At 71.3% G+C, this 115343-nt stretch carries 94 protein-coding genes and 1 pseudogene (1 of these 95 cut by a window edge); 40 read left to right on the top strand and 55 right to left on the bottom strand.

Annotated elements, in window-relative coordinates; all coding sequences use genetic code 11:
• Positions 1–408 precede the first annotated feature (408 nt).
• Entirely contained in the window at positions 409–675 is a 267-nt protein-coding gene (rpsT, locus tag ACFV1J_RS09600) for a 30S ribosomal protein S20 (protein ID WP_261951524.1), read from the bottom strand.
• Positions 676–1050: 375 nt separating this feature from the next.
• On the opposite strand from rpsT, the gene lepA reads away from it, so the two are divergent.
• The 5 genes from lepA to ACFV1J_RS09575 all read left to right on the top strand — a co-directional run bounded on the left by lepA (position 1051) and on the right by ACFV1J_RS09575 (position 9691).
• Positions 1051–2925 carry a translation elongation factor 4 gene (lepA, locus tag ACFV1J_RS09595; protein WP_385856715.1) on the top strand — a complete coding sequence of 625 codons (1875 nt, stop codon included), beginning with the start codon at positions 1051–1053 and terminating at the stop codon, positions 2923–2925.
• A 363-nt stretch (positions 2926–3288) separates the two neighbouring features.
• Positions 3289–5178: an AMP-dependent synthetase/ligase gene (locus ACFV1J_RS09590; protein ID WP_385856714.1), complete on the top strand. Its 1890-nt coding sequence runs from the start codon at positions 3289–3291 to the stop codon at positions 5176–5178.
• Positions 5179–5371: 193 nt separating this feature from the next.
• Positions 5372–7708, top strand: a complete 2337-nt coding sequence (locus ACFV1J_RS09585; protein WP_385856713.1) for a SpoIIE family protein phosphatase — start codon at positions 5372–5374, stop codon at positions 7706–7708.
• A gap of 75 nt (positions 7709–7783) precedes the next feature.
• Positions 7784–9016: a radical SAM family heme chaperone HemW gene (hemW, locus tag ACFV1J_RS09580; RefSeq protein ID WP_385856712.1), complete on the top strand. Its 1233-nt coding sequence runs from the start codon at positions 7784–7786 to the stop codon at positions 9014–9016.
• Between the two features lie 81 nt (positions 9017–9097).
• The gene (locus tag ACFV1J_RS09575; RefSeq protein WP_385856711.1) at positions 9098–9691 is read left to right on the top strand and encodes a Uma2 family endonuclease; all 594 of its coding nucleotides are present in this window, start codon (positions 9098–9100) and stop codon (positions 9689–9691) included.
• Here the strand turns inward: ACFV1J_RS09575 and ACFV1J_RS09570 are convergent.
• Positions 9669–10502 carry a DUF3097 domain-containing protein gene (locus tag ACFV1J_RS09570; RefSeq protein ID WP_385856710.1) on the bottom strand — a complete coding sequence of 278 codons (834 nt, stop codon included), beginning with the start codon at positions 10500–10502 and terminating at the stop codon, positions 9669–9671. The two genes, ACFV1J_RS09575 and ACFV1J_RS09570, sit on opposite strands and share 23 nt — an antisense overlap.
• Before the next feature lie 68 nt (positions 10503–10570).
• Positions 10571–11308, bottom strand: a complete 738-nt coding sequence (locus ACFV1J_RS09565) for an MBL fold metallo-hydrolase (protein WP_385856709.1) — start codon at positions 11306–11308, stop codon at positions 10571–10573.
• A 194-nt stretch (positions 11309–11502) separates the two neighbouring features.
• Here ACFV1J_RS09565 and hrcA point away from each other — a divergent pair, with 194 nt between their 5' ends.
• The 4 genes from hrcA to ACFV1J_RS09545 all read left to right on the top strand — a co-directional run bounded on the left by hrcA (position 11503) and on the right by ACFV1J_RS09545 (position 15989).
• Complete coding sequence (gene hrcA, locus ACFV1J_RS09560; protein ID WP_030415169.1) at positions 11503–12519, top strand: heat-inducible transcriptional repressor HrcA; 1017 nt, start codon at positions 11503–11505, stop codon at positions 12517–12519.
• Positions 12520–13653, top strand: coding sequence for a molecular chaperone DnaJ (gene dnaJ, locus ACFV1J_RS09555; RefSeq protein WP_030815828.1), 1134 nt, complete (start codon positions 12520–12522; stop codon positions 13651–13653).
• Positions 13654–14028: 375 nt separating this feature from the next.
• On the top strand, positions 14029–15249 hold the full coding sequence (locus ACFV1J_RS09550) for a nitronate monooxygenase (protein WP_385856708.1): 1221 nt from the start codon (positions 14029–14031) through the stop codon (positions 15247–15249).
• Positions 15246–15989 (top strand): 16S rRNA (uracil(1498)-N(3))-methyltransferase, encoded by a 744-nt coding sequence (locus tag ACFV1J_RS09545; protein WP_385856707.1) that lies wholly within the window; start codon positions 15246–15248, stop codon positions 15987–15989. The genes ACFV1J_RS09550 and ACFV1J_RS09545 overlap by 4 nt, the downstream gene beginning before the upstream one ends.
• A gap of 263 nt (positions 15990–16252) precedes the next feature.
• On the opposite strand, the gene ACFV1J_RS09540 is transcribed toward ACFV1J_RS09545, so the two are convergent.
• Positions 16253–16684: an OsmC family protein gene (locus ACFV1J_RS09540; protein WP_385856706.1), complete on the bottom strand. Its 432-nt coding sequence runs from the start codon at positions 16682–16684 to the stop codon at positions 16253–16255.
• Positions 16685–16835: 151 nt separating this feature from the next.
• On the opposite strand from ACFV1J_RS09540, the gene ACFV1J_RS09535 reads away from it, so the two are divergent.
• Together ACFV1J_RS09535 and ACFV1J_RS09530 are read left to right on the top strand one after the other, a co-directional pair.
• A complete protein-coding gene (locus ACFV1J_RS09535) occupies positions 16836–17195 on the top strand; it encodes a histidine triad nucleotide-binding protein (protein ID WP_385856705.1) in 360 nt (119 codons plus the stop codon).
• A 6-nt stretch (positions 17196–17201) separates the two neighbouring features.
• Positions 17202–18107, top strand: a complete 906-nt coding sequence (locus tag ACFV1J_RS09530) for a ribonuclease Z (protein WP_385856704.1) — start codon at positions 17202–17204, stop codon at positions 18105–18107.
• Positions 18108–18191: 84 nt separating this feature from the next.
• Here ACFV1J_RS09530 and ACFV1J_RS09525 read toward each other — a convergent pair whose 3' ends face one another.
• Positions 18192–19022, bottom strand: coding sequence for an HAD family acid phosphatase (locus tag ACFV1J_RS09525; RefSeq protein ID WP_385856703.1), 831 nt, complete (start codon positions 19020–19022; stop codon positions 18192–18194).
• Between the two features lie 267 nt (positions 19023–19289).
• On the opposite strand from ACFV1J_RS09525, the gene ACFV1J_RS09520 reads away from it, so the two are divergent.
• The 3 genes from ACFV1J_RS09520 (at position 19290) to ACFV1J_RS09510 (ending at position 22513) form a co-directional block, all read left to right on the top strand.
• Complete coding sequence (locus ACFV1J_RS09520) at positions 19290–20597, top strand: enolase C-terminal domain-like protein (RefSeq protein ID WP_385856702.1); 1308 nt, start codon at positions 19290–19292, stop codon at positions 20595–20597.
• Between the two features lie 201 nt (positions 20598–20798).
• Positions 20799–21884, top strand: a complete 1086-nt coding sequence (locus tag ACFV1J_RS09515) for an S-(hydroxymethyl)mycothiol dehydrogenase (RefSeq protein WP_385856701.1) — start codon at positions 20799–20801, stop codon at positions 21882–21884.
• Entirely contained in the window at positions 21884–22513 is a 630-nt protein-coding gene (locus tag ACFV1J_RS09510) for an MBL fold metallo-hydrolase (protein WP_385856700.1), read from the top strand. The genes ACFV1J_RS09515 and ACFV1J_RS09510 overlap by 1 nt, the downstream gene beginning before the upstream one ends.
• A gap of 368 nt (positions 22514–22881) precedes the next feature.
• On the opposite strand, the gene ACFV1J_RS09505 is transcribed toward ACFV1J_RS09510, so the two are convergent.
• Positions 22882–24219: a 6-phospho-beta-glucosidase gene (locus ACFV1J_RS09505; RefSeq protein WP_385856699.1), complete on the bottom strand. Its 1338-nt coding sequence runs from the start codon at positions 24217–24219 to the stop codon at positions 22882–22884.
• A gap of 48 nt (positions 24220–24267) precedes the next feature.
• Between ACFV1J_RS09505 and ACFV1J_RS09500 the strand changes: the two genes are divergently transcribed.
• The 7 genes from ACFV1J_RS09500 to era all read left to right on the top strand — a co-directional run bounded on the left by ACFV1J_RS09500 (position 24268) and on the right by era (position 31389).
• Positions 24268–25431 carry a carbohydrate kinase family protein gene (locus tag ACFV1J_RS09500; RefSeq protein ID WP_385856698.1) on the top strand — a complete coding sequence of 388 codons (1164 nt, stop codon included), beginning with the start codon at positions 24268–24270 and terminating at the stop codon, positions 25429–25431.
• A 217-nt stretch (positions 25432–25648) separates the two neighbouring features.
• Entirely contained in the window at positions 25649–26653 is a 1005-nt protein-coding gene (locus tag ACFV1J_RS09495) for a PhoH family protein (protein WP_385856697.1), read from the top strand.
• A gap of 42 nt (positions 26654–26695) precedes the next feature.
• Complete coding sequence (ybeY, locus tag ACFV1J_RS09490; protein WP_385856696.1) at positions 26696–27193, top strand: rRNA maturation RNase YbeY; 498 nt, start codon at positions 26696–26698, stop codon at positions 27191–27193.
• Positions 27194–27204: 11 nt separating this feature from the next.
• A complete protein-coding gene (locus ACFV1J_RS09485) occupies positions 27205–28521 on the top strand; it encodes a hemolysin family protein (protein ID WP_385856695.1) in 1317 nt (438 codons plus the stop codon).
• A gap of 301 nt (positions 28522–28822) precedes the next feature.
• Entirely contained in the window at positions 28823–29182 is a 360-nt protein-coding gene (locus ACFV1J_RS09480) for a cytidine deaminase (protein ID WP_385856694.1), read from the top strand.
• A gap of 209 nt (positions 29183–29391) precedes the next feature.
• The gene (locus tag ACFV1J_RS09475) at positions 29392–30396 is read left to right on the top strand and encodes an aldo/keto reductase (RefSeq protein WP_385856693.1); all 1005 of its coding nucleotides are present in this window, start codon (positions 29392–29394) and stop codon (positions 30394–30396) included.
• Positions 30397–30450: 54 nt separating this feature from the next.
• Positions 30451–31389: a GTPase Era gene (era, locus tag ACFV1J_RS09470; RefSeq protein WP_385856692.1), complete on the top strand. Its 939-nt coding sequence runs from the start codon at positions 30451–30453 to the stop codon at positions 31387–31389.
• Positions 31390–31556: 167 nt separating this feature from the next.
• On the opposite strand, the gene ACFV1J_RS09465 is transcribed toward era, so the two are convergent.
• The 5 genes from ACFV1J_RS09465 to ACFV1J_RS09445 form a co-directional block, all read right to left on the bottom strand.
• Entirely contained in the window at positions 31557–32036 is a 480-nt protein-coding gene (locus ACFV1J_RS09465) for a nuclear transport factor 2 family protein (RefSeq protein WP_385856691.1), read from the bottom strand.
• A 506-nt stretch (positions 32037–32542) separates the two neighbouring features.
• Complete coding sequence (locus tag ACFV1J_RS09460; protein ID WP_385856690.1) at positions 32543–33811, bottom strand: MFS transporter; 1269 nt, start codon at positions 33809–33811, stop codon at positions 32543–32545.
• A gap of 149 nt (positions 33812–33960) precedes the next feature.
• Positions 33961–35328: a GH1 family beta-glucosidase gene (locus ACFV1J_RS09455; RefSeq protein ID WP_385856689.1), complete on the bottom strand. Its 1368-nt coding sequence runs from the start codon at positions 35326–35328 to the stop codon at positions 33961–33963.
• Between the two features lie 180 nt (positions 35329–35508).
• Positions 35509–35775 carry a protealysin inhibitor emfourin gene (locus ACFV1J_RS09450; protein ID WP_385856688.1) on the bottom strand — a complete coding sequence of 89 codons (267 nt, stop codon included), beginning with the start codon at positions 35773–35775 and terminating at the stop codon, positions 35509–35511.
• A 258-nt stretch (positions 35776–36033) separates the two neighbouring features.
• A complete protein-coding gene (locus tag ACFV1J_RS09445; protein WP_385856687.1) occupies positions 36034–37143 on the bottom strand; it encodes a M4 family metallopeptidase in 1110 nt (369 codons plus the stop codon).
• A gap of 287 nt (positions 37144–37430) precedes the next feature.
• On the opposite strand from ACFV1J_RS09445, the gene leuA reads away from it, so the two are divergent.
• Both leuA and ACFV1J_RS09435 read left to right on the top strand, forming a co-directional pair.
• Positions 37431–39194 carry a 2-isopropylmalate synthase gene (gene leuA / locus ACFV1J_RS09440; RefSeq protein WP_385856686.1) on the top strand — a complete coding sequence of 588 codons (1764 nt, stop codon included), beginning with the start codon at positions 37431–37433 and terminating at the stop codon, positions 39192–39194.
• Positions 39195–39442: 248 nt separating this feature from the next.
• Positions 39443–40153, top strand: a complete 711-nt coding sequence (locus ACFV1J_RS09435) for a TerB family tellurite resistance protein (RefSeq protein ID WP_385856685.1) — start codon at positions 39443–39445, stop codon at positions 40151–40153.
• Positions 40154–40189: 36 nt separating this feature from the next.
• On the opposite strand, the gene ACFV1J_RS09430 is transcribed toward ACFV1J_RS09435, so the two are convergent.
• From ACFV1J_RS09430 to ACFV1J_RS09385, 10 genes and pseudogenes are all read right to left on the bottom strand, one after another.
• Entirely contained in the window at positions 40190–40696 is a 507-nt protein-coding gene (locus tag ACFV1J_RS09430; RefSeq protein WP_385856684.1) for a hypothetical protein, read from the bottom strand.
• Positions 40697–40823: 127 nt separating this feature from the next.
• Entirely contained in the window at positions 40824–42068 is a 1245-nt protein-coding gene (locus tag ACFV1J_RS09425; protein WP_385856683.1) for a cytochrome P450, read from the bottom strand.
• A complete protein-coding gene (locus ACFV1J_RS09420; RefSeq protein ID WP_385856682.1) occupies positions 41984–43402 on the bottom strand; it encodes a cytochrome P450 in 1419 nt (472 codons plus the stop codon). The genes ACFV1J_RS09425 and ACFV1J_RS09420 overlap by 85 nt, the downstream gene beginning before the upstream one ends.
• Complete coding sequence (locus ACFV1J_RS09415; RefSeq protein ID WP_385856748.1) at positions 43399–43977, bottom strand: ATP/GTP-binding protein; 579 nt, start codon at positions 43975–43977, stop codon at positions 43399–43401. Before ACFV1J_RS09415 ends, ACFV1J_RS09420 begins: the two co-directional genes overlap by 4 nt.
• Positions 43978–44011: 34 nt before the next feature.
• Entirely contained in the window at positions 44012–44374 is a 363-nt protein-coding gene (locus ACFV1J_RS09410; protein WP_030413708.1) for a DUF742 domain-containing protein, read from the bottom strand.
• Positions 44371–44799 carry a roadblock/LC7 domain-containing protein gene (locus ACFV1J_RS09405; RefSeq protein ID WP_385856681.1) on the bottom strand — a complete coding sequence of 143 codons (429 nt, stop codon included), beginning with the start codon at positions 44797–44799 and terminating at the stop codon, positions 44371–44373. The genes ACFV1J_RS09410 and ACFV1J_RS09405 overlap by 4 nt, the downstream gene beginning before the upstream one ends.
• Positions 44796–46256 carry an ATP-binding protein gene (locus tag ACFV1J_RS09400; protein ID WP_385856680.1) on the bottom strand — a complete coding sequence of 487 codons (1461 nt, stop codon included), beginning with the start codon at positions 46254–46256 and terminating at the stop codon, positions 44796–44798. Before ACFV1J_RS09400 ends, ACFV1J_RS09405 begins: the two co-directional genes overlap by 4 nt.
• 244 nt (positions 46257–46500) lie before the next feature.
• Positions 46501–46797 carry a DUF397 domain-containing protein gene (locus ACFV1J_RS09395; protein WP_385856747.1) on the bottom strand — a complete coding sequence of 99 codons (297 nt, stop codon included), beginning with the start codon at positions 46795–46797 and terminating at the stop codon, positions 46501–46503.
• Positions 46786–46869, bottom strand: a pseudogene (locus ACFV1J_RS09390) (DUF397 domain-containing protein); the annotation flags it as partial. The pseudogene ACFV1J_RS09390 and the gene ACFV1J_RS09395, both read right to left, overlap by 12 nt.
• Positions 46851–47684 carry a helix-turn-helix domain-containing protein gene (locus ACFV1J_RS09385; protein WP_385856679.1) on the bottom strand — a complete coding sequence of 278 codons (834 nt, stop codon included), beginning with the start codon at positions 47682–47684 and terminating at the stop codon, positions 46851–46853. The gene ACFV1J_RS09385 and the pseudogene ACFV1J_RS09390, both read right to left, overlap by 19 nt.
• Before the next feature lie 130 nt (positions 47685–47814).
• Here ACFV1J_RS09385 and ACFV1J_RS09380 point away from each other — a divergent pair, with 130 nt between their 5' ends.
• From ACFV1J_RS09380 to ACFV1J_RS09370, 3 genes are all read left to right on the top strand, one after another.
• The gene (locus tag ACFV1J_RS09380) at positions 47815–48027 is read left to right on the top strand and encodes a hypothetical protein (RefSeq protein ID WP_385856678.1); all 213 of its coding nucleotides are present in this window, start codon (positions 47815–47817) and stop codon (positions 48025–48027) included.
• An 85-nt stretch (positions 48028–48112) separates the two neighbouring features.
• Entirely contained in the window at positions 48113–48859 is a 747-nt protein-coding gene (gene recO / locus ACFV1J_RS09375; RefSeq protein WP_385856677.1) for a DNA repair protein RecO, read from the top strand.
• Positions 48860–48921: 62 nt separating this feature from the next.
• Positions 48922–49740, top strand: coding sequence for an isoprenyl transferase (locus ACFV1J_RS09370; protein ID WP_385856676.1), 819 nt, complete (start codon positions 48922–48924; stop codon positions 49738–49740).
• 132 nt (positions 49741–49872) lie between these two features.
• On the opposite strand, the gene ACFV1J_RS09365 is transcribed toward ACFV1J_RS09370, so the two are convergent.
• The 6 genes from ACFV1J_RS09365 to ACFV1J_RS09340 form a co-directional block, all read right to left on the bottom strand.
• On the bottom strand, positions 49873–50913 hold the full coding sequence (locus tag ACFV1J_RS09365; RefSeq protein ID WP_385856675.1) for a hypothetical protein: 1041 nt from the start codon (positions 50911–50913) through the stop codon (positions 49873–49875).
• A 29-nt stretch (positions 50914–50942) separates the two neighbouring features.
• Complete coding sequence (locus ACFV1J_RS09360; protein ID WP_385856674.1) at positions 50943–51296, bottom strand: WXG100 family type VII secretion target; 354 nt, start codon at positions 51294–51296, stop codon at positions 50943–50945.
• Between the two features lie 220 nt (positions 51297–51516).
• Positions 51517–51948 (bottom strand): Fur family transcriptional regulator, encoded by a 432-nt coding sequence (locus tag ACFV1J_RS09355; protein WP_385856673.1) that lies wholly within the window; start codon positions 51946–51948, stop codon positions 51517–51519.
• A 101-nt stretch (positions 51949–52049) separates the two neighbouring features.
• Complete coding sequence (locus ACFV1J_RS09350; protein WP_385856672.1) at positions 52050–52949, bottom strand: metal ABC transporter permease; 900 nt, start codon at positions 52947–52949, stop codon at positions 52050–52052.
• Positions 52949–53728 carry a metal ABC transporter ATP-binding protein gene (locus tag ACFV1J_RS09345; protein ID WP_385856746.1) on the bottom strand — a complete coding sequence of 260 codons (780 nt, stop codon included), beginning with the start codon at positions 53726–53728 and terminating at the stop codon, positions 52949–52951. The genes ACFV1J_RS09350 and ACFV1J_RS09345 overlap by 1 nt, the downstream gene beginning before the upstream one ends.
• Positions 53729–53783: 55 nt before the next feature.
• The gene (locus ACFV1J_RS09340) at positions 53784–54746 is read right to left on the bottom strand and encodes a metal ABC transporter substrate-binding protein (protein ID WP_385856671.1); all 963 of its coding nucleotides are present in this window, start codon (positions 54744–54746) and stop codon (positions 53784–53786) included.
• A 210-nt stretch (positions 54747–54956) separates the two neighbouring features.
• Here ACFV1J_RS09340 and ACFV1J_RS09335 point away from each other — a divergent pair, with 210 nt between their 5' ends.
• The gene (locus tag ACFV1J_RS09335) at positions 54957–56339 is read left to right on the top strand and encodes a glycine--tRNA ligase (protein WP_385856670.1); all 1383 of its coding nucleotides are present in this window, start codon (positions 54957–54959) and stop codon (positions 56337–56339) included.
• Positions 56340–56877: 538 nt separating this feature from the next.
• On the opposite strand, the gene ACFV1J_RS09330 is transcribed toward ACFV1J_RS09335, so the two are convergent.
• Positions 56878–57378 carry a hypothetical protein gene (locus ACFV1J_RS09330; protein WP_385856669.1) on the bottom strand — a complete coding sequence of 167 codons (501 nt, stop codon included), beginning with the start codon at positions 57376–57378 and terminating at the stop codon, positions 56878–56880.
• Between the two features lie 131 nt (positions 57379–57509).
• On the opposite strand from ACFV1J_RS09330, the gene ACFV1J_RS09325 reads away from it, so the two are divergent.
• The 3 genes from ACFV1J_RS09325 (at position 57510) to ACFV1J_RS09315 (ending at position 60652) form a co-directional block, all read left to right on the top strand.
• Entirely contained in the window at positions 57510–58727 is a 1218-nt protein-coding gene (locus tag ACFV1J_RS09325; RefSeq protein ID WP_385856668.1) for a sensor histidine kinase, read from the top strand.
• A 101-nt stretch (positions 58728–58828) separates the two neighbouring features.
• Entirely contained in the window at positions 58829–59467 is a 639-nt protein-coding gene (locus ACFV1J_RS09320) for a response regulator (RefSeq protein ID WP_385856745.1), read from the top strand.
• 291 nt (positions 59468–59758) lie between these two features.
• Entirely contained in the window at positions 59759–60652 is an 894-nt protein-coding gene (locus tag ACFV1J_RS09315) for a D-alanyl-D-alanine carboxypeptidase family protein (protein WP_385856667.1), read from the top strand.
• A gap of 299 nt (positions 60653–60951) precedes the next feature.
• On the opposite strand, the gene ACFV1J_RS09310 is transcribed toward ACFV1J_RS09315, so the two are convergent.
• From ACFV1J_RS09310 to ACFV1J_RS09300, 3 genes are all read right to left on the bottom strand, one after another.
• Positions 60952–61560, bottom strand: coding sequence for a TetR family transcriptional regulator (locus ACFV1J_RS09310; RefSeq protein WP_385856666.1), 609 nt, complete (start codon positions 61558–61560; stop codon positions 60952–60954).
• Positions 61561–61776: 216 nt separating this feature from the next.
• Positions 61777–62781: an aldo/keto reductase gene (locus ACFV1J_RS09305; RefSeq protein WP_385856665.1), complete on the bottom strand. Its 1005-nt coding sequence runs from the start codon at positions 62779–62781 to the stop codon at positions 61777–61779.
• 186 nt (positions 62782–62967) lie between these two features.
• Entirely contained in the window at positions 62968–64419 is a 1452-nt protein-coding gene (locus ACFV1J_RS09300) for an MFS transporter (RefSeq protein ID WP_385856664.1), read from the bottom strand.
• 101 nt (positions 64420–64520) lie between these two features.
• Between ACFV1J_RS09300 and ACFV1J_RS09295 the strand changes: the two genes are divergently transcribed.
• On the top strand, positions 64521–65459 hold the full coding sequence (locus tag ACFV1J_RS09295) for a helix-turn-helix transcriptional regulator (RefSeq protein ID WP_385856663.1): 939 nt from the start codon (positions 64521–64523) through the stop codon (positions 65457–65459).
• A gap of 19 nt (positions 65460–65478) precedes the next feature.
• Here the strand turns inward: ACFV1J_RS09295 and ACFV1J_RS09290 are convergent, their stop codons facing one another.
• On the bottom strand, positions 65479–66942 hold the full coding sequence (locus ACFV1J_RS09290) for an MFS transporter (RefSeq protein WP_385856662.1): 1464 nt from the start codon (positions 66940–66942) through the stop codon (positions 65479–65481).
• 192 nt (positions 66943–67134) lie between these two features.
• Here ACFV1J_RS09290 and dusB point away from each other — a divergent pair, with 192 nt between their 5' ends.
• A complete protein-coding gene (gene dusB, locus ACFV1J_RS09285) occupies positions 67135–68265 on the top strand; it encodes a tRNA dihydrouridine synthase DusB (RefSeq protein ID WP_385856661.1) in 1131 nt (376 codons plus the stop codon).
• A gap of 28 nt (positions 68266–68293) precedes the next feature.
• On the opposite strand, the gene ACFV1J_RS09280 is transcribed toward dusB, so the two are convergent.
• Positions 68294–68926, bottom strand: a complete 633-nt coding sequence (locus ACFV1J_RS09280) for a GNAT family N-acetyltransferase (protein ID WP_385856660.1) — start codon at positions 68924–68926, stop codon at positions 68294–68296.
• A gap of 226 nt (positions 68927–69152) precedes the next feature.
• Between ACFV1J_RS09280 and ACFV1J_RS09275 the strand changes: the two genes are divergently transcribed.
• Together ACFV1J_RS09275 and ppdK are read left to right on the top strand one after the other, a co-directional pair.
• Positions 69153–69737 (top strand): MarR family winged helix-turn-helix transcriptional regulator, encoded by a 585-nt coding sequence (locus tag ACFV1J_RS09275; RefSeq protein ID WP_385856744.1) that lies wholly within the window; start codon positions 69153–69155, stop codon positions 69735–69737.
• Positions 69738–70272: 535 nt separating this feature from the next.
• Entirely contained in the window at positions 70273–73053 is a 2781-nt protein-coding gene (ppdK, locus tag ACFV1J_RS09270) for a pyruvate, phosphate dikinase (protein ID WP_385856659.1), read from the top strand.
• Positions 73054–73250: 197 nt separating this feature from the next.
• On the opposite strand, the gene ACFV1J_RS09265 is transcribed toward ppdK, so the two are convergent.
• Positions 73251–73616 (bottom strand): STAS domain-containing protein, encoded by a 366-nt coding sequence (locus ACFV1J_RS09265; RefSeq protein ID WP_385856743.1) that lies wholly within the window; start codon positions 73614–73616, stop codon positions 73251–73253.
• A 114-nt stretch (positions 73617–73730) separates the two neighbouring features.
• Positions 73731–73952, bottom strand: coding sequence for a hypothetical protein (locus ACFV1J_RS09260; protein ID WP_385856658.1), 222 nt, complete (start codon positions 73950–73952; stop codon positions 73731–73733).
• A gap of 128 nt (positions 73953–74080) precedes the next feature.
• On the opposite strand from ACFV1J_RS09260, the gene ACFV1J_RS09255 reads away from it, so the two are divergent.
• Both ACFV1J_RS09255 and ACFV1J_RS09250 read left to right on the top strand, forming a co-directional pair.
• On the top strand, positions 74081–76870 hold the full coding sequence (locus ACFV1J_RS09255; RefSeq protein WP_385856657.1) for a hypothetical protein: 2790 nt from the start codon (positions 74081–74083) through the stop codon (positions 76868–76870).
• A 525-nt stretch (positions 76871–77395) separates the two neighbouring features.
• Positions 77396–78241 carry an ArsR/SmtB family transcription factor gene (locus ACFV1J_RS09250; protein ID WP_385856656.1) on the top strand — a complete coding sequence of 282 codons (846 nt, stop codon included), beginning with the start codon at positions 77396–77398 and terminating at the stop codon, positions 78239–78241.
• A 98-nt stretch (positions 78242–78339) separates the two neighbouring features.
• On the opposite strand, the gene ACFV1J_RS09245 is transcribed toward ACFV1J_RS09250, so the two are convergent.
• From ACFV1J_RS09245 to ACFV1J_RS09180, 14 genes are all read right to left on the bottom strand, one after another.
• Entirely contained in the window at positions 78340–79275 is a 936-nt protein-coding gene (locus ACFV1J_RS09245) for a TauD/TfdA dioxygenase family protein (protein ID WP_385856655.1), read from the bottom strand.
• Positions 79276–79601: 326 nt separating this feature from the next.
• Positions 79602–80465, bottom strand: coding sequence for a carbohydrate ABC transporter permease (locus tag ACFV1J_RS09240; RefSeq protein WP_385856654.1), 864 nt, complete (start codon positions 80463–80465; stop codon positions 79602–79604).
• 5 nt (positions 80466–80470) lie between these two features.
• Positions 80471–81421, bottom strand: coding sequence for a carbohydrate ABC transporter permease (locus tag ACFV1J_RS09235; protein WP_385856653.1), 951 nt, complete (start codon positions 81419–81421; stop codon positions 80471–80473).
• Positions 81422–81432: 11 nt separating this feature from the next.
• Positions 81433–82692 carry an ABC transporter substrate-binding protein gene (locus ACFV1J_RS09230; protein WP_385856652.1) on the bottom strand — a complete coding sequence of 420 codons (1260 nt, stop codon included), beginning with the start codon at positions 82690–82692 and terminating at the stop codon, positions 81433–81435.
• 148 nt (positions 82693–82840) lie between these two features.
• Positions 82841–83485 (bottom strand): hypothetical protein, encoded by a 645-nt coding sequence (locus tag ACFV1J_RS09225; RefSeq protein ID WP_385856651.1) that lies wholly within the window; start codon positions 83483–83485, stop codon positions 82841–82843.
• 648 nt (positions 83486–84133) lie between these two features.
• A complete protein-coding gene (locus ACFV1J_RS09220) occupies positions 84134–86362 on the bottom strand; it encodes an SUKH-4 family immunity protein (RefSeq protein ID WP_385856650.1) in 2229 nt (742 codons plus the stop codon).
• 542 nt (positions 86363–86904) lie between these two features.
• Positions 86905–89118 (bottom strand): SUKH-4 family immunity protein, encoded by a 2214-nt coding sequence (locus ACFV1J_RS09215; protein WP_385856649.1) that lies wholly within the window; start codon positions 89116–89118, stop codon positions 86905–86907.
• A gap of 41 nt (positions 89119–89159) precedes the next feature.
• Positions 89160–89465, bottom strand: coding sequence for a hypothetical protein (locus ACFV1J_RS09210; protein ID WP_385856648.1), 306 nt, complete (start codon positions 89463–89465; stop codon positions 89160–89162).
• 96 nt (positions 89466–89561) lie between these two features.
• Positions 89562–91790 carry an SUKH-4 family immunity protein gene (locus ACFV1J_RS09205; protein ID WP_385856647.1) on the bottom strand — a complete coding sequence of 743 codons (2229 nt, stop codon included), beginning with the start codon at positions 91788–91790 and terminating at the stop codon, positions 89562–89564.
• Positions 91787–100798, bottom strand: a complete 9012-nt coding sequence (locus ACFV1J_RS09200; RefSeq protein WP_385856742.1) for a toxin glutamine deamidase domain-containing protein — start codon at positions 100796–100798, stop codon at positions 91787–91789. Before ACFV1J_RS09200 ends, ACFV1J_RS09205 begins: the two co-directional genes overlap by 4 nt.
• A 178-nt stretch (positions 100799–100976) precedes the next feature.
• Positions 100977–101456, bottom strand: a complete 480-nt coding sequence (locus ACFV1J_RS09195; RefSeq protein ID WP_385856646.1) for a hypothetical protein — start codon at positions 101454–101456, stop codon at positions 100977–100979.
• Between the two features lie 137 nt (positions 101457–101593).
• Positions 101594–102055 (bottom strand): hypothetical protein, encoded by a 462-nt coding sequence (locus tag ACFV1J_RS09190; protein WP_385856645.1) that lies wholly within the window; start codon positions 102053–102055, stop codon positions 101594–101596.
• A 147-nt stretch (positions 102056–102202) separates the two neighbouring features.
• Complete coding sequence (locus tag ACFV1J_RS09185; protein ID WP_385856644.1) at positions 102203–103000, bottom strand: maleylpyruvate isomerase family mycothiol-dependent enzyme; 798 nt, start codon at positions 102998–103000, stop codon at positions 102203–102205.
• Between the two features lie 114 nt (positions 103001–103114).
• Positions 103115–105100: an APC family permease gene (locus ACFV1J_RS09180; protein ID WP_385856643.1), complete on the bottom strand. Its 1986-nt coding sequence runs from the start codon at positions 105098–105100 to the stop codon at positions 103115–103117.
• A gap of 631 nt (positions 105101–105731) precedes the next feature.
• Between ACFV1J_RS09180 and ACFV1J_RS09175 the strand changes: the two genes are divergently transcribed.
• Positions 105732–106223 carry a hypothetical protein gene (locus ACFV1J_RS09175; RefSeq protein WP_385856642.1) on the top strand — a complete coding sequence of 164 codons (492 nt, stop codon included), beginning with the start codon at positions 105732–105734 and terminating at the stop codon, positions 106221–106223.
• Positions 106224–106367: 144 nt separating this feature from the next.
• Here the strand turns inward: ACFV1J_RS09175 and ACFV1J_RS09170 are convergent, their stop codons facing one another.
• From ACFV1J_RS09170 to nirB, 5 genes are all read right to left on the bottom strand, one after another.
• On the bottom strand, positions 106368–107312 hold the full coding sequence (locus tag ACFV1J_RS09170; protein ID WP_385856641.1) for an oxidoreductase: 945 nt from the start codon (positions 107310–107312) through the stop codon (positions 106368–106370).
• 299 nt (positions 107313–107611) lie between these two features.
• The gene (locus ACFV1J_RS09165) at positions 107612–107908 is read right to left on the bottom strand and encodes an ArsR/SmtB family transcription factor (protein ID WP_385856741.1); all 297 of its coding nucleotides are present in this window, start codon (positions 107906–107908) and stop codon (positions 107612–107614) included.
• Between the two features lie 161 nt (positions 107909–108069).
• Positions 108070–108588 (bottom strand): SRPBCC family protein, encoded by a 519-nt coding sequence (locus ACFV1J_RS09160; protein WP_385856640.1) that lies wholly within the window; start codon positions 108586–108588, stop codon positions 108070–108072.
• Between the two features lie 108 nt (positions 108589–108696).
• Positions 108697–109101, bottom strand: coding sequence for a nitrite reductase small subunit NirD (gene nirD, locus ACFV1J_RS09155; RefSeq protein ID WP_385856740.1), 405 nt, complete (start codon positions 109099–109101; stop codon positions 108697–108699).
• A gap of 14 nt (positions 109102–109115) precedes the next feature.
• Positions 109116–111782 carry a nitrite reductase large subunit NirB gene (gene nirB, locus ACFV1J_RS09150; protein ID WP_385856639.1) on the bottom strand — a complete coding sequence of 889 codons (2667 nt, stop codon included), beginning with the start codon at positions 111780–111782 and terminating at the stop codon, positions 109116–109118.
• A gap of 241 nt (positions 111783–112023) precedes the next feature.
• On the opposite strand from nirB, the gene ACFV1J_RS09145 reads away from it, so the two are divergent.
• The 3 genes from ACFV1J_RS09145 to ACFV1J_RS09135 all read left to right on the top strand — a co-directional run bounded on the left by ACFV1J_RS09145 (position 112024) and on the right by ACFV1J_RS09135 (position 114782).
• A complete protein-coding gene (locus tag ACFV1J_RS09145) occupies positions 112024–112464 on the top strand; it encodes a hypothetical protein (RefSeq protein WP_385856638.1) in 441 nt (146 codons plus the stop codon).
• A gap of 104 nt (positions 112465–112568) precedes the next feature.
• Positions 112569–113966, top strand: coding sequence for a sensor domain-containing protein (locus ACFV1J_RS09140; protein WP_385856637.1), 1398 nt, complete (start codon positions 112569–112571; stop codon positions 113964–113966).
• A 150-nt stretch (positions 113967–114116) separates the two neighbouring features.
• Entirely contained in the window at positions 114117–114782 is a 666-nt protein-coding gene (locus ACFV1J_RS09135; protein WP_385856636.1) for a response regulator, read from the top strand.
• Here the strand turns inward: ACFV1J_RS09135 and ACFV1J_RS09130 are convergent.
• Positions 114746–115343 carry the 3' end of a glycoside hydrolase gene (locus ACFV1J_RS09130; protein ID WP_385856635.1) on the bottom strand. 1484 nt of this gene lie beyond the right edge of the window, so 598 of the gene's 2082 nt are visible here — the last part of the coding sequence; its start codon lies off the right edge, out of view — the gene reads right to left on this strand; the stop codon is at positions 114746–114748. The two genes, ACFV1J_RS09135 and ACFV1J_RS09130, sit on opposite strands and share 37 nt — an antisense overlap.

Genomic DNA, 115343 nt, shown 5'->3' with positions numbered 1-115343 from the left:
CCAGCCCTACGCCGGGGCGGCCCTATGACGGGCCAGCCCTACGCCGGGACGGCCCTATGACACGGGCCAGTCCTACGCCGGGACGGCCCCGGCTGGCCCACCCAGGCACTCCACCACCCCGATCCCCACCCCACGACAAAGGCCCCCCGCCCCGGGGAACGGGGCGGAAGGGCCTTCGTTGAGAAAGTCGGGCTCGGTCGGCGGTGGAGACCGCCGGTGAGCCCGGTGCGCCGCACCCGCGTGGCGAACGCAGGCCGCGTGCGGCGCGGTGGTGCACCGCTCAGGGAGCGGTGAGAGGGGCCGCTGGGTCCCTGTCGGCAGGGTCGTGAAGTGGTGCAGTTACAGGTGCAGAGGCAGCGGAGCTGTCTACTGCGGGTGTGCGGGGGAAGATCCCCGCGAAGGTCGGGTTCAGCCCTGGAGGGTCGCGACCTTCTTCGCCAGCGCCGACTTCTTGTTGGCGGCGGCGTTCTTGTGGATGACACCCTTGCTGACGGCCTTGTCGAGCTTCTTGGCCGCCTCGGCCTGGGCAGCGGTGGCCTTCTGCAGGTCGCCGGCCTCGATGGCCTCACGGGTGCGGCGGATCGAGGTCTTCAGAGCCGACTTGACAGCCTTGTTGCGCTGACGAGCCTTCTCGTTGGTCTTGATCCGCTTCATCTGGGACTTGATGTTCGCCACGAAAGAGCCTTTTCAGGTTCGTTGGAGTTTCGAGTTGCGCCGCGCACGAGAGAGGGCACGAAGCGCAGTGGACCAGGCTACCAGCAGGCTCTACGGCCTCCCAAACCGGCCCCGGCCCCCGAAGCACCGGCCCCCGAAGCCCAGACCCGCGAGGCACAGCCCCCGAAGCCCGGCCCTCCTCCCCGAAGCCCCTGCCTCAAGCTCCTTTCCGCATGGGGAAGGCCCACCGCTCACACCCACCTCCCCATGGGGCACACACCCCTCCCCACCGGGCACACCCGCCCGAACCGGACCGAGGGCGTTGCTCATGGGACCATGGGGGGAGACGTCACATACCCGAGTCCTGCCTACCCGCGTTCACTGAATGGACCCTGCGTGCCCGCGACCCCTACGAACGTGCCGGAGCCGAGCCGTACCGATCCGGCCCTCCTCCGTAACTTCTGCATCATCGCGCACATCGACCACGGCAAGTCGACGCTCGCCGACCGGATGCTCCAGCTCACCGGTGTCGTCGACCAGCGGCAGATGCGCGCGCAGTACCTCGACCGCATGGACATCGAGCGCGAGCGCGGCATCACGATCAAGTCCCAGGCGGTCCGGCTGCCCTGGGCCCCTTCCGAGGGCGAAGAGGGAAGTGGCACGACCCACATCCTCAACATGATCGACACCCCGGGCCACGTCGACTTCACGTACGAGGTGTCGCGCTCCCTCGCCGCGTGCGAGGGGTGCATCCTCCTCGTCGACGCCGCCCAGGGCATCGAGGCCCAGACCCTCGCCAACCTCTACCTGGCGATGGAGAACGACCTCACGATCATCCCCGTCCTCAACAAGATCGACCTGCCGGCCGCGCAGCCCGAGAAGTTCGCCGCCGAGCTGGCCAACCTGGTCGGCTGCGAGCCCGAGGACGTGCTGAAGGTCTCCGCCAAGACCGGCGTCGGCGTGCCCGAGCTGCTGGACAAGGTCGTCCGCGAGGTGCCGGCCCCGGTCGGCGTCAAGGACGCCCCCGCCCGCGCGATGATCTTCGACTCCGTCTACGACGCCTACCGCGGCGTGGTGACGTACGTGAAGGTCGTCGACGGCACGCTGGGCAAGCGCGAGCGCATCAAGATGATGTCCACCGGCGCCGCGCACGAACTGCTGGAGATCGGGACGAACTCGCCGGAGATGAAGCCGGCCGAGGGCCTCTCGGTCGGTGAGGTGGGCTACCTCATCACCGGTGTGAAGGACGTCCGGCAGTCCAAGGTGGGTGACACGATCACCCAGCTCTCCAAGGGGGCGACCGAGCCGCTCGGCGGCTACAAGGACCCCAAGCCGATGGTGTTCTCGGGGCTGTACCCGCTCGACGGTTCGGACTACCCCGAGCTGCGCGACGCCCTGGACAAGCTCCAGCTCAACGACGCGGCGCTGGTCTACGAGCCGGAGACCTCCGCGGCGCTCGGCTTCGGTTTCCGCGTCGGCTTCCTCGGCCTGCTGCACCTGGAGGTGATCCGGGAGCGGCTGGAGCGCGAGTTCGGGCTGGACCTGATCGCCACCGCGCCGAACGTCGTCTACCGCGTCGAGATGGAGGACGGCACCGAGCACACCGTCACCAACCCGAGCGAGTTCCCGACCGGCAAGATCGACGTCGTGCACGAGCCGGTCGTGCGGGCCACGATCCTGGCGCCGAGCGAGTTCATCGGCGCGATCATGGAGCTGTGCCAGACCCGCCGCGGTTCGCTGCTCGGCATGGACTACCTCTCCGAGGACCGTGTCGAGATCCGCTACACGCTGCCGCTCGCCGAGGTCGTCTTCGACTTCTTCGACCAGCTCAAGTCCAAGACGCGCGGTTACGCCTCGCTGGACTACGAGCCGACCGGCGAGCAGACGTCCGACCTGGTCAAGGTAGACATCCTGCTGCACGGCGACAAGGTCGACGCGTTCTCCGCGATCACCCACAAGGACAAGGCGTACGCCTACGGTGTGCGGCTGGTCGCCAAGCTGCGGGAGCTCATCCCGCGGCAGAACTTCGAGGTGCCGATCCAGGCGGCCATCGGCAGCCGGGTCATCGCCCGTGAGACGGTCCGCGCCATCCGCAAGGACGTCCTCGCCAAGTGCTACGGCGGTGACATCTCGCGTAAGCGGAAGCTGCTGGAGAAGCAGAAGGAAGGCAAGAAGCGGATGAAGATGGTCGGCAGCGTGGAGGTCCCGCAGGAGGCCTTCATCGCGGTGCTGTCCTCGGACTCCGACGGCGACTCCAAGGCGAAGAAGTGACCGTGGGGCAGCAGCCGTAGCGGAAGAGGGACGAAGAGGGGCGCCGGGTTCCGGGAACGGGATCCGGCGCCCCTCCGTTTGTCCGGCCCGCTTGTCCGGCCCGTGCGGCGCCGTCATCAGGATGAATGCGGAGCGTGGCGTTCCGCGAGGGCGGGATCCGGTGGCGCCGGGTGTGGTCTGGTGGGGGCGATCGGCGCGGCTCCCCATCGGGCGATGCGCGTGCTACGTACACCTATCGCACTGGTCACATCGTGAACCAGTCGGTCGTAGCCCCTTACGCGTCGGCGCAACGCGCTCTACTCTGATCACTGCTCAAAGGTTACTCGCGAGTCACCAGCAATGAAGCGGGCCCCGGAGGACGCCGTGACGGACACCCACACGCTGATCGAAAACCGGCCGCCTTCGGTGGCACACCTCTTCCTGGAGCGGGTCGCGGCCACTCCCGACATCGAGGCCTATCGCCATCCGGTCCCTCCCGCCTCGGGCCAGGGTCCGGACGACTGGAAGGCCATCACCTGGGCGGAGGCCGCCGACCGGGTCTACGCCGTGGCCGCCGGCCTGATCGCGCTCGGCGTACGGCCCGAGGAGCGGGTCGCGCTGGCCGCCAACACCCGCGTGGAGTGGATCCTCGCCGACCTCGGGGTGCTGTGCTCCGGCGCCGCCACCACCACGGTCTACCCCAGCACCAACGCCGAGGAGACCGCCTACATCCTGGCCGACTCCGGGAGCCGGGTGCTGATCGCCGAGGACGCCGGCCAGCTCGCCAAGGCACGGGAACGCCGTGCCGAACTGCCCGACCTGGCGCATGTCGTCGTCATCGACGCGGCCGACGCCGAGGCGGACCCCGACGACCCCGAGGGGTGGGTGCTCTCCCTCGCCGACCTGGAGAAGCGCGGCAACGCCTATCTGGAGAAGCACCCGGAGTGCGTCAAGGAGCGGGTCGCCGGGCTGCGCGCCGACCAGCTGGCGACGCTGATCTACACCTCGGGCACCACCGGCCGGCCCAAGGGCGTACGGCTGCCGCACGACTGCTGGGCGTACATGGCCCGGGCGATCCAGGCCACCGGAATGGTCGCCGAGGAGGACGTGCAGTACCTCTGGCTGCCGCTGGCGCACGTCTTCGGGAAGGTGCTGACCGCCGGGCAGATCGCGGTCGGCCATGTGATCGCGGTGGACGGCCGGGTCGACAAGATCATCGAGAATCTGCCGGTCGTCCGGCCCACGTACATGGCCGCCGTCCCGCGGATCTTCGAGAAGGTCTACAACGGTGTCGCGGCCAAGGCGCGTGCCGGCGGCGGCGCCAAGTACAAGATCTTCCAGTGGGCGGCCGGAGTGGCCCGCGAGTACTCCAAGATTTCGCAGGACAACTTCCGGCGCACCGGCAACGCCTCCGTGCCCTTCACGCTCGGCGCCAAGCACAAGATCGCCGACGCCCTCGTCTACACCAAGCTGCGGGAGGCGTTCGGCGGCCGGCTGCGGGCCGCGGTGTCCGGCTCGGCCGCGCTCTCCCCGGAGATCGGCTACTTCTTCGCCGGCGCCGGCATCCACATCCTGGAGGGCTACGGCCTGACGGAGTCCAGCGCCGCCAGCTTCGTCAACCCCGGCGAGGCGTACCGCACCGGCACGGTCGGCAAGCCGCTGCCGGGCACCGAGGTCCGGATCGCCGAGGACGGCGAGATCCTGCTGCGCGGCCCCGGCATCATGCAGGGCTACCACGGCCTGCCGGAGAAGACCGCCGAGGTCCTGGAGGAGGACGGCTGGTTCCACACCGGCGACATCGGCGAGCTGTCCCCGGACGGCTATCTGCGGATCACCGACCGCAAGAAGGACCTGATCAAGACCTCGGGCGGCAAATACATCGCCCCGGCCGAGGTGGAGGGCCAGTTCAAGGGGCTCTGTCCGTTCGTCTCCAACGTCCTGGTGCACGGCGCCAACCGGAACTTCTGCACCGCGCTGATCGCCCTCGACGAGCCGACGATCATGGGCTGGGCCGCGGAACACGACCTGGCGGGCAAGACGTACGCCGAGGTCGTCGCGACCGACCAGGTCCGTGAGCTGATCGACGGCTATGTCGAGCGGGTCAACGAGGGGCTGCAGCGCTGGCAGCAGATCCGCAAGTTCCGGCTGCTGCCGCGCGACCTGGACATCGAGCACGGCGAGGTGACCCCGAGCCTCAAGATCAAGCGGCCGGTGGTGGAGCGGGCGTTCAAGGACCTGCTGGACGAGATGTACGCCGGGACCCGGGAGTCGTAACCGCCCGCCGGACGCGGCGCACGCGCGGGGTGGGCCACCGGCCCGCCCCGCTCGGCCAACTCCTCCGGCGCGTCAGCCGAATTGACGGCTCCGACCGCCCACTTCCGTGACTCATTGCTTATGGGCGCGCTCTTTCTGTCACTCTGTCGGTGGCGCATCCGGCGCCGCAGCGGAGCTGTTCGGGAGTTGCTCAATGAGGACGACAACTTCGTCTCCACGGGACGACGTCAGGGCGACGCGCACGACGACCGGTCCCGGGCTCCCCGCCGCCCGCACCCGGCGGGCCGGGCTGCCCGGTGATCCGCAGGCCGCGGCCGCCGCCCGGCGGTTCGCCCGTTCGGCCTTCGCCGAGTGGGCGGCCCAGCGGCTGCCCGGCACCGAACGGTTCACCGACCGGCTCGTGGACGAAGCGGTGCTGCTGGTCAGCGAGTTGGTGACGAACGCGGTGGTGCACGCGGGCACCACCATCGAGCTGCGCTGCCGGCTGGACCCCGCGGCCGAGCCGGAGCCGGGTGCCGAGCCGGACCCGGACGACGTCCCCGTGCCGGCCGTCGTCATCGAGGTCTCCGACCGCCACCCCACCCAGCCGATCCGCGCCCGCGACGAGACCGCCCGGAACGACAGCGGCGGCCACGGCCTGCAGCTGATCAGCGCGGTCGCCGAATCCTGGGGCATCACCTACCGCCGCGACCTGAAGACCGTGTGGTTCCGCCTGCCGCTGCCCGCCCCGGAGCCGGCCGCCCGCCCCCTGCCGGAGACCGCGTTCGACGGGCCGCCTTACGAGGAGGCGCCGTACGACGAGTCGCCATACGGGGAGGCGCGGCACGAGGGAACGCCGTACGACAGCCCCCGCCCGTACGCCACCGACGCGCCCGCGGGCCCGTACGACGCCACCACCGGCCCCGCCTCGTACGACGACGCCGCGGCCGCGTACGCCGACGAGGTGCTCCAGCGCGGGCTGCGGGCCGCCGAACTCCTCGCCCCGGCCCCGCGCCGGGCCGACCGCCAGGAACTCGACACCGACCGGGGCGACAACGGTGCGCTGTCCTTCCTCGCCGAGGCCTCCGACCTGCTCTCCGGCCAGCTCGACGCCGACCAGGTCGCCGCGCTCGCCGCCCAGCTGATCGTTCCGCGGCTCGCCGACTGGTGCGCGGTGTGGCTCCACGACGGCGACGGCGGCGCCCCGGGCCGGGGCATCGCGACCGGCGGCCAGGAGCAGCGGCTGGCCCGCGTCTGGCACAGCAGCGAGAGCCGGATCGACATCCTGCGTGCCGTGCTGGAGAAACAGCCGCCGGACTTCCGGGGCGACGTCCCGCCGGGCGCCGCCCCCGTCGCCGTCCCCTGGCCCTGGCCGCACGACCCGGACGGTGAGCGCCGGCACCACGGCCCCCCGGACGCCGACCACCCGCGCGACCACCTGTTGGGCGGGCACGACCTGCCGGAGGTGCCGGCGCAGGGCCTGCCGGACGCGCCGGGTCGCCTCCTGCTGAGCCACGTCCTCCCGGCCGGGGACGGCTCCGACGACGACGAGCCGGGCGGTGCCGCGCTCGCCTGCCCCCTGGTCGCCGGCGGCCGCCGGCTGGGCACGCTGCTGCTCGGCCGCGGCGGACTGCCGCGCTTCCCCGACGAGGTCGTCGGGCTGATCGAGGACCTGGGCCGCCGGGTCGCCCGCGCGGTGGCCACCGCCCGCGCGTACAGCCGCCAGGAGCGCATCAGCCAGGTCCTGCAACGCCGGCTGCTGCCCCAGGGCCGGGCCCAGGTGCCCGGCGTGGCGTCGGCGGTGGTCTACGAGCCGCGCGAGGGCGCCTGGGCGGGCGGCGACTTCTGGGACCTCTTCGACGCCGGCGACGGCCGCTGGTGCTTCGCGCTCGGCGACGTCTGCGGCAGCGGCCCGGAGGCGGCCGCGGTGACCGGGCTGGCCCGGCCGGTGCTGCGGCTGCTGGCCCGGGACGGCTTCGGCGTCGCGGAGGTCCTCGACCGGCTCAACAAGACGATGGCCCGGGAGGCCGCCGACTCGGTCGCCGCGGTCGCCGCGGCGGTGGCCGCGGCCGGGGCCGGGGCCGAGGCACCGGTGGAGATCCGCGAGGAGGGCGAACAGGCCCGCTTCCTCTCCCTCCTCTACGGCGAGATCGCCCCGTACCCGGACGGGGCCGGCGGCGCCCGGTGCACCCTCGCCAGCGCCGGTCACCCGCTGCCGCTGGTGCTGGGCACGGACGGCGCGGTCCGTACCGTCGCGGCACCGCAGATGCTGCTGGGGGTCGTCGAGGACGCCGCGTACGTCAGCGAATCGTTCGACCTGCGCCCGGGGGAGACGCTGCTGTGCGTCACCGACGGGGTCACCGAGCGGCGCTCGGGCGGGCGGCTGTTCGACGACGAGGACGGCCTGGCCACCGCGCTCGCCGCCGGCGCCGGGCTGGGCGCCACCGCCCTCGCCGAGCACCTCCGCACCACCGTGCACGCCTTCGCGCCCGAGCCGCCCGACGACGACCTGGCCCTGCTCGTCCTCCAGGCGGTCGGCGGCCCGACGTAGCCATCACCGGGGCCCTACGGGTCTCCCGCCCCTGCGGGAGCCGCGTTGTCGGTGCGATGACGGACAATGGTTCCCATGCCTTCCGCACTGCCTGATGGTGAGCCGATGCCCGACGACGGGGCGCTGCCCGGTCATGCGCTGGCGGCGGCGGCCGGCCGGCCCCTCGGCTTCTATCTGCACGTGCCGTACTGCGCCACCCGCTGCGGCTACTGCGACTTCAACACCTACACCGCGAACGAGCTGCGCGGCTCCGGCGGGGCGCTGGCCTCCCGCGACAACTACGCCGACACCGTCGTCGACGAGATCCGGCTGGCCCGCAAGGTGCTGGGCGACGACCCCCGCCCGGTCGAGACGGTCTTCGTCGGCGGCGGCACCCCGACCCTCCTCCCGGCCGCCGACCTCGGCCGCATGCTGGCCGCGATCCGGGAGGAATTCGGCCTGGCGCCCGGCGCCGAGATCACCACCGAGGCCAACCCCGACTCCGTCGACCCGCGCTACCTCTCCGAGCTGCGCGCGGCCGGCTACAACCGGATCTCCTTCGGCATGCAGAGCGCCCGGCAGCACGTCCTGAAGATCCTCGACCGCACGCACACCCCCGGCCGCCCCGAGGCCTGTGTCGGCGAGGCCCGCGCCGCCGGTTTCGAGCACATCAACCTCGACCTGATCTACGGCACCCCCGGCGAGTCCGACGACGACTGGCGGGCCTCGCTCGACGCCGCGCTCGGCGCCGGCCCCGACCACATCTCCGCCTACGCCCTGATCGTCGAGGAGGGCACCCAGCTGGCCCGCCGGATCCGCCGCGGCGAGGTCCCGATGACCGACGACGATGTGCACGCCGACCGCTACCTCATCGCCGAGGAGCGGCTCACCGCGGCCGGCCTCTCCTGGTACGAGGTCTCCAACTGGGCCACCACCGAAGCCGCCCGCTGCCGCCACAACGAGCTGTACTGGACCGGCGCTGACTGGTGGGGCGCGGGCCCCGGCGCGCACAGCCACGTCGGCGGAGTCCGCTGGTGGAACGTCAAGCACCCCGGCGCGTACGCCCAGGCCCTGGCCGAGGGCCGCTCCCCGGGCGCCGGCCGCGAGATCCTCACCGACGAGGACCGCCGGGTGGAACGCATCCTGCTGGAACTGCGCCTCGCGGACGGCTGCCCGCTGGACCTCCTCGCCCCGACGGGCGCCCGGGCGGCGAAGGCGGCCCTCGCCGACGGGCTGCTGGAGCCCGTCCCGTACTCGGCCGGGCGGGCCGTTCTGACACTCCGGGGGCGGCTGCTGGCCGACGCGGTGGTGCGGGATCTGGTGGACTGATCACTCGGGGTGAAGCCGTGCGTAGGGGCGGCAGGCGCCCCTACGCTGTCCTTAAGCTGCCTTCACAGTGAACGCGGCGGGATGTGGAGGGCCACGGAGATGACCGCTGTGGATGATCACCGGATGACCCAGTTCTTCCAAAACCTGGAGGTTCCCGAGGGCGTCAAGGTCGAGCTTCTCAGGGGGAACATCGTGATGATGGCGACGCCCGATCTCGTCCACAACGAGATCGTCGAATCGGTCCAGGACCAGATTCCCAGGCAGGCCTGGATGCGTCTCCAGACGCAGGACGTCACGATCCCGGGGGAGGCCAGCGAACCCGTGCCGGATCTGGTGGTGCTGGCACGCGATGACCGTCCGGAATCCGGGCCGCTTCCGTCCGCGGTGCTCGCGGCAGTCATCGAGGTCGTTTCCAAGACCAGCGTCGATCATGACTACGGAATCAAGCGCTCGATCTACGCTGCGGGGAAGGTGCCGGCGTACTTGATCATCGATCCTGTTGTCGCCCACTGCGTCCTGCTCACTCAGCCTGTCGGTGCGGGCGATGAGGCGGACTACCGGACCCAACAGATCACGAAGTTCGGTGAGCCCCTTCCGCTGCCCTTGCTCGGTATGGAGCTGGACACCAGCGAGTTTGGGACCTATAAGGGCGTCAGGCCGCACCGCCGACCGTAACAAAATCGATCAACTCCTCCACCCTCCCCAGGAGTTGCGGCTCCAGGTCCTTGTACGACCGCACGCACGACAGGATCCGCTGCCACGCCGCGCCCGTGTTCTCCGGCCAGCCCAGCGCCCGGCACACGCCCGTCTTCCAGTCCTGCCCGCGCGGCACGGACGGCCACGCCGGAATCCCCACCGAGGACGGCTTCACCGCCTCCCACACGTCGATGTAGGGGTGGCCGACGACGAGCGCGTGCTCGCCCGTCACCTCGGCCGCGATCCGGGACTCCTTCGAGCCCGGTACGAGGTGGTCCACCAGCACCCCCAGCCGGGCGTCCGGGCCGGGGGAGAAGCTGCGGACGATCGCCGGGAGGTCGTCGATGCCCTCCAGGTACTCCACGACGACGCCCTCGATGCGCAGATCGTCGCCCCAGACCCGCTCGACGAGTTCGGCGTCGTGCCGGCCCTCCACGTAAATGCGCCCGGCGCGTGCGACCCGGGCGCGGGCGCCGGGGACGGCGAGTGAACCCGATGCCGTACGGGCCGGGCCGCTCGGCGCCGGCCGGTTCTGCGGGCGGACGAGGGTGACGACCTTGCCCTCCAGGAGGAAGCCGCGCGGCACCATCGGGAAGACCCGGTGCTTGCCGAAGCGGTCCTCCAGGGTGACCGTCGGGCCCTCGGCGGTCTTCTCACAGCGGATCACCGCACCGCAGAAGCCCGTGCCGACCTCCTCGACGACCAGATCGGGGTCGGCCGGGACCTCCGGCGCGGGCCGCTGCTTCTTCCAGGGCGGGGTGAGGTCGGGGCTGTAGCGCTTGCTCTGCATGGGCCTGTTCTATCGGGGAGAGGGGCTGTCGGGGAGACGGTTCCGTACGGAAACGGGCGTGCTGCGGGTCAGACGGACGGCGGGACCCCGAAGCGGGCCGCCAGGGCGTCGCGCTGGGCCCGGACGAACGCGGCGTCGACCACGGCGCCGTGCCCGGGCACGTACCGCGCGTCCTCGCCGCCGAGGGCCAGCAGCCGGTCCAGTGCGGCGGGCCACTGCCGGGGCAGGGCGTCGGGCCCGGCGCTCGGCTCGCCGGACTCCTCGACCAGGTCACCGCAGAAGACGATCTCCGGGTCGCCGTGCCGGCCCGGCACCAGGACGGCCAGGTCATGGGCGGTGTGGCCGGGCCCGACGTTGGCGAGCAGCACCTGCCGGTCGCCGAGTTCGACGGTCAGCTGGCCGTGGACGTGGTGGTGCGGCACGACCAGCAGATCGGCGGCCTCCGCGGCGGCGTCCCGGTCGACGCCGTGCCGGATCGCGTCGTGCCGCAGCGCGTCCTTGTCGCGGCGGAACAGCTCGGCGAGGCCGGTCGCGCCGAACACCGCGACGCCCGCGAAGGCGGCGGTGCCCAGCACATGATCGAAGTGCGGGTGGGTGAGCGCGATATGCGTCACTTCCCGGCCCAGCACACCGCGGATCGACCGGCGCAGATCCGCGCCGTCGCGGAGCGTCGCGCCGGTGTCGACGATCATGACGCCGGCCGACCCGGCGATCACCCCCACGGTCTCGTCCCAGCCCGGCATACGGCGCCTGGCGACACCGTCACCGAGCCGTTCCCACCCGGCCTCTTCCCAAGTCGTGCGCATACCGAGACGCTAGCTCCATCGCGATAGCGTTGCCCGGCAGATCGCCCGAACCCGGTCATCAGGTGAGAGCTCCGCGCGGTCACCCTTGCCGTGGTCGTGCTACCCGGCCGTACACTGGCTCAGGGTCTGGCACTCGGCCCAGGTGAGTGCCAGGAGACAGACGAGACGGCGACGGCCGGCTGGAGGTGCGCGGGATGCTCAGTGAACGCAGGCTCGAAGTGCTGCGCGCCATCGTCCAGGACTACGTCGGGACGGAGGAGCCGGTCGGCTCCAAGGCCCTCACGGAGCGCCACCAGCTCGGGGTCTCCCCGGCGACCGTCCGCAACGACATGGCGGCGCTGGAGGAAGAGGGCTTCATCGCCCAGCCGCACACCAGCGCCGGGCGGATCCCGACCGACAAGGGCTACCGCCTCTTCGTCGACAAGCTGGCCGGTGTGAAGCCGCTGTCCAGCCCCGAGCGGCGGGCGATCCAGAACTTCCTCGACGGCGCGGTCGACCTCGACGACGTGGTGGGGCGCACGGTCCGGCTGCTGGCACAGCTGACCCGGCAGGTCGCGGTCGTGCAGTACCCGTCCCTGACGCGGTCCACGGTCCGGCACGTCGAGCTGCTGGCGCTGGCCCCGGCCCGGCTGATGCTCGTCCTGATCACCGACACCGGGCGGGTCGAGCAGCGGCTCATCGACTGCCAGACGCCGTTCTCGGAGACCTCACTGGCGGACCTGCGGGCGCGGCTGAACAGCCGGGTCGTGGGACGCCGTTTCACGGATGTGCCCCAGTTGGTGCAGGATCTCCCGGAGTCCTTCGAACAGGACGACCGCGGCACGGTCTCGACAGTGCTGTCGGTGTTGCTGGAAACTCTGGTGGAAGAGACCGAAGAGCGGCTGATGATCGGCGGCACCGCCAATCTCACGCGCTTCGGGCACGACTTCCCCCTGACCATCCGTCCGGTGCTCGAGGCGCTGGAGGAGCACGTGGTGCTGCTCAAGCTCCTCGGCGAGGCCAAGGACTCGGGCATGACCGTACGTATCGGGCATGAGAATGCCCATGAAGGCCTGACGTCCACATCGGTCGTCACGGTCGGCTACGGTTCGGGCGACGAGGCAGTCGCCAAACTCGGCGTGGTCGGACCGACCCGCATGGACTACCCCGGAACGATGGGAGCGGTACGCGCAGTGGCACGTTACGTCGGACAAATCCTCGCGGAGTCGTAAGTGGCCACCGATTACTACTCGGTCCTCGGCATCAGCCGTGACGCCTCGCAGGACCAGATCAAGAAGGCCTTCCGTCGGCTGGCGCGCGAGCTGCACCCGGACGTCAATCCGGACCCGAAGACCCAGGAGCGGTTCAAGGAGATCAACGCCGCTTACGAGGTCCTGTCGGATCCGCAGAAGAAGCAGGTCTACGACCTCGGCGGGGACCCGCTCTCGCAGGCCGGTGGCGGTGGCGCGGGCGGCTTCGGCGCCGGCTTCGGCAACTTCTCCGACATCATGGACGCGTTCTTCGGCACCGCCTCGCAGCGCGGTCCGCGGTCGCGTACCCGCCGTGGCCAGGACGCCATGATCCGGCTCGACATCGAGCTGAACGAGGCGGCCTTCGGTACCACCAAGGACATCCAGGTCGACACCGCCGTGGTGTGCACGACCTGCAGCGGCGAGGGCGCCGCCCCCGGCACCTCGGCGCAGACCTGTGACATGTGCCGCGGCCGCGGTGAGGTCTCGCAGGTCACCCGGTCCTTCCTGGGCCAGGTCATGACGTCCCGTCCCTGCCCGCAGTGCCAGGGCTTCGGCACGGTCGTGCCGACGCCGTGCCCGGAGTGCGCGGGCGACGGCCGGATCCGCTCCCGCCGGACGCTGACCGTCAAGATCCCGGCCGGTGTCGACAACGGCACCCGGATCCAGCTCGCCGGCGAGGGCGAGGTCGGCCCCGGCGGCGGCCCGGCCGGCGACCTCTACGTCGAGATCCACGAGCTGCCGCACCCGGTCTTCCAGCGGCGCGGCGACGATCTGCACTGCACGGTCACCATCCCGATGACGGCGGCGGCGCTGGGCACCAAGTGCCCGCTGGAGACGCTGGACGGGGTGGAGGAGATCGACGTCCGGCCCGGCACGCAGTCCGGCCAGTCGATCCCGCTGCACCAGCGCGGCGTGACCCATCTGCGCGGCAACGGCCGGGGCGACCTGATCGTCCACGTCGAGGTCCAGACCCCGTCCAAGCTCGACCCGGAGCAGGAGGAGCTGCTGCGGCGGCTCGCCAAGCTGCGCGGCGAGGAACGCCCCACGGGCCAGTTCCAGCCGGGCCAGCAGGGACTGTTCTCGCGCCTGAAGGATGCGTTCAACGGGCGGTAGAGCGGTAAGGCGGTAGCGCGGTAGCGCGGGCGTGAGCCGGGGCGCGCTTGACCAGGGCGCGCCTGAGCGATGACGCAGTGATGACGCGTGTGAGCGATGACGTGCGTGAGTCATGACGCGGGGTGCCCGGCGGGAATATCCGCCGGGCACCCCGGCGTTGTGGCCCCGCAGGGGGCGCTCGTGACCCCTACGGGATCTGTTCGCCCAACCCCTAAGGCCCGCCGCCCTCCGGACCCCGCCAGCCGCCCCCGCCCATGGTCCCTGCGCACGCCCCACCCCGCGCACCCCCACGCACCCCACCCGCACCCCCGGCCCCATCCCACGCGCCGAGCCCCTGATGACCGGTGTTGGCACCTCCCGTGACACGATGTGGTCATGCCCAGCGCACTGACCGATCTCTGCCGCTATCCGATCGTGCAGGCCCCCATGGCGGGAGGCGGATCGGGACCCGAACTGGCCGCCGCCGTATGTGGCGCCGGCGGTCTCGGCTTCCTCGCTGCCGGCTACAAGACCGCCGACGGCATGTACCAGGAGATCAAGCAACTGCGGTCGCTGACCGACCGGCCCTTCGGCGTCAACCTCTTCATGCCGCAGCCGTCGCTCGCCGACCACTCCGCCGTCGAGGCGTACCGCGAGCAGCTCGCCGGCGAGGCCACGTGGTACGAGACCGAGCTCGGCGACACCGACGAGCCCACCGACGACGGCTACGAGGCCAAGCTCGCGATCCTGCGCGAGGACCCGGTTCCGGTGGTGTCCTTCACCTTCGGCTGCCCCTCGCGCGCGGTCCTCGACGCCTTCGCCAGGGTTGGCACGTACACCGTCGTCACGGCCACCACGGCGGCCGAGGCCCAGGCCGCGCAGTGGTCGGGCGCGGACGCCGTCTGTGTGCAGGGCGTGGAGGCCGGCGGCCACCAGGGCACCCACCGCGACGATCCGCACGCCGACGGGACGGGCGCGGGGCTGGGCCTGCTGGCGCTGCTGGGCCAGGTCCGCGAGGCCGTACAGATCCCGGTGATCGCCGCGGGCGGACTGATGCGCGGGTCGCAGATCGCGGCGGTGCTGGCCGCCGGGGCGACCATGGCGCAGCTGGGCACCGCCTTCCTCGCCACCCCGGAGTCGGGCGCCAATCCGCTGCACAAGCAGGCGCTGACCAACCCCCTCTTCACCCATACGGAGCTGACCCGGGCGTTCTCCGGGCGACCGGCCCGCGGCCTGGTGAACCGCTTCATGCGGGAGCACGGCCCGTACGCGCCGGCCGCCTACCCCGCCGTCCACTACCTCACGTCGACGGTGCGCAAGGCGGCGGCCAAGGCCGGCGACGCGCAGGGCCTGAACCTGTGGGCGGGCCAGGGGCACCGGCTGGCCCGGGAGATGCCGGCCGCCCGGCTGGTGGAGGTCCTGGTGGCCGAACTCGACGCGGCACGGGCGGCGTTGAGCCGCAACGGCACTACGGAAGCCGGGACCGGGACCGGAACTATGGGCTTCGGGGCCGCGATCGGCGCCACGGGAACCGGAAGTGCCGGAACCGGGACCGGAAGCCCCGGAACCGGAAGTGCCGGAACCGGTGACTCGTCGGCCTCCGGGGGCGCCGTATGACCGCGCCCGTATTCCTCGTCGAGTCGCTCGCGCACGTACGGGCGGGCGGCACGGTCACCGTCGACGGGCCCGAGGGCCGGCACGCGGTGTCGGTGCGCCGGCTGCGGGTCGGCGAGGAGGTCGTGCTGACGGACGGTCAGGGGACCGGCGCCTACGGCACGGTGGCCGCCGCCGAGGGCAAGGACCGGCTGACCGTCGCGGTCGCCGAGCTACGCACCGAGGAGGCACCGGACCCGACCATCACGGTCGTCCAGGCGCTCCCCAAGGGCGATCGGGGCGAGCTGGCCGTCGAGACCATGACCGAGACCGGGGTGGACGCCATCGTGCCCTGGCCGGCGGCGCGTTGTGTCACCCAGTGGAAGGGCGAACGGGCCGCCAAGGCACTCGGCAAGTGGCGGGCCACGGCCCGTGAGGCGGGCAAGCAGTCCCGCCGGCTGACCTTCCCGGAGGTCGCGGACCCGCTGTCCACCAAGCAGGTGGCCGCCCTGCTCGCCGACGCCGACTTCGCGGCCGTGCTCCACGAGGAGGGCAGCGCCCCGCTCGCCACCGCGGAACTCCCGGCCACCGGCCGGATCGTGCTGGTCGTCGGGCCCGAGGGCGGGGTCTCCCCGGAGGAGCTGGTCCTGTTCGCCGAGGCCGGCGCCAAGCCGTACCGCCTGGGCCGGACCGTCCTGCGTACCTCCACGGCCGGCACCGCGGCCACCGCCCTCCTTTTGGGCCGCACGGGCCGCTGGAGCTGAGCCCGGCCCGTACGCCCGCGAGCCCGCCGAGGCCCGCAAGCCCGCAAGCCCGCGAGCCATCAATGACGCGGGCCAGCACGTCATCGATATGATCGAGCGGGGGATCTGAGCCCGCCACGCGGCGCCCGCCCACCCCGTAACGGCCACCCAGCCCCGGCTCACCCCGTAACGGCCACCCACCCCCCGCCGTCGCCACACACCACAGTGCGCCGACCGGTCTCAACGACCCGTCGGCGCACCGCCGTTCACGACAAGGGAGCCCGTCAGCTCAGCAGCTCGGCCGCCAGCGTGATGTTCTTGACGCCGGCCAGCGCCTGGCTCACCGGGCAGTTCTTCTTGGCGTCCTGGGCCGCGGCCTGGAAGTCCTCCTCGGACAGGCCGGGGACCCGGGCCTTGACGGTCAGTGCGATGGCGGTGATGCCCTCACCGGGCTGGAAGGTGACGTCGGCCTGGGTGTCCAGGGCCTCGACGGTGAAGCCCTTGCCCGCCAGGCCGTGCGAGAAGGCCATGGAGTAGCAGGACGAGTGCGCCGCCGCGATCAGCTCCTCGGGGCTGGTCACGCCGTTCGGCTGCTCCGCGCGGGCGGGCCAGTTCACGTCGTACGTACCGACCTTGGAGGACTCCAGGGCGACGGTGCCCTTGCCCTCCAGGAGGTTGCCTTCCCAGTGGGTCTTGGCGGTGCGCGTGGTTGCCATGGTGCATAACTCCCGGTTGTGGGCGAAAGCGATCAAGGCCAGCTTAGTGATCCCGGTCCCCCCGTCGCTGCGACGCCCCACACGGCTCGCCCGGTAGCATCCGAGGCCGTGCGCACCGTGCGTATGAGGGATGAGCTGGGAGGAGTCAACGGTGGCGGGAGAACCGCAGGCCGATTGCCTGTTCTGCAAGATCGTGGCCGGGGAGGTGCCGGCGACCATCGTCCGCGAGACCGAGACCACCGTCGCGTTCCGCGACATCAACCCGCAGGCCCCGACGCACGTCCTGATCATCCCCAGGGTGCACCACCCGGACGCCGCGACCCTCGCCGCCGCCGAACCGCAGGTCGTCGCCGACATAATGCGTGAGGCCCGGGAGGTCGCCGCCGGGGACGGGGTCGAGGACACCGGCTACCGGGTGGTCTTCAACACCGGCTCCGGCGCGGGCCAGACCGTCTTCCACGCCCATCTGCACGTCCTCGGCGGCCGCGGCCTCCAGTGGCCCCCCGGATAACCAGCCATGTCCGTACGTGAACTGGTCGTCCTCGGCACCGCCAGCCAGGTCCCCACCCGGCACCGCAACCACAACGGCTATCTGCTGCGGTGGGACGGCCAGGGGCTGCTCTTCGACCCCGGCGAGGGGACGCAGCGCCAGATGCTGCGCGCCGGGGTCGCGGCCCACGACCTCAACCGGATCTGCATCACCCACTTCCACGGCGACCATTCGCTCGGGCTCGCCGGGGTGATCCAGCGGATCAACCTCGACCGGGTGCCCCACCCGGTCACCGCCCACTTCCCGGCCAGCGGGCAGCACTTCTTCGAGCGGCTGCGCTACGCGACGGCCTACCGCGAGACCGTCCGGCTGGTCGAGCGGCCGGTCGCGGCCGACGGGGAGCTGGACCGCTGTGCCTCGTACGCCCTGGAGGCGCGGCGGCTGTCGCACCCGGTCGAGTCGTACGGCTACCGGCTCGTGGAGCCGGACTCCCGCCGGATTCTGCCGGAGCGGCTGGCGGAGCACGGCATCACCGGGCCGGACGTCGGACGCCTCCAGCGGGAGGGCGAACTGAACGGCGTCACCCTCGACGAGGTGAGCGAGCACCGCCCCGGCCAGCGGTTCGCGTTCGTGATGGACACCCGGATGTGCGCGGGCGTGGAGGCGCTCGCGGAGGGCGTGGACATGCTCGTCATCGAGTCCACGTTCCTGGACGACGACGCCCAACTCGCCGCCGATCACGGTCACTTGACGGCCAGGCAGGCCGGTGGGGTGGCGGTGCGGGCCGGGGTGCGGCATCTGGTGCTGACGCACTTCTCGCAGCGGTACGACGATCCCACGGAGTTCGCGCGGCAGGCCCGTGCGGCGGGCTATGACGGTGAGCTGACGATCGCCAAGGACCTCATGCGCGTGCCCGTGCCCAAGCGACGCTGAGCACGGGCACGGGCCCCGGGTCCGTCGTAACGGTGGATCTCCGGCGTTACGGCGGGCCTTCGTCGTTGCGGCGGGTCTCCGTCGTTACGGCAGGTAGTACATCGGGTTCGGCATCTTGAACGTCCGGTTGCCGTAGCCGCCCTGCAGATCGCTGTACTGGTCGCCGAAGTTGGCGACGATGTCGTAGCCCAGGGACTCGATGTGCTTGCGGGTGCCCGACTTGTACTCGACGGTCGTGCAGGTGCTGCCGCAGGGCAGGTAGGCGGGCGGGTGCTCCTTGTCCTTCAGGTAGACGTGCGTCCGGTCCAGCGGGACGCCGTAGCCGACGTTCTTCAGGTTGCGCACGCTCCAGTCGCGCTGCGCCTCCTTGCGGCCGGTGATGAAGAAGACCTCGGCACCCTTGTCGCGGGCCCAGTTGACCAGCCGGTTCATGCCGAAGACCGGGTCCATGTCGGTGTGCTCCAGGTACGCGTCCTGGCTCTGCGGGGTGAAGGCGAAGCCGACCTTGAGCTCGTAGTTGTACGTGAGCAGCGTGGTGTCGTCCATGTCGAGGACGATGGCGGGCTTGGCCTTCTTGCCGGCCCGGGCCTGGCGGTCGAGCGCCTTGTCCAGGTAGGTGCGGGCCTTGGCCTCGATGCCGCGGACCTGGCGGGCGTAGTTGCTGTGCGGGGACGCGTAGTGCTCGCCGTCGGCCGTGACCGTGTCGCCGTAGTACGCCTTGATCTTGTCCTGGACCTGCGTGAGGTTGGGGATCTCCTTGTCGGTCCGCGGGACGGAGTGCTCGGCGGTGGCCTGGCCGATGCCGAAGACGGCGGTGCCGGCGACGAGGGCGGCGACCGTCGCGGCACCGAGGCGGGCGCGGCGCGACAGGGCGGGGCGGAGGCGACCGGAGCGGAAGCGGTCGGGACGGGGCATGCGCGGCTCCTCTTGGAGAAAGGGGGGTGGGTCCCAGGGCTCGAAGGGCTGACGGCCCCTCATTCCTTGGTCTACGCGCGCAGATTCAACCGTTGGCGGGAAGTTCCCGCAAGAGGCGGGGTATTGACGGCCCGAAGGGCCCTTCGTAGCCTCCACCTACATGCGTGGACATCGTTTATATGTATGAATGTGGTGTGCTCATGGCGCCCGCCCCGCCGACCGCGCCGACCCGGCCGCGGGCCGGTCCGTACCCCGTAGGAGCCCCGGATGACCGACGCCCCGCACCCCCTCGCCATCGCCGAGGTCCGGCTCACCCCGATCCTGGTGGCCGACCCGCCGCTGCTCAACACCCAGGGCGTGCACCAGCCGTACACCCCCCGGCTGATCATCGAGCTGATCACCGAGGGCGGGGTCACCGGGCTCGGCGAGACCTACGGCGACACCGTCTATCTCGACCTGGCCCGGCCGCTGGCCGCGGCGCTGATCGGCCGACGGGTCACGGATCTGAACGGACTGCCCGCGCTCGCCGCGGAGGTGTGCGGGGACTCACCGGCCGCCACCGGCGCCGACGCGGTGGCCGCCGGCGGGCTGCGCGGCGCCCGGACCGCCGGCAAGCTCCGGCTGTCGGTCCTCTCCGGCTTCGAGGTCGCCTGCCTGGACGCCTGGGGGAAGGCCGCCGGGCTGCCGGTCCACGCCCTGCTCGGCGGCAAGGTCCGGGACCGCGTGGAGTACGGCGCCTACCTCTTCTACCGGTGGGCCGAGCACCCCGGCGGCCGCGGCGAGCCGGACGACTGGGGCGCGGCGCTCGACCCGGCCGGGGTGGTGGCCCAGGCCCGCCGGTTCGCCGACACCTACGGCTGCACGTCCTTCAAGCTCAAGGGCGGCGTCTTCGAACCCGCGCGGGAGGTCGCCGCGGTCCGCGCGCTGGCCGCCGCGTTCCCCGGGCGGCCGCTGCGGCTCGACCCCAACGGCGCCTGGAGCGTGGCCACTTCGCTGAGGGTCGCGGAGGAACTGGCGGACGTGCTGGAGTACCTGGAGGACCCGGCCGGCGGGACCGCGCGGATGGCGGAGGTCGCGGCCGGCACCCGCGTACCGCTGGCCACCAACATGTGCGTGACCACCTTCGACGAGATCCCCGAGGCATTCCGCCGCCACGCCGTCCAGGTGGTGCTCTGCGACCACCACTACTGGGGCGGGCTGCGCGCCACCCGCGAACTGGCCGCCGTCTGCCGCACCTTCGGCGTCGGGCTGTCCATGCACTCCAACACCCACCTGGGCATCAGCCTGGCCGCGATGACCCAGGTGGCGGCGACCGTGCCGAACCTCCACCACGCCTGCGACACCCACTACCCCTGGCAGACCGAGGACGTCCTCACCGAGCGGCTCGCGATCCGCGACGGCACGGTGGCCGTCGGCGACGCCCCCGGCCTCGGCGTCACCCTCGACCCGGACCGGCTCGCCGCGCTGCACCACCGCTGGCTGGCCGACGACGGCGGCCTGCGGGACCGCGACGACGCCGCCGCGATGCGCCACGCGGAACCGGACTGGGTCGTTCCGGCCGTACCGCGCTGGTGACCGTGCGGGCCGGTGGGGCGGAGGCGGACGCGGGCCGTACGTGGGCGGTGCGTACGGGTGCCGGACGCGGTCCCGTCCGCCGTGGATCATGAACCCGGCCGTGGTCCTGTGCGCGGTCGCCCGGCACGCGTAGCGTGAGGCACGGCTCAGTGGCAGCGCGCCACAGTGGTCCCGTAGTGATCTTTGAAAGGGGCTGTTCCGATGGCACAGGAAGTGCGCGGCGTGATCGCGCCGGGGAAGAACGAACCGGTCCGGCTGGAGACGATCCTGGTGCCGGACCCGGGTCCCGGCGAGGCCGTGGTGAAGGTCCAGGCGTGCGGGGTGTGCCACACCGATCTGCACTACAAGCAGGGCGGCATCACCGACGAGTTCCCGTTCCTGCTCGGCCACGAGGCGTCCGGGGTCGTGGAGTCGGTCGGCGCCGGGGTCACCGACGTCGCGCCGGGGGACTTCGTCATCCTCAACTGGCGTGCGGTGTGCGGCCAGTGCCGGGCCTGTCTGCGCGGCCGCCCCCAGTACTGTTTCGACACCCACAACGCCAGCCAGAAGATGACGCTGAAGGACGGTACGGAGCTGACCCCGGCGCTCGGCATCGGCGCCTTCGCCGACAAGACGCTGGTCGCGGCCGGGCAGTGCACCAAGGTCGACCCCGAGGTGTCGCCGGCGGTGGCCGGGCTGCTGGGCTGCGGGGTGATGGCCGGCATCGGCGCCGCCATCAACACCGGCGGGGTCACCCGCGGTGACTCGGTCGCGGTCATCGGCTGCGGCGGGGTCGGCGACGCGGCCGTGGTCGGCGCCCGGCTGGCCGGCGCGGCCCGGATCATCGCCGTCGACGTCGACGACCGCAAGCTGGACCTCGCGCGCACCATGGGCGCCACCCACACCGTCAACTCCCGTACCACCGACCCCGTCGAGGCGATCCGCGAACTGACCGGCGGCTTCGGCGCGGACGTCGTCATCGAGGCGGTCGGCCGCCCCGAGACGTACCAACAGGCCTTCTACGCCCGCGATCTGGCCGGCACGGTCGTCCTGGTGGGCGTGCCCACCCCGGACATGACCCTGGAACTGCCCCTGCTGGACGTCTTCGGCCGCGGCGGCGCGCTCAAGTCCTCCTGGTACGGCGACTGTCTGCCGTCCCGCGACTTCCCGATGCTGATCGACCTGCACCAGCAGGGCCGGATCGACCTCTCCGCGTTCGTCACCGAGACCATCGGCATCGACGACGTCGAGCGGGCCTTCGACCGGATGCACGCGGGCGACGTGCTGCGTTCGGTGGTGACGCTCTGATGGCGGCGCGGATCGACCACCTCGTGACCTCGGGGACGTTCTCGCTCGACGGCGGCACCTGGGACGTCGACAACAACGTGTGGATCGTCGGGAACGACGACGAGGCGATCGTCATCGACGCCGCGCACGACGCCGACGCCATCTTCGAGGCGCTGGCCGGCCGGACGCTGCGCGCGATCATCTGCACCCACGCGCACAACGACCACATCGACGCCGCCCCCGCGCTGGCCGCCCGTACCGGCGCCCGGATCCATCTGCACCCGGCCGACCTGCCGCTGTGGAAGATGACCCACCCCGGGACGGTCCCGGACGCGGACCTGGCCGACGGGCAGGTCCTGACCATCGCCGGTACGGACCTGACCGTGCTGCACACCCCCGGTCACGCGCCCGGCGCGGTCTGCCTGTACGCCCCCGACCTGCGCACCGTCTTCAGCGGCGACACCCTCTTCCAGGGCGGCCCCGGCGCCACCGGCCGGTCCTTCTCGGACTTCCCGACGATCGTCGCCTCGATCCGGGACCGGCTGCTGACCCTGCCACCGGAGACGGTCGTACGCACCGGCCACGGCGACCCCACGACGATCGGCGAGGAGGCGCCCCACCTGGACGAGTGGCTCAAGCGGGGCCACTGAGGGCGAACGGTGCTGAGGCGGCGGCCGGCCGGCCGCTGAGCCGGCCGGCCACGGGGGCGGCGGGCTGCCGGCCACGGGGGCTGCCGGCCACGGAGGGCGGTCGGCCGCGGCGGCCAGCGGGGCGCGGGCGGGGTGGCTTGGGGCGGCCCGGGGCGGAGTGGGGCGGCGTACGGATCCCGTAGGGCGGGGGCGAACAGATCCCGTAGGGGTCACCAGCGCCCCCTGCGGGGCCACAACGCGGCGGGGGCGAGGGGTATTCCGAGACGCGGCGGGGTGACGGGTACTCCGGGACCCGGCCGGGCGAGGGGTACTCCGGGACCCGGCCGGGCGAGGCGGTGTTCCAGGTACTCAGCCCTCGTCCCGGGTGCTCAGTCCTCCTTGGCCGCCCGTTCCAGGATGCGGGCGGCCACCGCGGGGGAGTCCACCAGGGGGTGCAGTGCCAGGGCCCGTAGGGCCGCGCCGCGGTCCTTGCGGGTGGCGGCCACCACCGCCGCCCGCTCGACCGCCTTGACCTGGAGCATCAGCCCCAACTGGTCCTCGCGCAGCGGTGCGCAGGGCAGCGGCCGGGCGCCGTGCGCGGTCACCTCGCACACCGTCTCCACGATCGCGTCCGGCGCCAGCTGCGGCACCGTCGTGCCGTTGCGGACGTTCAGGATCAGCCGGGTGCCGCTGTCGCGCACGATGGCGTGCATCAGCGCCAGCGCCACCCGGTCGTAGCCGCCGCCCTCCAGGTCGTGGCTGTCGCGCTGCCAGCCGCCGGTGGCCTCCCGGCTGTGCGCCATGTACGTCTCCTCGCGCTCCAGCCGGGTCCGCTCCCACAGCGCGTACACCGCGTCCGGGCCGCCGGCCGCCGCGGCCCGCTCGAAGAAGCCGCCCTGCTGCTGGTCGAGGAACTCGCCGCGGGTCTCCCGGGTGTCCCGGAGGGAATCGAGGGTCTCGCGGCGGAAGTAGTAGTAGTGCAGGTACTCGTTCGGGAGCGCCCCCAGGGTCTGCAGCCATTCCGCGCCGAACAGCCGGCCCTCCTCGAAGGAGGACAGCGCGGCCTCGTCGCCCAGCAGGCGCGGCAGCAGTTCGCTGCCCTCGAACGTCAACGACCGCAGCCAGCCAAGGTGGTTGAGGCCGACGTAGTCGTAGCCGACCCGGCCGCTCTCGAAGGCCGCCGGCGCCAGCCCCGCCGCCCGCGCGGCCCGGCGCACCAGCCCGACGGGGGAGTCGCAGATCCCGATGACGCGGTCGCCGAGCACCTGGGACATCGCCTCGGTCACCATGCCCGCGGGATTGGTGAAGTTGATGACCCAGGCCGTCGGCGCGAGCTGGGCGACCCGCTCGGCGATGTGCAGCGCCACCGGGATCGTCCGCAGCCCGTAGAGGACCCCGCCCGCGCCCACCGTCTCCTGGCCCAGCACGCCCTCGGCCAGCGGGATGCGTTCGTCGCGTATCCGGCCGGCCGTGCCGCCCACCCGGATCGCCGAGAACACGAAGTCCGCGCCGGCCAGCGCCTCGTCCAGGCTCTGGGCGACCCGGACCGGCACCGGCGCCGGGTGCCCCTCGGCCAGCCGCGTCAATACGTCGGCGATGACCGACACCCGCCGGGTGTCGGTGTCGTGCAGGACCACCTCGGAGACCGAGTCCGCCGGGTCGGCCAGGAGCGCGCGGTAGACCAGCGGCACCCGGAAGCCGCCACCGCCGAGAATCGTGAGCCTCATGGGGCGGAACGTACCGCAGCATCAGGCACACTGGCGGCACGTGCTGATATGAGAGGGGCGTGCACGGTGAGCAGCCGACGTGATGTCCATCCGCCCGCCGGCCCGGCCGAGGTGCCACCGGGCCTCGACCCGCTGGCCCAGGTACGGGCGGACGGCGATCCGCGCACCGACGTCTACCTCACCGGCACGGTCTTCCTCGACATCATCTTCACCGGCCTGGACTCCGCACCGGTCCGCGGCACCGAATCCTGGGCCCGCGGTATGGGCTCCAGCCCCGGCGGCGTCGCCAACATGGCCACCGCCCTGGCCCGGCTCGGGCTGCGCACCTCCCTGGCCGCGGCCTTCGGCGACGACAAGTACGGCGAGTACTGCTGGGAGGCGCTCGAACAGGGCGAGGGCATCGACCTGTCGCTGTCACGCACGGTCCCGGGCTGGCACTCCCCGGTCACCGTCTCCATGGCGTACGAGGGCGAGCGCACGATGGTGTCGCACGGCCATCAGGCGCCGCCCCCGGACTTCACCTTCGACGGCCGGCACGCACCGGGCTGCCCGCCGCCGTCCCGGGCCTGTGTCGCCTCGCTCGTGCCCGGTCGGCGGGAGTCCTGGCTGGAGTGCGCGGCCGGCCGCGGCAGCCGGATCTTCGCGGACGTCGGCTGGGACGACAGCGGCCGCTGGGACCCCGCCGACCTCGCCGACCTCGAACACTGCGAGGCGTTCCTGCCCAACGCCGAGGAGGCGATGCGCTACACCCGTACGACCTGCCCGCGCGCGGCCGCCCGGAAGCTGGCCGACCGGGTGCCGCTGGCCGTCGTCACGCTGGGCTCCCAGGGCGCGTACGCGGTGGACGGGCGGACCGGCGAGACCGCCGAGGTGCCCGCGATCGCGGTGGAGGCGCTCGATCCGACCGGCGCCGGCGACGTCTTCGTCGCGGGCTTCGTCACCGGCACCCTGGCCGACTGGCCGCTGGCCGACCGGCTGGCGTTCGCCGGGCTGAGCGCCGCCCTGTCCGTGCAGGAATTCGGCGGGTCGCTGTCCGCGCCGGGCTGGGCGGAGATCGCCGCCTGGTGGCAGCAGGTGCGGCTGTGCGAGGCGGGCGCCCCGGGCGCGCTGCGGCGGCAGTACGCCTTCCTCGACGAGGTGCTGCCCGCGGCCTACCGCCCGGCGCCGCTGGCCCGCGCGGTCCCCACGATCGGCTTCCGCCGCCCGGCCTGAGCCGCCGCGCCGGGCCCCGAAGCGGTACGGAAGCGGATCCGCCCCGACCGCCGGTCCTCATCGAAAGCCCAGGTCACACCGGCTGCCGGGAAAAACTCTCGGGCCTGTCGGTGCCCCGTCGTACTCTTGTATCGCAAGGAGGCCGTGCCGGCAGGCACCTCCTCGGCACGTCTTCATGAGCAAAGGATGGGGGTTGAGCAGGCCACCGAGCCGCCCTATGACGCAGACACCCATGGAACCGCAGGCGAGCGCCCAGTTCACCGTCCCGGCCAAGCACCCGATGGTGACGGTCCTGGGGTCCGGAGACTCGCTTCTGCGAGTGATCGAAAAAGCCTTCCCGGCGACCGACATCCACGTCCGGGGCAACGAAGTCAGCGCGGTCGGCGACGCCCGGGAAGTGGCCCTCGTCCAGCGCCTGTTCGACGAGATGATGCTGGTGCTCCGCACCGGACAACCGATGACGGAGGACGCGGTGGAACGCTCGATCGCCATGCTGCGCGCGGCGGAGGACGGCGGCGGCGCGGTGAGCGAGACGCCCGCCGAGGTGCTCACCCAGAACATCCTCTCCAACCGCGGGCGGACGATCCGGCCCAAGACCCTCAACCAGAAGCGCTACGTCGACGCCATCGACAAGCACACCGTCGTCTTCGGCATCGGCCCGGCCGGTACCGGCAAGACGTACCTGGCCATGGCGAAGGCCGTGCAGGCGCTCCAGGCCAAGCAGGTCAACCGCATCATCCTGACCCGCCCCGCGGTCGAGGCCGGCGAGCGGCTGGGCTTCCTGCCCGGCACCCTCTACGAGAAGATCGACCCGTATCTGCGCCCGCTCTACGACGCGCTGCACGACATGCTCGACCCCGACTCCATCCCGCGCCTGATGGCCGCGGGCACGATCGAGGTCGCGCCGCTCGCGTACATGCGCGGCCGGACGCTGAACGACGCGTTCATCATCCTCGACGAGGCGCAGAACACGAACCCCGAGCAGATGAAGATGTTCCTCACCCGCCTCGGGTTCGACTCGAAGATCGTCGTCACCGGAGACGTCACCCAGATCGACCTCCCCGGCGGCACCAAGAGCGGTCTGCGCCAGGTCAGGGAGATCCTGGACGGCGTCGCCGACGTGCACTTCTCCCTGCTCACCAGCCAGGACGTGGTCCGGCACAAGCTCGTCGGACGTATCGTCGACGCCTACGAGAAGTACGACAGCCGCAACGGCCAGTGAGCCGGACGCACCGCGCGAACGAGAAGCGAGACGCAACGCCCCATGTCCATCGACGTCAACAACGAATCCGGCACGGAGGTCGACGAGCAGGCGATCCTCGACGTCGCCCGCTACGCCCTCGGCCGGATGCGCATCCACCCGCTCTCCGAGCTGTCCGTGATCGTCGTGGACGCCGAGGCCATGGAGCAGCTCCATCTGCAGTGGATGGACCTGCCCGGACCGACCGATGTCATGTCCTTCCCGATGGACGAGCTGCGCCCGCCGGCCAAGGACGACGAGGAGCCCCCGCAGGGCCTGCTCGGTGACATCGTGCTCTGCCCGGAGGTCGCCAAGAAGCAGGGCGAGGAGGCGCCGACCGCGCACAGCATGGACGAGGAGCTCCAGCTGCTGACCGTGCACGGCGTCCTCCACCTCCTCGGTTACGACCACGAGGAGCCCGACGAGAAGGCCGAGATGTTCGGCCTCCAGGCGGCGATCGTCGACGGCTGGCGCGCCGAGCGAGGGCTGACCGGCCCCTCGCCGGCGCCCACCGTGACCTGACGGGCACCGCGATGACCACCCAACTGATCGCGGTCGCGGTCCTGCTCGTCGTGATCGCCTGGCTCGCCGCCTGCGCGGAGGCCGGTCTGGCCCGTACGACGAGCTTCCGCGCCGAGGAGGCGGTCCGTTCCGGCCGCCGCGGCAGCGCCAAGCTCGCCCAGGTCGCCGCCGACCCCACCCGCTACCTCAACGTCGCCCTGCTGGTGCGGGTCGGCTGCGAGATGGCCGCCGGTGCCCTGGTGACCTACGCCTGCCTGGGCTCGTTCGACGAGACCTGGCAGGCGCTGACCGTCGCCATCGCCGTGATGGTGCTGGTCAGTTATGTCGCGGTCGGCGTCTCGCCGCGGACCATCGGCCGCCAGCACCCGCTGAACACCGCCACCGCGGCCGCCTACGTCCTGCTGCCGCTGGCCCGCGTCATGGGCCCGATCCCGCAGTTGCTGATCCTCATCGGCAACGCCCTCACCCCCGGCAAGGGCTTCCGCAAGGGCCCGTTCGCGTCCGAGGCCGAACTGCGTTCCCTGGTCGACCTCGCCGAGAAGGAGTCGCTGATCGAGGACGAGGAGCGCCGGATGGTGCACTCCGTCTTCCAGCTCGGCGACACCCTGGTCCGGGAGGTGATGGTGCCGCGCACGGACCTGGTGTCCGTCGAGCGGTTCAAGACCATCCGGCAGGCGCTGACCCTCGCCCTGCGCTCCGGTTTCTCCCGCATCCCGGTGACCGGCGAGAACGAGGACGACATCGTGGGCGTGGTCTATCTGAAGGACCTCGCCCGCAAGGTCCACATCAGCCGCGACGCGGAGACCGAGCTGGTCTCCACGGCCATGCGGCCCGCCGTCTTCGTGCCGGACACCAAGAACGCCGGTGATCTGCTGCGGGAAATGCAGCAGGACCGCAATCACGTCGCGGTGGTCATCGACGAATACGGCGGCACCGCCGGAATCGTCACCATCGAGGACATCCTCGAAGAGATCGTCGGCGAGATCACCGACGAATACGACCAGGAATTGCCGCCGGTCGAGGACCTCGGCGACGGCCGCTACCGCGTCACCGCCCGCCTCGACATCGGCGACCTCGGCGAGCTCTACGGCCTGGCGGAGCTGGACGACGAGGACGTCGAAACGGTCGGCGGGCTGCTCGCCAAGCTGCTCGGCCGGGTCCCGATCGCCGGCGCCACGGCCGAGGTCGATCTCTCCGGCACGGCCGCCGAACCCGAGCTGAAGGCGCTGCGGCTGACCGCGGAATCCCCTGCCGGCCGCCGCAACAAGATCGTCACGGTGCTCTGCGAACCGGTGCGGTCCACGGAAGCCGGAGAGCTCTCCGCATAATCCCGGCGCAATCAGGGAAATGCCGAAACAAGCGAATGCCCCGACCTTTCGCTTTCGGTTCCGCCGGTCTCCGCTGCTACTTATCTCCAGTGCACCGGAAATGTTCTCAAAGCCATCTCCGGCGGGACTGGATTCCGCCCGGCACGCCATGGAAAGATCTTCGGGCGGTCGCCGAAAGGCGGCCGCCCTGCGGGAAAGAAATCGCCTGAGAAATCTTGCCGCGCAGGTTGCCCCGGCCACGGGGGACCGGGGCAGCCACCTTCTTCCGCACGTCGCGGGGCCGGCGCATATGCTCGCCGGTATGACCGAAGCCGCACCGCTGGACCCCGAAGACCGCAAGATCATCACGCTCGCGCGCTCGGCGCGGGCCCGTAACGGCGTGCCCGAGGGCGCCGCCGTACGCGACGAGACCGGCCGCACCTATGTCGCCGGCACCGTCGCCCTGGACTCGCTGCAGCTCAGCGCCCTCCAGACGGCCGTCGCGATGGCCGTCGCCAGCGGCGCCACGTCCCTGGAGGCGGCAGCCGTGGTGACCGACGCCGAGCGCGCCACGGACGCGGACCGCGCGGCCGTCCGGGACCTCGGCGGCCCCGCGACGCCGGTCCTGCTCGCGGGCCTCGACGGCACCCTCCGCAGCACCGTCCAGGCGGGCGAGGCGTAAAGCGGGGGAGGGGGCAGGGGGCCGTGGGCGGGCTTTCGGCCACGGCCGCCCGTAGCCCGGGTGGGCTCCCCGCCGAGGACACCCGCCGCCCGGCATAACCACCGGTTATCACCACAAGCCTTGGACGCGTCCGAACCGGGCGACGAAGATCATGGGTGTCAGCAGCCGTCGCCGGCCACGCCGCCGGCCCGCGCCCCCAGGAGCCCGCCGTGTCCGCCGCAACCGCCCTCCCCGCCCGCACCCTGGGCGGCCTCACCAGCTCCGCCATCGGCTTCGGCGCGATGGTCCTCTCGCCCGGCGTCTACGGTGAGACCGACGAGCAGCGCGGCACCACCGCCCTGCTCTCCGCCCTCGACGAGGGCGCCACCCTCCTCGACACCGCGGACGGCTACGGCCCCGACGGCCACAACGAGCAGCTGATCGGCCGGGCGCTGCGCGGCCGCCGCGACGAGGTCGTGCTCGCGACGAAGTTCGGCTTCCGCCTCCCCGAGGGCGTCGAACCGCACCCCTTCCCGGTCAACTACGGCTTCGGCGAACTGGCCGTGAACGCCGACCCCCGCCACGTACGCGGCTACGCCGAGGCGTCACTGCGCAATCTGCGGACCGACGTCATCGACCTGTATTACCCGCACTACCCGGACCCGCAGGTTCCGTTCGAGGACACCGTCGGGGCCGTCGCCGACCTGATCGACGCCGGTCTGGTCCGTCACCTGGGCCTGTCCAACGTGACCGCCGACCAGCTGCGCCGTGCGCACGCGGTGCGCCCGGTGGCCGCCGTCCAGGTCCAGTGGTCGATGTGGCAGCCCATCGACGCCGAGCTGCTGGCCACCGCCCGTGAGCTGGGCGTGGGCATCGTCGCCTGGAGTCCGCTGGGCAGCGGATTCCTCACCGGCACCGTCCAGCAGGTCACCGAGGACGACTTCCGCCGCCATCTGCCGCGCTTCGAGGCCGCCAACCTCAAGGCCAACCAGGACCGCTTCGCGCCGGTCCGGCACCTCGCCGAGGACCTCGGCATCTCCTCCGGCCAGCTGGCGCTCGCCTGGCTGCTGCACCAGGACGAGCACGTCGTGCCGATCCCCGGCAGCCGCACCCCGGCCCATATCGCGGAGAACCTCGCCGCCGCCCGGATCACCCTGCCCGCGGACGTCCTCGCCCGGATCGCCGCCGCGCTGAAGGGCACCCGCTTCGAGGGCACGGCGGCGGTCGTCGACTGAAGCGTGCGGCCCGGATGGTCGGAGCCGCGTCCGGGATCGGGGAGAATGGGCGCCATGAGCGTTCGTACAGACTCCTCCGCCGCCCACCGGGCCGGCTTCGCCTGCTTCGTCGGCCGCCCCAACGCGGGCAAGTCGACCCTGACGAACGCTCTCGTGGGTACGAAGGTGGCCATCACCTCCAACCGCCCGCAGACCACCCGCCACACGGTCCGCGGCATCGTGCACCGCCCCGAGGCCCAGCTGGTCCTCGTCGACACCCCCGGCCTGCACAAGCCGCGCACGCTGCTCGGCGAGCGGCTCAACGACATCGTCCGCACCACCTGGTCCGAGGTCGACGTGATCGGCTTCTGTCTGCCCGCGGACCAGAAGATCGGCCCCGGCGACCGCTACATCGCCGGTGAGCTGGCCGAGATCAAGAAGACGCCCAAGGTCGCCATCGTCACCAAGACCGACCTGGTCGACTCCAAGTCGCTGGCCGCGCAGCTGATCGCCATCGACCAGCTCGGCAAGGAACTGGGCATCGAGTGGGCCGAGATCATCCCGGTCTCCGCCGTGGGCGACACCCAGGTCTCCCTGCTCGCCGATCTGCTCGTCCCGCTGCTCCCCGAGGGCCCGGCACTCTACCCGGAGGGCGACCTCACCGACGAGCCCGAGCAGGTCATGGTCGCCGAGCTGATCCGTGAGGCCGCGCTGGAGGGCGTCCGCGACGAGCTGCCGCACTCCATCGCCGTCGTCGTCGAGGAGATGCTGCCGCGCGCGGACCGCCCCGCCGACAAGCCGCTCCTGGACGTGCACGCCAACGTCTACATCGAGCGCCCCAGCCAGAAGGGCATCATCATCGGCCCCAAGGGCAAGCGCCTGAAGGAGGTCGGCACCAAGTCCCGCAAGCACATCGAGGCACTGCTCGGCACGCCGGTCTTCCTCGACCTGCACGTCAAGGTCGCCAAGGACTGGCAACGCGACCCCAAGCAACTCCGCAAGCTGGGCTTCTAGTTCGCCCCTCACGCGGGGCCGGCTCCGCGGGGAATCCCCGCGGGTGAGGCTGGCTGTCTTCCTTGGGAATACCTCCCGATTCCTTCACGTTGTGGGCCCCCGAGGGGGCGCTCGCGACCCTTACGGGATGCGTTCGGTCGCTCCTTAGGGGAGCTGTCGAGGCGGGATCAAGGCGTCGGCGCTCCGGTTCGGCCGGCTCCGAGGGTGGTGACCACGGCGGTCAGTCGGTTCATCGTGTGGGCGACCCGGAGGCCGTCCATGTAGTCGCGGACGTGCACGATCCGGCCGTTGCGGACCCTGAGCACCAAGAGTCCGGGAAAGCTGAATGTCTCGCCGGTCGTGGTCAGAACTCCGGCGACGGTCTGCTCGACGGTGATCACTTCCGGGTCGCTGCTCTGGTGGACGACGACATCGCGGATCTCTTGCGGTTGGGCCGGGCTCGCGCCCCAGGCCGCGCTATACCCCGCGAGGACTTCTTCGCGGCCCTCGTAGCGCTCGGGCATGCCGGGGAAGAGGAACGGGAACTCGTGCACGGCGTCGGCCGCGCACTGAGCGGCGAGATCGTCCGCGGACTTGTCGAGGATGGCGCGGTGGTAGCGGGCCAGGACGTCGCGAGGGCCGAGGCCGTCCGAGGGGGTGTCTGGCATGGCGGTGGGCTCCGTTCAGTGAGGGGGAGGTGGGACGAGCTCTTGGGAGTGAGGGACCGGGGTTCGGGCCTGGGGCCGGAGATCGGGCGGGGGATCGGGTCATGCCTGGGGACCGGAGTTCGTGCGTGGGGATTGGGGATGGGGGATCGGAGTTCGGGCTGGGGCGAGGCGAGAGTCACCAAGTTCAGGTGGTGACGCCCGACTTGGAGACCAACGCCACCGCACGGTACGTGAAGACCGACGACGAGCTGGATGGATTTGTGAGGTTCGAGGTCGACGCGGGCGCCATGGCCGAGCACCACGGCATCCCGCTGAGCGTCAGCCGCCCGTCCGCCCGTCCGCCCGTCCGCCCGTCCGCCCGTCCTGCCGGATTCTCAGCCCCGCCCCCGCACGCTCCCGCTGAGCCCGCTGAGCCCGCTGAGCCCGCTGAGCCTCACCCGTCCACCCACCTACCCGCCCACCCGGTTCTCCTGAGCCTCACCCGCCGACTCACGCCACCCCCCGCCTCACCCCACCCCCCGAATGCGCCGCACCAGCAGTGCCCCCAGTAGGCCGATGGCCGCTGCCACCGCGTACAGCGTGCGGTAGCCGCCGAGGTGGACGAGGGGGGCGGCCAGGGCAGGGGCGGCTACCTGGGGGAGGGAGTTGGCGATGTTGATGAGGCCGAGGTCCTTTCCGCGGTGGGACGCGGCCGGCAGGACGTCCATCATCAGCGCGAGGTCGACGGAGGTGAAGACGCCGAATCCGATGCCGAGCAGCGCCGCGGCGCACAGCGCGCCCGGCCAGGTCTGCCAGACGGCGAGCAGCGCGGTGGCCACCGTCATGATCACCCCGGCGCCCAGGACGAACGGCTGCCGCCGCCCGGCCCGGTCCGACCAGATCCCGCCGACGACGACCGTGGTCAGCAGCGTCACCCCGTTCACGGCGGTGAGCACCAGCACCCCGCCGTCCGGGTCCGGCCGCCGCAGCACATCGCGCAGGTAGTACAGCAGGTACAGCAGCGCCAGCGCGTTGCCGAGGTTGATCAGGAACCGGGTGAGCCAGGCCCAGCCCAGGTCCGGATGGCGCCGCGGGCTGATCCAGAAGCCGGTGAGCAGGGCCCGCCAGGAGAGTTCCGGCCGCCGCTCGGCCGGCAGCACCGCGTCCCGGTGCCCCAGCACGTACGGCAGGGTGCCCAGCACCACGAACCCGGCGCAGGCCAGATAGCCCGCCGCCGGCCCGCCCGCCACGGTCGCCAGTCCCGTACCGGCCACCACGCCCAGGATCTGCGCGGCGCCCAGCCAGCCGCCCACCGCTCCCCGCTGCCGGTGCGGCACCCGGTCCGGTACGGCCGCGGTGATCGCCGCGAACGCCGCGTTGAGGGTGAGCTGTACGGCACCCCACGCCAGCGCCATCGCCACGACCGTACGGGCTGCCGCCAGCGCCGCCAGCGCGGCGGCGCCGCCCGCAACTCCCGCCGCGATCCAGGGGGTTCGCCGCCCGTAACGGGAGGTCGTACGGTCCGACAGTGCGCCGAAGAGGGGATTGGCCACCAGGGAGACGGCGGCGCCCAGGCCGGTCACCCAGGCCAGTACGGACTCCTTGGGCATCCCGGCCGCCGGCGCCGCCACCTCCGCCGCCTGCCAGGCGAGCAGTATCTGGAGCGGCCCGTACCAGCCCGCCCAGATCGCCCCGTTGGCCACCGCCAGGGCCGTCGTCCACCCGGGCCCGACCGGCGCGGACGGCTCGGCCAGCGGGCCCGGCGCCGCGGGGTGCCGCCCGGAGCGCTGCGGCACGGCCGGCCTCCTCCACCGGCCGGCTCCTCCGGCCCCGCTTACCTGACCGTGCCCCTCTGCCGCCCCCGTCCGGTCCGCCCGGCCCACCTGACCGTGCCCCCCTGCCGCCCCCGTCCGGTCCGCCCGGCCGTCCGCCCCCGTGGCCCGGCTCACCCGGCCGCCTGCTCCCGGAGCACCTCGCGGAACCAGCGGTACGAGGACTTCGGCGTCCGCGTCAGCGTCGCGTAATCGACGTGTACGAGCCCGAACCGCCGGGCGTATCCCTCCGCCCATTCGAAGTTGTCCAGCAGCGACCAGACGAAATACCCCCGGACGTCCACCCCCGCCGTCATGGCGGCGTGCAGGGCCCGCAGATGTCCGTCCAGATAGGTGATCCGCGCGCCGTCCTCGATGCCTTCGTACGAGCAGCCGTTCTCAGTGATGACGATCGGCGGCAGCCGCTTTCCGTACCGTTCCTGGAAGCCGACCAGCAATTCGGTCAGCCCTTCCGGAACGACCGCCCACCCGAAATCGGTCCGGGGATATCCCTCGATGTCATGGGGCGTGAAAGGCAGGCCCGTGGGGATTCCTATGCCGCCGACTTCGGTTTCCTCGCCGGCCGGTCGTCCCACCAGCGACGGCTGGTAGTAATTGATCCCGTACCAGTCCAGTGGCTGCGAGATCACCTTCAGGTCTTCGTCGATGGGGCCCGGCAGCAGCCGCGCCAGGTCCTCGTCCGGATACCGGCCCAGCAGGATCGGCTCGGCGAACAGCCGGTTCAGCAGCAGGTCGTAGCGATCGGCCGCGGTCCGGTCCTCCTCCGCGTCGGACGCGGCCCAGGTCGGCCCGTGGGAATTGGCGATCCCGATGGACCGGGCGCCCCGGGCCCGCAATGCCTGCACCGCCAGACCGTGCCCCAGCAGTTGGTGATGGGCCGCGGGCAAAGCCCCGAAAAGCAATTCCCGCCCCGGCGCGTGCTGCCCCAGCCCATAGCCCAGCAGCGTCAGTTCCGCCGGTTCATTGATCGTGATCCACCGCTCCACCCGGTCCCCGAGCCGAGCCGCCACGGTATCCGCATACGCGGCGAACCACTCCGCCGTTTCCCGTACGAGCCAGCCCCCGCGCTCCTCCAGAATCTGCGGGGTGTCCCAATGGAAAAGCGTCGGCACCGGCGCGATGCCGGCCGCGAGCAAGGCGTCGACCAGCCGGTCGTAGAAATCCAGTCCGGCCGTATTCACCGCCCCGTGCCCGTCCGGCACCACCCGCGGCCATGCCACCGAAAAACGGTAGGCGCCGACGCCGAGTTCCTTGAGGAGTTCCACGTCCTCCGGGTAGCGGTGGTAGTGGTCGGTGGCCACCCGGGCGTCCGATCCGTCCTTGATCCGCCCGCGCTCCCCGGCGAACACGTCCCATGTCGACGGGCCCCGCCCGCCTTCCGCCACCGCGCCTTCGATCTGCGCGGCGGATGTCGACACCCCCCAGAGGAAGTCCTGGGGGAAGCGTGGCAGGGGCGTGGGGAACTCCGGCACGGCAGTCATGCCGGGATCTTCGTAACCGGCGGTAACAGTGTCAAGGGGCGGGACACGTACGGGAGTTGGCAGCCGGACACATACGGGAGTTGGCAGCAGGACACGTACGGGAGTCGGCAGGCAGGCAGGTACGTAGGCAGGTAGGCCGGGGGCGCCTCGCTGTCCCGCCCCCCAGCGTCCCGTGACGGCTTACGAGCCTTCCTTCATCACCTTCGTGATCAGGGTCCGCTGCTCGTCGGTGAGGCGCGGATCGGAGCAGTACACCGTGCGGCCGTCGACGGTGATCTGGTAGCTGTAGCCGTCGGGGACGCCGATGGGGGGTTCGGTGCGGGCGGTGGCGAGGGCGCGTTCGGCGAGCGACTGCCACTCGGCGGAGTCGTCGCGCCCCGCGGTGTCGATCTCGGCCCGGCGGTCGATGGCCGCGAAGCCGCCGGTGCGGTGAACGTAAATGCGCATAACGGGCTCCTCCGACGTCCTGCGACGGACTTCTTCCCCGTTTGGGGGGCCATATGGCCACGGTAGCCGGGGGCGGGGGGTGGGCGCCTGCTGGTCGCGGGCGCCCGTGTACCGCTCCCGCCCTTACGGGTAACCGGCACACCCCCGAGGTACGCCGGTCCCTTCCCGTTTGGCCGAGATGCCACGTTCTGCTGTGCTGCTTCGCCGGGACGCCACGTCCTGCTGTGCTGCTTCGCCGGGACGCGGCTCCCCGCGTCGCTACTTCGCCGAGATGCCGACCTGCGACCAGGCCTTGACCACGGCCTCGTGTTCGTCGCCGGTGCCGAAGCGGGCCTGGGCGGCCTTGATCGTGAGCTTGGCGAAGTCGGCGAACGTGGCGTCCTTCGGCAGTTCGCCGCCGGTCAGGACGTCGTACCAGACCTGGCCGGCCCGCTCCCACGCCTTGCCGCCGAGCTTGCTGGCGAAGAGGTAGAAGGCGTGGTTGGGGATGCCGGAGTTGATGTGGACGCCGCCGTTGTCGTCGGTGGTCCTGACATAGCGCTCCATCGTGGCCGGCTGCGGGTCCTTGCCCAGGACGTCGTCGTCATAGGCGGTTCCGGGCGCCTTCATGGAGCGCAGGGCCTTGCCGGTGACGTGGGGGCCGAGCAGGTCGGCGCCGATCAGCCAGTCGGCCTGGTCGGCGGTCTGGCCGAGGGCGTACTGCTTGATCAGGGAGCCGAAGACGTCCGAGACGGACTCGTTGAGGGCGCCGGACTGGCCGTGGTAGTCGAGGTTGGCGGTGTACTGGGTGACGCCGTGGGTCAGCTCGTGGCCGATGACGTCGACGGGGATGGTGAAGTCCCGGAAGAGGTCGTTGTCGCCGTCGCCGAAGACCATCCGCTCGCCGTCCCAGAAGGCGTTGTCGTACTTCTGGCCGTAGTGGACGGTGGCGTCGAGTGCCAGGCCGGCGCCGTCGATGGACTTGCGGTGGTACGACTTCAGATAGAAGTCGAAGGTCGCGCCCAGTCCGGCGTGGGCGCGGTTGACCGAGGCGTCCTGGGAGGGGCCGTCGGACTCGGAGTGGACCTTGCTGCCGGGGAGGTTCTCCTGGTGGCCGGCGTCGTAGATGGTGCGGTTCGGCTTGTCGGCGTCCGCGCCGGGCTCCCCGGGGGTCGTCGCGCGGGCGGCCACCTCGCGGCGCCGGGTGCGGCGGAGGTGGTCGTGCTCCAGGGTGCGGCGGGCCGGTTCGTGCCGGGCCGGGTCGTCGGACTGGGCGAGGTTGTCGAGGATGTGCGGCGGGATGATCGTGCAGAAGACGGGGTGGTCGGGGGCCGTCGGGCCGGTGGCCTTGCGGGCCCTGTCGTTGTCGAGGTCCGTGTTGAGGTCCATGCACAAACGGTGGCACTCTGTAGTGCGGGTGTCACTGCCTGCGGTGGAGATTCCTGAATATGTGTGGTCCGTCGCATTTGGGGCGTAACGTCCGGCCCGGTCCCGCATACTGATACGCGACCGCCACTCAGGGCGTACCTCGGCTAGGGTGCTGTGCATCATGCGTTACGGGCTGCTTCTCCTTAGCTGCCGCGGCGAGGGCCTGTAGTCGAGGCCGACCCCCTCCCCGCGGAGTCCGGTGTTGCCCACCGTCGGCCGTCGAAAGCCTTCGACAGGAGCCCCGCGCAATGACCTCCGAAAATCCCGTCGGTCGCCCCACGCCCATTACCGCCGCGACCGTCACCCAGCGGCCCTCCGGGATGCCGATCCACAAGTACGGCCCGTACGAGGCCGTGGACCTGCCGGACCGCACCTGGCCGGACAACCGGATCACCAAGGCGCCGCGCTGGCTCTCCACCGACCTGCGGGACGGCAACCAGGCGCTGATCGACCCCATGTCGCCGGCCCGCAAGCGCGAGATGTTCGACCTGCTGGTGCGCATGGGCTACAAGGAGATCGAGGTCGGGTTCCCGTCGTCCGGTGAGACCGACTTCAACTTCGTACGGTCGATCATCGAAGAGGGCGCGATCCCCGACGACGTCACGATCTCCGTGCTGACCCAGGCCCGCGAGGACCTGATCGAGCGGACCGTCGAGTCGCTGCGCGGCGCCAAGCGCGCCACCGTCCACCTCTACAACGCGACCGCCCCGACCTTCCGCCGGGTGGTCTTCCGCGGCTCCAAGGACGACATCAAGCAGATCGCCGTGGACGGCACCCGGCTGGTGATGGAGTACGCGGAGAAGATCCTCGGCGACGAGACGGTCTTCGGCTACCAGTACAGCCCCGAGATCTTCACCGACACCGAGCTGGACTTCGCCCTGGAGGTCTGCGAGGCGGTCTGCGACGTCTGGCAGCCCGAGGAGGGCCGCGAGATCATCCTCAACCTGCCCGCCACGGTGGAGCGTTCGACGCCGTCCACGCACGCGGACCGGTTCGAGTGGATGGCGCGCCACCTGACCCGGCGCGAGTACGTGTGCCTGAGCGTCCATCCCCACAACGACCGCGGCACGGCGGTGGCCGCCGCCGAGCTGGCGATCATGGCCGGCGCCGACCGCATCGAGGGCTGCCTGTTCGGGCAGGGCGAGCGCACCGGCAACGTCGACCTGGTGACCCTGGGCATGAACCTCTTCAGCCAGGGCGTCGACCCGCAGATCGACTTCTCGCAGATCGACGAGATCCGCCGGACCAGCGAGTACTGCAACCAGATGGAGGTCCACCCGCGCCACCCCTACGCGGGCGACCTGGTCTACACCGCCTTCTCCGGCTCCCACCAGGACGCCATCAAGAAGGGCTTCGACGCGATGGAGGCCGAGGCGGCCGCCAAGGGCGTCACCGTCGACGACATCGAGTGGGCCGTGCCGTACCTGCCCATCGACCCCAAGGACGTCGGCCGCTCCTACGAGGCCGTCATCCGCGTCAACTCGCAGTCCGGCAAGGGCGGTATCGCCTACGTCCTGAAGAACGACCACAAGCTGGACCTGCCGCGCCGGATGCAGATCGAGTTCTCCCGGATCATCCAGGAGAAGACCGACGCCGAGGGCGGCGAGGTCACGCCGGCCGCCATCTGGTCCGTCTTCCAGGACGAGTACCTGCCCAACCCCGAGAACCCGTGGGGTCGTATCCAGGTCAAGAACGGCCAGACCACGACGGACCGCGACGGTATCGACGCGCTCACCGTCGAGGCGGTCGTCGACGGCCAGGACACCGTGCTGACGGGTTCCGGCAACGGCCCGATCTCCGCGTTCTTCGATGCCCTGCAGGGCATCGGCGTGGACGTCCGGCTGCTGGACTACCAGGAGCACACGATGAGCGAGGGCGCCTCCGCGCAGGCCGCCTCGTACATCGAGTGCGCGATCGGTGACAAGGTCCTGTGGGGCATCGGCATCGACGCGAACACCACCCGCGCCTCGCTGAAGGCCGTGGTCTCCGCCGTCAACCGCGCGGGCCGCTGATCCGGGCCTGTTCGCCATCGGCCCTGACCTCCGCCGATCCGCTTCCGGATCACGGCCGCGCCCCCGCAGCTCACCGCGAGCCGCGGGGGCGCGGCCGTGCGCGGAGCGGCGCCATCCGGCCGGTTGTCCGATACGAGGTGCTGACGGCGCATCAATCATGTGGCTAACATCACGTCCAACACGGCGATGGAGGCGTGGGGGTTACTCCTGTGCCTGGAAGGCAACGGGGAGTTACGGAGGCTGACGGAATGCACAAGGTGTGTGTGATGGGAGTGCGCACGTCCTGGCGTACCGTCGCCGACGGTGAGTTCTTCTGTCCGGACTGCGGCGGCGACCGCAACTACCTCCGGCGCACCGGCCACCGCCGCCTCACCCTCCTCGGCGTCCCGCTCCTCTCCCGCGGCCACACCGGCCCGGTGCTGGAGTGCTCCGCCTGCCACGGCCGCTTCGGCCTGGACGCCCTCGACCACCCCACCACCGTCCGCCTCTCCGCGATGCTGCGGGACGCCGTCCACACCGTCACGCTCGCCCTGCTGGCCGCCGGCGGGACGTCCTCCCGCGCGGTCCGCGAGGCCGCCGTGGACGCCGTTCGTGCGGCCGGCTTCCCCGACTGCTCCGAGGACCAGCTGCTGACCCTGCTCGCCGCCCTCGCCGCCGACACCGGACGGCTCACCGGCACCTACGACGCGGTGACCGGCGGCCACTGCGGGCACGCCGGTCTCGACCCGTGCGGCACCGCGCTGGCCATAGAGCTCCACGAGGCCCTGGAGCCGCTCGCCCCGCATCTCGCCCCGGCCGGCCGGGAGTCGCTGCTCCTCCAGGGCGCCCGGATCGCCCTCGCGGACGGCGCCTACACGCCCGCGGAGCGCGAGGTGCTCAGCACGGTCGGCGGTGCGCTGACCCTCCGCCCGGCGGACACCGAGCGGCTGCTGGCCGCGGCGGCGCGCACCCCCTCGTAGGGCAGGCGACTTCCTGCCACTCCTGGCGGGTGGTCTTCACTCCTGGCGGGCGGTCTTCGCGGTGATCCTGATCGCGTAGGACTTCGGTGCCGAGACGCCGCAGGTGCCGTGCGCGTCGCAGTAGGTGGCCAGCGCGGAGAGCGTGGCGCGGCTGCCCGGACGGGCGCCCGCCGTGAGCTTCAGGCGCATCGGCTTGCTCAGGTACTCGCCCGGCATCAGGTCCGCGTAGCGGAGGAACCGTCCCTTGCGCAGGTCGACGGTGTGCCACTTACCGCCCGCCGCGTTGTCGAAGAACTGCACGGTGACCGGCGCGGTGCCGGTGAGCGAGAGGGTGACGGCCGGCAGCGTGCCGTCCGTGGTGTTACGGGCGAATTGGGCGAAGCCGTGCCAGCCGGAGCCGACTGCCACCGTGCGGGGGAGGTCCAGGAGTTCGGTGCTGACCCCCGGTGTTCCGGCCACCGCGGCGGCCGGGGTGGTCAGCAGGGCGGCGGGGGCCGTCAGGGCCGTGGCGAGCACGGCCGTCAGGGCGCGGCGGAGCTTCATCGTGGATTCCCTCTCGGTCCGGAAGGCTGGTTGCCGTTACCGACCGGTGAGGGGGCGGGAAGGTTGCGGCCCCCGTCGCCGCCGGGGCGGTGACGGGGGCCGTGAACTCCCTGGGCGCCGGGGGCGGTTACGCGTCCGCAGCCGGCGTCAGACGTACCGGAAGGCCCTGCAGACCGCCCGAGATGAAGCCGCCCGCGGGCTGCAACTCCTCGGCGGGTACGGCCAGTTGGAGGTCGGGGAAGCGGTCGAAGAGGGCCGGCAGGGCGATCCGGGCCTCCATGCGGGCCAGCGGGGCGCCCAGGCAGTGGTGCACGCCGTGGCCGAAGGCCAGATGCTCCTGGACGCCGCGCCGGATGTCGAACGTGTCCGCGCCGGGGCCGTGGAACTCCGGGTCGCGGCCGGCGCCGGCGTACCCGGGCAGGATCGCCTCGCCCTTGCGGATGGTGATCCCGTCCGGCAGCTCGATGTCCTCCACGGCGAACCGTAGCGGCAGGCTCGCGATGCTGGGGGCCCAGCGCAGCGTCTCCTCGATCACGTCGTTCCACGGCACCTGGCCCGACCGCACCAGCTTCAGCTGGTCGGGGTGGGTGAGCAGGGCCGTCACCGCGTTGCCGAGGAGGTCGACGGTGGTCTCGTGGCCGGCGCCGATGACCAGCAGCAGGGTGTCCAGCAGTTCCTGCTCGGTCATCCGCTCGCCGTCGTCGTCCCGCGCGGAGACCAGCAGGCTGGTGAGGTCGTCCGCCGGTGCCTCGCGCTTGGCGGTGACCAGGCCGGTCAGCAGGGTGTGCACGGCCGCGGCGGTGGCACCGGCCTGTTCCGGCGTGGCCGTGGTGTCCATGATCGCCGCGACCAGCCGGGCCAGTTCGGCGCGCGGCTCACCCTCCGGGAAACCGAAGAGCTCGCAGATGACCTGCATGGGGAGCGGGTGGGCGAACGCCTCGCGCAGGTCCACGACCGAGCCGGCCGGGCGGCCGGCGAGATCGTCCAGCAATGCCTGGGTGATCCGCTCGACCCGCGGCAGGATGGCGTCCGTACGGCGGGCCGTGAACGCCGGCGCGATCAGCTTGCGCAGCCGGCGGTGGTCCGGGCCGTACGCGGTGAACATGTTGGTGACGCCGATCCACGACTGCAGCCAGCTGTTGCGGATCTCCTCGCGCTGCCAGGCCGGCCAGTGCTCCCGGGGGTTCTTGGAGACCCGGTCGTCGGTCAGCAGCGACTTGAGCAGGGCGTGGCCGGTGACCGCCCACGCCTCGATGCCGCCGGGCAGCTCGATCCGCGCCGCCGGGCCTATCGCGCGGAGGCGGGCTGCCTCTCCGTGGATGTCGCTTCCGACCGGGTCGATGACGTAGGGCTGCTGTCCCTGTTGTGCCATGGAGTGGCTCCTGCCTGGTCGGGGGTGATCGGGGAGAAGCGGGCCGGCAGCGCGACCAGGGCCCGGTGGAAGGCGCCGTGCCGCCACTCCAACTCGCTGGCGGGAACGGCGAGTTCGATGTCGGAGAGCCAGGCGGTGAGCCGCTCGATCGCGGTGGTGGCGATCAGCAGCGCGTGCCGCTTCACGGGGCAGGCGTGCGGGCCGGCCGCCCAGGACAGGTGCGAACCGCCGCCCGAGCCCGGCACGTCCAGCGAGGTGGTGTCGAACTGGCTGTTGGCGGCCGCGTACGACACCATCACCAGCTGCCCACGGCGCACCCAGGTGCCGTGGAAGAAGACGTCCCGGACCGGGAAGTGGGCGGAGTAGTTGGTCAGCGGCGGGTCGTTCCACAGCACCTCGTTGATGGCGTCCTGCGGGGTCAGGGCGCCACCGGTGAGGGTGTTGTAGTAGCGGTCGTCGGAGAGCATCCGGGACAGCGCGTTGCCGATGAGGTTGGCGAGCGGCTCGTTGCCCGCGCCCATCACCAGGATGATGTTGTGGATCAGTTCCTCGTCGGTCAGCCCGTTGGGGTGGTCCATGAACCACGAGGTCAGGTCCGCGCCGCGCTGCGCCTTCTTCGAGCCGACCAGCTCCATGATGTACGCGGTGAACGCCTCGTTGGCGGCCGCCGCCTCCTCGGGCGAGGTGCCCTCGATCATCCCGGCGAGGGCCTCGATGAGCCGCTCGCTGTAGGAGTCGGGCATCCCGAAGAGGTTGTTGAACATCAGCAGCGGGATCAGCCGCGCATAGTCGGCGATCAGATCGACCTCACCGCGGGCGCCGAACCGCTGGATCAGGGTGTCCGCGGCGTGGTGCACCCGGGCCCGCAGCTCATGCGGCTCCACCAGCTTGAAGCTGTCGACGATGACGTCCCGGTAGCGGACGTGCGCCGGCCCGTCGGCGTAGAAGACGTTCGGCCGCCAGCCCAGCATCGGCAGGATCGGCGAGTCCGCCGGAATGGTCTGCATCCACTCCCGGGAGTCCTTCGACCAGGTCGAGTCGTCGTGCAGCAGGTCGAGCGCCGCGCGGTAGTCGGTGACCAGCATCGCGGTCACGTCGGGCGCGATCTCGACCGGCGCCAGCGCGCCGTACTGCCGCAGCTGCACGTAGCAGCGGTCCGGGTCGGCGGCGAACTCCGGTCCGTAGAGCTTCACCGGGCGCTGCGCGTCGGGCCCGGCCTGCGGGTAGCCCATGGCCTGCTGCGGCGGGGCCGCGGAGTGCGCCGGGCAGCCCGGTGGCGGCGCGGCGCCCTGGTGCTGCGGCAGCCCACCTTCCGGCTGGTGCGGGGAAGTCACGGGTTCGGGTTCTCCTCGGGAGTGTGGGCCAGGACGTGGCCGACGAGCGCGATCAGCGCATCGACGGACTGGTCGCGGTCGCGGGCGTCGCACAGCACCAGTGGCGTGTCGGGGTGCAGGTCGAGCGCCTCGCGGAGCTTCTCGACGGAGTATTCGGGCGCGTCGGGGAAGGTGTTGACCGCGACCGCGTAGCGCAGCCCGGCCTCCTCGACGATGTCCATCACCTCGAAGGAGTCCGCCAGCCGGCGGGTGTCCGCGAGGACCAGTGCGCCCAGCGCGCCGCGGGCGATGTCCTGCCACAGGGGCCTGAAGCGCTTCTGCCCGGGCGTGCCGAACAGGTAGAGCACCAGGTCACCGGGCAGCGTCAGCCGTCCGAAGTCGATCGCGACGGTGGTGGTGGTCTTCTCCCGTACGCCGGCGAGATCGTCGACGATCGCGCCGGTCTGGGTCATGACCTCTTCGGTGTGCAGCGGCGGGGTCTCCGACAGCGCCCGGATGAGCGTCGTCTTGCCGACCCCGAACGGACCCGCGACCAGCAGTTTGACCAGGGTCTGGTGCTCGCCGGAGAGGTACATGGTGCCGGTGCCGGTACCCGTACCGGTCGCGCTGCTAGGACTTGAGAGAGCGGAGTCCATCGAGAACCCTCTCCAGAATCTGCCGGTCGAATTGCTCGGCTTCGGGGATGGGGACACGGGCGTGCAGTCGCCCGGCGTCGACAAGGTCGGCCACCAGCACCTTCACCACACTGACGGGCAGGTGAAGGTGGGCGGCGACCTCGGCCAGAGACAGCGCCCCGGGCTGCAGCAGCTCCAGGATGCGGTGCTCTTCCGGGCGTACCTCACTGGTGATCGGCATCCCGACGCTGTGCAGCAGGGTGAGCCGGTCCAACGTGTTGCGGCTGGGGCGGGCGCGTCCGCCGGTGGCCAGGTAGGCCGGGACGAGGCGCCTGCCGCTGCTCTGGCGGGGCGTCATGCCGGGGTACCGAGGTCCCGGGCCGGGCTGTTCATCACCTTGGTGCCCAGCGTCGTCACCTGGATCTGCATGTGGTGTGCGACGACTCCCATGTTCACCTCCGGGTCGGCGAAGACGGCCAGACAGGTGTTCTCGCCGGCCGGTATCGCGAAGACGAAGCCCTCTTCGGACTCGATGACGGTCTGCCGCAGCCGGGTGTCGTCCTTCTCGGCGAACGCCGCGGTGACGGCACGCGCGGCGCCCTGGAGCGCGGACATCATCGCGGCGACACCCTCGCCGGCCTCCCGGGTCAGGCCCGGCGAGGCACCCTCGATGAAGCCGTCACCGGAGATCACGGCTGCGTGGATAACATGCGGCAACTCCAGGAGCGGCGCCAGCACCCAGGACTTGTCCTCGGAGACACGGCGGCGGGCGGGGCTGTTCATGACTGGGCGTTCCCTTCGGGACTGCGAGGGGGTTCTGACTGGGCGGCTGCCCGGCCGGATTCGGTGCCGCGCTGGAGGGCGGCCCACCGGGTTCCGGTCTCTTCCGGGGAGCGCGGGGGAATCGGTTCGGTGCGTGGGGTCTCTTCGGCCTCCGACACCGGCTTGCGGCGGCGCCGGCGCGGCAGTTCGCCCTCGGCGGCCGGTGCGTCGTACGAGGCGTGCACGGCGGGGGCGGCCGGTGCGGCGGGGGCCGCGGGCGCGGCCGGGGCGGGGGCCGGCTGTCCGGAGGAGGACGGGGCCGGGGAGGGCGCCGCCCCGGTCGGCAGGGCGGAGGCGGATCGTTCCGTCATCCCGGAACGGTGCGGCAGCGGAGCCATCACGGACATGGGCTGGGCGCTCTCGTCGAGGACGGTGAGGAGGGGGTCACCCGGGATGTAGACCACGGCCCGCACACCGCCGTACGGCGACGGCTCGACGTGCACCCCGAAGCCGTACTGGCGCACCAGCTGGCCGGCCGCCGCGAAACCGGACCGCGGCGGGTCGCCGAGCTGCGTCAGCAGCAGATCGCCGTCGCCGGCCAGCAGCTCCATCGCCGCCTTGATCTCGTCGTCGTGCATACCGACGCCGTAGTCGTCGATGATCACCGAGGCGCCGCGGTTGCCCTGCTGGAGGGTGATCGTCACCGGCAGCTCCCGGTGCGAGTGGTGCAGCGCGTTGGCCAGCAGCTCGGTGACCGTGATCGCGATCGGCTCGACGGCCCGCGCGACGACCGCGATCGGGTCCCGCAGCTGGTTGCTGATCTGCACCCGCTCGTAGCCGCGCAGCCGGGACATGGCGCCCACGACCAGCTCGGCCAGGTACGAGTCCTCGCGGGTCAGGCCCGGCCAGGCGCCGCAGACGACACTGGTGGCCTGCACGCGCCGCAGCGCCTGCTCGTTGAGGAAGTCCGCGTTCAGCAGGTCCTGTGCGACGTCCGGGTCGTCGTAGCGGTGCTGCATCTCGTGCAGGGCCGTCTGGATCCGGTAGAGCAGCGCCTGGATGGTCGTGGTCGCCCCGCGCAGCGCCGCCTGCGCGGCCGCGTCGACCCGCGTGCGCTCCTTGGTGATGGCCTCGCTGACCTGCTCCAGGACGGCGTTCAGCGCCTCGTCGGTCTCCGACCCGGCGAACCGGGCGTCGAGCAGACCGCGCACCGGTACGTGCGGATGGGCCAGCGCCATCGTCAGGTCGGGGAGCCGGGTACCGGCCAGGTGACGGATCTCGGCCTCGGTGGCGCGCAGCCGGGCCGACAGCTCCGTATTGCTGTGGAGCGTGGCGCTGTTCTGTTCCTCAGCGGCGGCCAGGCGCGCTCTGAGGGCCTTGCGCTGTCCGCTGGCCCGGACCGAGAACGCCGCCAGGACCACGGCGGCGGCCGTACCTGCGCTGAGGCACCACAACAGCGCCTCCGGTATGGATGTCATCGAGATCCTCATGTGGGGTACTGACTTCGTCGGCCGGCCATCACGGCTACGAACGTGTTGCCGAGCATCACGGGATGCTACCGGGGAGTTGACGTGCGGTGAGGGCCGATCCCGAGGGGCGACTGAGAAGTGCGGAAGGTCGTATTCCCCCCGTGATGACCGGACCATAACGTGATGTGGCCCCGTCATCCAGGCGAGATGACGGGGCCGTGTGTGCCTGTTGTAGGCACTTGGTGAAGCTCGGTCAGGAGGCGACGAACCGTGCGTTCTTGACGGCGTCGACGAAAGCGGACCAGGCGGGCGCCTGAATCACCAGGGCGGGGCCGAGGACGTTCTTGCTGTCACGGACGGGGACGACGCCGGGGTGACCGTCGGCGACTTCGAGGCAGTCGCCGTTGTTGTGGTCGCTGTAACTGCTCTTGCGCCAGCGGGCAGCACCCGGAAAGTCGGACGCCACTTCAACGCAGCTGCCGCCCTCGCCGTTGCTGTAGCTGCTCTTGCGCCAGCGGGCAGCGCCGGGGAAGTCTTGGGCGACCTCGATGCATTCGCCGCCCTTGTCGTCGCTGTAGCTGCTCTTGCGCCACCGAGCGGTGCTCAGGTCGTACTCGTGCATCGTTTGTAGTCCTCCACCGCTGATTCGATCAGAGCCAGGGACGCCTCGGGCGACAGCGCGGCGGCCCTGACCAGATCGTAGTCCGCCTGTACGTGCTTCACCACGGCCGGATCGTCCAGCAAATTCCCTGAATGCACGCCCTCTGTATAGGCGGTTGGTGGGGCATCGTCGAACTCCAGGAGCCGCAGCATCTTGCCCATAGAAGGGTACGGACCCGCCGCGAACGGAAAGACCTGCACGAGGATCTTGTGCTCGCGTACGAGCTGCGCGATGTGCTCCAGCTGCTCGGCCATGACGCTCGGGCCTCCTACGGGGACCCGGAGGGTGGCCTCATGCAGCACCGCCCAATACACCGGCCGTGTAGCGTCCTTGAGGATGACAGCCCGGTCCAGTCGGTTGCGCACCGCCTCGTCGATCTGTTCGTCCGCTGCGAACGGATCGCCCGCGCGCATGACTGCCCGTGTGTACGGCGCAGTCTGTAGCAGCCCAGGCACAATCATCGGCGCGAACTCACAGATTTTGGTCGCTAGCCTTTCCAGTTCAGCCACTGCCGCGAAGTAATCCGGATACCGCTTGTCGTCGATCAGCTTGCGCCAGGTCCGTTCGAAAAAGCCGTCGGTTTGCAGTACCTCGTCGATCCGGAGTGCCACATCCAGCTGTGGTTTACGGATCGCCTGCTCGAACTGGCCGATGTAGCCGCCGGAGACGAACACCAGTCGGCCCAGTGCCTCCTGGGTCAGACCGGCGACTTCCCTTCGGCGCTTGAGCTCCGCACCCCAGTACTCCCAGGCTGCCTGCCGCGAGGCGTTGGCCATGACCTAACTCCCTTGTGCTGCCCGGCAGTTGTAGTGCCGAGGTAGTGCCGATCTCCTTGCTCAGCGTAGTTCCGCAGCGTCACGCTCTGCATGCAATCAGTGAAACCCCTCACGGAAGGTGCGGACGACGATGCAGCAGTTCCAGGAAGTGGAGACCGTGACGACGCAATTGCGGGAGGCGCTCGCCCGGGCCGGGGTCGTCCTGCCCTCCCTCCGGCCCGACCCCGTATCGATCGCGCACCGGTACATGCCGCCGCTCGTGGAGCTGGGGCGGTGCTCGATGGAGGTCGCCCGGCAGCTGACCGACGCGCTGGCCGAGCCCTCCCGGGGGGAGCGGCCCTGAAATCGGCCGGGGACCCGCGCCCGGGCCGGGCGCGGGTCCGGGCCGGGGGAACGGCGCCCCGCCGCGATGCGCGAGAATGGGCGCCATGAGTCTGTTCCGCGACGACGGCATCGTGCTGCGCACCCAGAAGCTGGGTGAGGCGGACCGGATCATCACGCTGCTCACCCGGGGGCACGGCCGGGTCCGTGCCGTGGCCCGGGGCGTGCGGCGGACCAAGTCGAAGTTCGGGGCCCGGCTGGAGCCGTTCTCGCACGTGGACGTGCAGTTCTACGCGCGGGGCAGCGAGCTCGTCGGGCGCGGGCTGCCCCTGTGCACGCAGAGTGAGACGATCGCCGCGTACGGCGGCGACATCGTCACCGACTACGCCCGCTACACGGCCGGCACGGCCATGCTGGAGACCGCCGAGCGGTTCACCGACCACGAGGGCGAGCCGGCCGTCCAGCAGTACCTGCTGCTGGTCGGCGGACTGCGGACGCTCGCCCGCGGCGAGCACGCGCCCCATCTCGTCCTGGACGCGTTCCTGCTGCGCTCGCTGGCCGTGAACGGCTACGCGCCGAGTTTCGACAGCTGCGCGCGGTGCGGGCTGCCGGGGCCCAACCGGTTCTTCTCGGTGGCGTCCGGTGGCGTGATATGCGGTGACTGCCGGGTGGCCGGGAGCGTCGTACCCTCCTCGGAGGCCATCGGGCTCCTGAGCGCGCTGCTGACCGGCGACTGGGAGACCGCGGACGCCTGCGAGGCCCGTCACGCCCGGGAGGGCAGCGGACTGGTCACGGCGTATCTGCACTGGCATCTGGAGCGGGGCCTGCGCTCCCTCCGGTACGTAGAGCAGTAGAAGCACGAGAAACGAAGCACAAGCACACCCCCCGACGCTGAGACATAGGAGACGTGGGCCGCATGGCACGACGCGGGATTCTGGGCCGTAACCGACGCGAGTACGTCACGCCCGAGCCGCATCCTTCCGGTGCGCGGCCGCCGAAGATCCCCGGGGAGCTCGTCCCGAACCATGTGGCCGTGGTCATGGACGGCAACGGCCGGTGGGCGAAGGAGCGGGGTCTGCCGCGCACCGAGGGTCACAAGGTCGGTGAGGGCGTCGTGCTGGACGTCCTCAAGGGCTGCCTGGAAATGGGCGTGAAGAACCTTTCGCTCTACGCCTTTTCCACCGAGAACTGGAAGCGGTCGCCGGACGAGGTGAAGTTCCTGATGAACTTCAACCGCGATGTCATCCGGCGGCGGCGTGACGAAATGGACGCGCTCGGTATTCGTATCCGGTGGGTCGGGCGGATGCCGAAGCTGTGGAAGTCCGTGGTGCAGGAGCTCCAGATCGCCCAGGAGCAGACCAAGAACAATGACGCGATGACGCTGTATTTCTGCGTGAATTACGGCGGTCGGGCGGAGATCGCGGACGCCGCGGCGGCGATCGCCCGGGACGTACGGGCCGGGAAGCTGGACCCGTCGAAGGTCAACGAGAAGACCGTCGCGAAGTACATGTACTACCCGGACATGCCGGACGTGGATCTCTTCGTGCGGCCGTCCGGTGAGCAGCGGACCTCGAACTACCTGATCTGGCAGAGCGCGTACGCCGAGATGGTCTTCCAGGACATCCTGTGGCCGGACTTCGACCGGCGGAACCTGTGGGAGGCGTGCCTGGAGTACGCCAAGCGGGACCGGCGCTTCGGTGCCGCGCCGGTGGCGGAGGGCGAGTCCGCGACGTGACGGCCTGAGACGGGTGCCGACGTGATGGCCTGAGACGGGTGCCGACGTGACGGCCTGAGACGGGTGCGGCCCGGCTTTCCTGTGTTCAGGAAGCCGGGCCGCACGCGTTCGGAGACGCGTGCCCGGAGGCGCCTAGAGGCCGTTGCGGCGGTAGGGCACGTACGGCTGGCCGATCGACCTCTCGTGCGCCGCGTCGCCCGAGTAGTACGGGTACGGGATGACGTGCGAGACGGTGCCCTGGGAGCCGTTGTCCTCCAGGGCGATGTACGTGGTGTGGGCCTCGTCGGCCCAGCCGCCGAAGAGGACGGTGTGGTCGCCGGCGATCAGGGCGTCGCCCGGCTGCAGGTCGTCCTTGGTGATGGCGTGGGCGGTGTTGCCGCCCATCAGGCCGTAGGTGTTCAGGCCCGGGGGCTCAAGGCCCCAGGCGGCGGAGACGAAGCCGGAGCAGTCGTCGCGGTAGCCGTTGGTGGTGGCCGACTGGCTGTAGCCGATGCGGTGGTTCACCCGCTCCAGGGCCCGGTCGATGATGTCCTTGCGCTCCTTGGGGAGCCCGGAGGTGTCGGGGGCGTCCTGCACGCCGGCGCCGGTGGTGGTGTGGTGCTTGCCCGGCGACCAGGCGTCCCAGTCGCCCCTCGTCTCCCACTTGCCGTCGCCGTGGCCCTGGGCGGGAGCCGGACCGCCGGCGCCGCCACCGCCGCCGCCGCCGTGGCCGCCGCCGCTGGCGCCGCCGCCACCTCCGCCGCCTCCGGAGCCGGATCCGGCGCCGTGCGAGCCGGTCTGCGGTGACTTGGGCGCGTCGTGGTGCTTGCCGTCCTTGATCTTCTTCAGATCGTCTTCGATCTTCTTCTCGTTGGCCTCGTACTCGGCCTTGACCTGCTTGATCTTGTCGGCGTCCGCCGCGAGCCCGTCGAGCAGCTGCGATTTCTCCGCCGCGAGGCGCCGGCTCAGCTCGGCGATCTCCTGGACGTCGGCCTGCACCTGGTAGGCGATGCCGAAGCCGGGAAGGGACGCGAGCGGCGCGGTCGCGAGGTCGATGCTCGCCGCCGTGGCCATGGTGTCCTTGACGTCACACAGCCGCCGGTGCAGCTCCAGCATCTTCTCGGCGGCCGAGCGCCAGTCCTTCTCGATGGTGCTGAGCTCGGCCATCTCGACACCGAACGTGTCGCCTGCCATCCGTACAACCCCCGTGTTGTCGTGGCTCGTCAGTAGACCTGGGACAGCCGGGTGACGGCCTGGCCCAGCGTGGTGAGATCGTCGGAGATCTTGTTCATCTCCTTGACGCGGCCGTGTGCGACGGCGACGAAGGCGTCGGACGCCGGGCCGTGCCAGGTCAGCTTGGCGAGCGCGGTATTGACCTCCTTGGTCAATCCGTCCAGCTCCTTGCTGAGCTTGGCGAGTTCGGCCGCGATCTTCTGCAGGTCCGCGTCACCGCCGCCGAACATCTGGGTCAGCACCCAGTGCGCGATCTCGGCGGGCGCCATCATGACGTCCTTGCCGACCTCGACCACGTCGCCGACGAGCTGCTTGCCGTCTTCCCAGAGATCCCCGAGTCCCATGACTACCCCCCGTGTAGGCGCGCGGGCACTGCGCCGATAGCCAACCGAGGCTACCACTAGCGTGTACCTGTCATATATGTGCCGCGCTGCCGGGCACGAGGGGCCCGTACGAAGGCGCTCATGCGAAGGCGCTCATGCGAGGGCGCTCATACGTGGGGGCCGCCTCCGATCAACTCGGCGGCGGCCCCTGCGTACTGGCGCGTACTGGCTGCTCCCGCTGCTACTTCTCCTCGGCGGTGGCCCGCTCCGCGCACTCGCCGCACGTACCGAAGATCTCGATCGTGTGCGCCACGTCCCGGAAGCCGTGCTCGGCGGCGATCTGGTCGGCCCACTTCTCCACCGCCGGGCCCTCGACCTCGACGGCCTTGCCGCAGCTCCGGCAGACGAGGTGGTGGTGATGGTCGTCGGTGCTGCACCGGCGGTAGACCGCCTCGCCCTCACTGGTGCGCAGCACATCGACCTCGCCGGCGTCGGCGAGCGACTGCAGCGTCCGGTAGACGGTGGTCAGTCCGACCGAGTCACCCCGGTGCTTGAGCATGTCGTGCAGCTCCTGGGCGCTGCGGAACTCGTCCACCTCGTCGAGTGCGGCGGACACCGCGGTCCGCTGCCGCGTCGACCGGCCGCGTACCGGAGATCCCGCGCTCGTCGCCACCGTTGCCTCCCTTAGGACGTCAGGTCTTCCCCCTGCGCATGCGTTCCGCCATTGTGCCAGGTGACGACCGGCGCCCTGGTGGGACGCTTACTCGCGTGCGACTATCCGGCCACGCTCACATCGTCCGGGGCGGAGCGGCCGGCGGGTACCTCCAGGGTGCACCCCGCAGCGGGCTGTGCGGCAGCTCTGGCGCGCTTTTTCGCGAGCGGCGTGGCGAGCAGGGTCAGCACGACGAACAGGCCGATGGCGAGCAGCACGATCGTGGCACCGGACGGGAGGTCCACGTAGTACGAGGTGGTGGTGCCCGTAAGGGTGACCGCGACACCGATGGCGACGGCCACCGAGAAGGTGACCGCGAAGCTGCGGCTGATCTGCTGGGCGGCCGCGACCGGGATCACCATCAGGGCGCTGACCAGCAGCAGGCCGACCACCCGCATGGCGACGGTGACGGTGACCGCGGCGGTGACCGCGATCAGGAGGTTCAGCAGCCGGACCGGCAGACCGGTCACCCGCGCGAACTCCTCGTCCTGGCAGACCGCGAACAGCTGGCGGCGCAGCCCGACGGTGATCGCCAGGACCAGCGCGGCGAGCACGTAGATCGTCGGCATGTCCTCCGGCGAGACGGTCGCGATCGAGCCGAAGAGGTACGTGCCGAGGTTGGCGTTGGAGCCGGCGTCGGAGAGGTTCATCAGCATCACGCCGCCCGCCATACCGCCGTAGAACAGCATGGCCAGCGCGAGGTCGCCGCGGGTCTTGCCGTACCAGCGGACCAGCTCCATGACGATGGAGCCGGCGACGGCGACGGCGGTGGCGACCCAGACCGGGCTCTGGTTGAGCAGGAAGCCCAGCCCGACGCCGGTGAGCGCGATGTGGCCGATACCGTCGCCCATCAGGGCCTGGCGGCGCTGGACGAGGTAGATGCCGATGGCGGGCGCGGTGACGCCGACGATCAGGGCGGCGATCAGGGCCCGCTGCATGAAGGCGTAGTTCAGGATGTCCATCAGGTGAGCAACCCCGTCCGGATCGGTTCCGCGGCCGCGTCGGCGTGCGGGTGGACATGGTCGTGGCCGGGGAGGGCGTGCTGGCCCACGGCCTCGGGCGGCGGGCCGTCGTGGACGACGCAGCCGTCGCGCAGCACCACCGCGCGGTCGATCAGCGGCTCCAGCGGGCCGAGTTCGTGCAGCACGAGCAGGACGGTGGTGCCGCGGGCGACCTGCTCGCGCAGGGCGGCGGCGAGCACTTCCTGGCTGGCGAGGTCGACGCCGGCCATCGGCTCGTCCATGATCAGCAGTTCCGGTTCGCCGGCCAGCGCCCGGGCTATCAGCACCCGCTGGTGCTGTCCGCCGGAGAGTGCGTTGACCGAGTCCTTGGCACGGTCGGCCATGCCGACCAGCTCCAGCGCGTGGTGCACCGCGGCCCGGTCGGCCTTGCGCAGCACGCCCAGCTTCGTACGGGCCAGCCGGCCGGCCGTGACGACCTCGCGGACGGTGGCGGGCACCCCGCCGGCCGCGGTGGTGCGCTGCGGGACGTAGCCGATGCGGGCCCAGTCCTTGAAGCGGCGGAACTCCGTGCCGAACAGCGACAACGCGCCTCCGGTGAGCGGTACTTGGCCGATCACCGACCGTACGGCGGTGGACTTGCCGGAGCCGTTCGCGCCGAGCAGCGCGACGACCTCGCCGGAGCGCACCGTCAGGTCGACGCCGCGCAGTACGGGGCGGGCGCCCAGGGACGCGGTGGCGCCGCGCAGGTCGATGACCGGCTCGGGGAGCGGTTCCTTCACGGTGACCTCCGTGGGGTGCGGGGCGGGCTGGCCGGTGCGGTTCACTTGTTGCCGATCACTTGCTGCCGAGTGCCTTCTGCAGCGCCGCGAGGTTGGCGCGCTGCACGCCGAAGTAGTCCTTGCCGCGGGACTTGGCGGTGATCCCTTCGAGCGGGTCCAGGACGTCGGTCTTCAGGTGGAGGTCGCCGGCCAGGGCCTTGGCGGTGGCCGGGTTGGCGATCGTCTCGAAGAAGACCGTGGAGACGTGGTGCTCGGCGGCGAGGGTGTGCAGGGCCTTGATGCGGTGCGCGCTGGGCTCGGACTCGGGGTCGAGGCCGCTGACGGCCTCCTCGGTCAGGCCGTAGCGCTCGGCGAGGTAGCCGAAGGCCGCATGGGTGGTGAGGAAGGTGTCCGAGGCCCGGTTCTTCAGGCCGTCCTTGAACTCCGTGTCCAGCGCGGTCAGCTTCTTCACCAGGGCGTCGGTGTTCTTCTGGTAGTCGGCCCGGTGCTTCGGGTCGGCCTTGGCGAGGGTCTTGTTGACGCCCTTGGCGACCTCGGCGTACTTGACCGGGTCGAGCCAGATGTGCGGGTCGTTGCCGCCCTCGGTGTCGGAGTGCGAGTGGTTGTCGCCGGTGGTGTGGTGGTGGCCGTCGACCTCGGTGCCGTGCTTTTCGAGGGAGGTCAGGGCGGCGGCGTCGGCGACGTTCTTGACGCCGGACTGGGCGATCGCCTCGTCCACGGCGGGCTGCAGGCCCTTGAGGTAGACGACCGCGCCGGACTCGCTGAGCTGGGCGGTCTGCTTGGTGAGAAGCTCCAGGTCGTGCGGCTCGACACCCGGCTTGGTGAGGTCGGTCACCTCGACGTGCTTCCCGCCGATCTGCTCGGCGAGGAATTCCATGGGATAGAAGGACGCTGTCACCTTCAGCTTGCCGTCGGCCGTCCTGCCGCCGGCGGTGGGGGAGCAGGCGGTAAGGGCCAGCAGGCCGAGCCCCGCGGCTCCGGCGACCGCGGCGGTGGCGAGGTGACGACGTATGTTCATGACACTCATTTTCAACAAACCTGGAAACGATTGTCAATAAACCTCGGCCCGGTGTGAGCGGGCCGACAGTGACCGGGAACCGATTTGGTCCCGGGGCGGCGCCCGCCGGTACCCTGAACTATTCGCCCAGCCGTCTTGCGACCTGCACCCCCGACGAGACGCGAGGGCGCCGCCCAATTCATCGTTCGTCGTCGTAATGAAGAGAGCACCGTGGCCGCCGACAAGATCGATACCATCGTCAGCCTGAGCAAGCGCCGTGGCTTCGTTTACCCCTGTAGTGAGATCTACGGCGGCTCCCGGGCTGCCTGGGACTACGGTCCGCTGGGCGTCGAGCTCAAGGAGAACATCAAGCGGCAGTGGTGGCGCGCCATGGTCACCTCGCGCGAGGACGTCGTCGGCATCGACTCGTCGGTGATCCTGGCGCCCGAGGTGTGGCAGGCGTCCGGCCACGTCGCCACCTTCACCGACCCGCTCACCGAGTGCACCTCCTGCCACAAGCGCTTCCGCGCCGACCACCTGGAGGAGGCGTACGAGGCCAAGCACGGCAAGCTGCCCGAGAACGGCCTCGCGGACATCAACTGCCCGCACTGCGGCAACAAGGGCGGCTTCACCGAGCCCAAGCAGTTCTCCGGCCTGCTCTCCACCCACCTCGGCCCGTCCCAGGACACCGCCTCGGTCGCCTACCTGCGCCCCGAGACCGCCCAGGGCATCTTCACCAACTTCGCCCAGGTCCAGCAGACCTCGCGCAAGAAGCCCCCGTTCGGCATCGCGCAGATGGGCAAGTCCTTCCGGAACGAGATCACTCCGGGCAACTTCATCTTCCGCACCCGCGAGTTCGAGCAGATGGAGATGGAGTTCTTCGTCAAGCCGGGCGAGGACGAGCAGTGGCACGAGTACTGGATGGAGCAGCGCTGGAACTGGTACCGCGACCTGGGCCTGCGCGAGGAGAACATCCGGTGGTACGAGCACCCGAAGGAGAAGCTCTCCCACTACTCCAAGCGCACCGCTGACATCGAGTACCGCTTCAACTTCGGCGGCACCGAGTTCTCCGAGCTGGAGGGCGTGGCCAACCGCACCGACTACGACCTGGGCGCGCACTCCAAGGCGTCCGGCCAGGACCTGTCGTACTTCGACCAGGAGGCCGGCGAGCGCTGGACCCCCTACGTCATCGAGCCGGCGGCCGGTGTCAACCGCGCGATGCTCGCCTTCATGCTCGACGCCTACGTCGAGGACGAGGCGCCCAACGCCAAGGGCAAGATGGAGAAGCGCACGGTCATGCGGCTCGACCCGCGCCTGGCGCCGGTCAAGGTCGCGGTGCTGCCGCTGTCCCGCAACCCGCAGCTCTCCCCGAAGGCCAAGGGCCTCGCCGCGGACCTGCGGAAGAACTGGAACATCGAGTTCGACGACGCGGGCGCCATCGGCCGCCGCTACCGCCGCCAGGACGAGATCGGCACCCCGTTCTGCGTCACCGTCGACTTCGACACCCTCGACGACAACGCGGTCACCGTCCGCGAGCGCGACACCATGAAGCAGGAGCGCATCAGCCTGGACCAGATCCAGCCGTACCTGGCGGCGCGGCTGCTGGGCTGCTGAGTCGAGCCGACTTGGTCGGTTCAGGCGGTTTCGGGTAGTTGGCCGGGGCCGGTTCCCTTTGGGAGCCGGCCCTGGTTTTTTCGTGGGTGGTTGGGGCTGGTCTTTTGCGGGTGGTGGGCTGGTTTTCGTGGGTGGTCGGGCTGGTGGGCTGGGTATCCCACCCGGGAATACCCGCCCTCGCCCGTTTCGTTGTGGCCCCGAAGGGGGGCTCGCGTCCCCTACGGGATCTGTTCGGCGGACCCTTAGGTGGCCCGCCCGGTGGGTGGGTCGGTGGGCTGTAGCACCCCAGCTGGGAATACCCGCCCCCGTCCGTTCGTTGTGGCCCCGAAGGGGGGCCTCGCGTCCCCTACGGGATCTGTTCGGCGGACCCTTAGGTGGCCTGCCGGGTGCTCAGGCGCCCCCGCCGGGTGCCCAGCCTCTGTACTGCCCAGCCCCTCAACTGCCCAGCCCTCAACTGCCCAGCCTCTGAACTGCCCCGCCTCTCTCAACTGCCCCTCCCCAAGCGACCCCGCCGTCCGGCCCCCGCCCTCAGGCCCCCTCAAGCCCCCCGCCTCACGGCGCCCCGCAGCGGCCGGGTGGTGAGCCAGGCGCAGAGGGCGGCGAGGGGGAGTTCGGCGGCTACGGCCATGGCTATGGCGCTGGCCAGCTCGGCGCCGGGGGCGGAGGTGGCGAGGTCGATGCAGGCGTCGGCGAGCAGCAGGACGGCCGCGGCGCCGGCGGGGGCGCGGTGACGGGGGTCGGCGCGCAGGAGGCGGAGGCCGGCGGTGAGCAAGGCTGCGGCCTCCAGGGCGTCGAGGGCGACCCAGGCGGCGGCCTCGGTGGGCGGCAGGGTGCCGGCGAGGTAGCCGAGCCAGGGCAGCAGCGCCAGCCCGGCCCCCGCCAGGACGCGGCCCTGCCAGCGGCGGGCGCGGCTCAGCCGCAGACCCCCGCGTACGGCGCCGTTCGCCGCGCGACGTCCGTTGTCGACAGGGGGGTTGAAGGCGATCAGGGCCATGGCGGAGGTCTCTTTCAAGGTCACGAACCCGGCCTTCGGGCTCATGATCAAGACTCCGGTTTTTGCCGGTCACGGTCAGTAATGCGGCTGTCCGACTTGGGGTGGCACCAGGTACACCCCCCGTCCGGCAACGGGCTTCATGGCGGGCCGCGGCGCCCGGCACATAGCGTTGGATCATGAAGATTCCGCCCCGGACCCGGCGCGCGCTCACCCGGCTGACTCGCGATACCTACTTCCTCGCCCTGGGAGTGCCGCTGCACCTTCTCATCGGGTTCCTGTTGTTCATGGCCTTCGGTCTCGTCTGGGAGATCGTCGAGGGGAACGACAGCAGCGTGCCGGTGGTTCTGGGGCTCGCGCTGGTGCTCACGGCGTCGTCCACGCCGGCGCTGAACGCCGCGCAGCGCTGGCGCTTCCGGCAGCTGCTCGGGATCGACATCCCGGCACCGGTCTTGTGGCGGCGCTGGCAGCGGCGGTTCGGCTACCACTGTCTGGTCGGGGCACTGCTCGGCGGGCTCGAAATGCTGGTGCTCGGCCTGCTGTTGGCGGGTCTGGCCGCCGGCACGGTGTGCCTGTGGATATGGGCGGTCCCCCTGGAGTGGCGGGTCGGTCATCCCGGCTACTACACCCAGGCCGCCTATGTCACCGTCGCCGGCCTCGCCGCGCTCGCCGCCGTCCCCTCGCTCGCCGCGGTCCTGGTACGTCTGGAGACCCACCTCGGGCCCGCCCTGCTGGGGCCCGACCCGAGCGAGGACCTGGCGCGGCGGGTGATCGACCTCACCGAGAGCCGGGCCGGTGCGGTCGACGCCGCGGATGCCGAACGGCGCCGCATCGAACGGGATCTGCACGACGGCGCCCAGCAACGCCTGGTGTCGCTGGCGCTGAACCTGGGCCTGGCCAAGGCAACGCTGACGGATCTGCCGCCGGAGGCGCGTGAGGTGATCGACACGGCGCACCGGGAGGCGAAGGAGGCGATCGAGGAGCTCAGCAGTCTGGTGCGCGGCCTGCACCCGGCCGTCCTGGACGAGCTGGGGCTGGACGCCGCGCTGTCGGGGCTCGCCGCCCGGGCGCCGCTGCCCGTACGGCTGCGGGTCGATGTGCCGCGGCGTACCGTGCCGGCCATCGAGGCGGTGGCGTACTTCGTGGTCTCCGAGGCGCTGACGAACGTCGCCAAGCACGCCCGGGAGGCGACCCGGGTGGATGTGACGGTCACCAGGCTGGGCGAGATACTGCGGGTGGTGATCGCCGACGACGGTGCGGGCGGGGCCGATCCGTCCAAGGGGAGTGGTCTCACCGGGCTCGCCCAGCGTGTGCGGTCCGTGGACGGAACATTCCGGATGAGCAGCCCCGTGGGGGGCCCGACCATGATGAGCGTGGAGCTGCCGTGCCCGAGGTGAGGCGTGACGTGGGGGATGACGTGGTGCGTGGGGCGGAGGCGCAGACCGAGGCCGGGGTGGCCGGTGCGCAGGGTGCGAAGCCAGGTGCCGTACGGCGTGCCGTGATCGCGGAGGACTCCGTTCTGCTGCGGATCGGGCTGGTCAAGGTCGTGGAGATGGCCGGGTTCGAGGTGGCCGCCGAGGCGGGGGACGCCGAGGAGCTGCTGGCCGCGGTCGCCGAGCACCGGCCGGACCTCGCGGTGGTGGACGTGCGGATGCCGCCCGGTTTCACGGACGAGGGGGTGCGTGCCGCCCTGTCGATCCGCCAACGGTGGCCTGCTACCGCGGTGTTGATGCTGTCGCAGTACGTCGAGGAGCGGTACGCGGCCGATCTGCTGGCCTCGAACACCAGCGGCGTCGGCTATCTGCTCAAACAACGGGTGGCGGACGTCGAGGAGTTCCTCGAGGCGCTGCGGCGGGTGGCGGACGGCGGCACCGCGCTGGACCCGCAGGTCGTCGCGCAGTTGCTGGTACGGCGGTCGAGCGATCCGCTGGAGCGGCTGACGGCCCGTGAGCGGGAGGTCCTCGCGCTGATGGCCGAGGGCCGCTCCAACGCGGGGATCGCCGCGGGGCTCGTGGTGAGCGAGAGCGCGGTCGCCAAGCACATCAACAACATCCTCGCCAAGCTGGACCTCCCGAAGGCCGACGCCGACCACCGTCGCGTCCTGGCGGTGCTGCGGTTCCTGGGGGTCGGCGGCTAGGGAGCGTCGTGCCCGTCGCGCCGGCTCAGTGGTCGTATCGGCTCAGTGGTCGCGCCGGCTGAGCGGTCGTGCTGGCTTATTGGTCGTATCGGCTCAGTGGTCGTGTCGGCTCGAACCGTGGTCCGCAGGTCGCCGGGGTATTCGAGCCGGGCAGGCCTTCGCGGCGTGAATTCCGGCCCGGAGCGCACTTCCTGTCCCCTCATGTGCATCCATTGCCTCTTCTCCCGCGTCTCACAGGCGAAGCGGCCTTCTCCTATGGGCCGCACCGCAGGGGTATTTGGAGTATTCAATTTGAAAACCGGCATTAAGGGCATTCGTCGCGTCTCCGCGGCCGTCGTCACCGCGGGTGCCGTTCTGTCGGCCGGGGCGTTCGCCGCTCCGGCGCAGGCCGCCACACTCCCGACGCCCACGATCACCGCCGCCGGCGGTTTCGTGATGAACAACAGCACGGGTCAGTCCCTGTTCACCAAGGCTGCGGACACCCGTCGTTCCACCGGCTCGACGACCAAGATCATGACCGCCCGGGTGGTGCTCGGGCAGCCGAACCTCAACCTGGATTCCAAGGTCACGGTCCAGAAGGCGTACAGCGACTACATCGTCGACAACAACTGGGCCTCCTCGGCCCACCTGATCGTCGGCGACAAGGTCACGGTCCGGCAGCTGCTCTACGGGCTGATGCTGCCGTCCGGCTGCGACGCCGCCTACGCGCTCGCCGACAAGTTCGGCAGCGGCTCCACCCGGGCCGAGCGGGTCAAGTCGTTCATCGGCAAGATGAACGCCACCGCCAAGAGCCTCGGTCTGACGAACACGCACTTCGACTCGTTCGACGGCATCGGCCACGGCGCGAACTACTCGACGCCGCGCGATCTGACCAAGCTCGCCAGCAACGCGATGAAGTACTCCACGTTCCGTACGGTCGTGAAGACGAAGTCGACGAAGCAGAAGGTCACGACCAAGAGCGGTGGCTACCGCTACATGGAGTGGACCAACACCAACCCGCTGCTGGGCACTTACGCCGGCACCATCGGCGTCAAGACCGGCTCGGGTCCGGAGGCCAAGTTCTGCCTGGCCTTCGCCGCCACCCGTAACGGCAAGACCGTCATCGGTACCGTCCTCGCCTCCTCCTCGGTCGCCAACCGCACGGCGGACGCGAAGAAGCTGCTGGACTACGCCTTCAAGAAGTAGTCCGTACGGCCCGGGTCGGTTCGGGCCGGGTCGGTCCGGGTCGGTTCGGTCCCGGTAAGGGGGCCTGTCGGCGGCCGTTCGGCCGCGGGCGGGCCCTTCGCCGTTTCCCCCTCCCCTCCCCCCTCCCCTCCCCCTTCCCACCCTTTCCGCCGTTCTGTCGTGCCGGCCGTTCCGTCGTGCCGGCCGTTCTGTCGTGCCGGCCGTTCCGTCGTGCCCGTCGCTTCCGGGCCCGCCGTTCCCGTCGCTTCCGTCGGGCCCCCCGTTCCCGCCGTTCCCCCCGTTCCGCCGTTCCCGTCGTTCTACGGTCCGTCCGTCTGCCCCGTCGAGGCGGGGCGCAGGCCGCGGAGGACCAGGTCGCGGACCGCCTCGAAGTCGGCGGTGATCTCCGGGCGGGACCACTCGGCCGCGTAACACGGGTCGTGGAAGCGGCCGGTGGCGTCGAAGACGGCGCGGGCGGTGACGGCGGGGGAGGGGGTCTGGAAGGTGCCCTCGCCGACGCCGTCCTCGATGATCCGGGTCAGCTGGGACTCCAGGTCCGTGACGTGCCGGTCGACCACACCACCGCTCTCGCCGATCAGCGCCATGTACGTCGCGAACAGCTCGGGATCGTCGCCCGCCTTGTGCCGCTTGGCCTCGAAGAGCGCGGTCAGCCAGCGGTCCAGCCGCTCGGCCGCCGGGCCCTCCTCCGTCACGATGCCGGACAGCTGCTGGCTCGTACGGTCCAGCCAGCGCGCCGTGACCGCTTCCCGCAGCGCCGTCTTCGTACGGAAGTGGCGGTAGACGCTGCCGTGGCTCACGCCCAGGGCACGCGCCACGTCCACGACCGTGGCCTTCGCCGGGCCGTAGCGGCGCAGCACCTCCTCGGTGGCTTCGAGGATGCGCTCGGGGGTCAACGACTCGGGGGGCATGGTGCGGACGGCCTTTCGGGAGGGGCGGACGGCGGGCACGGACGACGGCGGACGGGCGGGTACGGATGGCGGTGGGCGGGTGCCGGGCGGCACCCGTACGTCCGTACTTCGGAACCGCGGGTGGGGCCGGTAGGCGCACCAGGTGCACCGTGGGTCCCCGAGCGGTACCTACGGACGGTACCTGGCCGCCCCCGCCGGCCACCGCCCCGCCGGCGGTCAGCGCTCGCTGTCGAGGTGGGCCATCTGCTCGGCGGGGTACCGGTCGCCGGCGGCGGCACCGGCCGGCACCGCCCGCTCGATCGCGGCGAGGTCCTCCGCGTCCAGCGTCACGTCCAGGGCCCCGAGCGCCTCGGAGAGCCGGTCCCGGCGGCGCGCACCGACCAGCGGGACGATGTCCTCGCCGCGGGAGAGCACCCAGGCGATGGCTATCTGGGCCACCGAGACGCCCTTCTGTTCGGCGATCTTGCGGAGCGCGTCGACCAGATCGAGGTTGCGGTCGAGGTTCTCGCCCTGGAAGCGCGGGCTCATCCCGCGGAAGTCGTTGGCGGCGAGCTTGCGGTCCCGGTCGAAGTGGCCGCTGATCAGGCCGCGGGAGAGCACGCCGTAGGCGGTGATGCCGATGCCCAGTTCGCGGGCGGTGGGCAGGATCGCGTCCTCGATGCCGCGGGAGATGAGGGAGTACTCGATCTGAAGGTCGGAGATCGGGGCCACGGCGGCCGCGCGGCGCAGCGATTCCGCGCCGACCTCGGAGAGGCCGATGTGGCGGACGTGTCCCGCCTCCACCAGTTCGGCGATGGCGCCGACGGTCTCCTCGACCGGGACGTCCGGGTCGAGCCGGGCGATCCGGTAGATGTCGATGTGGTCGGTGCCCAGGCGCTGGAGGGAGTAGGCGGCGAAGTTCTTCACCGCGTTGGGCCGGCCGTCGTAGCCGGTGAAGCCGCCCTCGATGGTGCGCAGGGCGCCGAACTTCACGCTGATCTGTGCCCGTTCGCGGGCCGCGGCGGGGGCGGTGCGCAGCGCTTCGTTGATCAGCAGTTCGTTGTGGCCCATGCCGTAGAAGTCGCCGGTGTCGAGCAGGGTGATGCCGGCGTCGAGGGCGGCGTGGACGGTGGCGAGGGATTCGGTGCGGTCGCTGTCGCCGTAGAGGGCGGACATGCCCATGCAGCCGAGGCCGAGGGCGGAGGTCTGTGGGCCGGTGGTGCCCAGGGTGCGGGTCTGCACTGGGTGCTCCTGAAGGGGATGGCGAGGGGAAGGGTGGGTGGAGCGAGGGAGGTGGGCGCCGGCCCCGCGGGGCGGGGGCGTGTCCGGATCCCTCACGCAAACAACTATGGCATGTCGACTGACAGATTTCAATATCTGTCAGTCGACATGCCGTGACGTACGCCCGTATCCTCGCGTTTCCGCAGGTCAGCGCAGTGCGCGCGGCAGACGAAGGGCCAGGGCCGTGGTACCTACGACGATCGCCAGCTGCGTCAGCAGCGCCGCCAGCAGCGCATCGCGGATGCCGACGGACGGCAGCAGCGCGAGGAAGAGCGTGCCGAGGGTCGCCACGCCCAGCGCCAGGCCGGACTGCTGCGTGGTGACCATGACGCCGCCGCCCACCCCCGCCTGCGCCACCGGCAGCTCGCTCAGCACGATGCGCATCAGGACCGGCAGCACCAACCCCTGGCCGAGGCCGAGCAGCGCCATGCTCGGCGCGAGACCGGCCACCGTGACGCCCGGCCAGCCCGCGTGCACGGTCAGCGCCAGCACGATCAGCCCGGCACCCTGGATCAGCGAGCCGGTGAGGACCACCCGCCGCCCGAAGCGCCCCACCAGCCGCGGCCCCGCCAGCGAGGCGAGGAAGAAGGTGACGCAGAGCGGCAGCAGGGACAGACCGGCCGCCAACGGGCCGTAGTGCAGGCCGGCTTGGAGTGCGACGGCCACCACGAACATGAAGCCGCCGAAGCCCACCGAGAACGGCACGATCATGGTGAGGCCGCTGTTCACCGACGGGATGCCAAGCAGCGACGGCGGGATGAGCGGGGTCCGGCCGCTGCGTTCGGTGCGCCGCTCCACCAGGAAGAACGCGGCGCCGGCGCACGGGAAGACGGCCAGCAGGAGCCACGACCACAGGGGCCAGCCGGCCGCCCGCCCCTCGGTCAGCGGCAGCAGCAGGGTGACCAGCGAGACGGCCAGCAGGACGGTGCCGGGGCCGTCGACCCGGGTCGGGTGCGGGGAGCGGGTCTCGGGGACCGTACGGGCGGCCAGCAGCCAGGCCGCCGCGGCGATCGGCACGTTCACCAGGAAGACCGCGCGCCAGCCGGAGCCCGCCAGATCCACCGAGACCAGCAGCCCGCCGACCACCTGGCCGACGGCGCTGGAGACCCCGGCCGTGCCGCCGTAGAGGCTGACGGCCTTGGCGCGCCGCTTCCCGGTGGTCGTGGCCTGGATGGTGGCGAGCACCTGGGGAAGCAGCAGTGCCGCCGACGCCCCCTGGGTGACCCGGGCGGCCACCAGCGTCGCAGCGTCCGGGGCGAGGCCGCACGCCAGCGAGGTCAGGCCGAAGGTGGCCAGGCCCCACAGGAACAGCCGGCGCCGGCCGATCATGTCCCCGAGCCGCCCGCCCAGGACCAGCAGCGTGGCGTACGCGACGCCGTAGCCGGCCACCACCATCTCCAGCATCGCGGGTCCCGCGTGCAGGTCGTGGTCGATGGTCGGCAGGGCGACATTGACGATGAAGAAGTCGATCATCGGGAGGGCCGCGCCCAGCAGCACGGTCAGCAGACCGAGCGGGGTCAGGGCGGCGGTGGCCGACGCCTGCCGCGGGGCGCCGGCCGGGGTTTCGACAGGGATGGTCTGTGCTCGGGTTTCGCTCACGGATACGACGATCGTCGAGCGCTCAGACGGGTACCAGAGTGTCCTTATCCTGGTATCACTGCTACCTGGCAACCGCCTGGGCGCTGCGGCACGCTGGAGGCATGACCGTCGACGCGACCCTGACGCAGGCTGCCACACGGCCCGTTGCCGCCACGACCCCGCCGCCCGGCGCGGCCCGCCCCACGGGCGCCGCACCCCCGCACGACGACGCCGCCCGCCGGGCCGAGCTGGCCGCCTTCCTGCGCAGTCGGCGCGAGCGGATCACCCCCGAGCAGGTCGGCCTGCCGCGCGGCGCCCGCCGCCGCACGCCGGGACTGCGCCGCGAGGAGGTCGCGCACCTCGGCGCGGTCGGCGTCACCTGGTACACCTGGCTCGAACAGGGCCGGGACATCCACGTATCGCCGCAGGTCCTGGACGCGGTGGCCCGTGCGCTGCTGCTCGACCGCGCCGAGCGCAGCCACCTCTTCGCGCTCGCCGGCGCCGTCGACCCCGTGCCGGGCACCGAGTGCACCGGCGTTCCGCGCGCCCTGCGCCAAGTCCTCGACCAGCTCTCGCCGTTCCCCGCGGTCATGCAGAACGCCCGGTTCGACATCCTCGCCTACAACAGCACCTACGGGCAGCTGATGTGCGACCTCGACGCGCTGCCCGAGGAGGACCGCAACTGCATGTGGCTGGCGTTCACCCACCCCGAGTGGCGGGCGCGAGTGGTCGACCTGGACGCCACGATGCGGGTGATGGCCGCCAAGTTCCGCGCCTCGATGGCCGAGCACCTCGCCGAGCCGGCCTGGAAGGCGCTGGTCGCACGGCTGACGGAGGCCTCGCCGGAGTTCCGCGAGATCTGGGCCCGGCACGAGGTCGTCCGCCCGGTCAGTGCCGTCAAGCTCTTCCGCCACCCCCGGGTGGGCCTGCTCGAACTGACCGCCACCAGCCTGTGGACGGGCCCCAACCCCGGCCCCAAGCTGATCTCCTACACGCCCGCCGACGAGACCTCACGGGAGCGGCTGGAACAGTTGGAGAGGCTGATGCTCGTCCCGGCGTGATCGGGGAGCCCTTCCCCGGTCAGGCGCGGCGGCCCGGTGCCCGGGTCGCCGCCCCGCTCCGCTCCTCGTCCTCGAACAGCTCCGCCGTGTGCCGTGCGGTGGCCTTCGCCCAGCGGCCCGTGGTCAGCGCGCCGAGCAGCAGGACGGCCGCGCCGCAGCCGGCGATGATCCACCAGGCCGGGCGGCCGGCCGCGATGAACTCGTCCGCGGTGGCCGCCGCATGCGCCCCGCTCGCCAATACGGCGCCGATCACCGCGACGCCGAGCGACTGCCCCACCTGACGGCTGGTGGAGGCCACGGCGGCCGCCACCCCGGCCTGGGCGCGCGGCATCCCGGACACCGCCGTATTGGTGATCGGCGCGTTGACCAGGCCGAAGCCGATGCCGAAGAGGACATAGCCGGGGAACAGCAGCCAGTTCGTCGACTGGGCGTCGCACGCCGCGAAGAGCAGCCCGCTCGCGGCCATCGTCGTACCGGCCAGCAGCAGCGGCAGCCGGGGGCCGCGGCCCCCGACCAGCCGCCCCGACAGCGGCGCGCAGAACAGCGTCATCCCGGCCATCGGCAGCATGTAGAGCCCGGCCTCCAGGGCCGAGAGGCCGCGGACGTTCTGCAGGTAGAGCGTGTTGATGAAGAGGAAGCCGCCGAGCGCGGCGAACGCGCTGACCGCCACGACGGTGGCGCCGCTGAACGGCACGCTGTGGAAGAACCGCAGATCGATCAGCGGCTCCCGCCGGCGCCGCTCGTAGCCGATCAGTGCCGCCAGCGAGACCAGCGCCACCAGCACGAACCCCAGGATCTCCGGCGACGCCCAGCCGGCGTCCGGCGCCTCGATGATCGCGTACGTCAGCGAGCCGAGCAGCGCGATCACCAGCAGCTGGCCGACCGGGTCGACCCGGCGCGGCTTCGGGGCGCGGGACTCCGGGACGTACCGCAGGGTGAGGAAGAGGGCCAGCGCGCCGATCGGGACGTTGATCCAGAAGATCGAGCGCCAGCCGACGCTCTGCACCAGCAGCCCGCCGACCACCGGCCCGGCCGCCATGCTTATCCCGACGACTCCGCCCCACACCCCGATGGCGCGGGCCCGCTCGCGGGGGTCGGTGAAGGTGTTGGTGATGATCGACATCGCGACGGGGTTGAGCATCGAGCCGCCGACCGCCTGCACCATCCGGAAGACCACCAGCCATTCCAGGTCGGGCGCCAGGCTGCACAGCAGCGATCCGAGGGCGAAGACCACCAGCCCGACCATGAAGATCCGCCGCCGGCCGAGCCGGTCGGCGGTCGAGCCGGCCAGCATCAGCAGCGACGCCAGCACCAGCGTGTAGGCGTCGATCGTCCACTGCATCCCCGAGACCGAGGCGTGCAGCTCGCGTTGCACGGACGGCAGGGCGACGTTGAGGACGGTGTTGTCCAGGCTGACGATCAGCAGGCTCAGACAGCAGATCGCCAGCACGAGGAGACGCCGTCGGCGGCTGAGATCGGGCATCCTTGAACGCTACAACGATCCCCGGCCGTCCGTCCCTGGCGGGGCCGCCGGCACGGTGCGGGACAATGGGAGGCCGCAGCCGGTCGTCCGCGGCGCGCGGATCGGCAGGGCCCCGGCCCGCCCGTCCCGTACCGCCGCCCCGGAACCCGGAAACCGAAGAGAACCGCCGGAGAAAGTCGAAGGTATCGCTCCATGTCGCTGCTGCAGATCGGTCCGCACACGGTGCAGCCGCCCGTGGTCCTCGCGCCCATGGCCGGGATCACCAATGCCCCGTTCCGGACGCTCTGCCGGGAGTTCTCCGCGGGCAAGGGCCTGTTCGTCAGCGAGATGATCACGACCCGGGCGCTGGTCGAGCGCAACGAGAAGACCATGCAGCTGATCCACTTCGACGCGACGGAGAAGCCGCGCTCGATCCAGCTGTACGGCGTCGACCCGGACACCGTCGGCAAGGCCGCCCGCATGATCGCGGAGGAGGACCTCGCCGACCACATCGACCTGAACTTCGGCTGCCCGGTCCCCAAGGTGACCCGCAAGGGCGGCGGCTCGGCCCTGCCGTTCAAGCGCCCGCTGCTCCGCTCCATCCTGCGGGAGGCGGTGGCGAACGCGGGCGGGCTGCCGGTGACCATGAAGATGCGCAAGGGCATCGACGACGACCACATCACCTACCTGGACGCGGGCCGGATCGCCGTCGAGGAGGGGGTGACCGCGATCGCCCTGCACGGCCGGACGGCCGCCCAGCACTACGGCGGCACCGCCGACTGGGACGCCATCGCCCGCCTGAAGGACCACGTCGGCGAGATCCCCGTCCTGGGGAACGGCGACATCTGGTCCGCGGACGACGCGGTCCGGATGATGCGCGAGACCGGCTGCGACGGTGTCGTCGTCGGACGGGGCTGCCTGGGCCGGCCGTGGCTCTTCGGCGATCTCGTCGCCGCCTTCGAGGGCCGCCCCGAGGACTACGCCCGGCCGACGATGAAGCAGGTCGCCGACGTCATGCTGCGGCACGCCACACTGCTCGGCGAGTGGCTGAACGACGAGGCGCGCGGTGTCATCGACTTCCGCAAGCACGTCGCCTGGTACACCAAGGGCTTCGCGATCGGCTCGGAGATGCGCAAGAAGCTCGCGATCTCCTCCTCCCTCAACGAACTCTCCGACCTGCTGGGCGAGTTGGAACTCGACCAGCCCTGGCCCACCGGTGCCGACGGCCCCCGCGGCCGCACCTCCGGCCGGAACCGCGTGGTCCTCCCCGACGGCTGGCTGGACGACCCGTACGACTGCGCGGGCGTCAGCGCGGACGCCGAGCTGGACACCTCGGGCGGCTGACCCCCGCCCGCCGGCGGCCCCGCCGTTCTTACGGCCGGTACACACAGGCCGCCAGCGGGGCGTGCCGTTTCCAGTCCAGGGACTCGTAGAGGGCCCGGCCCTCGTCGGTGGCGCCCAGCACGCCGATGCGGGCGCCCGCGGCCACGGCCTGGTCGGCGAGGGTGCGCATGACCACGCTGCCGAGGCCGCGGCGGCGGTGGGCGGGATGGGTCTCGACCCGGTCGACGACGGTGGTGTTCCCGAGGACGGCCATCTGGCCCTTCGCGGCGAGCGTGCCGGCCGCGTCGTGCACCCGCAGGAAGGTGACGCCGGCGCGGTGCTCCACGGAGGTGGTGTAGCCGTCGGGCGTCACCGGATGCGTGATCCGCAGATCGGTGGCCATCAGGTGGCCGGCGTCCTCCCGGTCGGCCTGCCAGCCCGCCGGGAGCCAGCGCTCGACCTCCGCGTCCTCCAGGCACACCTTGAGCCAGGTGTCGGGCACGGTCACCGACGCGGTGGCCGCGCGCACCGCGGCCTCGGTGGCCTCGGGCAGCACGTGCCGCCCGACCTGGCCGGGCGCGCCGACCTCGATGTACAGGCCCCACGGTGTGACGGCCGGCGCGGGCGTACCGCGCGATACCGCCCAGCCTGCTCCCCAGTTGCCGACGAGTTCCGAAAGCATCAAGTCCTCCCCGAGTGACGGTCGTTGGTGCGGGTGAGTAAGAGGTGCTGCACGGGTGCGCACATTACGCGATGGGAGGCTTGGCGGCACCTCTTTATGTGCCCGGCACGGGAGTTGGGCGCGGCGCGCGGGGACGGGGGCGGCGGCCGCGTACCGTTTGAGGCCGAATGCCGGAATTCGGTCGGTCTGAATACGAAGGAGCCGCCGTGACGAGGACGCAGCCGTGCTGAGCGGGGACCGTTCGCTCGGGGAGGTGGAGCGGGCGGTGCGGGCCCGGGTCGGGGATCTGCCCGTGCGCGCCGAGCAGATGGCCGCGGTGGCGGGCATCTACCGGGCCGCGGCCGCGGTGCGCCAGCACTTCGAGAACTCCGTACTGCGCGGCGCCGATCTGACCTGGACCGGCTTTGTCGTGCTCTGGGTGGTGTGGATCGGCGGCGAACGCGAGACCCGCAAGGTCGCCGAGGAGGCCGGCATCTCCAAGGGCACGCTCACCGGCGTCGCCCGCACCCTGCAGAACCGCGGCCTGCTGGAGCGCCGGGCGCACCCCACCGACGGGCGGCTCGCGCTGCTCTCGCTGACGTCCGAGGGGGAGCGGCTGATGGCCCGGCTCTTCCCGGAGTTCCACGACGAAGAGGTCTTCGTGACCGGTGGTTTGAGCGACGACGAGGCGCTGGACCTGGCGGAACTGCTGCGCCGGATCGTGGCTCAGGTGGAGCGCCGTGGCGCGGAACGGCGGCTGGAACTGCTCGACGGCCGTGATCCGCCGCCCCGTCGCAGCGGCCGCCGTCCGAAGGGGGCGGGTGCGTTCTGAGCCCCACCCACCGGGTCGTATACGACTCCGGGCGCCCGGGCGGTGTTCCGGTCCGGCCGGGAACTATGGCCGGTTAGCGATGCTCGGCGCCGGCGCACCCTCGCTGTGCTCGGCTTTCGCGCGCCAGGTGGCCGAATTGTGTAGCGAATGGCCTGCCGCGTGCGCGCGGATGACTGTTCCGCGGGACGATTCTCTTGATCGACCGACCGCCGAGAGGGTCCAAATGATGGGACCACGGCACACATGAGCGCGTGATTCTCGCCACCCCTGATAGGGGTAGCGCTCAGATGAGCGTAAATCGCCGACTCCACCTCTCGGAGAGGTGGCACCGGGTGCCACCCTTCTTCCGTTCGAGCGATGTACACATGTGTTGCACTGCGTATCACGAATCGCGCTCTACGATCACGCTTCGCAGTGATGCATTCGGGTAATGAAGTGACCGCCGAGCGGTTGATCACTTTCGATCTGCTGGCTGACAGCCGGTTACGCACGTATGTCGACCAAGTGGACGTACCCATACGCCTTCGATCTGGGTATGTTCCTCGCCGTCAGGGCAGCCCGTCGGCGAGGAGTCAGTGCCGTGCCGGAAACACAAGATCCCCACGTAACCCAGCCTTCGTCCGCGAAGTTCGTCTACGACTTCACCGAGGGCAACAAAGACCTCAAGGACCTCCTCGGTGGCAAGGGTGCGAACCTCGCCGAGATGACCAACCTGGGACTTCCCGTCCCTCCGGGGTTCACGATCACCACCGAGGCCTGCAAGGTCTACCTGGACAGCGGCACCGAGCCGGCGGCACTCCGTGCCGAGGTCTCCGCGCACCTGGACGCCCTTGAGCAGAAGATGGGCAAGAAGCTCGGCCAGGCCGACGACCCGCTGCTCGTATCGGTGCGTTCCGGGGCAAAGTTCTCCATGCCCGGCATGATGGACACCGTCCTCAACATCGGCCTCTCCGATGCGTCGGTTTCCGGCCTCGCCGCGCAGGCCGGTGACGAGCGGTTCGCATGGGACTCGTACCGCCGCCTGATCCAGATGTTCGGCAAGACCGTGCTGGGCGTGGACGGCGAGCTCTTCGAGGAGGCGCTGGAGGAGGCCAAGCGGGCCAAGGGCGTCCGCGTCGACGTCGACCTCGACGCCGCCGACCTCAAGAGCCTGGTCGCGGGCTTCAAGGACATCGTCGCCAAGGAGACCGGCCGGGACTTCCCGCAGGACCCGCGCGAGCAGATGGACCTCGCCATAAGGGCCGTCTTCGACTCGTGGAACACCGACCGCGCCAAGCTCTACCGCCGCCAGGAGCGCATCCCCGGCGACCTCGGCACGGCCGTCAACGTCTGCTCCATGGTCTTCGGCAACCTCGGCCCGGACTCCGGCACCGGCGTCGCCTTCACCCGCGACCCCGCCTCCGGCCAGCAGGGCGTCTACGGCGACTACCTGCAGAACGCGCAGGGCGAGGACGTCGTCGCCGGTATCCGCAACACCGTGCCGCTCGCCGAGCTGGAGTCGATCGACAAGACGTCGTACGACCAGCTGATGCAGATCATGGAGACGCTCGAAACGCACTACAAGGACCTGTGCGACATCGAGTTCACCATCGAGCGCGGCAAGCTGTGGATGCTGCAGACCCGGGTCGGCAAGCGCACCGCCGGTGCCGCCTTCCGGATCGCCACCCAGCTCGTCGACCAGGGCCTGATCGACGAGGCCGAGGCGCTGCAGCGGGTCAACGGCGCGCAGCTGGCGCAGCTGATGTTCCCCCGCTTCGACCTCGGCGCGAAGTCCGAGATGATCGGCCGCGGTATCGCCGCCTCCCCGGGCGCGGCGGTCGGCAAGGCCGTCTTCGACTCGTACACCGCCGTCAAGTGGTCGCGCTCCGGCGAGAAGGTCATCCTGATCCGCCGCGAGACCAACCCCGACGACCTCAACGGCATGATCGCCGCCGAGGGCATCCTCACCTCCCGCGGCGGCAAGACCTCGCACGCCGCCGTCGTCGCCCGCGGCATGGGCAAGACCTGTGTCTGCGGCGCCGAGGAGCTGGAGGTCGACACCAAGGCCCGCAGGATGACGACCCAGGACGGGACCGTCATCGAGGAGGGCGACGTCGTCTCCATCGACGGCTCCACCGGCAAGGTCTACGCCGGCGAGGTGCCGGTCGTGCCGTCCCCGGTCGTGGAGTACTTCGAGGGCCGGATGCACGCCGGCGCCGATGACGCCGACGAGCTGGTCAAGGCCGTCCACCGGATCATGGCCTACGCGGACCGGGTCCGCCGGCTGCGGGTCCGCGCCAACGCCGACAACGCCGAGGACGCCGCCCGCGCCCGCCGGTTCGGCGCCCAGGGCATCGGCCTGTGCCGCACCGAGCACATGTTCCTCGGTGAGCGCCGCGAGATGGTCGAGCGCCTCATCCTGGCCGACACCGACGCCGACAAGGAAGCCGCGCTCGCCGAGCTGCTGCCGCTCCAGAAGGCCGACTTCATCGAGCTGTTCGAGTCGATGGACGGGCTGCCGGTGACGGTACGGCTGCTGGACCCGCCGCTGCACGAGTTCCTGCCCGACATCACCGACCTGTCGGTGCGGGTCGCGCTCGCCGAGGCCCGCCACGAGAAGCACGAGAACGAGCTGCGGCTCCTCCAGGCCGTGCACAAGCTGCACGAGCAGAACCCGATGCTGGGCCTGCGCGGTGTGCGCCTCGGCCTGGTCATCCCCGGTCTGTTCGCGATGCAGGTACGGGCGATCGCCGAGGCGGCCGCCGAACGCAAGAACGCCAACGGCGACCCGCGCGCGGAGATCATGATCCCGCTCGTCGGCACCGTCCAGGAGCTGGAGATCGTCCGCGAGGAGGCCGAGCAGGTCATCGCCGAGGTCGAGAAGACCCAGGGCGTCGAACTCAAGCTCACCCTCGGCACCATGATCGAGCTGCCCCGCGCCGCCCTCACGGCCGGTCAGATCGCGGAGTCCGCGGACTTCTTCTCCTTCGGCACCAACGACCTCACGCAGACCGTCTGGGGCTTCTCCCGGGACGACGTCGAGGCCAGCTTCTTCACCGCGTACCTGGAGAAGGGCATCTTCGGCGTCAGCCCGTTCGAGACCATCGACAAGGACGGTGTGGGCTCGCTGGTCCGCAACGCCGCGGCGGCCGGCCGGGCCACCCGCCCGGACCTCAAGCTCGGTGTCTGCGGTGAGCACGGCGGCGACCCGGAGTCCGTCCACTTCTTCCACGAGGCGGGCCTGGACTACGTCTCCTGCTCCCCGTTCCGCATCCCGGTCGCGCGACTGGAGGCGGGCCGGGCGGCGGCCGAGTCCAAGGGCAGCGACAGCCGCTGACCCTGACGGCACCGCGGGCGCCGAGCGCGTCCGCGGTGCCGCGCGAGAACCACCGGAACCGGCGGCGGGGCCACCTCAAAAACCCTCACCCGCCCGGCCGTCGGTTCCGGAACCCCCACGAGGGCGGCACCTGTGCGGAGGTGCCGCCCTCGGTCGTGTGCGGGGCCGCGAGTGGTGTGGCGCCCAGAACCCCTGTCTCAGGCGATCTGCCGGGCACGGATGGCCTCGCTGCGCCGCTGGTTGAGGCGGGCGGCGAGGAGCGGCAGGACTTCCTCCCCTTCGGCGACGGAGCGGAAGAACGGGAAGAGCCTGCTCAGACCGGTCACCCGGAGGGTCTTCCGGAAGACGGCGTCAGGGGCGACGATTCCCACCATGCCGCCGTGGGCCCGGGTCCGCTTCAGGGCGCCGACCAGCACACCGGATCCCGTGCTGTCGAGGAATTCCACCTCGCTCACCTCGATGAGCAGCTGGAAGTGCCCGTCGCTGACGAGCTCCACGAGGGCCTCCCGCAAGAGCGGGGCCGTATAGATGTCGAACTCGCCGGTGACCTTGAGCACCGTCATCACCTCGGAGAGGTGCTCGTGGGTGAAATCCACCCGGCTGTACCGGTCCACGATCGGCTCCATATGTCCCCGCGTCCTGCTGCTCGGCGCGTTCCCGTGCTCAGCGTACGCCGCCTATGCCCTGCCCCGTGCCGCCAACGACCGTGTCCAGGCGATCAGTTGGCGGATGATGCGGTCGGCGCGGCGGCTGCCGTCCGGCAGGAACGGCAGCACCACCAGGGCCGGCACGCTGGCCAGCGTGACCAGCAGGAGGGGAAGGACGAGGAGGGCCGCCGTCAGGGCCCGGTACAGGGCGTTGGCCGTGCCTCGTGTGAGGAGGGTGGCGAAGGGGTTCAACTGGTGCCTCCGTGATGAGGGGTTGCGTCGTCCGCTGGACGCGTTGTCGTCGTCGGGATCAGGATGGCGGCGGGCGGGAGGCCGCCGACGGGTGGCGACGGGATGCGGTGGAGAGCGGGGGAACAGCGATGGGAAGCGACGAGATGCGCGCTGCGGGGCGCCGGCCGCGGCCACTGTCCCCGCCGCGGCTGCCGCCGGGCGCGCTACGGGAGTTCAAGCGCTTCCTGTACCGCCTCTACCTCGCCGCCGGCACCCCCTCCCTGGAGGCGATCGTGGACGCGATCGGCCAGGACGGGGGCCTGCCCGGCCTGCCCGCGAAGGACACCGTCAACCGGATCCTGGGCGGCGCGAAACTGCCCGGTCTGCACGACGCGGAGTCGGTCGCCGCGGTGCTGGCGCGAGCGGGCGGGGCCGAGGACCCGGAGCACGTGGTCGTACGGACCAAGCAGCTGTGGATCGCGGCCCAGGAGAACCCGGGCCCGCCGCCGCGCACCGCCGAGGACTGGGGCGCCTTCTCCCTCGGGGTGCACCGTGCGGTCGCCGTCGACGGCAGCGGCACCGACGACCTCACTCCGTACATCGCGCGCAAACACGACGAGCTGCTCCGCGACCGGCTGCGGCTCGCGGCCGAGGGCCGGCAGTCCGTCTTCGCGCTCCTGGTCGGGCAGTCGTCGACCGGCAAGTCCCGCGCCGCCTTCGAGGCCGTCCGCGGCGAACTCCCCACCTGGCCGGTGCTGGTGCCGCGCGGCGCCCACGAACTCGTCGACTGGGTGGCGACGGACGCCGTCGACGCACGCACCGTCGTCTGGCTGGACGAGGCACAGCGCCATCTGACCGAGCCCGCCGGGGAGGAGGCGGCCCGGGCCCTCGCCGAACTCCTCGCCCGGGTCACGCCGGTGGCCGTGATCGGCACCATATGGCCGGAGTACGCCCGGAAGGTGGTCTCGCGCGCGCTGGAGACGGCCGACCGGTACGCCCATGCGCGCGCCCTCCTGGAGACGTACCGGGCCGAGATCCACGTCCCGGACGGTCTGGGGGACGCGCTGGGGCAGGCCCGGAAGATCGCCGTCCGGGACCCGCGGATGCGGGCGGCGGTCGCGGCGGCGCAGTGGTCCGGCGACGGCGCCCGGACCCGGGTCATCCAGCAGCTGACGGGCGGCCCCGAGCTGGTCCGGCGGTACGGGACCGGGCCCGGCAACGCCTTCTCGGAGATCGAGCACGCGGTCGTCACGGCCGCCGTCGACGCCCGTCGCCTCGGGCACGGCAGCGCTCTGCCGGGCGAACTGCTCGCCGAGGCGGTGGCCGGCTACCTGCCGACGACCGCCCGGGTCACGCACGACAGCGGCTGGTTCGCCACCGCCCTGCGCAGTCTGTGCGCCCAGGAGACCGGCTCGCTGTCCGCCCTGGTGCCGGACCGGGTCGCACCGGGCCTCGGCGCGGCGGACGGCTACCACCCCGCCGACTACCTGGACCAGAGCGTACGGCTGCGGCGCGCCCACCTGGCCCCGCCCGAGCAGCTGTGGGAGGCCGCGGCGGCCCATGCCCGGACCGTCGACGACCTGTACGCGATGGGGCAGTCGGCCCAGGACCGCCACCGCCACGACCACGCCGTACGGCTGTACCGGTGCGCCGTTGCGCGGGGCGGTGACGTGGCACGTCCGGCGCTCGCCCAGCTCCTGGAGGAGACCGGCGACCGGGAGGGCGCGGAGACGGCCGCGGCGGACAACGCCCGTGCCTGGGCCGTGCTGGGGGCCTTACGCGAGAACGGTGGGGACGGGGACGCTGCCTGCCACGCCTATGCGCGGGCGGCCGGCGCGGGGGAGCGGCAGGCGTGGTCGGCCCTGGCCCGTCTCCGGGAGGCGGCCGGGGACCGGAAGGGGGCCGAGGAGACCGCTGCCCGGGCGGCGGAGGCGGGCTGGAGCCGGGCGTGGCTGACGCTCGCCCGGCTGCGGGACGGCGCGGGCGACCCCGAGGGCGCCGGGGCGGCGTACGCCCGGGCGGCCCGCGCGGGAGACCCCTGGGGGCTGTTGGGGCAGGCCCGGCTGGCCGAGCGGGCCGGCGACCGGGCCGCGGCGGAGACCGCCTACACCGCGGCCGGCGCCGCCGGGGTCAGCACGGCCCATGTCCATCTGGTGCAGCTGCGGTGGGCCGGCGGCGACGGGGCGGGGGCGGAGCGGGCGGCCGCACAGGCCGGTGAGCGGCGGGACGCCGAGGGCTGGAGCGTACTGGCCCGGCTCCGCCGGGAGCGGGGCGACGCCGAGGGCGCGGCGCAGGCCTGGGCGAGGGCCGTCGCCGCCGGGTCGGTCACCGCCCAGGCCCAACTGGCCCGGCTCTGCGAGGAGAACGGCGACCGCGCGGGCGCCGAGCGCGCCGCCCGCAAGGCCGCCTGGCAGGGCGACGCGGAGGCCTGGGTGGCCCTCGCCCGGCTGCGGGAGGCGGCGGGCGATCCGGCGGCGGCGGACGTGGCGGCCGAGGCGGCCGCCGCGGCGGGGGACACCGACGCCTGCACGTTGCTCGCGCGGCTCAGGGAGGCGGCGGGCGACCGGGTGGGCGCCGAACGCGCCGCGAACGCCGCCGCCGAGAACGGGGAGGGGGAGGCCTGGGCCGCGCTCTCCCGCATCCGCGAGCGGGCCGGCGACCGGGCGGGCTCGGAGTCGGCGGTGGCCCGGGCGCGGGAGGCCGGCGCCACCGGGGCGTGGACCGCCCTCGGCCGGGTACGCGAGCAGGGCGGCGATCTCGAAGGCGCCGAACGGGCCTATCTCACGGCGACCGCCCTGGGAGACGTGGCTGCCTGGGGTGCGCTCGCCCAACTCACGGAGGAGAAGGGTGACCTGCGACGCGCGGCGGAGCTCTACGGAACGGCGGTGGACGCGGGGGACACCGAGGCGTGGGAGGGGCTGCTGCGGACCCGGGGATGAGCCGGTGATCCGCACGACTGCCCCTGGTGCGGCCCCGAGGAACAACCGGACGAGGGCGGCACCTGTGCGGAGGTGCCGCCCTCGCTTTCTCCGGACTCCCCCCTCGGGAGCTGCCGCCACCCCGGTCGGCGCGGGAAGGCGGCCTTCGACGGGGCTGCCGAGCGGGCGGTTGTTTGCCCATCACCCCCCACGGGATCGAGCAATCCGGGCCGTTCGTGCCGCCGTCGAATTGAGTACAAGCATTCCTGCCGCCCCCCGGGCGGCGCGAGGACTTTCAAGTCTGGCCAAAAGGGCATGGTGACCGCGCGTGTTGGCGTGCATACTCAGGCGTGCCGGGGGCCGATGGAAACAACCAAGGGTGGGGGTTCGGTGTTACGCGTCCATTTCAGTGGACTCGATCTGGCCCGTGTGCGCATTGCGGCACGCCCGGACGCACTGTGGGAGACCGTCTTGAGCTTTCACCGGCTGCGTGACCGGCGGGACGATTCGGCGTTCGGCAAATGGCGATCGGAAACACGGGGAAAGTTGAATGGCGAAGCGCGTCTGCTGGCGCCGCTGGTGCCCACGCGCGGCTATTTCCCCGATTTCCTGACGCCCGCCGAAGGGCTCCTCGGGCTGGCCGACGCGCTCGCCGCGCTGCGCGAGACACCGGCCGAACGACTGCACACCGAGCTGTCCCGGCTGTCCACCGCCGCCCGCCCGCTCCCGTCGTGGGTCCGGGCGATGGCCGACGGCGACACCCGCGCGCTCGGCCGGCTCGCCACCATCCTGCAGGGCTACTTCGAGGCGGCCGTCGCCCCGTACTGGCCGCGCATCCAGGGCCGTATCGAGGCGGACCGGGCCACCCGCGGCCGGGCGCTGCTCGATGGCGGCGCGGACCGGCTGCTCGCCTCGCTGCCGCCGATGATGCGCTGGCGCCCGCCGGTCCTGGAGGCCGACTATCCGGTGGACCGCGATCTCCACCTGGGCGGCCGGGGGCTGCTCCTGCTGCCCTCGTACTTCTGCCGCCGCACGCCGGTGACCTTCCACAACCCGGACCTGACGCCCGTCCTCGTCTACCCGGTGGAGCACCCGACGCCGAAACTCACCCCGCACCTGCCGCCCGAGCGATGTCTGGGCCGGCTCGTCGGCAAGACCCGCTCGGCGATACTGCAGGGCGTCGGCGTCGGCTGCACCACCAGCGAACTCGCCCGCCGGGCCGATGTCTCGCTGGCCTCCGCCAGCCAGCACGCCACGGTCCTGCGCGACGCCGGTTTGCTGACCACACTGCGGCAGGGCAACGCGGTGCTGCACACCCTCACCCCCCTGGGCGCGGCCCTGCTGCGCGGCGCCCGCCCGGCGGAGGACGCGGCGTACGAGCGGCTGGCGTGACGGCCGGTGCTCCGGACGGGCGGTGGGCGTGCGGAGCGGATCGGGTACGCCGGACGGGGGCCGGCCCGTCCGACGGTGTGCGGGCACGGGCTACGCCATCAGTACGGGCGGTCCCCCGCGATGGCGACCCGTTCGGCGACCCGGAGTTGGGTCCCGTAGTCGTTCACGGCGTAGTGCTGGGTGGCGCGGTTGTCCCAGAAGGCGACATCGCCCGCCTGCCAGCGCCACCGCACCTGGAACTCCGGCACCTGCGCCTGCTGGAACAGCAGCCGCAGCATCCGATCGCTCTCCTCCTCCGCCCAGCCCGTGATCCGGGTGGTGAAGGAGGCGTTGACGAACAGCGTGCGCCGCCCGGTCTCCGGGTGGCGGCGCACCACCGGATGCTCGACGGGCGGGAACTCCTCCTGGAATGGCGCCAGTTGGGCCGCGGAGTAGAAGCGCGCGAAGCCCGGGAGATAGTCGTGCACCGCCCGCGCCCCGTCGATGCGGGCCCTGATTTCCAAGGGCAAATTGTCGTATGCCGCGGCCATATCGGCCCACAGGGTGTCTCCGCCGGCGTCCGGTACCTCCCGCAGCTGCAACACCGCACCCAGTGCCGGGCGTTCCCGGAACGTGACGTCCGCGTGCCATACGTTCTCGAACGTAGGAACCGCGCCGGCCGCCTTCTCGAACCGCACCACGTCCTTCGTATCCCCCTGAGCCAGCAGCGGATTGGTCTCCAACTCCCCCCAATTCGCGGCGAATTCGCGTAGTGACTCGGAAGTCAGGTGCTGCCCGCGGAAGAACAACACCTTCCACTCCAGCAGCGCCCGGTTCAGCTCCGCCCGCAGCCCCGCGGTCAGCGGCCGGGACAGGTCCAGCCCACGGATCTCCGCCCCCAGGGTCGCGCCCTGCGGGACGACCTCGAAGCGCTCGTAAGGCCGGTCCGTCCATCCGTCGGGCGTACGACGCAGTATCCGCGGGCCTTCGTAGAGGCCGTCGGCGGGGATGCGGTGCGGACGAAGGGCAGGGAGGGAGGGGGCGAGGGGCGTCATGGGGCCTCCTGGGGGAAGGGGGACGGGCGCAGCCGGGTGAGGCGGGAGGGGCGCACGAGATACGCAGGGAAGCGGGCGAGAGCCCGGCAAGGGAAGCGACTCAGGCCGGCCGCACGAGGGCGACTCAGGCCGTACGAGGGCGACTCAGGCCGTACGGAAACAACAGGCCGGGGGCGACCCGACCCGACCGCGGCGGCGCAGGAAGCTCAGGCCGCGGGGCGCACACTCACCGTGGGGGCCGCGGTCGCGCGGCGCCGCCTCACGTGGCTTCGGGTGCGTGCTCATGCCACGCACCGTACCCCGTACGCCGGCGACCCATGCCGTCCTCAGTCATCGATCCCGCTGCGCTCCACCCCGGCGACGAGGTACCGCTGGAGCACCAGGAAGACGACCACCAGCGGCACGATCGACACCGCCGCCGCCACGAACAGCTCATGCAGATTGAGGTTCTGCGCGGTGGTGAACGTGGACAGGGCGACCTGCACCGTCCACGCCTCCTGGTCCTGCCCGATCACCAGCGGCCACAGGAACGCGTTCCAGGCGCCGATGAAGACGATCGTGCCCACCGCGGCGAACACCGGCCGGGCGTTGGGGACGACGATGCGCCAGTACGTCCGCCAGTAGCCGAGCCCGTCGACCCGCGCCGCGTCCTCCAGCTCCCGGGGGAAGCCCAGGAAGTACTGGCGGAAGACGAAACAGGCGAAGGCGCTGAACAGCGTCGGGATGATCAGTCCGCGCAGGGTCGAGATCCATCCCAGCGTCGACACCAGCACGAAGCTCGGCACGAACGTCACGGCCGCCGGCACCATCAGCGTCCCGAGGATCGCGTAGAAGACGGCATTGGCGTGCCGGTACGGAATCCGCGCCAGCCCGTAGCCCGCGAGCGAGGCCAGGACGACCGTACCGACCGTCGTCGACACCGCGATCAGTGTGGAGTTGAGCAGGGCCCGCCCCAGCGGGAGGTTCGGATCGCGGAAGACCTCGGTCAGGTTCGACCACTGGAGGTCGCGCGGGAAGAACGTCCACCCGGGCGAGGTGATGTCCTGCTCGGTCGCCAGCCCGTTGCGCACCAGCAGGTAGAACGGGACCAGGAACAGCAGCGCCAGCGCGACCAGCAGCACCACCCGCAGTGCCCGCCCGGCCTTCGTCAGCGCGTCCCGCGTCAGTGGATCCCTCGTGGGGTTCCGCATCCCGCTCAGTCCTCCCCCTTGCGGCCCAGGCCGAACCAGCGGGCCTGCAGCACGGTCGCCACCGCGATGATCAGCGCCAGGATCACCGCGCCGGCACTGCCCAGCCCGAGATTCTGGTCCCGGCCCAGTGCCGTGTAATAGAGATAGACCAGCGGCGGCCGGGCGTACGGCGGATAACCACGGGCATCACTCAGCAGGTTGTAGAACTCGTCGAACGCCTGGAACGCATTGATCACCAACAGCAGCACCACGGCCACGGACGTCGCCCGCAATTGCGGAAAGGTGATGTGCCGGAACGTCTGCCAGCCGGGCCGCGCCCCGTCCACCGCCGCCGCCTCGTACAACCGCGGGGAAATCCGCTGCAGTCCGGCCAGAAACAGAATCATGTAGAACCCGGCCTGCAGCCACAGCCGTACGGTCACGATGACCAGCCAATACCAGGGCGGATCCGTCGTCGACAACCAGGCGATGTCCTCGCCGCCGAACCATCCCAGCACGGTATTGGCCAGCCCGAACCGCACCCCGTTGAAAATCGACAACTTCCAGATCACCGCCGCGACGACGTACGAGCACGCCGTCGGCAGGAAGAACACCGAACGGAAAAAGGCCTGGGCGATCCGCAGCCGGTTGACCATCAGCGCCAGTCCCAGCGACAGAGCGTACGTCGCCGGCACGATGAACGCGGTGAACACCAGAAACGTCCCCAGGCTGCCCAGGAACGCATCGTCCCCCAGCATCGCGCCGTAATTGCCCAGCCCGACGAAATCCGCACCGCTCGGACTCACCGTGTTGTGCGCATCGAAGAAGCTGAGATAAACGCTCCACGCCAACGGCACATACGTGAACAACCCGAGCCCGATGGCGAACGGCCCGACGAACACCCAGAACCAGAGATTCCGCCGCTGTGGGCCGAGGAGGCGGCCCGCGCTCGGGGCGGCGACCGTTGCACCGCCCACCGTCCCGCCCCTCACTTCCGCTTGACCCGCTGCAGCTCGGCGTTGACCTTCCGCACCACGCCCTTCAGCTCACTCTCCGGGTTGGCGCCGTCCTTGATGATCCGGCTCAACGCGTCCTGATAGGCCGTACGGTCCGCCGTCGTCCACAACAGCGGCTCCGCATAGCCGTACTCCGTCGCGAACCGCACCGCGTCCGCGGCCGCCCCCTCCCGCAACCGCTCGGCCTTCTTCGCCAGCGAGATCCGCGCCGGAATATGGAACCCGTACGACAACGCGAAATCCTGCTGGAAATCCGTCCGCTCCACCCACAGCCACTTGGCGAACGCCTTCGCCTCCGCCTTCCTCTTGCTGCGCGCACTGACCGCGGCCCCATAAGCACCCACAGGAACGGACGGCTTGCCGCCGGAGCCGTCCCGGGGAAAGGGCAACACCCCGAAATCGTCCCCCAACGCCTTCTTGATCTGCGGCAGTGCCCACAGCCCCGACCACTGCATGGCGGTCAGCCCCTGAAGGAACGCGGCCGGATCCGACCAGTCCGTAGGGGCGCCCAGCAGCAGCGACTTATCGGCGTACAACTGCCGGATCTTTCCCAGCACCCGCGCCGCAGCCGGATCATCGAATCCGACCTTCCCGTCCTCACTGATCAGACTCAGCCCGGCGGCAAAGAGCGGTGTGCCACTCAGCACACCCACCCCACCGTCATTCCCCAGAAAAAGCCCCTTGGTCTTCTTCGTCGTGAGCTTCCGGGCCGCATCCACCAACTCATCGACGGATGTCGGCGGTTCCACGCCCGCATCCTTCAACGCGCTCTTCCGGTAATAGAGCAGCTGCATGTCGATGACCTGCGGAATGCCCCAGACCTTCCCCTGCCAGATCTTCGGCGCGAGCACCGCCTGGTTGAAGTCGTCCTTCACCGGCTCGACCTCGGCCGTCAGATCGACGACCTGCCCGCCCTGGATCTGGTCCAGCAGCGGCCCGTTGACCTCGAACACGTCCGGCCCCGAGTCGGTGAGCAGCGCGGCGGCCGTCTGCCGGTCGTAGTCCCCGGGCCGCCACTGCACACTGACATGCGCCTTCTTGTACGCCGCCGCATACCGCTTCACGGCCTGCTCGGTCCCCGGCTCCCCGTACTGGTGGTACCACTGACTGATCCCTGCCCCGGAACCGCCGCCTCCGCGACCGGTGTTGGACCCACACGCCGTCGCCAGCGCCGCCGTCAGCGCGACCCCGCCCCCGGCCGCCAGTAACCTCCGCCGCCCGATCCCCGTCATGGCCCACTACCCCCTGCCGTCGTCACCGCCGTCTGCGTCGTGCCGGTGATCGTCGATCACCACACCGTGCGACCGTCCACTCTGCCGCACACCCGTGTCGGGCGCATGGCTTCTCATGGCTTCTCATGGCTTGTCCATGAAGCTTTTTCTACGAGCTTGTCGGCGTCAGCGCCTTCACGGCCGCCTCCACCGCCGCCTCCCAGACGTACGGGTAGCCCTCCACATACATCTCCTGAGAAAGCCCCGGCCCCACCGCACCATCCGGTATCGACACCCTGACCTCCCTCGCGTCCAGCGTGAGCCGATGGGTCACCCAGGAATCGCCGCTCGCATCCGGATCGCTGTGGACGTCCTCGTCCCGCAGCGCCAGCCCCCGCCGCGCGAGCTCGGCCACCAGCCGGTCCCGGTTCTCCCAGATCGTGCGCCGCGCCGCATCGAACGCGGAAAGCTCCTCCACGAGCGCATCCCAGGCATACGGCACCCCGTTGTGCACAACCGCCCAACTCCCGTCCTCCGCGGCCGCCTTCACCACCTCAAGAGGCACGCCCGGCATGACCACGTCCCCCTCGTACCCCGGCGGACACTCGAAGGAGAACTGGAGGCAGTCGGGCCACTCGTCATCCGCCTCCCCGTCCTCCAGCCCCGCCCACGGCTCCTCACACCCACGCTCGACCAGCTCGGCCACCAGCGCCGCCATATTCGCCCGCGCACAGGCCGCCACCTGGTCCTCGTCGGCGAGGATGCTCCCCACGTCGTAGCCCTCGCGACGGGCATCGTCACTGTCAGTCGTCATGTAGCCATTCTGGCCTGGGGCACTGACAATCACCGGGCCGCCGACGTCACATGGCCCCGTTACGACTTCGCCCTCGTGGTCCTGCGGCATACCGGGCGGAGGAGCGTCGACGGGCGACCTGCGTTCTGCCGCCTGAGCGCCGTACGCCACCGGGACCGCTTCCCCGGTGGAAGGTCGACGCCGAGCAGGCGCAGCACCTCGGAGAAGACCTCCTCGGTGGTACGGCCCGCGGCATCCACAAGGATGCTGCCTTCGGTCTGCCGGTGGACGTCCTCCAGGACGGCAACCCCGGCAGCCCCGGAGGCGGCGACGAGATGGGCCCATTTGTCCCCGGGGCCCCAGTCGCGGCACCAAGCAGAGAGACTAGCGGCCGTCGCTTGTGTCGAGGTGGTGTCCAGCCTCTGGTCGCGCTCCGTCAGACCGTTCCTTCTGCTGCTGAGTTCGCGCAAATCCGTTCTGACCCTTTGGGTGATGACTGCACCCGGTGGGGAGTTGAGGAGGCACAAGTCGTGGCAGAGCGGCCGGAAGGCGGTGCGGGAATTGCGATGCCTGCGGTGGTGTGGGGCCGACCTGGTCCCACCCGTAGCCGGGGGTGCCGGCTACGGGACGAAGCGGGCGAGGGACTTCCCCGCCCGCACCGCCGGCCGTTCAGTCGTTCTCGAAGATGTACCTCCAGGCCTCGGACTGTGAGCCGGAGTCGTCGAGCATCCACAGCTCACCACTGACGTGCTGGCGCAGCGCGTACCGTTCGTCCTCGTTGTCGACGGTCGCGGAGATGCGCAGACCGATGAGCCATTGGCCCACCATGGCGAGGAAGGCCTCCAGGGAGGACGCCACCAGCACCCCGTCGACCGGATCCCCCTCGTCCCCGGGGACCCGGAATACCTCTCCGCTGGTCCCGTCCAGGACCACGTACCCGCCCATCCACCGCCCGAGGCTGAGGAACGGGCCCTCGCTCTCGGGGCCTTCGGCCGCATCGTCCGGCCAGGCGAACTCGGTCAGGAATTCCTCGTCGTCCGGGGTGAGCCGCAGTCCTTGCTCGTCGAGCACGGGCACGCCGACGTCGGTCAGCACCTGGCGCGCCCCGTCCTCGGTGAGAGCATCCGGCAGCTGCTCCTCCTTGAGGAGGCGGAAGGCACCCTCGCCCACGACAGCCCGCAGGTCCGCGATCCCGGGCGGTGCGGCGTGCCGCGGGGTGGTCGGTCCCGCCGCCGCGTACGGGCCGGAGAGCGGTGCGCGGTACGGCTTGCCGGCCTCCTCCTGCCATCCCTCGGCAGGCGCCAGGGCGAAGAGCCCGCCGGGGCCGCCCAGGATCGCCAGGTCGCCGATGCTCAGCACCGGGGCGAAGAGCAGGCTCGGGTGCGCCGCGTCGGTGGCCGGGACGGCGGATTCCAGTGCGTCGAGCGTGGTGATCGAACCAGCGGTGCCGGAGTCCTCCGGCCAGCTGAGGGCGGCGTGGAACTCCTCCGGGACGACGGTGTCCTCCGGCCAGGGGCCGGCGAGTGGTTCTCCGGTCCGCGCGTCCCAGATGGTCACTGCCACGTCCGGCGTGCCGAGCGCGGCCACGGCGGGCCGGCCCTGCCAGCGCACCTCGACCGTCTCGCCGACCATGCCCGGTACCAGGAACGACGCGTGGAATCCGCCCGGCGGACGCCAACGGGTCCATACCGCCTTCCAGGGGAGGCGGATCCCCGAGGCGAGGAGTCCGGTCACGAAGTCCTCGTCGCCCCGTGCGGTCGCCATGAGGTGCAGCCACGCTGCCCAGGCGGCCTGGCTGGGCGGCACCACCCCGTAGTCCCAGAGGTACGCGGCGTCGGCCGCGGCAGTGTTGCTGCCGATGCCGCCGTAGTGTGCGCAGCGCGCGGCGTCGAGGAGAGCAGTCTGCGGGACATGGGCGACCAGCTCGCCGCGGGCGACCAGATCATCGAGGGTCTGCGCGGTCCACTTCTGTTCGTGGTCGGCCCGTGCCGCGTGCATGGCCAGACCTCCGGCCGCGTACCTCCCCAGGGGGCCGCTCGCCGCCCACCCGTCGGGGTGGTCGAGTTCCCCTTCCCCGGCGAGCGTCCGCAGCCAGGCCGTCATGTGGCGGTTGACACGGGTCACGGTCTCCGCGGCGGTCTCCTGACGCAGCGCCTCGGCCAGCCCCTCGTCGACGAAGCCGACACCGCCGTCGCGCTCCTCCAGCCACCGGGAGTGCTCCGCCAGGACCGCCCGGAGCGCGTCCTCGCTGACCGGGCTGCCGCCCTCAGCACTTTCTGTGTGCCAGCCCGCCACGAGAGCCGCCCAGGCGCGCAGCGGCACCGTGCGCGGCTCGGCGAGCGCCAGGGCCCGCACCTCGTCCGGCCAGGCGGAGGGTGCGGCACCCGTGTCCGTTCCGTCCGGGGCCTCCAGTCGGAGGCCGGCGTCACCGGAGCGCAGTAGAGCGGGCGCGTCGAGGTGGGCGACCACATGCAGCCCGGTGCGTGCGCACAGCGCCCGCAAGGTGCCGGTCAGCAGCCGCTCCGCCTCGTACGAGCGGCGGGTGCGACCCATCCGGTGCACGTGCGTGAGCAGCACCAACCGCCGTTCCGGGAGGGCACGTACCTCGGAGATCCACCGGAGACCGCCGTGCCGCCAGGCCTCCAGCCCAAGGGCCGACAGCACCTCCCGCAGCAGCTCCTCCGCGGTGCGTTCCGTGGCGTCGATCACGACGCTCGTCGCCACCCGCGCGCCCACGTCCCGCAGCACCTGACCACCGTCGGCCGCTCCTCCACCGCCGACCAGGTTCAACCAGCCCCCCGGCGCCAGCGGATCCGACACGTCCTGCCACCAGCGCAGCAGCCGGTCCGCCGCCTCCTGCGCGGAAACGGATTCCAGCGCCGGGGTGTTACTGGTCATCGCTGCTCTCTCCCTTGACTACGCACCACATCGCGGGCCGGCTGGCCCTGCGGATCCGTCCGGTAGGTCGTGCTGTAGTAGACGGGGAAGGGTGCGCCCTTGTGAAGTCGGCCTGCTGGAACCCGCCTGGCGCAGGAGCTGGTTGACGTGTGCGGTGCTCAGCGGGCGGTCTGCCAGGTTCGGGCGTTGGTGTTTTCGGAGCTCGGTCAGCGCCTGATGCTCCGGCGTGCCCTCTTGGCGGTACGTCTCTGGCCAGGACCCCGCAGGCTTCGCTTGCTCGCGGGAACGGGCACCCGCGGAGACCTCGTTCTGCTCGATGGGGTCGGGCTTCCCGTCCTTCTTGCGGGGCGGGGCGCCGTGGTACGGGTTCTCGCCGTCGGTGGCCCGCTGAGGGCTCTGGCCGACCCCTTGATCCTCGTGGAACGCCTGGCTCATGCGGACTCCCAGGACCGGTTCACTGTCCGGATACTGGGCGTGGGGGCTGATGAGGAACCATGGCTGGGATGCGGGCGCTGCGGTCACTCGGTCCGCCACTCGCCCGTTCACTCATTGTGGAAGACGTAGGACCAGGCGGGTGCGTCGCCTCCGATGCTGTCGATGGCCGATTGCGCGATCGTCACATACTGAGGCAGCAAAAAGGCCTCGAGATCGTTGTGAATGGTCTGCTTGGCGCGGAGGCCGGTGACCCACAGGCCGACCATGGTGAGGAAGGCCTCGACGCTGCGCGCGGCAGGCAGGGCCGCGAGATGCTCCTCATCGGGTTCGGTCGGGATGCGGAGGACGTGACCGGTGGGGCCGTCGACGACGAGTTCGCCGCCCATCCAGAAGCCGATCTGGAAGAACGGCCCGGTCTCCTCCACGGGAGCGACGTCGTCGGGCCAGAAGACCTCGTCCATCACCTCGAAGCGGTAGTCCCCATAGGGGTAAAGCCCCATGCCGCCCTCCCGCATATCGGGGAGACCACATTGGAGCAGTATGCGGCGGGTCGCTTCATCCGTGAGCCCCTCGGGCAGTTCCTCTTCCTCCAGCTCGAATATTTCCTCTTCGCCGTACAGCTCGATGAGGTCCTTCGGGCTGGGCGGCGGGGCATTCACGGGGGTGGTGGGGCCGGCTGCCGCATAAGGCCCGGACAGCGGCTCGGCATTGCCGGACCCGAAACCGCAGAATTCCTCTCCCGGCCGTGGCTCGATCGCGAAGAGTCCGCCCGATCCCGCAAGCACCACCAGGTCGCCGATGGGGAGAGGGGGGCTTTCCAGCAAGGTGGGGTGGGGTCCGCGACCCACGGGGACGCCCGCGTACAGGTCGGCAAACGTGAGTGGACCTGGGCGTCGGCCCGCCTCATCCGGGGAACCGGCGTCGTCCAGGGGCGGCCAGGAGAGAGCGCCCAGATGCCCTTCGGGGATGTCGTCTCCCTGCCAGGGGCCGGCGAGCAATGCACCGGTCTCGGCATCCCAGATCGCGACGTCCGGCCGCTTGCGCTCACAGAGACCGGCAACAGCCGGCCGGCCGTTCCACCGAACTCCGGCCAGTGCCGTCAACGGCATCGTCTGCGCGTAGCTCACGTGGTATCCCCCGGGCGGCCGCCAATGCGTCCACGTGGTTTTCCACGGAAGCTGGACCCCCGACTCGGCGACTGCGGAGGAAAACGGAGTGTCCTTCCGGGCGGTGGCCATGAGGTGCATCAGTGCTGCCCATTCCGACTGATCGGACGGGACCACTCCGTACGACCAGAGATGAATGCCGTCAGCGGCGGCGGAATTGCCCGGTACGCTGCCGCCGAACGCACAGCACGCCGCATCCATCAAGACGGTTTGGGGAATGTTGGCGAGCAATCCCCCTTGGGGGAGCAGCTCTTCCAGCGCTTCGGCCTGTACCGCGTGAGCAGCCAGCCCCGTTGCTGCGTACAGGCCTTCCGGTCCGGCCTGGGCCCATCCCTCCGGGTGCCGGAATTCGTGTGAGGTGTGTTGCAGCCAATCGAAGAGATGCCGGCTGACCCGTCTGATCTCTTCCGGAGGCGTCTCCTCCCGCACCCTCTTTGCTACAGCTTCATCCATCAAGAACACGCCGTGCCGGCCTGCCTGGATCACCTCCGGGCGGTCGTCCACCAGCTGTGACAGCACAGTCTCGGACACCGGTTCAGCGGTCAGCGCCGTCACCAACTCGGCCCAGATCCGCATCGGCACTTCTCGCGGCTCGGCCAAGGCCAGTGCCCGCAGCAGAGGGGAGTCCAGCCCCTCCGTTGTCGCGTTCTCCAGGAGTTGAACGACAACGGTGGCCTGATGGGGAAGAACAGGCGCAGTGGTATGAGCCAGCACGGCCACCTTGCCACTGGCCATCGCCAACCCTGCCAGCGTTCCGGAAATCAAGCGCTCGGGTTCATACGAGCGCCGGGTTCGACCCGCCCTGTGCGCATTGGCGATGAGTACCAGACGCGCTTCGGTGATCTGCCGCAAGGAACTCCGCCAGCGGCTCCTGCTGCCCGGTGAGAGGTTCACTCCAAGAGCGAGCAAGACCCTTTCCTGCACCTCCTCGGCAGTGAGCCCCTGGGCGTCGACGAGCACACTGCCCCCGACGCTCCGATGAACCTCCCGAAGAACGGCCATACCGCCCGCATCGGACGGGTCGAGCAGAAATGCCGGCCGACTGCCGGGGCGACGCTCCCGCCACCAGTCACCGATGAGAGCGACGGCCTCGCGGGATGGCTCCGCTCCGGCGCGCGGCAGCCGGTTCGTGGAGGCAAGGCGCTCTTCATTCACCAGGCAACTCGAGGGTCGGAGGATGAAAGGTGTTAGAGGGCTTAAGGGTTGGGGTGGTGGCGCTTGCGGTAGAGGGCGATGGCTGACTTCGGGGGGAAGTTGGGGACGAAGGTCAGTGCACCGTCGGCCTTGGAGATCACGAGGTGGCTGCCGCCGAAGGAGCGGGGCTCGGTGGGCGGGAACGTGGCGTAGATGAGGTAGCCGATGTCGAATTCCTCGACATGCAGGTCCGCCAGGGTGCCGTCGTGGCAACGGGGCTTGAAACTTGAGCTGGCGATTTCCAGCGCTTCCTCGGGAGTCGCAGGAATCCGGGGTGCTGATTCCGGCGGCGGACCGGTCTCCGGCATGGGGTGTTCCTCCTCGTGGGTCGGGTTCGGTGGGTGTGAATGCGTGCGGGGGCGGGTGCGTGTGGAGGTGGGTGCGGGCTGACGCGCCGGTGTGTGTCAGGGGTTGTGGAAGGCGTACGCCCAGGCGGGGGCTTCGGCTCCGGTCGGGTCGATGTGCCGGTGGGCGGTGAGGACTTGGTGGGGTACGAGGTAGGCCTCGTCGTCGCCGTCGATCAGTTCCTTGGTGAGGTGGCCGGTGATCCACAGCGCGACCATGGTCAGGAAATTCTCCAGGGTCTGTGCTGCCGGCAGGGCCGCGAGGTGTTCCTCATCCGGTTCGGAGGGGATGCGCAGTACGTGGCCGGTGGGTCCGTCGATGACGAGTTTGCCGCCCATCCAGAAACCGATCTGGAAGAACGGGCCGGATTCCGCTGCGGGGGTGATGTCCGACGGCCAGGGGATTTCGTCGAAGACGGCCATGCGGTGATCGCCGAACGGGTAGATGCCCAGGCCGTTTTCATCACTGATCGCGGGCAGACCGCATTCGATGAGTGTGCGGCGCGTCGGTTCGTCCGTCAGCCCCTCGGGCAGCGTGTGTGCCGAGAAGGTGTGGAGGATGTCCGCGCCGTAGATTTCGGCCAGGTCCGCGGGACCGGGCGGAGGAGCGTCGACGGGAGTGATCGCGGAAGCGAGGTCATAGCTTCCCGTGAAGGGCTCCTGTTCCGCGTAATGCGGAAGGGAGAAGGAGCCTGCCTCTGCGGGCTCGGGCTGTGTGGGTTCGATGGCGAAGAGACCGCCGGAACCACCGAGGATCACCTGATTCCCGATGAACAGGGCAGGGCTGCCCAGAAAGAGGTCGTGAACGCTGTCCTCTTCGGACATCGCCTCCTCAAGGTCTTCCACCGATTCCGGGCCGGGAAGGTCATTTTCTGACGCGGACGGCCAGGACAGATCGCCGCGATGCTCCTCGGGGATCTCGTCGTTCCAGGGGCCGGCGAGGTGTTCACCGGTCGCCGCGTCCCAGATGTCCGCGCGTGCCGACTCGGTGTAGAGGCCGGCGACGGCGGGGCGGCCCTGCCATCGGACTTCGGTGAGACCGTCGATACGGCCTGGTGCGAGATAGCGCCAGTGGCAGCCGCCCGGTGGACGCCAATGCGTCCACTTCGCCGCCCAGGGCAGGCGCACGCCGGATGCGGCAATCGCGGCGGCGAAGGCGTGATCGCCCCGGGCGGTGGCCATCAGATGCAGCCAGGACGCCCATTCCTGCTGGTGCGCGGGGATGACGCCGTAGGACCAGAGATAAAGCGCGGCACCGGCGGCGGAATTCCCGGGAATGTCGCCGAGGAATGCGCAGCGCGCGGCATCCATCAGCGTCGTCTGCGGAATATTGGCCAGCGCGCCGCCGTCCCGCAGGAGTTCCGCGAAAAGACTCTGCCGTTCCTCATCGGAAGACCCACCGGCGGCGACGCCGCCCTGTGCGGCGTGCATGGCGAGCCCCGTCGCGGCATAGCGGCCCTCCGGACCGGACTGCGCCCACCCTTCGGCGTGACGGAAATCGGGGGACTTCCGCAGCAGCCATGTGGTCATGTGCCGGTCGACCCGGCTGACTTCTTCTTCCGACGTATCCCGGCGCAATGCCTCCGCCAGGTCCTCGTCGGCGAATGCCACCCCGTGCTCTCCGGACACCAGGTGGTCGGAGAATTCCTCCAACACGCCCCGGAGAACCGACTCGGTGGTCGGCTCCGGGCCCAGCGCCGCGGTGAGTTCGGCCCAGACACGCATCGGCACCACCCGCGGCCGGGCCAGCGCCAGCGCCCGGAGCGGCGCCGGCCGGTCCACCGGGGCGGCATCGTGTCCGTGCTCGGGCCCCTGCAGGTGGAAGACCGTCTTGGGCCTGCGCGGCAGCCGGTCCGGGGTGTGGTGGAGGACCACCACCAACTGGAATCTGCTCAGACTCCTGGCGGCCTGGGACAGCAGCTGATCCGGTTCGGACGAGCCCCGGGTACTGCCCGCCTGGTGGGCGTTGGCGATGAGGACGAGCCGACCTGCGTTCTGCCGCCTGAGAGCCGTACGCCACCGGGACCGCTTCCCCGGTGGAAGGTCGACGCCGAGCAGGCGCAGCACCTCGGAGAAGACCTCCTCGGTGGTACGGCCCGCGGCATCCACAAGGATGCTGCCTTCGGTCTGCCGGTGGACGTCCTCCAGGACGGCAACTCCGGCAGCCCCGGAGGCGGCGACGAGATGAGCCCATTTGTCCCCGGGGCGCCAGTTCTGCCGCCAGGTGGAGATCAGTGCCGCGATTTCCTGACCTGAGACTCCCGGCGGCATCTGATTGCGCTCTGTCACACCGAATCCTCTGACTGCTGGGCCTGCTTGCGCTCTCGCTCCAGCTTAACCATCTGCGCCTGAGTCTTGGACCACAGTTCACCCACGACCTCCAGGTGACCGTGGATTTCGGCGTCGTTGACTTTCTTGTTCTCCAGCCGGACTTTCTCGACCTGCTTTTCTATCTGCTTGTCGGTCAGCCCTTCCTTCTGCAGTTCTTGCTGCTGCTGCGCGGGAGTCAGATCGCTCATTTCGGCGAGCAGCTCGTCCCGTTCCGCCAGGAGTCGCTGGCGTTCCCGAGGGGAATCGTCTCGATATGTGGTGCTGTAGTAGACGGGAACCGCGTCCATGGCCTTGGAGTCCCGGATCGTCTGCGAGCAGTCGGCGTGCCCGGTGTTCCCCGCGCGCAGACCACAGGGCTCCCGCTCCGTGTAGAGGCCGGCGATGGTGTAGGGGCCCTTGGTGCCGTCGGCCCCGTTGATCGCTCCCATCCAGTCCAGCAGGTGTCGTTCGGAATGCCGTGGTGTCACACCGTCGGTCATCGCCGGTGCGGACGAATCGATGACGTAGGTGCTGTTCCCGTCCGCGTCGACCACTTCGATGACCGCGAAGTTCTTGTCCGTGAAGTCCGGGGTGTTGGGGAACGACGCGGCAAGGACCGCATCGATCTTGCTTGGCATCCCGCTCGCTCGGTACTCCACCTGAAGGTTCTTGAAAGCCTTCCCCGAATCGCTCCCCGGGCGCCGGTACGCGGCCGGGAACTTGGGCTTTGCCTCGGTGCGTCGCCTGGCGCCCACTGAATCGTGATGGGTTTCCGCCGGATCGGGGTCGCCGCTGGCCTTCGTGGATCCCTTGTACGGACTTTCATTGCCGGGCATGCGCTCGGGGGCACTGCCGACGGCGTTGTTCGCATGGAAAGAGAGGCTCATTCGCGCGATGGTGGCGACGACCACATGGCGCTGGCCGTCGTTCATTTCGGCGAAGTCCTTGCCGAGGAAGTCCCGGAGCTCCTTTTCCGTGAGGGCGGCCGGGGGGACGTTCTTCTGCTTGAGCTCCTCGAAGGCCTTGTCGTGGGCCTCGGTAGCCTTGCTGACCGCATCCTCGGCGGCCTTGACGGCATCGTGGTGAGCCTGGGTGACCTTGTCCTTGGCCTCATCGCGGCTCTTTTCGGCCGCATTCAGCCTCTGTCGTGCGTCGTCGAGGACCTTCCTCGTGGCATTGACCGGCTGTGTGACCTGCTCGGCGGCGAGACGGCGCTCCGCGGCCAGCCTCAGCAGCTGGGCGAGGGGTGGCTCGACCCTGTGGCCGTCCTTGTCCCTGAGGTCGTTGCCCTCCGAATCCTGGGGAACCTCACACCAGTTCCTGAGGTGGGCATAAACGGGCTCCAGGTCATCGATCCGATAGACCTTGTGGCCGTCCGCATTTTCGTGATCCCGGAGAGCCCCCTGCGAGGCGTCCGCCGGAATGTCGTTGTGAATCTGGTCCTTCGACTCCGGGGCCGGAAGATTCTTGTTCCGCTCCTCGCGGGTGGCATCGGCCCGGTCGTCATCGGGCGTGTGCTGCGTGCCGGCGGGTTCCGCCGGGGCACGGCGAGGTGCTCCCGCCGGGCCTTCGTGGTGGGGGGTGCCGGACAGGCCGGACCGGTCGGCCGGCGAGGGGGTGCTGCGGTCGGTGGGAGAGGCGGTGTCCTGCTTGGTCGGGGAGCCGGTGTCCCGGTGGGGCCGTGCGTTCGGGGACGCGGCGCCGTCGTGGGTGGGACGGCCGGCGGGTATGGGACGGCGGTTGGGGTCGAGCGGGATGGCGAAGACGCCGTGGTCCCCGCTGTGCAGGGGCTGGTCACTGCGCCGACCGGTCTGCGGGTCGACGTAGGTGATCTTGCCGTTGTGGTTGACGACGTTCCACGCGTGGGCGCGGCCGTTGGCGTCCTGGGTGATGACGACGGCCTGGGATCCGTGACCGTTGTCGAGGAGGGTCGTCTCGAGGCGGCGGAACGCGTCGGGGCCGTCACCGTGATCGGTGAAGCGGGCGCCGAGCGTGTTCTCGATGCGGTCGCGGCCGTCGCTCTCACCACGGTCGGACGGGGTGCCGTCGGGGTTGTGGTCCGGAGTACGGGCCGCCGCGACGGTGGGGTGTCCGGAGTAGGTGTCGGCGAAGGAGAGAGCCGCGTCGGGGCAGTTGTTGGTGCGACCCGGCTGGCCGTGGTCCTGGCCGTTGACGTCGTTGACCCAGGTGCCCTCGTTGGGGTCCGGATGGCGCTGCGGAGAGCCGTCCTCGTGGCGCGGGACGCTGTTCTCCAGTGCCTGCTGGTCATGCGGGTCCGGAGGCACCAGGCCACCCGGGTCCCGGTCGTACGGGCGGGTGTCCGAGGCGGGGAAGGTGGGCTCCTGGTGCTCCGCGTCCCGCGGGGGCCCCGAGAACTCTCCGGAGTCGTGGTCGGCGGGGGAGTCCGCGTCCCCGTCCCCGTTCGTTTCGGTGTCCTGGTGCGCTTCGGTGTCCTTGTGCGCGTCGGAGTCCTGAGACGGGTCCTCCGCAGGGCTGTCCGATTCCTGCTCGGAATCCGGGTGCGCGTCCGCGTCCACGTCCGCGTCCACGTCCGCGTCCACGTCCGTGTCGGCGTCCGTGTCCGCGTTGGCGGTCGGGTGGGGCTCCGTGGCCGGGTCGGGTGTGGGGTCCGCGGCTGGGTCGGAGGTGTGCTGCGTGGCCGGGTCGGCGTTGGCGTCGGCGTCCGCAGGGTCCGTGGTGGTGTCGGACGTGGGGTCCGTGGCCGGGTCGGCGTCGGCAGGGTCCGTTGTGTCGGCGGGGGATTGGGCCTTGGGCTCCGACGCCGGCTGTTGTTGCGGGTCGTGCTCGCCGTCGGGCGCCTCCGACGGGTTCGGCGGATCGGCCGCTTCCCCGGAGGTCGGTGCGTCGTCCGAATCCGGGTTGTCGTTGGCGTCGCTGTTGTCGTTGGCGTCGCTGTTGTCGTGGTCGTCGGCGGACTGTTCGGGTGCGTCGGAGTCGGCGTCGGAGTTGGACTCGGCGTCGGAGTTGGCGTCGGGGTCGGCGTCGGAGTCCGCATCCGAATCCCACGAGTAGATCGGGTTGCGGTCGGCGTCCAGGGGGATGGCTACGACGTAACCGGCGTCCAGGTGGATGGGGGTGTCGCTGACCTCGCCGGACTGGGTGTCCACCCAAATGATCTTGCCGTCGTGATTGACGACGTTGAAGGCGTGGCCACCGCCTTCCGGCCAGTAGACGCCGACCACCGCAGCAGAACCGTGTCCGGCGTGCTCCAGATCCGCGGCGATGTTGTCGTACGCCTGGGAGGCGTCGTCACCGAAATCAACGAACGGCGTCCCTGCCCACCGCTCCAGGTTCGCTACGGAGTCGTCCTCCGGCGTCCAGCGGTCGAGCGTTCCGTCGGGATCTGTGTCCAGGGTGCGGGGTGCGGACACCTGCGGGTTGCCGTACCAGCTTTCCAGGAACGAACGGGAGCAGTCGGCACAGTTGTTGGAACGGCCCGGCTGTTCGTGGCCACCGTCGTTCTGGAGCTGGCTCCAGGACCCGAACGGGTCGGCGAAGCGCTCCGGATTGCCGTCGGCATCGCGCGGGTGGGCGTCCTCGAGCGCCTGCTGGTCGCTCGGGTCGGGCCGCTGCAGACCGCCGGGCTCGTAGTCCAGGTTGTCACGGATCGATTCGAGACTCTCGGGCCCGAACGGTTCGGCCTGGTCCTGCTGGTCCGGTGCCTGCTGGTCCGGTGTCTGCTGCTCGGGAGTTCCGTTGTCCGGGGACGGTTGGTCCTGGTGGGACGGGGAATCGTGAGCATCCGCATGCTGCTCGTGATGCTCCGGAGCCGGGCTGTTGTCAGCATCCGATGTGTGGTCCGCCTGCGGCATGCCGAAGTCGCCCTCAGGCCGCGTGCTGGAGGCCGGTTCTTGGTGGCGTGGCTGATTGCCGGGCCGGCCGTCCCGCGTTGCGGGCTGGGCAGGACGACTCTGCTCCGGACGCGAGTCCTGCGATGCCTGCCGATCCGACCGCGGCTGCTGGGTCGGCTGCTGGGTCGAACTCCGGTCCGCCGGCTGGGCCTTTTCCCCCTGATTCGGGCGCGGGTTCTCCGAGCCCGGGGTGCGGGGCGCGCGCTCCGGGGACGGCGAACTGCCGGCGGTGTGGGGTACGCCTGCCGGGTGCTGGGGGTTCTGGAAGTTCTGCGGGTTCTGTGGCTGCTGGGTCTGCTGTGGGTAGTGCGGTGCCTGCTGCTGATACGGGTTGGGCTGCTGCTGCTGCTGCTGCTGTTGTTGCTGCTGGTGCGGTTGCGCGTACGGGTTGGGCTGCTGCTGGTACGGCTGTTGTTGCGCGTACGGGTGCTGCTGCTGGTACGGCCCGGGCTGCTGCTGGTACGGCTGTTGCTGGGCGTAGGGATGCTGCTGCGGTTGCTGCTGGGCGTACGGCTGCTGCTGTGGTTGCTGGGTGTACGGGGTCGGCTGCTGGTGCGGCTGCTGCTGGTTTGGCTGCGGCTGCTGTGCGTACGGGTGCGGCTGCTGCGGCTGCGGCTGCGCGTAAGGGCTTGGCTGCTGGTGCGGCTGCTGGGCGTACGGGTTGGGCTGCTGTTGCTGTTGCTGCTGCGGGTGGGGCTGTTGGGCGTAGGGATTCGGCTGTTGCTGCTGGTACGGGCCGGGCTGCTGCTGTGCGTACGGGTTCGGCTGCTGCTGGTACGGGCTGGGCTGCTGGTGCGGCTGCGCGTACGGGTTTGGCTGCTGGGCGTGGGGGGCCGGCTGTTGCTGGTGAGGCTGGTTGTACGGGCCGGGCTGCTGATGCTGGGGCTGTTGCTGGGCGTACGGGTTCGGCTGCTGCTGCTGCTGGTGGGGCTGCGGCTGCGGCTGGGGCTGCGGCTGCTGATGCTGGGGCTGTTGTGCCTGCTGCTGAGGGTTCGGCTGCGGCTGCTGCTGCGGCTGCTGGGTGTACGGGTGGGGCTGTTGGGGCTGGGGGTGTTGCGGCTGCTGTTGCTGCAGGTTCGGCTGCGGCTGGTGGGGCTGCGGCTGGGGCTGTTGTGCCTGCTGCTGAGGGTTCGGCTGCGGCTGCGGCTGGGGCTGCTGCTGGGGCTGGGGTTGCTGGGCCTGCTGCTGAGGGTTTGGCTGCTGCTGGGGTTGCGGCTGCTGCGGCTGGGGCTGCTGCTGGGTCTGTTGCTGGGGCTGGTGCTGGTTTTGCTGGGGGGTCTGGTTCTGCTGGGTGGTGGGGTCGAAGGGCTGGCGGTTGGCGTCCAGGACGAGGTGCCAGACGCCCTCGGCGCTGGTGTTGATGGGCTGGTGGCTGACCTTGCCGGTCTGGCTGTCGACCCAGACGACCTTGCCGTTGTGGTTGACCGCGTTGAAGACGTGGGCACCGCCGCCGGAACCGTCCGGGTTCTTGGGCCAGGTCACGAGGACGGCCGCGGCTGCGCCGGGGCCGGCCTGGCGGAGTTCGTCGGCTATGCGGTCGTAGCCGTCCTTGGAGTTCGGGCCCGAATTGCGGAACTTCGCGCCCGTGTACTCCTCGATGTTGCGGGTGCCGTCGCGCTCACCTGAAGCGCGGTCGATGCCGCCCTTGCCGTCCGGGTCGTACGTGCGGACCCCGGACACCTGCGGGTTGCCGTACCAGGACTCCATGAAGGAGCGGGTGCAGTCGGCACAGTTGTTGGAGCGGCCGAGGACGCTGGGGCCGCCGTCGTTCTGGAGCTGGGCCCAGGGCTGGAAGGGGTCGTTGAACGCGCGCGGGGTCCCGTCCGGGTTCCGCGGGAAGCTCGCCTCCAGGGCCTGCTGGTCGTGCGGGAACGGCGAGTACAGGCCGCTGGGCTGGTGGTTGAGGCCGATCCGGACGTCGGTGTGGCTGCGGAGGTTCGTGGGCTGGGGAATCGGCGGCTGGTGTTGTTGCTGTGCTGGCTGCTGCGGCTGGTGGGGGGTGGGCTGGGCCTGGTTCTGGGCGTGGGGGGACTGTTGCTGGTGGGGGATCGGCTGCTGGTGCAGGAACGGCTGCTGCTGCTGCTGTTGTTGCTGCTGGGGGTGGGGTTGCTGCGGCTGCGGCTGTGGCTGGTTCTGCGGCTGCTGTTGCGGCTGCGGCTGGTTCTGCGGGGCTTGTTGCTGCGGCTGGTTCTGTGGCTGCTGTTGTTGCGGGTTCGGCTGCTGGGCCTGGGGCTGCTGCTGGTTCGGCTGCTGCTGGGCCTGCTGCTGAGGGTTCGGCTGTTGGTTGGGGGTGGGGGCAGCGGGGGACTGGGCGCCGGGGGTGGTGGGGGCCTGCGCGGGGGTGTCCGTCCGAGGGCGGTCGGAGCGGTTGGTGTTCGGGGCGGGCTGCTGCTGCCCGTCCTGTGGGCGTGACGCGTCAGGGCGCGGCGCCTCTGGGCGTGCCGAGTCCGGGCGGGTGGCGTCGGGACGGGTGGCGTCCGGGCGGGTGCCTTCCGGCCGTGTGGCGTCCGGGCGGGGGTTGTCGTTGCGGGTGGGGGTGGGGGCGCCGGGGGTTTCCGGGCGGGGGGCGTCGTCGCGGCGCGGGCCGTCCAGGCGGGGGTTGTGCGGGGGGCGTTCCGGGGTGGGCTGTTGGGTGTGGTCCTGGACGATCTGGGAGCCGTCGGGGCGGCGGTTGGTGCCGGGCGGCGTGGTGGGGGCGTCCCGGCGGGGGCCGTCCAGACGGCTGTCGTGCGGGGGCGGGGTCTGGTCGCGGCGGGGGCCGTCGAGGCGCGGGTTGTAGGCGGGGCGCTCCGGGGCGGGACGCTGGGTGTGGTCCTGGATCGCCTGGGAACCGTCGGGGCGACGGTTGGTGGGGCGTGCGGACGCGTTTCCGTTGCCGGGGGAGTTCGACTGGGCCTGGTTGGTGGAGGGGGTGGTGGTGCGGGGCGGGGTGTTGGGGGTGGGGGCGTTGGTGGCGCGGGGCGGGGTGCCGGCCGTCGGGGCGCCGGACTGATGGGGGACCGCGCCCATCATCATCGGGCCGTTGGCCTGGGGGGAGTTGGGCTGCGCCTGGGGGGTGCTGGGGGTGGTGTTGGCGGGGGCCGAGTTGGTGGGGTCGGCGGTGTGCTGGGTGGGCGGGGGCAGGGTGGCGGTGCCTGCGGACTGGGTGGTGACGGTGGTGTCGTCGCCGTCCACGGTGGGCATGGGGTCGCCGGGCGCCGGGTCGCGCTGCTGGATGGGCTGGCCGGACGGTGCGTGCTGGACCGGGGCGCCCTGCGGGGTGCTGAGGTGGGGCACGGAGGGGCGGCCGCCGGCGCCGCTGCTGGAGCCGTCGCCGTTGGCGGTGCCGGAACCGTCGTGGGAGCCGGGGGAGTTGTTGCCGTACGAGGGCGGGTTGCCGGCTACCGCGTCGGTGGCCGGGGAGGGGGCCGCCGGGGTCGGCTGGGTGCCGATGTTGTCGGTGTCCGGGCGCGCTGCCTCCGGGGTGGTGTCCCGGGTGGGCTGGGTGCTGATGCCGTCGGTGTCGGGGCGGGCCGCGTCGGGGGTGTTGTCGTGCGCGGGCTGGGTGGTGATGCCCTCGGTGTCCGGGCGCGCGAAGTCGGGGGTGGTGTCCCGGGTGGGGTGAGTGCCGACGCCGTCGGTGTCGGGGCGGGCTGCCTCCGGGGTGGTGTCCCGGGTGGGCTGGGTGCTGATGCCGTCCCGGTCCGGGTGCGCCGCGTCCGGGGTGTTGTCGTGGGTGGGCTGGGTGCTGGCGCCGTCGGTGTCGGGGCGGGAGGTGTCCGGGCCTGCGTCGGGGGTGTGGGAGGGGGACGAGTCGTGGGAGCTGCTGTCGTTGCCGCCCGTGTAGCCCTCGTCGAAGGGGGAGCGCTGGTCCGGGGGCGGCAGCGGCTGGGCCGGGGGGACGTCGGGCCGGGACTGCGAGCCGTTCGGGGAGGAGTCGGAACCACCGTCGGAGGTGGGGGAGTTGCCGGAGTTGTCGGGGTTGTGGGGGGCGTTGTCCGAGGCGGGGGTGGTGTCCGACGGGCGGGGGGTGTGGCTGCCGCCGCCATCGGTGGGGCGGTTGCCGTCCGAGCCGCCGCTGTCCGAGCCGTTGCCGCCGGTGCTGTGGGAGCCGCCGGACGAGTTGTTCGAGGAGCTGCTGCTACCTCCGCCGCCGGAGCTGCTGCCGGTGCCTCCGTCGCTGGAGCCGCCGTCGTGCGAACCGCCGGACCCGGACCCGGACCCGGAACCCGATCCGGAGCCGGAACTTGACCCGGAACCGGATCCCGACCCGGAGCCCGACGACGAGCCGCTGCCCGACCCGGACCCGGACCCAGAGCCACTGCTCTCGCCGCTACCGCTACCGCTGCCACTTTCGCTGCCGCCGTGGTCGCCGTCGCCGCCGTGGCTGTTGCCGTGGCCGGCGGCGGAGTCGAGGCCGCCGCGGGCGCGGTGGCCCGCGCGGTGGCCGGCGCCGTCGCGGAGGCTCTCGCCGAGGGTCTCGCCGGTGTTCTTGATCGCGTCGGTGGCGGCGCTCTGGCCCTCCTTGAGGGTGCGGCCGAGGTTGTAGCCGTTCTGCGCGCCGAAGTTCTGGTTGACGGTCTGGGCGATGATGTCCGAGACCATGGCCTCCAGGGCGGAGATCACCGGCTCCTTGGCGGCCTCCAGGATCGCGTCGAGCAGCTGCTTGGCGACCTCCTTGAGGATCTTGCGGACCATCTCGCGGGTGGCCAGGGTCGCCGCCGCGCCGCCGATTTCCGATAGGCCCAGTGTGAAGGGTGCCGCTGCTTGTGCGGCGATGATTTCGGCCGCCAATATCGCCAATTGGACGATGACGGCGATCTTCATGCCGATGACGAGAGCGGCGGCGGCCTCGAAGGTGAAGGCGATGACCTCCGCCGCCTCACGGGCGTCGTTGAAGTAGCCCGAGCCGCCGCCGAACTTGTCCCATGCCTTGCTGAAGCCCTCGATGGAGTCGCCGGCGTTCTGGCTGAGCACGTTCGACGCGGCGGTCGTGCCGGTGGCCTGGTGGCCCTCGACGTCCGCGGCGAACTGACGCCAGACGTTGGCGCACTCGATCAGCTTGTCCTCGTCGGCGGTGGGCCAGTTGAAGCCGAGCATCTCGAGGACCCACTCAAGAGCGTTCGGCAGCATCATGGACAAGGTGGAGCTCCCCCGTGAAATGTGCGCATATCGGTGTGGTGCGGATGAGGGCCTCGCGTGGAGGCTCGCTCGTCAGAGACCCGACCCGGGGCACACAAGGGTGTGACCCGGCAGGGTGTGTGGTCCGGCTGGGTGTCCGGGATCCGGTTGGTGGACTCGGTGGCTCAGCGGCTCAGTTCTTGGCCGGATACCAGGCGGTCGTGACCACCTCGTCGGGTTGCTGCTGCTTCGTCGGGTCCTGCCAGGCCTGCTTGTTGTCGACGTGCTGCTTCATCAGCGCATCGTTGAAGTCCTCGTTCTCCGCGTGGTTCTTGGACATATCGGTCAGCGCCTTGCCGATTTCCTGGAGCTTCGCGGAGAGGTGGCCCATCGACTCGTACATGCCGTCGCGCACGCCCTCGTAGGCCACGCCGAACTTCTCGCCGATGTCGTCGTCACCCCACGGCGGAGCGCCGTCCTTGCTGTCGAACGTCGTCAGCCCACTCACGAACTGCTGGCCGAACGACTTCTCCTCCGGCTTGGGCGCCTTCGAGGGGTCGGCCGGCGGGCCGGCACCCAGCGCACTCAGGCCGTTCATCAACCGCGCCACGGACTGGTAGAAGTCCTCGCCGAGCTTGGTGAAGTTCGTGCCCTCGGCTTTGAGGGACTCCACATCGGTCTGGAAACCGCCTGCTCCGGCCACAACGCCCCCCGCGTTCGTAATGGTTGCTCAATGAGATGTTCAAGGTAAAGCTTAGCTGTCGCCGCTGACATACCGACAGGTGCTGCCGGCCCGGCTCCGCCCTGGCCTCAGGCCTCGGAAGACGGGCGGTAGATGCGGTGGTAGAGCTCCGCGGCCTCGGCCGGGGGGAAGTTGGGCAGGAAGGTCACGTCGCCGTTCTCCTTGTTGATGACGACGTTGCTTCCGCCGGGCGAGGAGGGCGGGGCGGTGGGGTCGTCGGGGAGCGGCCAGCCGGCGTAGATGAGGTAGCCGACGTCGAATTCGTGGACGTGCAGGCTGGCGGGCCCGTCGGGCGAGCCGACCTCGGGGAAGTGGGCGCGGCCGATTTCGAGCGCTTCGTCCGCGTTCGCCGGGACGGGTCGGGGGCCCTCGTCCGCCATCTGCGGGGGCAGCGGCGGAGGCGTGGGCGGCAGAGACCCGTTGCCCCCGGCTACCGGCGGATTGCCTGCGGGCGGAGTGCTTCCGGCCGGGTTGCCCCCCGGCAGGCCGCTCGCCGTCGGGTCGCTTCCCGTTTGGTCGGAATCGGTCATGTCGCTGTCTCCTGGGCGCTGATCCTGTCGATGACGGTCAACTTAACTCACGCACTGGTGGCCTGATTGGTTCGCCCGAGAGCATGATCGCCCGCTGACCGCCGGCTGATCGCCCGCTGATCGCCCGGAGCGTCCGCTGCCGGCCGCTCACTCGAAGTTGACCAGCGACAGCCAGAACTCCAGCAGCTCCGCATCGCCGTTGACCGTGAAGACCTCCTGGTCGGAGGAGCGGCGGCCGTACATGAGGAGCAGCAGGTCGGTCAGCGGGGCGCTGACGGAGACGGCGGCCGGCTCCTTGGCGCGCCGCCAGGCCAGGGCGTCGCCGGTGAGGTCGACGAGCCAGTCGGCGGCGGCCTCCGGCGGGGTGTCCGTGGCGTGGAAGTGGAGGGTACGGCCGGGGGCCAGGAGGGCGCGGCGGTCCGGGTGGTAGTCGAACATCTCGGGCAGCGAGCCGAGTTCCATCCACTCGTCCAGGGCGTCGAGGGCGACCGGCTGGGTGACGGAGAAGTCGGTGTTCAGGGCGAGGGCGGCGTCGGCCCGGTGGATGACCGTCTCGTGGCACATACGGCGCGCGAAGAAACGGGGGCTCCCGGAGGGCAGCGGGGTCCAGATACGGGCGTCCGGGCCGGCGGTGCGGAGCGTCGCGGCCAGCAGCTCCGCGCCGTCGATGAGCCAGCCGGCGAGGGCGACCGGGGGCTCGGTGGTGTCCCGGGAGAGGACGCGGAGGGCGGTGTCGGGCGGGGGTGCGGTGGCCCGGGTCCGTACGATCTCTGCCACCCAGCGGTGGGCCTCGCCCAGGTGCCGCAGCAATTGGGCGAGGTTCCAGTCCGGACAGGACGGGACGACGGGGCCGAGGTCCGTGCCCTCCTTGAGGTCGGAGCCCAGCAGGAGGGCCTGGGTGACGATTTCGGTGCAGTGACTGTCGTAATCCATCACGGGGGGCATGACGTCACCGTAGGGGGCGTCACTGACAGGGACCGGCTACGACGTGACCGATGGTCATTCCCGACACCGACCGGCTACGACGTGACCGATGGACTCATTACCGACACCGACCGGCTACGACGGTGCCGTCAGTCGGAACCGCAGCCGGCAGATCACCGCGTCCGTGTCGCGGCGGATCGCGTGGGCGACGACCGCGCCGCGCTGGTTCTGCAGCAGCCGCTGCCACAGGCGGGCCGGCTCGGCCTCCGGGATGAGGACGGTGATGCGGGTGCCGGGCCGGCGGGCGGTCAGGTCGGTGACGTAGTCGGCGATGGGGCGGCCGAGGGAGCGGGTCGTCGAGGGCAGTTCGAGGAGCTCCACGCCGGGGTTCCACAGCTCCCAGTCGCGGCGCAGCGCCTCGGTGGCCGGCCGGTCCTCGGGGGTGCCGTAGGTGACGGTGACCGCCACCACCTCGTTCCCGAGGGACACCGCGGCGTTCAGGGCCTCGCAGGTCAGCCGGGACAGGTGCGAGACCGGGACGATGACGAGGGAGTGGGCGCGGCGCGGGGGCTCGGGGATCCGGCCGAGGCCCAGGCGGTCGCCGATCCGTCCGTAGGCGCGGTGCACCGCCTCGAAGGCGAGGACCAGTACGGGCAGGGCGATGACGATGAGCCAGGCCCCCTCGGTGAACTTGGTGGCGGTCACGACCAGCGCCGAGACGCCGGTGAGCAGCGCCCCGAACCCGTTCAGCAGGGCCTTGCCGCGCCAGCCGGCGGAGCGTTCCCGGCGCCAGTGCCGGACCATGCCGACCTGGCAGAGGGTGAAGCCCACGAAGACGCCGATGGCGAAGAGCGGGACGAGCGTGTTGACGTCGCCGCCGGAGAGGGCGAGGAGGACCGCGGCGGCCAAGGCCAGGGCGAGCACACCGTGCCGGTGGACCTGGCGGTCCGCCTTCAGGCCGAAGACGTGCGGCAGGTAGTTGTCCCGGGCGAGCAGGCCCATCAGGACGGGCAGGCCGCCGAAGGAGGTGTTCGCGGCGAGCGCGAGGAGCACCATGGTGGCGAACTGGACGACGTAGAACGCCCAGTTGTGGCCGAGCGAGGCGTCCGCGAGCTGGGCGAGGACGGTGACGCCCTCGACCGGCTGGAGGTGGAACCGGCCGATCAATACGGACAGACCGATCAGCATGACGCCGAGCAGGGCCCCGAGCGCGACCTCGGTGCGCTGCGCCCGCTTGGCGGCCGGCGCCCGGAAGGACGGCACCGCGTTCGCCACCGCTTCGACACCGGTCAGCGCCGAACAGCCGGCCGCGAACGCCTTGAGCAGCAACAGGGCGCCCACGGCGGTGGCGTTGTGGGCGACGACGGAGGCGTGGCCGGCGGCGGTGACGGTGGACGCGGGGGCGTCGCGGAGGAGGCCGACCACCACCATCGCCAGGATGGCGCCGATGAAGACCGCGGTGGGAACGAGGAACGCCTTGGCCGAGTCGACGATGCCGCGCAGATTGACGCCGGTGATCAGGACCAGAACGGCCAGGCAGATGCCCACCCGGTCGGCGTAGAGGCCGGGGGAGGCCGAGGTGAGCGCGGCCACGCCGGCCGTCACGGACACCGCGACGTTGAGGACGTAGTCGAGGACGAGGGAGGCCGCGGCGACCAGGGCGGCGCGGCGGCCGAGGTGGGTCCGGGCCACCGCGTACGAGCCGCCGCCGTTCGGGAAGGCGGCGATGACCTGCCGGTACGACGCGACCAGGACGGCCAGCAGGGCGGCGATGGCGAGCGTCACCGGGAGCGTGAAGCCGAGCCCGTAACCACCCGCCGCGGCCAGGACCAGCACGATCGACTCGGGGCCGTACGCGACGGAGGCCATGGCGTCGAGGGAAAGGGCGGCCAGGCCCTGCAGCGCGGTGAGGCGGTGGCGGGCGTCGGGGTCGGGGGCGGGCGCGGGGTCGGTGTCGAGGTCGGGGTCGGCGTCCGTAGTGGTCACGCCGGGGGTGAGGGCACCTGGGGTGACGACACCTGGGGCGAGGGCACCCGGGGTGGGGGCGTCGGAGGCGAGGGCACCACGGGCGGTATCCGGGGGTTCCTCCGGGCGGCCATCGGGCTGGGACACCGTCGACATCGTTCGTCGTACCTCCGTGCGGTGCGGTGCGGGGCAGTGCGGTGCGGGCAGTGCGCTCTGTGGCGCGGTGCACCGTGCTGAGCCGGTTGTGCTGCGCTGTCTGCTGTCTGCTGTCTGCTGGATGTTGGATGCTGGACCAGGCCAGCGTGCGGGCCGTTGTGGACGCCGACGAGCGGCCTTGGCGGCCCCTTGGCGCCCGAAAGGGCGTTCTTTACGGGACGTTGACGCCTGGGCTGCCGCCACCCGAAGGCGGGCATGCGTCGCGCCCGTACGGCCGGATCCCGCGCCCCGTGTGGCCGCTTTCCGGCGCCCCCGTCAACGACGCGTCATCGTCGCGTCATCGCCACGTCAAGGTTCGGGGCGGTCGCATCAGTGCCCTGTAAACGCCTGGGGAGGGCCCGGTGCGCCGCCCTAGCGTCGAGGCATGGGACGGCGACGGGGCCTGGGGCCCGGCTTCACTACGGACGGGGACGGTAACGGGGACGGGGACGGGAACAGCAATGGCAAGGGGGGAGGGGACGGCAACGGGGGAGGGGACGGCGGGGGCGAGGGCCGGGGACGACGGGTCGCGCGGCGGTGGCAGCCGGTCGCCCGGTCGGCGATCCCCCCTCCCCTGCCCGCCAACAGGACCGTGCACGACCGGACCTGGCTGCCCGAATTGCGCGCCGCGCTCTGCTGCACGGTCGGGCTGCTCGTCGTCATGCTGTTGGTCGACCTCGCCAACGGGACGCTCACACCGTGGCGCGCCGGGTGTTGGGTGGCCGTCGCGCTGGTGCTGTTCGCGGTGCTCTTCCCGCCGCGGGTGACGGCCGGCGACGGCTGGCTGAGGTCCCGCGGGCTGGTGCGCGGGCACCGGGTCGAGACCGACCAGCTCGTCGTCGTACGGCGCACCGACGGGATGGCGCCGCGGCTGGTGCTCCGCGACGCCCGGGGCGGCCGGGTCGAGCTGGACCCCAAGGTCCTCAGTGCCAACCCCGTGCTGTGGCACCGTCTCGACCAGGGGGTCCGCCGCTCCCGTGAGCGCGGATTGTTGCGCTGCGGCGCGGCGACGCTCCGGACGCTGGCGGACCGGATCGACCAGGACGGCGCACGGGCGGTGTTCGAGGCGTCCGGTCTGGAGTGAACGCCGACAGCTCTGGAGTGAGCGCCTACAGCTCTGGAGTGAGCGCCTACAGCTCTGGAGTGAACGCCAACAGCTCTGAAGAGAGCGCCGACGGCTGGTGCGTAAGCCCCCGGAGTGAGTGAGCTTCCGGACCGGAGTGAGCGCTCAGCCGGACGTGCGGGTCGCGCTGAAGTCGTAGTGCACGCCGGTCAGTTGCTCCGAGGCGGCCCAGAGTCGCTTGCCGTTCGCGTCGTTCTTCGTCCAGGGGGCGCGGAAGGACTGTGCCGGGGCGCCGCGCAGCCCGTTGCGCGGGCCGATGAAGGAGTCCGGTCGCATGTGCGGGGCGGTGGCGGCGCAGAGGGTGCCCAGCGCGCCGCCCTCCGCGGGCTGCGCGATCAGCCGGTTGCCCAGCTCGATGGCCCGTTCCGTCGAGCTGCGGCCCTCCATCCGGGCGCCCGCGGTCTGCAGATTGGTGGCCGCGTAACCGGGGTGCGAGACGGCCGCGACGAGCGGCGAACCGGCCGCCGCGAGCCGTCGGGTCAGCTCATGGACGAAGAGCAGATTGGCGGTCTTGGAACGGCCGTAGGCGATCCAACGCCGGTACGAGCGCTCGCTGTTGAGGTCGTCGTGGTCCAGGTCGGCGAGCGCGTGCAGCATGCTGGAGACGGACACGATCCGGGCTCCCGGGGTGGCCAGCAGCCGGGGCAGCAGCAGTCCGGTGAGCGCGAAGTGGCCGAGGTGGTTGGTGCCGAACTGCATCTCGAAGCCGTCGGCGGTGGTGCGGTACGGCAGCGCCATCACACCCGCGTTGTTGATGAGCAGGTCGAGGCGGTCGCCGGTGACGTCGTGGAGGGTGGCCGCGAAGTCCCGTATGGAGGACAGGTCGGCGAGGTCGAGCGGACGGAACTCCGCGTCGGCGCCGGGGACTTCGCACCGCAGTCGGTCCAGGGCCGCCTTGCCGCGCGAGGTGTTGCGGCAGGCCAGCACCACACGGGCGCCACGGCGCGCCAGTTCGCGCGCGGTGATGTAGCCGATGCCGCTGTTCGCGCCCGTGACGACGGCCGAGCGGCCGGTCTGGTCGGGGATGTGGCTGGTGTTCCACCGGGTCACGCCTGCACTCCTCCCTACGGGGCCGGCGGCCGAGGGTAGGTGGACCAGCGGCCGACGAGCCGACGGATCATTCAGCCTACGCCCGAGTAGCCCGGCGCACGGCGGGGCCCCCGGGTTCGCCCGCGCGGGGCTCGTCGGGCCGGGTGCGGCAGTCGTCGGCCCTCGTCACCCGTCACCGGCCACCCGTCACCGGCCACCCGTCACCGGCCACCCGTCACCGGCCCACCCGTTACCGGCCACCCGTTAGCGGCCACCCGTTACCGGCCACCCGTCACCGGCCCACCCTCCGCCGGCCGATGTCACTCGTCCTCCGCCAGGCGCTTGATCGCTGCCAGGCGGGTGTCCCAGGTGGCGGCCAGCCGGTCCATCCACCGGGCGGTGATCCCGAGCCGCTCCGGTACGACCCGGTAGCGCGCCTCCCGGCCCGCCCGGTGGCCGGCGACCAGTCCGGCCCGGTCCAGGACGCCGAGGTGTTTGACGATGGCCTGGCGGCTCACCGGAAGCTCCGCCGCCAGGACCGTGGCGGTCGCCTCGCCGTGGGCGGCGAGGGCGTCGAGTATCCGGCGGCGGGTCGGGTCGGCCAGCGCGGCGAACACCTCCGTCGCGGCGTCGGCGGGCGGTTCCGCGCCCGCCGATCCGCCGTCCGCCGACTTGCCGCCCGTCGACCTGCCGCCCGCCGATCCGCCGCCCGTCGACCTGCCGTTCACTGACCTGCCGTCCGCCGATCCGCCGCCCGTCGTCATGTCGCGAGCCGCTGTCATGCCGCGAGCCGCTCCGCGTACTGCCGGACGTTCTCCATCTGGGCGGTCCAGCCCTCGGAGTGGCTTTCGTAACCGGCGGTCTTGATCCGGTCCTCGGGGATCTCGATCTCGGCGAAGCCGGTCTCCACGACCCGCAGGCGGGTGCCGCCGTCGCCCTCCGGTGTCAGCGTGAACTCGACGAGGGTGGAGTTGCCCTCGACGGCCACCTCGCCCGGGTGGGCGCTGGCCCAGCGGTACGAGAAGCGGTGCGGCGGTTCCACGGTGACGATGGTGGTCGGGAACTGGCCGTACTCGCCGTGGTCGAGGTGCATGATCCCGCCCGGGCGGAGGTCGACCGGGGTCGGTGCGCCCTGGCCGAACCACGAGCCGACGTGCTCGGGCTCGGTGAGGACCGCCCAGACCCGCTCGACGGGCGCGGCGATGCTGATCTCCCGCTCGATGCGGTTGCGCTCGCGGCCGCGGCCGTGTGCGTCGGTGTCGTTGCCGTGGCTGTCGCTGGTGCCGTGGGTGGTCATGAGGTGCCTCCTGGCGTTGGGTTTTCCTCTCCCCCTACGTGCTACCCAATGGTTGCACGTAGAGGAGGGAGGTGCAACCAGGAGGTTGCATGACGGCTGGCGTGCGGGTCAGTCGTTGCTCCGCACCCGTACCTCGTACACCGGGACCGACACCGACGAATCGTCGAGGCAGTTGCCCGCCTCCAGGTCGAAGCGCTGCTTGAGCAGGGGCGAGGCCACGAACGGGCGGCCGTCGACGCTGCCGGTCAGGCCGCGGGAGAGGACCTGGGCGCCGGTGAACGGGTCGCGGTTGCCGATCGCGTACGCCCGGCCGGTCCGGTCCGCGAAGAGCGCGGCCTGGGTGCCGTCCGGGAGGAGGGCGGCCACCCCGCGCCCCGGGGTGAGGTCGTCCGGCGTGCAGACCGGGAGCCAGTCGCCGCTGTCCGGGCAGCGGATCTCGACGAAGGCGGTCGCCGTGCCGGCGGTGGCTTCCGGGAGGACGGGAGCCGCTTCGGCGGAAACGGCGGTGGTCATCAGGCTCATCGGGCTCATCGGGCAGAGGTCCCTTCCAGAGTGCGAACGGGCAGGGTCGGTCCGGCCAGCAACGTCAGGTCCGGCTTGACCTGGTCGCGCTCCGGGACGAAACGGACGGACGGGTCCGGCGCGCCGGGCGCGTTGACGAACGAGACGAAGCGGGACAGCCGTTCGGGATCGCCGAGGGTCTCGGCCCACTCGTCGCGGTAGTGCGAGACATGGGCGGCCATCAGTGCCTCCAACTCGTCGCACAGTCCGAGGGAGTCGTGTACGACGACGTCGCGTACGTGGTCGAGGCCGCCCTCGATCCGCTCCAGCCAGGCGGAGGTGCGCTCCAGGCGGTCGGCGGTGCGGATGTAGAACATCAGGAAGCGGTCGATCAGCAGGATCAGTTCGGCGTCGCTCAGGTCCTGCGCGAGCAGATCGGCGTGGCGCGGGGTGGCGCCGCCGTTCCCGCCGACGTAGAGGTTCCAGCCGCCGGCGGTGGCGATCACGCCGAAGTCCTTGCCGCGGGCCTCCGCGCACTCCCGTGCGCACCCGGAGACCGCCGACTTGAGCTTGTGCGGTGCCCGCAGCCCCCGGTAGCGCAGCTCCAGATCGATCGCCATCCGGACGGAGTCCTGGACGCCGTAGCGGCACCAGGTCTCACCGACGCACGACTTCACGGTGCGCAGCGCCTTCCCGTACGCGTGGCCCGACTCGAATCCGGCGTCCACCAGGTGCGCCCAGATGGCCGGCAGCTGGTCGACGCGGGCACCGAAGAGGTCGATCCGCTGGCCGCCGGTGATCTTCGTGTAGAGCCCGAAGTCGCGCGCCACCTCACCGATGACGATGAGCTTCTCCGGGGTGATCTCGCCGCCCGGGATCCGCGGCACGATCGAATAGGAGCCGTTGCGCTGGAGGTTGGCGAGGAAGTGGTCGTTGGTGTCCTGGAGCGCCGCCTGCTCACCGCCCAGTACGTAGCCGTCGGCGCCGACCGACGGTGCGAGGGAGGCGATCACGGAACCGACGGCGGGCTTGCAGATCTCGCAGCCCTCGCCGCCGCGCGCCTCCTCCCGGCCGTACGCGTCCAGCAGTTCGCCGTACGAGGTGATCCGGCGGACCCGGACGATCTCGTAGAGCTCGGCGCGGGTGTGCCCGAAGCAGCCGCACAGGCCCTGGTCCTCGGACTGCGGCAGCAGCTGGCCGATCAGCTTCACGCAACTGCCGCAGCCGGTACCGGCCTTGGTGCACTGCTTGACCTCGGGGAGGGTGGTGCACGCCTGGATGGCGTCCTTGGTGACGTTGTGGCAACTACAGATCACCGCGTCGCCGGGCAGCGCGTCCGGGCCGAGCGCGGCGCCGCCGCCCTCAAGGCCGGCCGGCAGCACCAGCTGCTCGGGCGCCACCGGGGGCACCGTGCCGGTCAGCGGGCGCAGCGCCCCGTACGCGTCGGCGTCGCCGACCAGCACCCCGCCCAGCAGCGCGCCGTCGGCGCCGATCACCAGCTTCTTGTAGACGCCGCTGCGGGCGTCGGAGTAGACCACGTCGAGACAGCCGTCGGCGGCGCCGTGCGCGTCACCGAAGGAGGCCACGTCCACACCGAGCAGCTTCAGCTTGGTGGAGAGGTCCGCGCCGGTGAATCCGGGACGCTCCCCGGCAGAGCTCTCCTCAGTGGAGCTCTCCCCGGCGGAGCTCTCCCCGGCAATCGGCGCGGTCAGCCGGTCGGCGAGCTCGGCGGCCGCCACCCTGGCCATGTCGTAGCCCGGCGCGACCAGCCCGTAGACCCGGCCGTCGACGGCCAGCGCGCACTCGCCGATCGCGTAGACGGCGGGGTCCTCGGTGCGGCACTGCTCGTCGATGACGATGCCGCCGCGCTCCCCGACGGGCAGCCCGCAGTCCCGCGCGAGCTGGTCGCGGGGGCGGACCCCGGCCGAGAAGACGACCAGGTCGGTCTCGATGCGGGAGTCGTCCGACAGGCCCATGGCGGTCACCGCCCCGGCCGCGTCCGCGACGATCTCCTTGCCGCCGACGCCGGTGTGCACCGTCAGGCCCATCTCCTCGACCGTACGGCGCAGCGCGCGGCCGCCGCCCTCGTCGACCTGGAGCGCCATCAGCCGCGGCGCGAACTCCACGATGTGGGTGCGCAGTCCGAGGCCCTTGAGCGCACCGGCCGCCTCCAGGCCGAGCAGGCCGCCGCCGACCACGACACCGGTGCGCGCGTTCTTCGCGTACTCCTCGATGGCCAGCAGGTCGTCGAGGGTCCGGTAGACGAAGCAGCCGGCGCTGTCCTTGCCGGGCACCGGCGGGACGAACGGATACGACCCGGTGGCCAGCACCAGGGCGTCGTAGCGCACGGTCCGCCCGGAGCGGGCGGTGACCGTACGGGCGGCCCGGTCGACGGCGGTGGCCGGGTCGCCGAGGAGCAGTTCGATGCCGTGCCGGGCCAGGAAGTCCGGATCGGTCAGGCTCAGGTCGTCGGCACTGCGGCCGGAGAAGTAGGAGGTCAGCTGGACCCGGTCGTAGGCCGGGCGGGACTCCTCACACAGGACCACCACCCGCGCCCGTTCGGTGACACCGCGGTCGGCGAGCTCTTCCAGGAAGCGCTGGCCGACCATGCCGTGGCCTATCAGGGCGATGGTGGGGGCGGTGTCCGGTGAGGTGGCCGGTGCGGCGTCCGGGAACGAAGGAGTGGAGGTCATGGTCGTCAGAGTGCGGGGCCGCTGTTACCCGCCGGCATCTGTGCTGTTTCCCGGGCGGAACGCCTGCCTCAGTGCGGGGGCGGGGGGCGTGTGAGGCGGTGGGGCACGCCCCTGGGCCGCGTGGGACGCCCCCTGAGCCCGCTCCGGGGCGCCCCGGGGCCCGTATGGGTGTGATCCCGGGTGTGACCCGGTGAGTACCCCTACTCATGCCGCCCTGGGGGCTGCCCGCCATCATGGGCGCATGAAGATACCGGGGACACCTACGGCTGCCGCCGCCGTGCTGCCCGTGGCCTTACCGGTCGCGGTGTGGGGGCTGCTGGGACAGGACGACTACCAGGGCGTACCGCCCTCCCAGCTGGACTATTTCGTCCGGCCCCCGGAGCTGCCGCCGGGCCTGGACACCGCGCTGGGCCTGCTGGCCCTGATGGCCGTGCTGGTGAGCGCGGCGACGCTGGCCCGCGCCACGTGCCACCACGCCTTCGACCGGCGCTGGTGGCAGGTGCTGTCCCCACTGCTCGCGGCCGGGCTGCTGGCCGGCTGGGGGTGGCGGGTGCTGACCGCCGGGACGATCGGCGCGAACATCGGGGCGGGCGTGGTCCTGATGGCCTTCGGCCCGGTGGTGGCCGCGCTGGTCCTGATCGCCGCCGGCCGCGGGATCTGGCTGGCCCGGCACCCCGCTTGAACTTGAATACGACCTTGAGGGGTCCCACGGGTCCCACGGATTCGGGGCCTACGGGTCCCACGGGGCCCACGGTCCCTACGGATCCCACGGACCCCACCGGCGTCATGGGTGCCCCCGACACCGCTCCTGACACCGCGCGTGACACCAACCCCCACCCCCGCCCGCCCCGCCTCCTCCGGGCCCGGGCCCTCCTCACCGCGCCCTTCGCGCCCCGCAGCCTCGCCGCCCTGGCCCATGCCCTGCTCGCCGCGCCCCTCGCGCTCTGCGGGCTGGTCCTGGTACCGGCCGGGCTGGCGCTGGGCGCGGTGCTGTCGTGGACGGCCCTCGGTCCCTGGCTGCTCGCGCTGACCGTACGGGGCGCCCTCGGCCTGGGCGGGCTCCAACTGGCCCTTGTCCGCCGGCTGTTGGGCGCGGACATCGAAGCGGCGGGACGGCGCGGTGCGCGCGGGGCGTTCGGCTGGCGGCGCGCGCTGCTCGGCGACCCGGCCGGCTGGCGGGCCGTCGCCGCCGCCCTGCTCACCCCGTTCACCGCTCTGCTGCCGCTGCTCGCCGTCCTGGTGGGCTATGCCTACGGCCTGCTGGCGCTCGCCCACCCCGTCCTGCGGCACTGGAACTACGTCACCCTGCGCGGCGCGGACGGCTCGGTGCGCCGGGTGTCGTTGCAGTTCCACGGCGTGGAGTTCGACAGCTGGCCGCGCTGGACCGTGGTGGTCGCCGCCGGTGCGCTGCTCGTCCTGCTCGCGCCCTGGCTGGTGCGCCGGGCGGGCGCCCCGCACCGGCTGCTGCTGCGCGCCCTGCTGGGACCGAGCGCCGCGGAAGCCCGTATCCGCACGCTGGAGGAGACCCGGGCGCATGCCGTCGACGACGCCGTGGCCACCCTCCGCCGCATCGAACGCGATCTCCACGACGGCACCCAGGCCCGGCTCGTCGGCCTGGGCATGCACCTCACCCTCATCCGCGAACTGATCACCCAGGACGCCGAACGGGACCGGCTGCTCGCCGTGGTGGAGACGGCCCGGAGCAACGCCACCCAGGCCGTCACCGATCTGCGCCACCTCGTCCGGGGCATCCACCCGCCCGCACTCGACCAGGGCCTGGAAACCGCCCTGGCCACCCTCACCGCGGACGCCCCGCTGCCGGTGGCCCTGCGCACCGCCCTCGGCCCGCGCCCCTCCCCGGCCCTGGAGTCCCTTGCCTACTTCTGCGCCGCGGAGCTGCTCGCCAACGCCGTCAAACACAGCGGCGCGTCCCGGGTGACGGTCGACGTACGCACCGAGCCCGCCGCCGGCGTACCGGGCACCGGCCCCGAGCGGGCCCTGCTGCTGGCCGTACGGGACGACGGGTGCGGCGGCGCGGTGGTCGGCGCGGGCACCGGCCTGACCGGGCTGCTGGCCCGGATCCGTACCGTCGACGGCACCCTGACCTGCGACAGCCCGCCCGGCGGCCCTACGGTGATCACGGTCAGCCTCCCGTACCCGGCAACGAACCGTGCGCCCGCGTGAAGGGCGCCCGCGTGAAGAGCGCGCGCGGGCGGGCCGGCGGCCGGCCGGGGCAGACCCGACGCCCCAACGACCTGGCGACCCGACACCCCAACGACGTGGCGACCCGGCCATCCAACAACCCAACGCCCCAACAACCCGACGGGGGACCCCATGCGCATCGTCATAGCCGAGGACTCCGCGATCCTGCGCGAGGGCCTGGTCCAGCTGCTGGAGTTGCGCGGGGTGACCGTCGCGGCCGCCGTCGCGGACGCCGAGGCGCTGCTCACCGCGGTCGCCGCACACCGCCCGGACGCCGCCGTGGTGGACATCCGGCTGCCGCCCGGCCATACGGACGAGGGCCTGCGGGCGGCCGTGCGGCTCCGCCGCGACCACCCCGGTACCGGCGTGCTGATCTTCTCCCAGTACGTGGAGACCGCCTACGCCGACCGGCTGTTCGGCGCGGGCTTCGCCGGCGTCGGCTACCTCCTCAAGGAACGGGTGATGGACATCGGCGAGTTCGTGGCCGCGCTGGAGCGGGTCGCGGCCGGCGGCACCGCGCTGGACCCGGACGTGGTGTCCCAGCTGTTCGGCGCGAGCCGCCGGTCCCGGGCGCTGAACGCGCTCACCCCGCGCGAGCACGAGGTGCTGTCCCTGATGGCGCAGGGCCGCACCAACCAGTCCATCGCCACCGCCCTGACCGTCTCCGAGCGGGCGGTCGAGAAGCACGTCGCCCATGTCTTCGCCAAGCTCGGCCTCCCGCCCTCGGAGACGGATCACCGCCGGGTGCTGGCGGTGCTGCGTTACCTGGAGGCCGCGGGCCCCGCCGGCGTGGGCTGAGCCGGGCACAGCCGGCGCGGCGCCGTGTCGGTGCGCAGCTTGGCGTCGACGCAGCCGCCCGGCAGCCCGTCGTGGGCCGTGCGGCCGAAGTTGGCGGTGACGGTCAGGGTGCCGTTGCCGAAGACCGTGCGCTGGACGGTGCGGTCGCCGGTCAGCCACCGGAAGGACGTCATCCGCTCGGTCCCCGCGGCCTGGTGCAACGGCGCGAAGTACCGCTGCAGCGCCGCCAGTTCACCCCCGTGCTCGCTCAGCGAGGCCCCGTCCAGCGCGTAATTCAGCGGCGTGTTGTACAGCATCGCCAGCAGCGCCCGGGTGGTCTTCTGCGCCGGCAGCTTCTCGTACGACAGCTCCCAGCGCTCGACGTTGACCAGCGAGCCGTGCAGCGCGGTCTCGTACAGCGGCACCCGGTACGTCGGGTCGTACATCGCCTTCGCCACACCGGCCGGCAGCCGCACCGGCTTGAAGAACGCCTTCGGCGCGTTCTCCGGGTAGTAGCCGCCCCAGACCGGCTTGTCGCGCTCCAGCTTCCACAGGCCGTCGGCGACCGGGGTGCCCGAGCCG

It is taken from the genome of Streptomyces sp. NPDC059649, from assembly GCF_042734445.1.
GTDB lineage: Bacteria > Actinomycetota > Actinomycetes > Streptomycetales > Streptomycetaceae > Streptomyces.
The sequence above is the reverse complement of the archived record's forward strand: the minus strand, read 5'-3'. Positions and strand labels throughout refer to the sequence as shown.

Coding starts and splice junctions, on each gene's coding strand:
- ACFV1J_RS09220 (WP_385856650.1), bottom strand. CDS start 86,362: ATGACCAGTAACACCCCGGCGCTGGAATCCGTTTCCGCGCAGGAGGCG.
- ACFV1J_RS09410 (WP_030413708.1), bottom strand. CDS start 44,374: ATGACGCCCCGCCAGAGCAGCGGCAGGCGCCTCGTCCCGGCCTACCTG.
- ACFV1J_RS09485 (WP_385856695.1), top strand. CDS start 27,205: ATGACCACCCAACTGATCGCGGTCGCGGTCCTGCTCGTCGTGATCGCC.
- ACFV1J_RS09295 (WP_385856663.1), top strand. CDS start 64,521: ATGACCGTCGACGCGACCCTGACGCAGGCTGCCACACGGCCCGTTGCC.
- ACFV1J_RS09255 (WP_385856657.1), top strand. CDS start 74,081: ATGGGAAGCGACGAGATGCGCGCTGCGGGGCGCCGGCCGCGGCCACTG.
- ACFV1J_RS09405 (WP_385856681.1), bottom strand. CDS start 44,799: ATGAACAGCCCCGCCCGCCGCCGTGTCTCCGAGGACAAGTCCTGGGTG.
- ACFV1J_RS09445 (WP_385856687.1), bottom strand. CDS start 37,143: ATGGACCTCAACACGGACCTCGACAACGACAGGGCCCGCAAGGCCACC.
- ybeY (WP_385856696.1), top strand. CDS start 26,696: ATGTCCATCGACGTCAACAACGAATCCGGCACGGAGGTCGACGAGCAG.
- ACFV1J_RS09240 (WP_385856654.1), bottom strand. CDS start 80,465: ATGCGGAACCCCACGAGGGATCCACTGACGCGGGACGCGCTGACGAAG.
- ACFV1J_RS09200 (WP_385856742.1), bottom strand. CDS start 100,798: ATGATGCTGCCGAACGCTCTTGAGTGGGTCCTCGAGATGCTCGGCTTC.
- ACFV1J_RS09550 (WP_385856708.1), top strand. CDS start 14,029: ATGCCCAGCGCACTGACCGATCTCTGCCGCTATCCGATCGTGCAGGCC.
- ACFV1J_RS09140 (WP_385856637.1), top strand. CDS start 112,569: ATGGGTGCCCCCGACACCGCTCCTGACACCGCGCGTGACACCAACCCC.
- ACFV1J_RS09585 (WP_385856713.1), top strand. CDS start 5,372: ATGAGGACGACAACTTCGTCTCCACGGGACGACGTCAGGGCGACGCGC.
- ACFV1J_RS09415 (WP_385856748.1), bottom strand. CDS start 43,977: ATGTACCTCTCCGGCGAGCACCAGACCCTGGTCAAACTGCTGGTCGCG.
- ACFV1J_RS09500 (WP_385856698.1), top strand. CDS start 24,268: ATGAGAGGGGCGTGCACGGTGAGCAGCCGACGTGATGTCCATCCGCCC.
- ACFV1J_RS09230 (WP_385856652.1), bottom strand. CDS start 82,692: ATGACGGGGATCGGGCGGCGGAGGTTACTGGCGGCCGGGGGCGGGGTC.
- ACFV1J_RS09280 (WP_385856660.1), bottom strand. CDS start 68,926: ATGCTTTCGGAACTCGTCGGCAACTGGGGAGCAGGCTGGGCGGTATCG.
- ACFV1J_RS09225 (WP_385856651.1), bottom strand. CDS start 83,485: ATGACGACTGACAGTGACGATGCCCGTCGCGAGGGCTACGACGTGGGG.
- ACFV1J_RS09350 (WP_385856672.1), bottom strand. CDS start 52,949: ATGGACATCCTGAACTACGCCTTCATGCAGCGGGCCCTGATCGCCGCC.
- ACFV1J_RS09510 (WP_385856700.1), top strand. CDS start 21,884: ATGGCGGCGCGGATCGACCACCTCGTGACCTCGGGGACGTTCTCGCTC.
- ACFV1J_RS09495 (WP_385856697.1), top strand. CDS start 25,649: ATGACGCAGACACCCATGGAACCGCAGGCGAGCGCCCAGTTCACCGTC.
- nirD (WP_385856740.1), bottom strand. CDS start 109,101: ATGACCACCGCCGTTTCCGCCGAAGCGGCTCCCGTCCTCCCGGAAGCC.
- ACFV1J_RS09505 (WP_385856699.1), bottom strand. CDS start 24,219: ATGAGGCTCACGATTCTCGGCGGTGGCGGCTTCCGGGTGCCGCTGGTC.
- ACFV1J_RS09450 (WP_385856688.1), bottom strand. CDS start 35,775: ATGCGCATTTACGTTCACCGCACCGGCGGCTTCGCGGCCATCGACCGC.
- ACFV1J_RS09190 (WP_385856645.1), bottom strand. CDS start 102,055: ATGACCGATTCCGACCAAACGGGAAGCGACCCGACGGCGAGCGGCCTG.
- ACFV1J_RS09570 (WP_385856710.1), bottom strand. CDS start 10,502: ATGCAGAGCAAGCGCTACAGCCCCGACCTCACCCCGCCCTGGAAGAAG.
- ACFV1J_RS09290 (WP_385856662.1), bottom strand. CDS start 66,942: ATGCCCGATCTCAGCCGCCGACGGCGTCTCCTCGTGCTGGCGATCTGC.
- ACFV1J_RS09525 (WP_385856703.1), bottom strand. CDS start 19,022: ATGCCCCGTCCCGACCGCTTCCGCTCCGGTCGCCTCCGCCCCGCCCTG.
- ACFV1J_RS09185 (WP_385856644.1), bottom strand. CDS start 103,000: ATGCCCCCCGTGATGGATTACGACAGTCACTGCACCGAAATCGTCACC.
- ACFV1J_RS09430 (WP_385856684.1), bottom strand. CDS start 40,696: ATGAAGCTCCGCCGCGCCCTGACGGCCGTGCTCGCCACGGCCCTGACG.
- ACFV1J_RS09245 (WP_385856655.1), bottom strand. CDS start 79,275: ATGACGCCCCTCGCCCCCTCCCTCCCTGCCCTTCGTCCGCACCGCATC.
- ACFV1J_RS09325 (WP_385856668.1), top strand. CDS start 57,510: ATGAAGATTCCGCCCCGGACCCGGCGCGCGCTCACCCGGCTGACTCGC.
- ACFV1J_RS09330 (WP_385856669.1), bottom strand. CDS start 57,378: ATGAGCCCGAAGGCCGGGTTCGTGACCTTGAAAGAGACCTCCGCCATG.
- ACFV1J_RS09370 (WP_385856676.1), top strand. CDS start 48,922: ATGGCACGACGCGGGATTCTGGGCCGTAACCGACGCGAGTACGTCACG.
- ACFV1J_RS09180 (WP_385856643.1), bottom strand. CDS start 105,100: ATGTCGACGGTGTCCCAGCCCGATGGCCGCCCGGAGGAACCCCCGGAT.
- ACFV1J_RS09565 (WP_385856709.1), bottom strand. CDS start 11,308: ATGCGCACGACTTGGGAAGAGGCCGGGTGGGAACGGCTCGGTGACGGT.
- ACFV1J_RS09160 (WP_385856640.1), bottom strand. CDS start 108,588: ATGACCACCCACGGCACCAGCGACAGCCACGGCAACGACACCGACGCA.
- ppdK (WP_385856659.1), top strand. CDS start 70,273: ATGTTCCTCGCCGTCAGGGCAGCCCGTCGGCGAGGAGTCAGTGCCGTG.
- ACFV1J_RS09380 (WP_385856678.1), top strand. CDS start 47,815: ATGCAGCAGTTCCAGGAAGTGGAGACCGTGACGACGCAATTGCGGGAG.
- ACFV1J_RS09520 (WP_385856702.1), top strand. CDS start 19,290: ATGACCGACGCCCCGCACCCCCTCGCCATCGCCGAGGTCCGGCTCACC.
- ACFV1J_RS09340 (WP_385856671.1), bottom strand. CDS start 54,746: ATGAACATACGTCGTCACCTCGCCACCGCCGCGGTCGCCGGAGCCGCG.
- ACFV1J_RS09455 (WP_385856689.1), bottom strand. CDS start 35,328: ATGACTGCCGTGCCGGAGTTCCCCACGCCCCTGCCACGCTTCCCCCAG.
- leuA (WP_385856686.1), top strand. CDS start 37,431: ATGACCTCCGAAAATCCCGTCGGTCGCCCCACGCCCATTACCGCCGCG.
- ACFV1J_RS09435 (WP_385856685.1), top strand. CDS start 39,443: ATGCACAAGGTGTGTGTGATGGGAGTGCGCACGTCCTGGCGTACCGTC.
- ACFV1J_RS09400 (WP_385856680.1), bottom strand. CDS start 46,256: ATGACATCCATACCGGAGGCGCTGTTGTGGTGCCTCAGCGCAGGTACG.
- ACFV1J_RS09310 (WP_385856666.1), bottom strand. CDS start 61,560: ATGCCCCCCGAGTCGTTGACCCCCGAGCGCATCCTCGAAGCCACCGAG.
- ACFV1J_RS09365 (WP_385856675.1), bottom strand. CDS start 50,913: ATGGCAGGCGACACGTTCGGTGTCGAGATGGCCGAGCTCAGCACCATC.
- nirB (WP_385856639.1), bottom strand. CDS start 111,782: ATGACCTCCACTCCTTCGTTCCCGGACGCCGCACCGGCCACCTCACCG.
- ACFV1J_RS09360 (WP_385856674.1), bottom strand. CDS start 51,296: ATGGGACTCGGGGATCTCTGGGAAGACGGCAAGCAGCTCGTCGGCGAC.
- ACFV1J_RS09540 (WP_385856706.1), bottom strand. CDS start 16,684: ATGGCAACCACGCGCACCGCCAAGACCCACTGGGAAGGCAACCTCCTG.
- ACFV1J_RS09265 (WP_385856743.1), bottom strand. CDS start 73,616: ATGACGGTGCTCAAGGTCACCGGCGAGTTCGACATCTATACGGCCCCG.
- ACFV1J_RS09145 (WP_385856638.1), top strand. CDS start 112,024: ATGAAGATACCGGGGACACCTACGGCTGCCGCCGCCGTGCTGCCCGTG.
- ACFV1J_RS09385 (WP_385856679.1), bottom strand. CDS start 47,684: ATGGCCAACGCCTCGCGGCAGGCAGCCTGGGAGTACTGGGGTGCGGAG.
- recO (WP_385856677.1), top strand. CDS start 48,113: ATGAGTCTGTTCCGCGACGACGGCATCGTGCTGCGCACCCAGAAGCTG.
- ACFV1J_RS09530 (WP_385856704.1), top strand. CDS start 17,202: ATGTCCGTACGTGAACTGGTCGTCCTCGGCACCGCCAGCCAGGTCCCC.
- ACFV1J_RS09575 (WP_385856711.1), top strand. CDS start 9,098: ATGTGGAGGGCCACGGAGATGACCGCTGTGGATGATCACCGGATGACC.
- ACFV1J_RS09210 (WP_385856648.1), bottom strand. CDS start 89,465: ATGCCGGAGACCGGTCCGCCGCCGGAATCAGCACCCCGGATTCCTGCG.
- ACFV1J_RS09515 (WP_385856701.1), top strand. CDS start 20,799: ATGGCACAGGAAGTGCGCGGCGTGATCGCGCCGGGGAAGAACGAACCG.
- ACFV1J_RS09135 (WP_385856636.1), top strand. CDS start 114,117: ATGCGCATCGTCATAGCCGAGGACTCCGCGATCCTGCGCGAGGGCCTG.
- hrcA (WP_030415169.1), top strand. CDS start 11,503: ATGCTCAGTGAACGCAGGCTCGAAGTGCTGCGCGCCATCGTCCAGGAC.
- dusB (WP_385856661.1), top strand. CDS start 67,135: ATGTCGCTGCTGCAGATCGGTCCGCACACGGTGCAGCCGCCCGTGGTC.
- era (WP_385856692.1), top strand. CDS start 30,451: ATGAGCGTTCGTACAGACTCCTCCGCCGCCCACCGGGCCGGCTTCGCC.
- ACFV1J_RS09545 (WP_385856707.1), top strand. CDS start 15,246: ATGACCGCGCCCGTATTCCTCGTCGAGTCGCTCGCGCACGTACGGGCG.
- hemW (WP_385856712.1), top strand. CDS start 7,784: ATGCCTTCCGCACTGCCTGATGGTGAGCCGATGCCCGACGACGGGGCG.
- ACFV1J_RS09480 (WP_385856694.1), top strand. CDS start 28,823: ATGACCGAAGCCGCACCGCTGGACCCCGAAGACCGCAAGATCATCACG.
- ACFV1J_RS09425 (WP_385856683.1), bottom strand. CDS start 42,068: ATGGCACAACAGGGACAGCAGCCCTACGTCATCGACCCGGTCGGAAGC.
- ACFV1J_RS09465 (WP_385856691.1), bottom strand. CDS start 32,036: ATGCCAGACACCCCCTCGGACGGCCTCGGCCCTCGCGACGTCCTGGCC.